Consider the following 115343-nt stretch of genomic DNA (forward strand, 5'->3'; position numbering starts at 1 on the left):
AGGCGATCGCCATCCACTCTGTGTCGTACAGTTCACCACAAACAGAAGTTTCTTCTTGAAATCTTAGATTTTCAGCCTGGTCTTTATTGATAGTTGATTTAATTGAGAGTAAGACACTGACCAGAGCCAAAACCGTCTTTGGTAAAGAGCTTAGCCGTCTCAATCTTACTTTGATTGACTATAATACTGGCGAAAAGCATGGATTAGCTCAGCAGTGGCATTGTTCTGATGAATGGGTTTGATTACACATTGACTATCTTCGGCTATCTTCAATTCCAGTCTAGTCCATATCAAAATCAACCCCCAAGGACATGCGTAGGGGACCCAAACCCAATTCCTTTGGCGTGAGGAAGCGGGTTTCAAAATAGCCCAACATGTGGCGGAGCTCTGGCCTCCCCTTAGACTGACCTGTGACCCCCATGGCAATTAGCACAGCACAGTAACCTTTGGTATCTCGACAACGGCGTTCCCAGTTTTTCTTCGCCTGGCGGTGGGCGGGAGCATCATGCAAAAATTCGCCAAAAAGAAATAATTTATCCGCACCGGTCTTGAGAATGCCCAAATCGTACTTAGTCTCCGTCCAGGGATCTTGCCCCTCATTAAAGCCCAGTCCGGCAATTTCCCCCTCCTGTTGTAAACGGCGGATCAAATCTTTGGCTTTGGGACGGCTGGTTTGGATCATCAACACTGGCATGCCATCCCCCTTTTGCCGAAATTCCCCTGCTTGATAGTAGACCACGGGGGAAGAGCGGAGGCTTTGCACCAATTCCCAAGGCACCATGCCTAGGCTCATATAGGAATTGTCGGGGATTAAATCATCTTCGAGCAGGTCGTCCTCATCTTCGTCATCTTCATTGTCGAAACCCAATCTTAGTAAAAATTCCGCTGTTAAATCCGGCTGGGTGGAGAGCCGCACCACTAATCTTTCTTTGCTTGTTCTGGGTTTGAGGGGGTGTTTCACCTTCACCTCTTCCGTAATCAAGTCAAAGTCCTCCGATTCGAAATAGGAGTAATGGGCTTTGACGAAATGGGCCAATCCTTCCAGGGCACAGTAAATGGCTAAAGCTTCCCCTTCATCGATAAAAGGACGAATGCCTTCTAGGGGATGGATGCTACCAAAAATGGCCATGGTCTCACCATCATCGCTGACTGGGAGAAATGGGTCATTGTCCCTGGCGATTGTCCTCCCCTGAAAGTCCTGTTCATAGTTAATAAACCAACAGTCTTGGACAAGAAAAATTTGTTCTAGGGACTGATTATTGTCTTCACCCATGGCCATTTCCCGAAAGGCTTTGAGGGAGTCGAGGGAGCGGTAGAGAATGATGCCATATTCTTCTCCCAACATGCCCATTACACAGGCATAGAGGGGCGGGACTTCTTCTAGGCTAGGTATTTCGATGGCGAGAATGTCTAAGTCCGTCAACACTTCCCAGGGGGCTAGGTGCCAAATTTCCCGGGCTAATTTTTTTAGCGGGGCGTCGAATTTTGCAGGGATAGGTTCAGGACGACGGTCTTCAATGGTATCGAAGGTACGAAATAGTTCGTCGATCAGGGGCAATTGGGCTTGGTATTCAACGCTGATGTTGAGACCCTGTAGTATGCCCCGTAAAAGGAATTGTAATTCTCGGTTACGGACAACAATTTTTTTGGGGCGGCAGGGGGGAGCCGGTGATCGGGGCATTTCCATTGCCCGGATTAGGGTACGGACAACGGTTTCCATGCCAGCGGTTTCAGGAATTACATCCATGGACCTCACTAAGCCTTCACTGCCATCCACCCAGAGAATACATTCTCCCCCTTCCCCTTCTTCCCTTTCCCCCAATGCTCCCCCATTAAACGGCCGGCGATCGCCTTCCCAGACACTCGGAATCTGTGGTAGTTGTTGCAACCGATGCTGGGTGGACGAAGGCAGGGAAGATGTCATAGATGAACAATGGGCGGACAAAGGTAACAAACGCAATCAGGTGGTGGAGGAACGGGGGGGAGGTTATGGTCAGAGCCAATGACCAAGCAATAGTAGATAGTTATGAGTGGCATCAGATCACCCTGGACAAATGGGACTCCACCAGCCCTGAAACGTCTAATATCCTAACAAGGAATCCCCAGATTGCGGGCTTTTCTAAATGACTTGATACATAATGGGCAAGCTCAACCAGTCGGTGGTGGATAGCAATGCCATGTCTTCGGGGACTGGGGCTACGGTTACGCTGTGGGAGGCCAAGTCCTGCACTAGGGCTAGCACTACGGGGAGTATGTTTTTCAATACCAGCACTCGGGGGGGATAATTTTCTAGGCCGGGGGGATTGGTGGAGTTATTGCCGGTAATTTGTTGTCCCAGAGCCATAGCCGTGCTGGGCAACGGAAAACGGGAAAGGATCAAAAACCAATGGGCGATCGCCTTATCTCCTCCAATCATCCATAGGGGATCTTCAGGGCCGGGCCAGGTTAGTTGTTCTTTACTCTGTAATAGCTTGAGATCTGGACGGAGAATGCCGGCTACATTTAGCCCCCGGTTATTGGCCCCGATTAAAAAACCGTAGAGGGGTTCGTTGCCAAAGTTTTCCAATTGACATTGCAATGCTTGGTTGGTGGCCACGGTGGGAAGGAAGGTGGGGGGAGCATTGGGAATGCCATTGCCTCCATTGCCGGAACTATGGTCCTGGGGAGAGTGGGGAAAACGGGTCGATCGCCATTGATAGACCAAACGAGGTAGGGGATTATCGCCGCTGGTTTGTTGGGTCAATGTGAGGGCTACTCCTAGCTGGGTAGTGTCTCCGTTGGCCAGCAAAGTCAGCCATTTAAGCGCCAGCAAACGATTTAGACAAGCATCGAGGGCACTGACTACGGTTTTTACTGCTCCGCTAGACTCCGATTTGGTCAGGGGTTGTAGGGGGTTGCCCCCTTCGGTAAAGAGGCTGTAACGATGGGTTTCCAGTTTGCCAAACACACAGTCCGCACTGCCTTCCCCTGCATTAATTACTGCTTCCACTGTGGCGATCGCCCCGAAGGCGCTGGTGGCATCCACCCGCTCAATGCGTTCTAGGTCATGGGCCAAAGCCACCGTTAAGGCAAGGTTTTTGGGAATAGCCCGGTACATTTCCCGTAGGGTACTCCCCAGTAGAGTTTGACTGTCCACTTTGGCCAAGACTTCCGGTGTAACTGCTTTTCCTGATTGATCTATGCCGGATTTTGCCGTTAGGGCTCCGGCGATCGCCGTTAGGGTAACCGTTTCTCCTTTAATGTTTTGTACCTGCCAGAGGGAGTTGCTAGGGCGGTCAAGATTATCCCCTGTAATGATGCTATCCCCTTGTTCAATGCCCGGCATGGCCCAATAGCAAGAGTGGAGCAGAGCACGTTTTTGCACCAGGGGAATGGGGGCGAAAATATGACCTTGTAAGGAATTGTTACCGACCAAAGTGGTTACTATGCCTTCCCCTGCCATCCCTGGGGCTGTGGGGGAGAAAAAGTCGGAGGAATTATTCGGCGATCGCCATTGGGGAATTTGCTCTGTACCTAAACGGGGCACTAACAAATTGCGACTATGGTCCCACAGACTTGGCATCACATTGGCCGAACCATTTTCCCACAGACTCTGGGTCAGAGCTAGGGTGAATAGTCCCGCTGACTGCTTGCCCAATTGAATTTCCACGGCCGTTTGTCCAGGGCTAGTGGCGCTGATTAAGGTGACATTGCCTAAGTTAGTTTTGGGGAGAGGATTGCTGATGTTAGCCTCTGGGGGCAGTCGCCCTCCCCGACCAGCACTACGGGCTCGGAGATTGCCTCGAAAGTCTTCCACCACAGTATTGAAGCCACAGTCTAAGAGCAAATAAACCTGTTTGGTTTTCAAGGACTGCAACCAACTGACCAAGGTCGTAAGGGGAAGAATTTGCTCCTCCTTTTCCCCTTCCCCGGTTAAACACAGTCCCAAATAGGAGAGAGCTTGCTCCCAGGTGGGATTAGTAGCTAAACTGGCAGGCGGATTATAGCTACCGTAACCACTAAAAGCCACCACCACTGAGTCACCTTTTTGTACCTGTTGACGTAAATGGTTTTCAAACAGGGTTTCCAAGGCTGGCAAAGTAATTTCCTGGGGGTCTAACCCTGCCACATTTGCCGACTTAACTCCGTAATGTCCCTGGAGCACATCCTCTAGCAATTGTTTGTCCGTGGTGCACCCGGCCAATGCTTGGCGATCGCTGCTGATGCCCCCACCGCCCTGGCCTGCCGCCAACAGCAGAGCCCATTTTTGATTTGTAGTAGATGCTAGAGCATGGCCCATACTACGGCTAGACCTTCCCCAGGCCCAGCAACCAAGCCCTAGGGCCAAGCCACTACGTAAAAATGTCCGTCGGTCAAAGGTCATTGTCAATTCAACTCTCTAAGGCGATCGCCATGGGCCTAGCTTAGCGTTTCGAGAACTTTGGTGCTGGATACATTCCCATAATCAGATTAACAGCAATGCCTACATTGATGGGTGAGGTAAAGCAAACTTTTTTCCTTAATGCTGAACTAATTTATTTAGCTTGTTGAGCTAATTTAGGTTGAATTTGGTAACCAAAACATAGCAGAGAAAACCACAGTTTTGGGGAAAGACTTTCCAGCCAACTGCGGGAGTTGAGCAACCATTGGGGATACCAGAAGCGGAAGATGGCGTTGAGGAAAGATTGACGGGAAAAATCAAAATAAACTAACAACCATTTCACTAAATCAGCGGTACCGGCCATTTGCCAAATCCAAAACAATAATTGAGGATTTTTGCTGGCAGCCTTGAGAGCTAAACGGGAAAAGAGCAACCAAGTGGTACGGTCTTTGATAAAAGTTTCCGCCACCGTCGGAGGAGAGTCCGCCAATAAACCAAAGAAAGTGTTGAGCATGGCATTAACCTGTTGCGGAGGTAATTGTTTCCCCGTTGGCACCATCATCCCTTTGGAAAACATCCAAGTCACAGCAATATTACTTTGGTAGGCTCGAATTTGATTTAATTCCTTAGCTTGGAGCAGATCATATTGCAAAGCTGTGTGGAGTAAATCGGTCAACTTGGCCAAGTTGCGTACTAGAGAGCCAAAACCAGTGAACACCAAGGGAGATTGCAAAGAGGCTGCATCCCCGATCGCCAACAATCGATCCAAAGCAATGGTGCGGTCTTGGGCACTGGTGCTGAAGTGGCCGGGAATGTAACCAAAGGTGGCTTTTTTCCAAGTTAATTTTTCCAGATTACAACGGCGATACTCCGGTAAAATGCTGAAAAAGTCTTCATACATTTCCAACAAAGAACCGGGATTTTTTCGATTAACTTGATGGTAATGGAAGAGATAAATAGTCATTTCATCCCCTGCACCAGGAAACAATTCCCAAATTAATTGGCGGCCCCGGGAAATATCCCCATGGGAATTGAGCACGTCGCCATAATTTTTATCCCAAACCATCGGATCTAGTCCTTCCACCACCGCCCCTACGGTGGGACAAACACTGTTAAATGTTTTGCCGCCATTCAACTGCCAAGCAATGGGAGAAGCGGTGCCCATGGCATCTACTAATAATCTTCCTTGGGCTGTTTTTGTCTGATTATTTTCTAAATTGAGACAGCTAACCACTACTTTTTGAGGGTCAATGGTGGCATTGATAAATTCAGTTTGATCCCAAACAATGCCCCCTGCTTCTCGAAATTTTTCACCACAGATGGCCAAAAATTTATTAGAGTCAAGGGCGACGTTTAATACTGTGGGAGTATGGAGCACATTAGCTTTGAGATGGGGGGGATTATAGGCATCAAAAAATTTATTGAACCCATCTCGATACTCCCGGGCAATCACGCTTTCAAATTCTTCGGTAGTAAATAAATTCAAATCAATTAATCGCTGAAATTCATCCCGGGAAATATTCCATTCCCGATTCATTCGCCCAAACGGTAGGCGTTCAATTAGGAGCACCCGATAACCCAACCGAGCCATCACCGCCGCATGGATTGACCCCAAGGCCCCACCGAGATAAATCAGGTCAAACTCAGGGGTTTCTGGAGCCACCGCCACCGGGCTAGACGTTTGGCTAACTACCTGGGGGGGAGTTTGGGGATTGGCCACATTTTCTCGCCAGCGCTGTTCCCACCAGTACGCCCGTTTGAGGTCATATTCCCCCTGGGGAAATTTTTGGAAAAAGTTGACTGTTTCAGGATATCGATCCTGCAATGCTTGGAAAATATTCTCCCTAGTCAAATCGATCGCCGGTGGGGCCGGATAGATAGGTGAAAACTTTTGTTCTAATGCCCGGCGTAATTGTTTGGCGATCGCCTTTTCCTGGGGAAAGCTGGTGTTACCCCAACGGACACATTTAAGATAAGTAGTCCTCTGTAAAGACCAAACAAAAATTGATAACTCGCTGCTTTGACCGGAGGAGCCTTTTAACCGCAAACCCTGGTGGGTAGGGAATTTTTGACCCACTAAGGGAGACCATGGCCCCTGTAGCCAAGCAATAACCTCAGCAGTGGCCGGGGTGGGGACTTCACAGTAAAGCAGTTCACGCATGGGTTTGGGACGATCTTAAAATCTTTAGCTAGTAGGTTGCCAATGGTCAAAGGAGATATATTTAAAAAGCCAAATTATGCGACTTTTCCTTATGGTATCAATCAAGGGGCAACCAAATGACAACTCTCTGATGGGATAGGAAAAAGTCCCCCCTAACGTAGGCAGAAGATTGACTAAAAACTTCTAGAAGTTCAGCAAAATTTTCCATGGGCTTATTCGATTAATCAAGAAAAAAGCTTCTCTGATTTTCCCAATCATCAAGTCAATGAAAAGAGTTTAATTTACTTACAGTTATTTATTGGGCAAAGTTTTTTAAGCACAACGTAAAAAGTAAAAAATAAATTTATAGTTGATTTAATTGAGAGTAAAACAATGACCAGAACTAAAAGCGTCTTTGGTAAAGACCTTAGTCGTCCTAATCTTACTTTGATTGACTATAACTAAAGGTTTATCAGGTTAAGACCTTTTCCAGTTCATGCTGTTGCCACAGGGATTGATACAACCCTGATTGTTGAAGCAATTCTTCATGGGTACCAGTTTGAACAATCCGTCCGTGATCCATGACAAAAATGCGGTCAGCCTGGGCGGCGGCGGAAAGTTGATGGGAAACAAAGATGACTGTGTTATTTCTGCGGGCCAGGTAATGCAGAATGCGGGTGGCGGTTTGGTTATCCACGCTAGAAAGGGCATCGTCCAGCACCAGTAGAGGCGCATCGAGAATTAAAGCTCTGGCTAGGGCAGCTCTTTGCCTTTGACCACCGGACAGGGTGATGCCCCTTTCCCCCACTAGGGTTTGGTAATGTTGGGGAAAATTAGCAATTTCCTGGTCTAAATGGGCCTGTTGGGCCGCTTGCTCAATCGCCGTGTCGTTTTGACTCGGATCACTATAGGCAATGTTTTCGGCAATGGTGGCACTGAACAAAAAACTATCCTGGGGCACAAAGGCGATCGCCGAACGCAAGTCGCTGAGGGCAATTTGGGTAATGTCGTAATCGTCAATGAAAAGTTGGCCGGGGGCAATGTCCAGCAAACGGGGTAGAGCATTAACCAGGGTAGACTTACCGGAACCAATGGGCCCCACAATGGCCACCATTTCCCCAGGATAAACAGTGAAATCCACTTGCTCCAGCGCTGGCAGATCACTACCGGGATAGGAATAGCTTAGACCATGGGCCGTAATTTTTCCCGTGGCCCTATCAGGACTGAAAGGTAGGGGCTGGGGAATGGTCAAAATTTTCGGAGTAGTTTGAAAAATAGCTTCCACCCGCTGGATACTCACTTCCCCCCGTTGATAGGCAGTGATAGTAAAACCCAGCAGAGCAGTGGGGAAAACTAACCGCTCCACCAAAATAATTAAGGCAATGAAATCGCCAATGGTTATACTGCCGTCTTGAATTAAACCGGTACCAAAGGCCAGCAAAATGAGCAAACTTACGTAGGCTAAACCCTCAATTAAAGGAAAGAGAAAATTTCTAATGCGGGCTAGTTTGAGGTTGGCCCGGAGTAATCCCTGGTTCCGGGCTTGGAAAGCTTCTCGTTCATTATCTTCCTGGGAATAAATTTTGATTAAACTGATGCCGCTCATGTCCTCCTGCACCAGCTCGCTCAAAGCCGATAACTCTTCCTGCACCTCCAGTTGGTAATCCCGTAACTTGCCGCTGAACAAATTGACACTCATCAGCATCAACGGATAAACGGAAACCGCCAGTAGGGTAAGGGGAATATGGAGGGCAAACATGGCCGGGATGGTTAGAGCATAGGCAAAAATAGTGTTGATCAAACTCAACACCGCAAAACCTACTAAACGGCGAATATTCTCCACATCACTGGTGGCCCGGTTGATCAAATCTCCAATGGTATTCTCGGTAAAGTAAAGAGGTTCTAGCTTGAGCAGATGGTCAAAAATTTTCTGTTTGAGCTCATATTCCACCTGGCGACCTACCCCAAAAATAAGAATGCGGGAGGCCATACGGATAAACCACATTAGGGAGGCGAGAACAACAATCAGCACCACAATGCGGGCCACATCCGATGCTTGAAAGGGAGGCATCAAATCGTCAATGCTATCCCGCATCAAAATGGGAATATAAACCCCCAGGGCATTGGCCAAAAATAGAGCAAAAGTTCCAGCTCCGATCGCCCGCCAATGGGGACTCAAGTAACGAAGTAATTGTTTTACGCTGGGGGCGGCCATGGGGGAAATTTAAAGGGAAAACAGCTTAGATCCTAACCCATTTATTCCTTCACTTGTTTGGTTCACAGAGCCTAGGTCAATTGACACACTCCCCGCCCTGAAGGGCTAGGATTCCCCACCACGCCTCAATCTAACAATAAAAATTGGTCACTGAATGGGGTTGACGCTTCTTTGGGTCGTACCCCCTAGGTGGTCTTACCATCCCTCCACAGCCGTTTAAACTCTCCGAATGTCCTCCGGCGACTAACCAAACATAAGCTATTGAATTTTGCTGTTTGCCTTCAAGGTTGGACTTTAGACCATTGCCTCTCTAGGGTTCTCTGCGCCTGCTCACACCGTAGCCGTTTCAACGTCCCTTGAGTCCAGAGGGGGAAGAGTTAATAGCTCGAAGTTGTCTTAACAAAAGTCCCCCTAAAGGGCCAGGCTTGTATCCTATTTTTTTTGTCATCTTTGAGGCTGTTCAGGAACTGGCTATCTCCCCATTGTTCCAGAGTTGTTTGAAATAGGCCGAATCGGTGGCGTACACTGCTAGAAGGCTTTGTTTTATCCAGTTTTTGGGCGCTATGGCTATGGGTGTAAATGTGTTGACGGGGGATATTGGCGGCACCAAAACTATTTTGGCCCTGGTGAGGGTGGAAGATCACAGTGCTGGAGCTTGTAAACCGGTAACTCTGTTTGAGCAGACTTACAGTAGTCAGGCCTTTGCTGATCTGGTGCCCATGGTTCAGCAGTTCCGCCAAGAAGCAGCCCTTGTGCTGGGCAATCCCATCTCCGTTACCAAAGCCTGTTTTGCCATTGCTGGTCCCGTGCTCAACAATGTCTGTCGTCTCACAAATTTAGACTGGCATCTCTCCGGCGATCGCCTGGCCCAGGAATTAGCCATTGCCCAGGTTAGCCTAATTAACGATTTCGCCGCCGTGGGTTACGGTATTTTGGGGCTCGGACCAGAAGATTTGCTCAGCCTCCAATCTGCCCCAATGGATCCAACAGGGGCGATCGCCATTTTAGGGGCCGGTACTGGATTGGGACAATGCTACGTAATTCCCCAGGGCCAGGGAAGATACCAGGTTTTTGCCTCCGAAGGTGCCCACGCAGACTTTCCCCCCAGATCGCCGTTGGAATGGCAGTTATTGCAATACCTAAAAGATCGTTACGGTTTTAGCAGAGTTTCCATCGAACGGGTGGTATCCGGCATGGGTATCGCCATGATTTACGAATTTTTACGACATCATTACCCAGAGCGGGAATCAGCCAAATTTGCTCAACTCTACCAAACCTGGCATCGGGAAAAAGACCAAGGGGAAAAAACAGTTGACTTAGCGGCGGTGGTGTCCCAGGCAGCTTTGGAAGGTACGGACAATTTAGCCACTCAAGCCATGGAAATGTTTCTGGGGGCCTACGGAGCGGAGGCGGGCAACTTAGCCCTGAAATTACTTCCTCGGGGTGGTCTATATGTGGCTGGTGGCATTGCCCCAAAAATTGTGCCCCTACTGGAAAAGGGGAGTTTTATGCAGGGCTTCAGCGATAAAGGCAGAATGCAAACACTAATGGGCACTATTCCCGTGCAAGTGGTGTTGAATGCAAAAGTTGGCCTCATTGGCGCGGCGGTTTGTGGTGCCCAGTCCCATTGATGGTGAGTGATACTGGCAAAAAACCATGTCATCGGCCCAAACGGTTTTCAATGCCTTCACAGCCCCCAGGGATAGTTTTCCTGGTTAGCGTTCCCCCCCAGCTACAGCAATAGCATCTCTGCTCTTCACTCATATTTTTAACGTTGTTAAAGTTGGCATTTTCCACCACTGCACCGGTATATTCACCGGTTTCATAGTTGGGAATATGGTTTCGACTGCGGGGACTAGCCTTATCCCCGGTGCCATAAAACAGGCGGGTTCCTTTGAGGTCAGCCCCATCTAGGTTGGCTTCGTACAAGACGGTTCTGGATAAATTGGCTTTGACCAAATCCACCTGACTAAGATTGGCTCGGATTAAATAAATTTCACTTAGATCCACCCAACGCAAATCCTGCCCCACTAAATCCGCCGCCACTAGCATTACTCCTAAGTTAATAACCCTTAGGCCATGGATGCGGTCTTCTTGGTAGCCCCCCATACCATCAAAAATGGGGCGACCAAGGTAATAGTCCCGTTTTAGGGGGGTAAGCAGTCGGGATTGGGAAAGAAATCGCAAAATTTTGGCTTTCCCACCGGAATCCACACTGGCCAGGATGGCCGCCGTTCTGCCTTCGGCAAAGGCCCTTTCTTGGGGCCAATCTTCCAACATGCCTTGATCACTTAAAGCTAGTTCCGATATACCTTGAAAGTAGGCATCAATGGTTTGTTGTTGGGTGATGCGATTTTGTTGAATAGTTAAGTCTTTAGAAATGACGTATTGTTGCCAGGCAACATACACCGCTAGCACGGCGATCATAATTTGTCCCAGGGCCCCTACCCATTCTGCCCAGGAACCAAATTCATCGTATTTAAATTGGTTGAGCCAATATTTGGCGGAACGATAAATACCTAAATAGTGGGCCAAAGCGGCGATCGCCAGGACAAAACCGAGACCCCCCAAGAGAGAACGCCGTTCTTGGACAGTGAGATAGTGCTGTACCCAGGATCTGATGGTGGGCAGGATAACCTGGAGGGAAAACATCAGCGCCAATATTGCCGAAGTAAATCCCAACCAAAGCCAGTGGAAAATTAATCCCAGTCCCATAGCTCCCACCGTTACGAGTAGCAGCCAGGGCATAGCCGGATCGATGGATTCTTGAAACACCCATTGGGGTAAAGAGCGGCGCGGCGGACTACTTTCCCCTGGTCCTAGGGCTGGAGGCAAATCGGGAAACTCGTTGGGCATAGCCAAAACATTGAGGACAAGGGCAATTGCTAGGATTTTACTGGATACCAGCGGTGGTTATCCAAGGCGAAGATCGCTGTGAGGAGTTCTTTGGGCTCATGCACCAAAAAGTCCGGCTTATACTCCTGTAAAATTGCCGGGGGACTAAATCCCCAAGCAACGGAAATCATGGTTAACTTACTTTTCTTGGCCGCACTGATGTCCCTAGTTTCGTCCCCCACATAAACCACTTCATGGGCTTTGAAATTATGTTCCTTCAGCACCCGGTTAATGATGCGATTTTTGCCAAACAAGGTGGTGCCCGCCTTAACAAAATCGAACATATGCTCTAATCCGTTGTTGCGTAAAAATATTTGCACGTTATCACCCAAGTTGGAGGTGACAATGCCCAGGGTATAACCCTTTCCCTTAAGAATTGTCAGCACTTCTTTCACGTCTCCATAGGGCTTGAGGTCTTTAATTTCCTTGCCCAGTTCTTTTTTAAAACGTTTAAGAATAAAAGGGATTTTAAACGGAGAAACTTGGGAATACTTGATAATTTCCGACGAACTTAGTTGCTTGAGTCGGGCCAACTCTGCTTGGTCCACCGCCGGATAGCCAAACTCATCCGCCAAGCGATTGACGATGGCAAAAAAGGCATCGTGGGTATCGGCAATGGTACCGTCAAAATCAAACAATACAGCTTTAATGGCCATGGTGAAGAGGGCGGGCCAACTATTTGGTCAGTCCTTCATTGTAGATTAGCCCGGGCGTTCCGCCGTAACATAGCAGGCTTTATTCTCCTCAGGGCTGAGGCGGTGAATTGCTTTTGCCAATCCATTTCATTGATCTGGGCCAGGGCTTGTAAATCCGGGTTGAGATTTCCTGGATAGGGATGAAAATCTTCCACATCCGTTACCTGGGCAAAACGCTCATTCCAGGGACACACATCTTGGCAAATGTCACACCCTGCCACCCAACCTTGTAAATTGTTAGCGATCGCCGTTGGCAGAGTTTCGGCGCGGTTTTCAATGGTGTGGTAAGCAATACATTTATTACTGTCCACCACAAAAGGCTTGACAATGGCCTGGGTAGGACAAGCTTCCAGACAACGGGTGCAGGTGCCACAATGGTGACCGTGGGGGCGATCGCCAGCGAGGGGGAGGTTAGTGACAATTTCCCCCAAAAACAACCAACTGCCATAATCTCGACTGATTAAATTGCCGTTTTTCCCTACCCAACCTAGGCCGGCCCGTTCCGCCCAAGCCTTATCCTGAATGGGCCCGGTGTCAACGTAATAACGGCTGAGTAAATCTGGTACCTGTTGTTCCAGCCAGAAATTGAGAGCTTTGAGCTTTTTGGTCAACACCCGATGATAATCCCTTCCCCAGGCATAGCGGGAAATTTTGCCATGGACTGGATCCCCACTGCGACGGTGGGAAGTGTAATAGTTCAGGGCCACCGCAATCACCGATTGAGCCGACGGTAATAGCTCCCTAATATCTTGCCGTTTGGGGTTAGCCATCCAGGCCATGTCGGCGTTGTAACCCAGGGCTAACCAATTTTCCAACCGTTGGACAGCCAGATCACTTTCCGTTCCCGACACCGAAGCAATGCCCACCCGATGGAAACCGATCGCCAAGGCTTGGGCTTTAATGTGTTCCTCTAGGGGAGTTTGGGACATGACCTTAGCCTAAAAAAGTGAACACTGGGTTCACCCCATCTGGGATTGGAGATAGTTTTGCAGACCAATTTTTTCAATTAGACCCAACTGTTTTTCCAGCCAATAGGCGTGGTCTTCCTCCGTATCCGCCAAAATTTTCAACAGTAGATCCCGGCTTTGATAATCCTGTTCTTGTTCACAAACCGCCATGGCTTCTTTGAGATTAGCAATGACCTGATACTCGTAATCCAGATCGTATTGCAACATTTCCGGCACCGTTTTACCCACCCGGATGGGGTCCTGCTGGGAAAGATCCGGGGTTTCTTCCAAAAATAAAATGCGCTCAATCAGCATGCTGGCATGGGCCGTTTCGTCATGCATTTCGTGGTCAATGCGGCTGTAGAGCTTTTGTAGACCCCAATCTTGGTACATGCGGGAATGGATGAAATACTGGTCCCTAGCGGCCAGTTCCCCCCGCAATAGCTTGTGGAGTTGGGCGAGGACGGCGGGTTTACCTTTCATAATCAAATTCCTTGACAATCGATTGGGCTAATCTGATTTTAGCCGTTAATCAGCGTCTGGGTCGTTGAGGCTTGATGGGGAAGCAGAGCAATTCTAGTTTCGCCGGTGCAAAGATCAAAGCCGACTGCGGAGGGTAAATTCATAATCGCCACCGGGTTCCAACTGATAATCACTGCGCTCTAAAAAACGCCCTAGGGGTTCAAAAATGAGCGATCGCCCTAGGGAAGGTTGCACCCGCAATTTACCGCCCCGAAAATTCCAGTGGAATTGCCATTCATAGTCCCCGGCCCGTACTTCCCCTGCCATAAAACCTCCGGGCCAGGAATGGGCAGTCACTCTTAGGTGGGCTTTGGTTTGGGGCATGGGCAGAGAAATTAGGCAATGGATTGAACGATGGGGAGAAAAATGATGTCTGAAAACTGCCTTTAGTTAATGGGGGATTGGGGGTCGAGATTTTCGGTTTTAGTCTCAGGACGACCAAACATATCGTCCAATAAACTGTACAAAACCGGTACTACCACCAAACTGAGCACCGAAGAAGTAAATAAACCCCCAATGATGGCGATCGCCATGGGTTGTCTGAGTTCTGCTCCGGCTCCTAGACCTAGGGCTAGGGGAAGCATGCCCAAAATAGTGGAACTGGTGGTCATCAAAATGGGCCGCAGACGGACATGGCCCGTTTGTAAAAGAGCGTCCCGCCGGGATAAACCCTGATGCCGCAGTTGATTAGCGTAATCAATTAGCAAAATGGCGTTTTTATCCAACAACCCTAGGAGAAAAATTAACCCAATTAGAGAAATCATGCCAAATTCGCTCTGGGTTAACAACAGTCCTAACATGGCCCCGACAATGGATAAGGGCAAGGAGAGTAGCACCACCATGGGTTCTAGCAGGCGGCGGAATAGTCCCAGAAAAATGGCCGCCATACCCAAAATGGAAAGCCCAAAAGCAAGGGCAAATTCCCGAAACACCGAACCGACCCGGGCCGATTCCCCCTGGATGCTCAGTGCTACCCCTTCCGGCAATAATCCTTCGGCGATCGCCGTTACCTGTTGGGTTAAATCCCCCAGGGCTGAGTCGGGCAAAAGGGAGGCATTGAGATAAACCGCCCGTTGTCCCCGTAGACGGACAATGCCAGTACTTTCAGGTTCGGCCCCCGTTAATGTGACCTGGGTTAATCCTGGCAAGGCCGCCACCTTTTCCCGCAGCGTTTCCCCGGTGGCCTGTAAAACGTCCAAGTCTTCCCCCAGCAGAGCCAGCTTCAGGGGCGTATCATCCCCCGTTTGCACAAAGAGGATATTTTCCACCCTGGTGGTCACCCTGGGAATTGCCGGCAGAGTTTCCCGCACTTCCGTTTGCACCGTTTGGGTTGTCCCCTGGCGATCGCCCTTGAGTTTGACGTAAATTTTGCCCTGGAGGGGATTGCCCTGGGTTCCCACCACCGTAAACGTTTCCGCCACCGCTGGATTTTCTAAAATGGGTGGTTCCAATTGTTCAGCCACCCGTCGCCCCCGCCGTAACAACACTGCTTCTGGATTAACAGCTAATTGATCGATCCAGCTGAAAGCTCCTCCGGTTCCTTCTCCATTGCCTCCACTAGCGCTGGGGGGAGCAGATAAAGCCCCGGCAATTTTGGGCGGTGCGGATTGAAAAATAACGTTAAACTCTCCCCGGTCAAGGTTGGGAATAAAACCCTGGGGAATGAGGGGAATAATGGCCAAGCCCCCCATTAAGCTAGCTAGAGCCAGGACAATAATCCACCAGCGGTGCCCCAATGACCAAGCCAAAATCCGTTGGTAACGATCGCCGAAGGCATCTAAACCGCGACTGAACCAAGAAGTTGAGCGTTGGGGTTGAGGTCTTAACCACAGCACTGTCAACACGGGGGATAGGGTGCGAGCCACTAATAGGGAAACTAGCACAGCGGCGGAGACGGTGACCGCAAAGGGAAAGAAAAATTCCCCCAGGGTTCCCCCCAGCAGAGCTATGGGCAAAAACACCACCACAATGGAAAAAGTTGTGGCAGATACGGTCAGACCAATTTCCTGGGTGCCATTTTTGGCCGCCCTCTTCGGTGGCTCCCCTGCTTCAACGTGGCGGGCAATGTTTTCCACATCGACAATGGCATCGTCCACCACAATGCCGATAATTAATGCCAAAGCCAACAGAGTCAGGGTTTCCAGGTTAAAACCCAGCACCGCCATGACAATAAACGTTCCCAGCAAAGAAAGGGGAATGGCGATCGCCGAAATTAAAGTGGCCCAGATGCTACGGAGAAAAGGATAGATAATCAAAACCGCCAGCAGGATCGCCCCCAACAAAGCGTCAATGGTGGCCTGGGTTGCTTCCCGGATGTAACCCGCTGTGGTTTCCGCCTCAATGAACTCTAACTGGGGAAAATTCGGAGTCTGCTGGGCAATTAACTGCTCCACCCGGTTTACCACTTCCAAGGTATTGGCCTGGGCTGTTTTGACCATCTGCACCGCCAACACATCCTGGCCATTGTGGCGGGTTAACGTGGGGGGATTAATGGTTTGTGCCGCCGATGCCTTGATCCCTGGGGGGCGAAAATTGGCATCCCCCAGTAGATCCACCCTTAATACTCCATCAATACCCTGTAGCTGAGGTATGATTTTTTCCCGCAACGGCCCGGCCATTTCCTCCAGAGATAACTGCTCGGATGCAACGGCATAGGTCACCGCCACCGATTCATTGAGGTTATAGGGGGACACCGTCATATCACTGTCGGCCGGCAACATCACTCCCCGCAAAGATTGCTCCACCGCTGTGGTGGCTTCTTCCAGGGACTGGCCCATCAGAAAAATTACCGAAACCACCGTTTGCCCGGGATAGGTGAAAGATTGCACATCCGCATCGGCGATGGTGAGCAGTTTTTCCTCTAGGGGAACGGTCAATTTCTGCTCCGTTTGGGTCAAATCCAACCCGGTGCCACTGCTTTGAACAATGACCACCGGAAAACTCACCTCCGGAAACAGGGCATATTTAAGGGAGCTAAAAGCCAATAGCCCCGCCACGGCGATCGCCAACCAAAAACCAATGGTGAACCGGGGATGGTCAATGGCCCAATGGGAAAGATTCCAGCGGGGAGCACGGGGGGACTGCATCGAGGGAATTCCTAAAATTTTTGGCGGAGGTTAGTGCAAAACAGATCAATTTGCACCTCGGCTAATCTAGCAGAACATGGCCTGGGTCAATCTTTCCCTATGGATTGTCTTGGGGCCGGAACAGTTAAGGCTGAGGAAAATCTGCTACCATCACCGAGAAGATCAACCCATCCCCCTTCCGAACCAGCTTTTCCATAAACCGTTGTGATTTTTGAGCAGGGCATTGAAATTAACGCTAGTGCCACAGTGGTGGAACGGTGTTTCACTGATTTGGAGCTGATGCAACTCTGGCTCAATCCCGTCTTGCGTTGTGAACCCATCGGCCAATGGTCCACGGCGATCGGCGGCCGCAGTCGTTTCACGATCCAGATTCCTCTGCTCAAACCCAGCCTTAAAAGTGTGGTGGTGGAGCGATCGCCAGGGTTAGTGGTGTGGCAGTTTAAAGGATTTTTCCAGGGGCAAGACCGCTGGGAGTGTCGTCCCCTAAAAGAAGGCACCTATTTGCTGAACCGATTCGAATTTACAGTACCTAATCCCATTGTCCAATGGGGTTTTCAGACCTTTGCCGCCCGCTGGACCAGTGCGGATATGCAAGCCCAACTGCGGCGTTTAAAACAAGTGGCAGAAAGGGAATATATCAACAGTGGCCTGCATAATTAGCCCATATTGACAGCGAGTTTGGTAGAAAAATTTGCATAAGCCTATCCCTGCCCAATCTGGTTATACCCTGCCCGTGTTTGCCTGTGCGGCGGCGATCGCCGCTGTGGAGACCCTATTAACAGGTAACTGTCCAGATGTGGTTAGGTTAGATTTATTGGAACCCGCCGTAATAGCAGAAATCCCGGTTGAGCAGGGGGCCTTACTAGATAACCAAAGGGCGTTGGCCATTACCCGCAGTGAACCGGGGGACAACTTGGATCTAACTCGCCATACCCCTGTTTGGGCAGAAGTGGCATTTACCCCGGGACGGGGAGAATTAATCATTAAAGGGGGAGAGGGTATTGGCAAACAGATCAATAAAAATGATGAAGCGGCCATTTACAGTTATGCCCAACGACTCCTAGGCCAGCATTTGCAACCTTACCTAGATGGGGAGCACAATCTAACAGTTACCTTAATTTTGCCCTTTGGTCGTACATTAGCTACCCGCACATCCAACTCAGCTTTTGGCGTAGTGCAAGGTCTTTCCCTCCTGGGAACCAGTGGTGTTGCCCAACCCCTAAGCGCCCCGGAACAATTGGCGGATTTCCAGCAAAAATTGCAAAATTTAGCCCGCCGACAGCGATGTTTAGTTTTTTGTCTAGGGGAAAATGGTTTAGATTTAGCTCGACAATGGGGCGTCCAGCCGGATCAAATGATTAAAACGGCCAATTGGTTGGGGTCCATGCTGGTGTCAGCGGCAGAAGCGGCAGTAGCGGAAATTTTCCTTTTGGGTTACCACGGCAAATTAATCAAACTGGCAGGGGGCATTTTCCACACCCATCATTATCTGGCCGATGCCCGTTTGGAAATTCTCACCGCCCAGGCTGTACAAGCGGGCTTACCCTATCCCCTAGTGGCGGAACTTGGCCAAGGGGCCACCACCGAAGCAGGGTTAAAACGATTACGCCATTGGCAAACGGAGCAAAATTATCCTTGGGTTGATGTCATTTACCAAGCCATTGCTGAAACCATCGATCGCCGTTCTGAAGAATATGTTTATAAACTTAGCCAACGCCGTCTCAAAGTAGGGAGCTTACTGTTTGATGGCGATCGCCAACCCGTGGCGATTAGTGCCCAGGGTCAAACCATAATGCAAAGCTTGGGGCTAAGCATATCGAACAAATATTAGTAACTCACTCTTCGACGAGTGGTGGTTCAATTTCCTCTACCATTTCCTCTTCCTGCACTGTCTCAATTTCATCGATGGCTGCTTCATCAATGGTTTCAACTGGTTGAGCCGGTTCGGATATTTCCCCGGACTCTGACCCTAGTTCCGCTGCTTGGGGTTCCGACAACAACGGCGAAGTGGGCTCTAATGCATTTTCCTCAATACTTTCTGGAGCAATGGGCACATCCGTCGCCGATTCGACAGGGGTAGATGTGGGAGCCTCTTCCAATTCTAATGTGGTTTCAGTTCTCTCAATTTCATCGATGGCTGCTTCATCAATGGCTTCAACGGGTTGATCCGGTTCGGACAATTCCACCTCCTCTTCTAGAGGTAAAGGCTCGGAGGCAGTTTCTATTTCCACCAATTCTTCCGTTTCTTCCGTAGGTGATATGCCAAAGGGCAGTTTCAAACCGACAATTTCGTAAGCCTCTGCCACAGGTAGATCCCCTCGCATTAAACGCGAAAAAGCATCTTGACCATCGGGCTGATAATTAATCACCCGCACCGTGTTGTTGAAACGGTTAGGTACCAGATTACCCCCTTCATCGATGAATTCCAACTTGAGCCAATTTTCCCCAGTTTCAAAACCCTCCAGATAAACGGGCTGCCACTGGTCCACCAGAAAGCTTTGATTGTTAACGGTGACTCGAATACGCCAATCGTTCAAGTCGGGGTCATTTGCGGCGGCAATGTGGAGGGGGGCGTTGGTCAGGTAATAGTCCAAAAGAATTGGTTCAGCACCGTAATCCCCTTTGGGACGACTATAGGTTAATAGGGGTAAATCGGGGTCGGGATTGTTGCTATCGGTTTTGGTCAGAACGTGGAACGTCACCTGGGCGTAGGCCCCATCATTTTTATAACTTTCATGCCAGGGGCGAACAGGAAAGGCCCTGAGGGTATGGGTACCCGGCTCCAAATCCTCTAGAACAATGGGTTGGTCTAGGTTGTAAATGGCCCGGTAGGGTTCGTTATCGAGAATTAAGTGGACGTGGGCCCGGAGAGGAACGCTGTCATCGTTGCTCAGGGGTAGGTCTTCTGCTTGGAGTTGCACCGTCACCGTTGTTTTTTTGATCACCGTGTCCGGAGCGGGGGAAACAATTTTTAGTTGGGGTTGGTACTGATTAAAACTGGGGGCCAACGCCTGCAACGCTTTAGGGGGGGAGACCTCCCGCAGATTACCCACTTGCACTGGCTCACTTGTTTTCACCAAGGGTGGTGGCTCCGATGCCGACAGGGATTGACAGCCCCCCAAACCAATGGCGATCGCCAGCAGAAATATGGCCGCTATGGCAAGGGCTCCAAAACGATACCTCCGCCCGCTGTGGTTATCTTTAATTCGCCAATGGCGATCAAGCACGGCGTTAATCCCCTCTAATTGTTGATGGTTAATATTATTGATCTAGTTACTGATCTAACCAATATTTGCCTGCGGTCTCCCGATTTTCCACCTTGGGCAGTCCCATGCTGTAATTCAACACCCGACAGTCCAGGTTGTAGCTAATTTTTCCCTGTTGCAGTAGGTCACGAATGAAATGTTCCAAATCTGAGCCAATGCGTCGCAAATTGTAATCCGTTAAATCTTCGCCGCCGTAGGATTCCACCAACCCATCAAAACGACGATAAACCTGCTGCAGAGCGTCCTCATTCCAAATAAATTCGTTATCGGGGTCCACATCCATAGTGAGGACATTATCACTAGGAATCAATTCATTGCCTTGGACTTCAGCGGTAAAAATGCGAATGTGACGGGTGGTCGATTTAACAAGCATGGCAGTCAATTAGGCCTCTGGAGGTCAAAAGTAATTGTAGACAAATTTGCCCAGGGGTGGCGACTGGGTAGGAAAGAAACCCAGCCTAACCCCATTCCCACAGTAGATTCCCTGAGTGAGTAGGCTCTGATTTAGTACTATTTATAGTTTTTGACGCACTCTTCCACCAGGGGCAGTACCGCATCCACATCTTTCCATCCCAGGATTTCCGTCACCTTTTTCTCTAGGTTTTTATAGGAACGGAAAAATTCGGCGATTTCGTCTAAACGGTGACCCGCCAGGTCATTGATGGATTTAACGTAGGTGTAACGGGGGTCCTTATCGGGAACACAGAGAATTTTTTCATCCCGATCGCCGCCGTCAATCATTTCCAACATACCAATGGGTCGAGCGGCAATGACGCAACCGGGGAAGGTGGGTTGATCCATAATCACCATGCCATCCAAGGGGTCACCATCATCGGCGAGGGTATTGGGGATAAAACCGTAATCGTAGGGGTAATGTACCGAAGAGTAGAGTACCCGGTCGAGGGCAAAGCAATTCAAATCTTTGTCGAACTCATATTTATTTTTGCTCCCTGCGGGAATTTCGATCAACACATTGATCAAACTGGCTTTGGGCTGGGCAGGAATACGGCTTAGGTCCACAATTTTTCTCCAACAAAGTACAAAAGAGTCACAACAAAATGGGGTCGAAACCCGATCGCATTTTACTCGCTGGGCTCCCCCCGCACTAGGGGAACCTCCGGCATTTCCCTTTGGCTCTTCCCAGGCCATAATGAATCCGTTGCCCATTCCTGATTGATCATTTTCTATGACCCTTTTTTCCCATTCATCGCCATCCACTGCTTTAACGGTGCCGAGCCTGGGGAAATTGGACAATATCGAGCTTTCCCTAGTTTTGCCCACCTACAACGAAGGGGAAAATATCCAAGCCATGGTGGCAACCCTGGTGGAACTGTTGGAACACGGTTGGTCTGGAAAATATGAGTTGATTGTGGTGGACGATGACAGCCCTGATTTGACCTGGAAAATAGCCTTGGAGTTAAGCCAACTCTATCCCCAATTGCAGGTGATCAGAAGGACAGAGAGGCGAGGTTTATCCACAGCGGTGATCACAGGTTGGCAAAGGGCTAGGGGGGAAATTTTGGCGGTTATTGATGCAGATTTGCAGCATCCTCCCCAGGTTTTGTTAGCTCTGTTAGCGGAAATGGAGCGGGGAGCAGATCTTGCTGTTGCTAGTCGTCACCAGCCCGGAGGAGGGGTCAGTCAATGGAGTTTAGTCCGCAGGTTACTATCCCGGGGAGCGCAAATGTTGGGTTTATTAATTCTGCCGGAGGTCATTGGCCGCCTATCGGATCCCATGAGTGGTTTTTTTGTGGTTAGGCGTCAGGCGATCGCCAATTGTCCCTTAAGCCCCGTGGGTTACAAAATTTTGATCGAAGTGGCGGCCCGGGGAAGAATCCATTGGTTGGCAGAAGTGGGCTATGTTTTTCGGGAACGGCGATCGGGGCAAAGTAAAGTTACCTGGCGCCAGTATGTGGAATATCTCCAACACCTGTTGAAATTGAGACTGTCCCTTTCCTCGCGGTTTTTGCAATTTTGCGCCGTGGGATTGACCGGGGTCGGGGTGGATATGTTGATTCTATTTATGCTCACCGAACCATCCATGGGGGACTTGCCCCTGAGCCGCAGCAAAATCATCGCTTCCCAATTAGCAATTCTCAACAATTTTTTTTGGAATGACCGTTGGACTTTCCGGGACCTAACCCAAGGCCAAAAAAGTTCGTCCCAAACAGCCAAACGTTTGCTCAAATTTAATTTAATTTGTTGGGCTGGATTGGGAATTAATCTAATGTTGTTAAATATCTTCTTCAACTTTTTGCATTTCAATACTTACCTGGCCAATGCCCTGGCGATCGCCCTAGTCACAATTTGGAACTTTTGGTTTAACGTCAAACTCAGTTGGCGGGTAACCGATGTCAACCATCAACTCCATTGAACCTACTCTAAGGAGAGTTAAGCGAATAAAGCAAAACCCATTGGGTCTTGGGAAATTAGAAAACCATTTCTTAACCCATGGGCAAAGTTGCTACAAACAATACAAGCAAAAACTAATCAATTAATCTTCCCAGGAACTACTCATCCGGCTCGATGGTGCTAGAAAGTCCATGGCTCCGTAGGGTTTCACAGTAGAACTCAGCGTGTTCCAACTCACAGGTAATCACCAAAGACATACCGTTAACATGGGCTTCCATCATAATATCCACCGCTTGGGGCTGGGTCATACCCGCCACCGTTTGGATCAAAGTCTGCACCACATGCTCCATTGAGTTGAAATCATCGTTGTGCAGTAAAACCCGGTAACGGGGTGCGTGTTTACGGATTGTGCTATTGCTGGGCTTGTTTAAAACTTCGGTCGCCATCATTTACCTCCCTGGACGAAAACGGAGAAACGTCAGATTCCCTAAGATTATAGCCAATTACCCCTTTAGGTCATACACCATTGCCTAGTTTCAAGTGCCCAAAGATGGAGTCTTGCGCCCTCAATTTTTACTTTTGGAGTAACATTACCCCCGGGTCGGCAAGTGGGAGAAAGGATTAGACCATGCACCCCGTCAAGACTCTGGGATAAAGAAAAAAGGAAATGACTATGCTCCTAGCTGGAAATTATCAAAAATAGACCAACTGATACCATCAAGCCGCCGGCCAGATAGTTAATTATTTGCTTATTTTTCTTTTTGATAAGTAACGTTGACCGGTCAGCAAGGAAAGCATAAAACAGCTTCACCCCTCCCACTGTTACAGCCGCAGTTAACAATATAACTACCGTATCCAGATAGGCCACATTATTGACGTCAACGAAAATGGGTAAAAATCCTAGATAAAAAAAGACAGCTTTCTGATCCGCCAGGGTAATTAATAGACCAGTCAAAAAGCTAGACGATAGGGATTTAGCATCGACTTTGATTAAATTACTATCATAAACCTTGGCCCTGAGGGTATTAACTCCCATCAGAATTAGATAAATTCCACCGATATATTTTACGACGATAAAAAATTCCCCCATTGTCTGTTCTAGAAAAGACAATCCCCAGAGGGCAATCAGAATAAAAAGCATATCCCCCAAAACAATGCCTAGGGTGGTAAACAATCCGTGGATAAACCCACCGCTGGCACTTTTGCTAGAAACGGTCAACACGCTCAGGCTGGGAATGGACGAAAGTATCACCATTGCACCAAATAAGCCGATTATGTTAGACCAATCCATGGTTAACTGCATGGCTATTTTGCGTTAGAAAGCATAGGGAAAAATCAGCTACTTCTGAGGATTTCTAGGGTCACATCTCCATCAAAATCGGGAATGGGAGCTTGGCATTTGGTCAGAGCAACTTTAACTTGTTTGGTTTTACCTGTCGCTAAAATGGCATCGGCGATCGCCTCGACCAGTTTCTCAAGCATTTTAAATTTAGACTCACGGATCAGCTTTTGGACGATCGCCACCGCATCGGCGTAGTTGAGGGTATCGTTAAGGTCGTCGCTTTGGCCAGCCTTAGCCAAGTCAATCCAAATGGTTAGATCCACTTCAAACCATTGGCCCAAAAACTGTTCCGCATCGAAGTAGCCGGTGTAACCATAGGCCCGAATGCCCTTAACGTTTAGCGTATCCATAAATTGATTGAGTATTAACTGACTACCGGATGGAGAACCGAAAATTAAGGGCTCCCAGCTAACCATGGTATGATCACCCCGTCAAAAATTGCCATAAACTTTCCTCTGCCATGCCTCCCCAATTTCCTTTAGCCACGGTTGGTGCGCTGGTTACTGCTCCCGACGGTCGAGTTTTAATTGTCAAAACCACCAAATGGCGGGGGACCTGGGGGGTGCCGGGGGGCAAAGTAGAATGGGGAGAAAGGTTGGAAACAGCCCTAAAACGGGAATTTCAGGAGGAAGTGGGCTTAGATTTGCTGGACATAGAATTTGCCCTGGTGCAGGAAGCAGTCAACGATCCCCAGTTTCACTGCCCAGCCCATTTTGTTTTGCTTAATTATTATGCCCGGTGTGAATCTACGGTGGTGGTTCCCAACGAAGAAATTGTCGAATGGCAATGGCTGACTCCCCAGGAAGCCCTTAGTTTTCCCCTCAATAGTTTTACTAAATTGCTGTTAGAAGATTATCAAATAAGATTTAACTTACTCAAAAAGATTATCTAAAAAGTCCAGCATAATTTAATTAACTTAGTGGTAACTTAATGGTGACAATCAACTCCAGCAATTGGACGTTAGAAGAAAGAATTGGCCAATTAATTGTGGTGCGGGCCTCAGGGTTTTTATTTGATCACCAAATTCGTTACCCAGCCTGGGAGGCAGATAACCAAACCTTGCAAAATTGGCTAACAAATCTCAATTTAGGCGGCGTAATTTTGCTGGGGGGCAGTGGAGCAGAATTGGCTTTACGCACTGCTCAACTGCAAAACTGGGCATCCACACCCTTACTTTTAGCAGCGGACATCGAAGAAGGGGTGGGGCAAAGATTTCCTGGGGCAACATGGTTTCCCCCTCCCATGGCTTTGGGGAGTATTGCCGAAAAAAATCTAGATTTGGCTAAAAATTATGCCCGTCAAATGGGACAAACCATTGCCCAGGAAGCTGTCGCAGTGGGATTAAATTGGATTTTGGCCCCAATCGCCGATGTGAATAACAATGCCGATAATCCGGTAATTAATGTGCGGGCCTTTGGGGAAACTCCAGGGATTGTGGGGGCGTTGGTACAGGAATTTATTGCGGGAACTCAAAGTTTCCCCGTACTAACTTCTGCTAAACATTTTCCTGGCCATGGGGACACCAGTACCGATTCCCATTTGCATTTGCCCGTTATTCCCCACACCATTGACCGGCTCGAACAAATCGAGCTACCTCCTTTTCAGGCGGCGATCGCCCAGGGGGTGGATAGTGTCATGACCGCCCACATTCTTGTTCCTGCTTGGGATGGAAAAAATCCTGCCACTTTGTCCCCAACTATTTTGACCGGACAATTAAGGCAAAAACTGGGTTTTAACGGCATTATCGTCACCGATGCGCTGATTATGGGAGGTATTACGGACATTGCTAGCTCTGGGGAAGTGGCTATCCGGGCCTTGGAAGCAGGGGTGGATATTCTGCTGATGCCCCCCGATCCGGTGCCAGTAATTACGGCGATCGCCGAAGCGGTGGAGTTGGGTCGTTTAACGGAAGCCAGAATTGAACAATCTTTACAACGGGTGTTAACTGCCAAACAAAAATTAGCACCTGTCCCCGACCCCAGAAATTTCACCGGTAGTTTACAACCCCAACCAGCCCGTAAATTAGTCGATCAAATTCTTACTACAGCATTGGAAACCGGGGGAGATTTGCCCCTGGCTAACCTAGGCGATCAACCGGGAAAAAACTTAATTGTTGTCGATGATTTACTTGCCGCCGACTTTATAGACCGAGCTTGTCCTGCTTTAACTTTGCCGATCAAAGGAGGATACACGGCCAAAATCCTTACTCCAGACTTGTTGGAGCACTATCCCCTTGGTCAAAATCCATTTTTGCTCCAGGTATTTATTCGGGGCAATCCCTTCCGGGGCACTGCCGGTTTAACATCCACAACCCAAGCTCTGTACCGTCAATGTTTAACCAATCCATTTTTACAAGGGCTAATCATTTACGGCAGTCCGTACGTTTTAGCCTGGTTCCAAACCCAAATAGCTGAACTTTGTCCCTTTTTACCTTGGGTTTTTTCCCATGGCCAAATGCCCCAAGCCCAGGCGATCGCCGTTAGAAAACTTTTTGGCTGGGAAGAATTATCAAACCTAAGGGTTAAAGACGGTATTTTTACCAATTAAGTAATGTTTAAATTGAATTTTTTAATCTTTGTTTTAAATGCATTCTTTGCTTGCTAACTCCAATTAATTTTTAGAAACGTTCCACCTGCAAATTAAAGCTTGGCAGTACATTCTCGCCACTTAAAACCGCCGGTAAAGACATTACTTCTACGGGTTTATTGAGTCGATAAATTTCCACTGCCTGTCTTTGGGGATCAATCAACCAGCCAAGCCGCAATCCACTGGCTAAATACTCTGCCATTTTTGTTTGTAGCGCTTCCAGGCGATCGGTGCGGGAACGCAATTCTAATACAAAATCAGGACAAAGGGGCGGAAATTTTTCCTGGTCTTCAGGACTGAGATTTTGCCATCGTTCTAGGCTAACCCAAGCGGCATCGGGGGAACGATCGCCCCCTTGGGGCAAACGAAAGATAGTCGATGAACTAAAAACTTTTCCCAGCCTAGTTTGTCGGTTCCAAAGTCCTAAATCGATGAGAAAATCAGCTTCCCGGTTACCACTCACACCACCCACCGGAGCCATGATAATTAATTCCCCCTGTTGGCTACGTTCCAATTGGCGATCGGGGTTAGCGATACACAGATTGTAAAATTGCTCATTAGTTAAGTTAACCTGATCTAAATTTAACATTACTGTGTTCATGTTAATTTCTGATGGTGAATCTTGGAGAACATTCCCCCCAGGGTGGGGGGATTAGAACATTTTTCAAACTTTTACAAGCTAACTATTCAAGCCATTCCGTGTGGAAAAATTCTCCCCGGGGCTTATCGGTTCGTTCATAGGTGTGAGCGCCAAAATAATCCCGTTGAGCTTGGGTCAGATTTTGGGGAAGTACGGCCCGTCGATAGCTGTCGAAGTAGTCCAAAGAAGAACTAAAGGCCGGCACCGCAATGCCCATTTCGTTGGCTAGGCTCAACACTTCCCGCCATGGCCCCTGGCGGTCCAAAATACTTTGCTTAAACTCTGGGGCGAGGAGCAAATTAGCCAACTGGGGATTATCCTTGAAAGCCTTCTTAATCTTGTCCAAAAAGCCGGCTCGGATAATGCAACCGCCTTTCCAAATGCGTGCGATTTCCGGCAGATTAACGTCGTAACCAAATTCCTGGGAAGCTTTGGCAATTAGGGCCATGCCCTGGGCATAGGAACACATTTTCGAGCAATAGAGAGCGTCCCGTACTTTGGGAATCCAGGCTTCCACGTCACCACTAAAAGCTTTAGTGGGGCCCGATAGTTGGCTAGAAGCGGCCACCCGTTCTTCTTTGAGGGAGGACATTACCCTGGCGTTAACGGCGGCGTAAATGGTGGGGATAGGAACCCCTAATTCCAAACCGCTCATTACCGTCCAGCGTCCTGTGCCCTTTTGCCCAGCGGCATCGAGGATATAATCGATTAAATGGCCTCCCGTTTCCGGATCTTTATAGGCAAAAATGTCGGTGCTGATTTCAATCAGGAAAGAGTTCAACTCATCGGTCTGATTCCATTGGCCAAAAACTTCATGGAGTTTTTCGTTACTCAGGCCCAAGCCGTTTTTCAAAATGTCGTAGGCTTCGGCGATCAGTTGCATATCACCATACTCAATGCCGTTGTGGACCATTTTGACGTAATGTCCTGCTCCCCCTGGGCCAATGAAAGTCACACAGGCGGGATTATCGGGGTCCTCCACTTGGGCGGCAATTTTGGTCAGAATGGGTTCCAATTCTTGGTAGGCGGCCGGGGTACCACCGGGCATTAAACTGGGGCCTAGCAATGCACCCTCTTCCCCTCCACTGACTCCCATGCCAACAAAACCTAGGCCGGTGGCTTCCAGATCTTTGGTGCGCCGTTCCGTATCTTCATAGAGGGAGTTACCACCATCAATGATCATGTCTCCTTCTTCCAACAGGGGTTTGAGCTCATTGATCACCGCATCCACGGGGCCCCCAGCTTTAACCATCACGAGGATTTTGCGGGGGCGCTCCAACAGTTGGACAAATTCTTCTACGGTGTAGGCGGCTTTGATATCTTTGCCCACAGCCCGTTCGGCCATGAATTTTTCAGTTTTGTTCGGAGAACGGTTAAATACGGCGATGGGAAAGCCTCGACTTTCCACGTTGAGGGCAAGGTTTTCCCCCATTACCGCCAGTCCGATCACCCCAAAGGTTCGCTTATTCATAATAGCTAGGTTAGATTGCACGATTGGGCAAGGTTAATTTCCTTAAGGTTACATCGCATTTTTTATTTGCTACTCCAGAGGGAAAATTTTCCCAAAAAAATTAGGTTTTTTGAATTAGTGAGTAAAAGCCTGCAAAGTAAAAATTCTCGGCCCGTGACAAACAATTGACGATCGCCAACCCATTTTCACAGTGGCCCATGGCGATAATGGGCAACCACTAGGTCAAAAAAGTCTGCCACAGGGGGCATTTGCAAACGATCCACCGTTGTCACCACCGATACCTGCCGCCGGAAATCCTGGCGATCGCCAGACTCGGGGCAAAATAGATAGCGCACGGAAAAATTGGGATCATCCAGCACTGGTTTAACCAAAGATTGGGGCATCAGCGCAATCATTTCACTTTCTTGTACTACTCCATAAAAAGCTTCAGGAATATTTAATTCCAGGCTAACATTGAGGGGAATTTCCCTACGACTGAACTCATCTTCCACCAAGCGGCGCATCCGGTAACCATCTTTAAAAATAACTTGGGGATAGGGGCCTAAATCCTGCCAAGTGATGGTTCTTTTTTCCTTCAGGGGATGATTACCAGCCATTAAAACGCAAATTTGCTCTTCATAGAGGGGCTTTATGGCCAAATCCTTAGTGTTAGTTAAACTGCGATGACTCATGACAATGGCTACATCCACCAAGCCGTCCTGTAAAACCTTCAACGCTCGGTCACTGCCCAGGGCCGTAACCCGTAATTGAATTTGAGGATGTTCTAGGCAAAACTTAGGCAATAAAGTAGGCAAAGAAGAGATGCAAACTGAATGGATTGCCGCCACACATAATTCCGTTTGTTTACCCTGAAAAAGGCTACTAATTTCTTCACTAGCTATGTCCCATTCCTGACAAATTTTCCTTGCCCGCCGCAGAAATAATTCCCCCGCTACCGTTAGCTTAGCCTGGGCTCCCCGGTGAAATAGTTGACATTTAAGCGCGGATTCTAAACCCTGAATTTGCCTACTGATGGTAGATTGGGTCACTTCTGATTGTAATGATGCCTGCTGAAAACTGCCTAGTTCTGCAACTTTTAAAAAAGCCTGTAACTGTTCTAGTCGCATAGGTTGGTTTTCGGGGAAAAAGTGAGATAATAAACTCTTTTTAGCTATAGCATTTTCCATTTCTCCAAACTGTTATTGATGTACTTTTCTTCGGGCAATGATAATGGAAGCAAAAAAAGCGGGAGGACGAATTGTTATCCATCTTCCCGTAAATTTCTGAGGAGTTTTTCAGCGTTCTAAAGTTAAGTGGTCCACAAATTTGAGTAAAGATTTTTTTCCATAACCTTGCCTAAAGGTCAGCGGGGAAATCTTTACCAAAACTAATCCCTTGGACTAATTTTATTTGTCGTCCAAAGCAGCGATGCCGGGCAGAACTTTGCCTTCCAGCAATTCCAGACTAGCGCCACCACCGGTGGAGATGTGGCTCATTTTTTCCGCCACCCCCACTTTTTCCACCGCGGCTACGGAGTCACCACCACCAATGATAGTGACAGTGCCAGTTTCGGTTAATCCAGCCAAACTATGGGCGATCGCCTCAGTTCCCTTAGCAAATTTTTCAAACTCAAAGACTCCCATGGGGCCATTCCAGATCACGGTGCCACAACCTTCGAGGGCCGCTTGGAAGGTTTTAATGGAATCGGGGCCGATATCCAGACCCATCCAACCATCGGGGATGGCATCAACGCTAACGGTTTGGTCGTTGGCATCGGGGGCAAAGTTATCCGCTACAACCACATCGGTAGGTAACAGAAACTCTACGCCTTTTTCCTTGGCTTTAGCCATTAATGTGGTAGCCAATTCTAATTTGTCTTCTTCCACCAGGGATTTACCGGTGCTCAAACCCTGGGCTTTGTAGAAAGTGAAAATCATGCCGCCGCCGATGATCAGCTTGTCACACTTATCCAACAGGGTTTCAATCACACCAATTTTGCTGGATACTTTGGAGCCCCCCACAATGGCCACCAGGGGACGTTTGGGGGATTCGATGGCCCCTTGGAGGAACTGTAATTCTTTTTCGATCAGATAACCCGCCACGTTGGGGCTGAGGAAATGGGTTACCCCTTCGGTGGAAGCGTGGGCCCGGTGGGCAGTGCCAAAGGCATCGTTAACGTAGAGGTCGGCATTGGCTGCTAATGCCTTGGCAAATTCTGCATCGTTGCCTTCTTCTCCGGCATAGAAACGGAGATTTTCCAACAGAGCTACACCGCCATTGGGCAAGCTGGCAATTTTTGCCGCCACTTCAGCCCCAATGCAATCGTCGCATTTGACCACGGGTTGTCCCAACAATTCCCCTAGGCGATCGCCAACGGGGGTCAGGCGCATGCTGTCCACCACTTTGCCTTTGGGACGGCCAAAATGACTACCTAAAATAACTTTAGCCCCTTTGCTGAGGAGATCTTTGATGGTGGGCAAGGCAGCCCGAATCCTGGTGTCGTCGGTGATACTGCCATTATCTAAAGGTACGTTGAAATCCACCCGCACAAAAACCCGTTTCCCCGCCAGATCCGCCTCGGTCAAATTGGCGATCGATTGCTTAGACAAAACCTTTTCCTCCTAAATGTCAAATAAACTTAACAAAATTAAACCAGTCAATGTTCCCGCCGACAATGGAAAGCCCAAAAATGACCCCCGATGATAGCATTCTGACCATCCTGCAACGGGACTATGCCAATTTCCCCCGGCAGCAAACTTTCAGCATCTACGACCCAGATGTTTATTTCCAAGATCCCCTCAGTCAATTTCGGGGCTTGGCCCGTTACGAAAAAATGATCCAGTTCCTGGCCCGCTGGTTTCGGGCGATCGATTTACAATTACACGACATTGCCCAGGTGGAAAAACAAATCACCACCCGTTGGACATTAGGTTGGACTTCGCCCCTGCCTTGGCAACCGAGAATTACCATCAGTGGTCACAGTGAACTTACCCTCAACGAAGGGGGATTAATTGTTGCCCACATTGATTACTGGGACTGCTCTCCCTGGAATGTGCTGAAACAACATTTTCGGACTTGAATAGCCACAAACATTGACATCCTCTCCTAGCCATTCTGGTGGGGCGCTGGGGCTGGGCCCTGGGACTGAGTTTCCGGGAGAGGTTCCGATGGAGTTGATTCAGGGTGCAAAAGTTGCCCACTGATGGTTTTGACGACAATGTATAAAATTGGCACCACAAATAGGCTGAGGAAAGTGGCCACCAACATGCCGCCAAATACTGCTGTACCTAATGCCTGGCGACTACCGGCCCCCGCTCCAGTGGCGATCGCCAAGGGAAAAATACCAAAGAGGGTGGAAAGGGCTGTCATTAAAATGGGTCGGAGACGATCCTTGGCGGCTTCCAGGGCGGCCTTAGCAATGGGATAACCTTCCGCCCGTAGCTGATTGGCAAATTCCACAATCAAAATGGCGTTTTTACTGGAAAGACCAATCAACATCACTAAACCAATTTGGCAGTACACGTCATTGGGAAAACCCCGTAAGGTCTGGGCTGTCAATGCTCCCAAAATGGCCAGGGGCACGCTGAGTAGAATAATCACCGGATCAACGTAATTTTCATACTGGGCGGCTAGCACCAGAAAGACAAACAATAAACCCAGGCCAAAAATCAGGGGTGCCTGGCCCTGGGAACCCATCTCCTCCAGCGAAATGCCCGACCATTGAAAATCAAATCCCGGTGGCATTACCTGTCGGGCGATCGCCGCCATGGCATCCATCGCTTGCCCCGTACTAACCCCAAAGTTGGCAGATCCCGTAATGGCGATCGAGCGAAAAAGATTGTAATGGGTAATAATCGGCGCCCCCACATCCTGGGTCACCGTCACCAAATTCGCCATGGGAATCATTGTGCCTGACTCACTGCGGACATAGAGACGACTGATATCCTCCGGGCTACTGCGGAACTGCTCATCGGCCTGGAGATAAACCCGATAGGTCCGACCCTGGAGGACAAAATCATTGACATAGCTAGAACCCAACGCCGTTTCCATGGTCTGGAAAATTTGGTCCACCGGCACCCCTAAGCTTTTAGCTTTGTTGCGATTGACATTGACAATTAACTGGGGATTATTGGCTTGGAAAGTACTAAATACCCTGGTTAAAGCCGGATTTTGGTTGGCGGCGCCGAGGATTTCTCCCATGGTACCCACCATAGTATCCAGCTCACTATTGACCCGTAAATCTTGTAACTGAAAGTCAAAACCGCCAAATTGCCCTAAACCCCGAATAGGAGGAGGGTTAATGGGAATAATATTAGCCTCAGGAATTTGGGAAAATTTACCAAACATCTGGCCGATAATAGCCTGGACGGATTGGTTCGGGGCAGTCCTTTCCGCCCAGGGCTTGAGGCGGCTAAAAATAATCCCTTGGTTGGGGCTATTGCCACTAAAGCTAAACCCCCCCACCGCAAACGTAGCTGTAATTTCCGGCACCGCTAGCAATTCCTTTTCCACCTGGGCCATTACCCGGCTAGTGTACTGGAGGGAAACCCCCTGGGGAGCTTGGATGATGGTGATGAAATAACCTTGGTCTTCCTCCGGTAAAAACGCGGTGGGGACAGTAATGTAAAGCCAAGCGGTGGCGCCAATCAATAATGCAAATACCCCAATTACCCACATCCGAAAATTGATCAATTTAGCTAACGCATCACCGTAGCTATTTTTGACAATGTCTAGTACCCGGTTAAACCAATTGAAAAAGCCCGCAATAAAAGCCGGTGGTTCTTGGCCTTCCCGCAGTAACAAAGCACAGAGGGACGGGGTGAGGGTCAGGGCCAGAAAAGTGGAAAGGAGAATGGAAAAAGCGATGGTGAGGGCAAATTGTTGATATAAAGCCCCCGTGGTGCCGGGGAAAAAAGCCACCGGAATAAACACCGCCATCAACACTAAAGAAGTGGCAATTACTGCCCCCGTTAATTCCCCCATGGCCTCCTGGGCTGCTTCCTGGGGATCTTCGTGTTTCACTTTGATAAAACGGCTAATTTGCTCCACCACAATGATGGCATCATCCACCACTAGCCCCGTGGCCAGGGTTAAACCAAACAGGGTCAAACTGTTAATGGAAAAGTTAAAGACCTTGACAAAAGCAAAGGTGCCAATTAGTGCCAGGGGAATGGTTAAAGCGGGGATTAAAGCTGATCGCCAATCCTGGAGAAAAACGAGAATTACGAGAATTACTAGAACCACGGCGATGAGCAGGGTTTCCACCACTTCTGAGAGGGACTCCTGCACAAATTCAGTGGTATCAAAGGCAACGTTATATTCAATGCCTTCGGGAAAGTTTTGGGCTAAACGGGCCATTTCGTCCCTGACCAAGCGGGCTACTTCCAAGGCATTACTGTCCAACAGTTGATAAATGCCTAACCCCACCGCTTCCTGACCTCGAAAGCGTAGAAAACTGCTGTAGTTTTGAGCCCCCAATTCCACCCGACCAATATCCTTAAACCTGACCACAGAGCCGTTGGCCCCGGATTTAACAATTAAGTTTTCAAAGTCATTTACGTCCGTTAACTGACTACTAGCCAAAAGGTCTAGCTGATACTCTTGCCCCGGCGGTGCGGGTTCCGCTCCAATTTGCCCAGCCCCCACCTGTAAATTCTGTTCCTGCAGAGCCCGACTTAGATCCGCCATGGTCAATTGTTGGGCAGCCAATTTCATTGGATCTACCCAGAGGCGCATGGCATAGAGCCTTTCCCCAAAAATGCGTACATCCCCCACCCCTTCCAGCCGGCGGATGGGATCCACCAGATAGCGATCAGCGTAGTTACTTAGGAAAATGTTGTCGTACTGGCCATTGGGGCTAGTGATGCCAATACCCAACAGGAGAGCGTTGGATTCTTTGTTAACCCTAATGCCCGTTCTTCTCACTGCTTCGGGCAGTTGGGGTTCCGCTAGGGCCACCCGATTTTGCACATCAACGGCGGCAATGTCTTTATTTTGACTCCGGTCAAAGGTAACGGTAATGCTACTGGTGCCATCATTACTACTGGTGGAGGAAATGTAGCGCATCCCCTGCACCCCGTTGATCTGCCGTTCTAAAATGTCGGTGACGGCCCTTTCCACCACTTCCGCATTGGCACCGCTGTAGTTGGAACTAACCTGAATTGTGGTCGGGGCTACTTCCGGAAATTGGGCGATCGGCAAGCTAAAAATGCTGATTGTCCCCACCAGCAGGATGATGATGGCGCAAACGCTGGAGAAAACAGGGCGTTTAATGAAAAAATCAACAAACATGGCAGGGAAAAGGGCAATTGGTTGGCACAAACCGGCTCAATCTCCAGCCGATTCTGCCACATTGTTACATACCTTTAACAATTGCCTAACCTTCTTTGGGTTGATCTTCAGCCCCACAGGATTTCAGTTTGATATTACGCTAACGTTGCCTTGATAACTTCGTCGGTGGCGGCATCACTGATAGTTACTTCACCGATCGCCGTCGGGAGAATAAAGCGAACTTTACCCGCTTTGACTTTTTTGTCGTGCAGTAAACTTGCCAGTAAGTCATCCACTGCCAAACTCTGGGGAATCTCAGTGGGTAACTTAGTTTTAAGCAATAATTGCCGTTGGCGATCGCCTAGGGATTGGTCACAAAGTCCTAGGTAATGGGCAATTTTGGCCGCCGCTTCCATGCCAATGCCCACCGCTTCTCCGTGATTGATTACCCCGTAGCCCGTTAAACTTTCCACCCCATGGCCAATGGTGTGACCGTAGTTAAGAATGGCCCGTAACCCCGCTTCCTTTTCATCTTGACTAACCACATCCACCTTGGCTTGGCAGGACCGTTGGATAATTTGCGTCAGTAATTCCGCCGGTAGGCGATCGATACCGGATAAATCTTCCGCTTCTTCCAGAGCAGTAAATAAATCTGGATCCCAAATTACCCCGTATTTAATTACTTCCGCCATGCCAGCCCGAAATTCCCGCTCCGGCAAAGTTTTTAACACAAGGGGGTCAATGTACACCAGTCGTGGCTGGTAAAAAGCGCCAATTAAATTTTTGCCCTGGGGATGGTTTACTCCGGTTTTGCCACCAATGGAGGCATCGACCATAGCCAATAAAGAGGTTGGCACTTGCACAAAGTTGATACCCCGGAGCCAAGTGGCCGCCCCAAAGCCTGTCATATCGCCAATGACGCCTCCCCCCAGGGCAACCATGGTGGAATTTCGTTCCAAATTGGCTGCAAAAACGGCATCGTAAAGCCCGTTGATGGAAGCAAGGGTTTTATGGGTTTCCCCGGCGGGAATCAAATGTTGAAAAACCTCATATCCCTCTCGTTTTAGGGCTTGGATGACAACTTCGCCATAGTGGTCATAAATTTCGGGGTTGGACACCACCATGATTTTTTTGCCCAAAGCTAGGGGGGCTAAATGGCCCGCTATTTCCCCTAAACTCCCCGGGGCGATTTGCACTTGATAGGGGGACTGGGGCAGAGGAACGGAGATGGTGGTAGCCATAAGTTGCTGGTTCAATCGGCGGCGCTGGATCGTACAATAGCAAACAATTACAACGTTTTTATCAAAGCGAGGAACAAAATTATGGCCGCTGGTGTTGGTATTTTTATTGGTTATATTGCTGTTTTTACGGGAGTAACTTTGGGTCTCCTATATGGTCTGCGCTTTGTCAAGCTAATTTAATAAATCTTCAAGTCTTCAATTGCCCAATTAATTAAGAACTGGTGTCAGGGCTTTCCCCAAACTTTTTCGTAGGGATGATCGACTTCAAGCTTGTTTCCAACGGAATTGTTTCGGGCGATCGCCACTGTTTGCAACCAGTTCTTGGGCAGTAAAAATTGGGTAAAACCGAAAGAAATTAGAAATTTCTAAATTTATTCTTATCTAATCAAACTAAATTAATCAAAATATTTAAGCATCACCATGTTCCCCACCATCCGTCCCCGTCGTCTGCGCCAAACTGATGTTCTTCGCCGCATGGTTAGGGAAAATACCCTCACCGTCAATGATTTGATTTATCCTCTGTTTGCCGTGCCCGGTAGCAGTGTCGCCAAGGAAGTGGTTTCCATGCCGGGGGTTTACCAACTGTCGGTGGATAAAATTGTTGACGAAGCCAAAGAAGTGCGGGATTTAGGCATTCCGGCCATCATTTTATTTGGTATTCCCGAAGATAAGGACACCGATGCCACCGGAGCTTGGCATGATTGCGGCATTGTCCAAAAGGCCACAGAAGCAGTGAAGAAAGCAGTGCCGGATTTGGTGGTGATTGTCGATACCTGTTTGTGTGAATATACCGACCATGGCCACTGTGGTTATCTACAAACGGGGGATTTAACCGGCCGGGTATTAAACGATCCCACCCTGGAATTATTGAAAAAAACCGCTGTTTCCCAGGCCAATGCCGGGGCAGATATTATTGCACCTTCGGGGATGATGGATGGTTTTGTCCAGGCCATTCGGGAAGCTTTGGATGACCATGATTTCCAAAATATCCCCATTCTTTCCTATGCGGCTAAGTATGCTTCGGCCTATTACGGCCCCTTCCGGGATGCGGCAGATTCCTCTCCCCAATTTGGCGATCGCCGGACGTACCAGATGGACCCGGGTAATAGTCGGGAAGCGTTGAAAGAAGTGGAGTTGGATTTGCTCGAAGGAGCGGACATGGTCATGGTCAAACCAGCTTTGTCCTACATGGATATTATTTGGCGCATTAAGGAAATGACCAATCTGCCGGTGGCGGCCTACAACGTTTCTGGGGAATATTCCATGGTTAAGGCAGCCGCCCTAAACGGTTGGATCGACGAACAAAAAGTTACCCTGGAAACCCTCACCAGTTTTAAACGGGCGGGGGCAGATCTAATTTTGACCTACCACGCCAAGGATGCGGCCCGCTGGCTACAGGGTTAAGCTAACAAAAGCGTGACATGGAGAACTGGCCATGGTGCAAGCTTTGGTTTCCCCTCCCATTGAGGAGACTCCCCAGGTTAGTTGGGAAAAGTTACCCGACGATTTTATTTTGCCCGATGCTCCCGTAGACAATATTAATCAACCCCTGTTAGCGGCGGCTTTATCCGATGCCCTCCACCAGGGGGGAAAGTTATCTAACCAAAGTTTAACCACCACCAACTACGGCATTTGCGCCCGTTTGGACGGCCAGTTTGTGGTCAAAGCTCCCGACTGGTCCTATGTTCCCAACATCACTGTTCCCCAGGCTGAGGTGGAGCGTAGTTATACTCCCCAACTCCAAGGGGATCTACCCGCCATCGTCATGGAATTTATCTCCGAAATGGAAGGGGGGGAATATTCTGCTAAACCTACTTTTCCACCGGGGAAATAGTTTTTCTATGAACAAATTCTCAAAGTCCCCTACTATTGCATTTTCGACCTGAAAACTCCCCACTTAGAAGTTTACAAACTTGACGGTGGAGGCCAATATCAGCCCGAATCTCCCCAAGCGGAAGGAAGATTTTGGATTGCAGGGTTGGATCTTTTCCTCGGCATTTGGGAAGGCGATCTCGCAGAGATCCGCTACGCGGTGCGCCAGGGGCAACATTGTCATTGGTTGCGCTGGTGGACAGAATCGGGAGATTTACTCCTCTGGGGTTCAGAATTGGCCCGAGCTGAAAAGGTCAGGGCTGATCAGGAAAAACAACGGGCCGATCGCCTGGCGGAATTGTTACGGGCCCAGGGCATTGATCCCGAGGGGCCCTAGATTCACCGGAAGGTATGGGCTATGCACCGGCCACCACCAATGTCAGGGAGCCGCGGTCGGGGTCAATGGTTTACCTTAAGATTGGAACAGAAACCCGTCACCGAGGTAGTAAATAATGCGAGCTGTGTTGATGGCAGGGGGGGCAGGCACCCGTTTGAGACCCCTGACTTGCGATCTGCCAAAGCCCATGGTGCCCATTGTTAATCAACCGATCGCCGCCCACATTATCCATTTGCTCCGTCGCCATAACATCACTGAAGTGGTGGCCACTCTGCACTACCTCCCCGATGCCATGCGGGATTATTTTTTGGATGGTAGTGAATTTGGCGTTCAAATGACCTATGCAGTCGAGGATGAACATCCCTTGGGAACAGCGGGTTGTGTCAAAAATATTGAAGAGTTGTTGGACGATACATTTCTGGTCATCAGTGGTGATAGCATTACCGACTTTAACCTCACAGCGGCGATCGCCTTCCACAAGCAAAAACAGGCTAAGGCCACGTTAATTTTGACCAAAGTGCCCAACCCCCTTGAATTTGGCGTGGTCATCACCGACGAGAATCAGCGGGTGCAAAGGTTTTTAGAAAAGCCCTCCACCAGTGAAGTTTTTTCCGACACCGTCAATACGGGCACCTATATTCTGGAGCCAGAAGTGTTGACTTATCTGCCCCCTAAGGAAGAAATGGATTTTTCCAAGGATTTATTTCCCCTCCTGCTGGAAAATGGCGAACCTATGTATGGTTTTGTCGCCGATGGCTACTGGTGCGACGTTGGTAACTTGGATGCCTATCGAGAAGCCCAATACGATGCCCTAGAAAAAAAGGTTTCTCTGGAATTGGGTAATCTCCCGCGCCATTCTGATATTTGGATCGGTGAGCATACCACCATTGACCCCAGTGCTGTGCTCATCCCCCCCCTGGCGATCGGGGACAACTGCAACATTGGCCCAGGAACGCGGTTAGAAGCGGGCACCATCATTGGCGATAATGTCACCATCGGCGCTGGGGCAGAACTGAAACGGGCCATTATTTGGAACGGTGTACTCATTGGCGACGAAGCATACCTGGCCGCCTGCGTGGTGGGACGGGGTTGTCGGGTGGAACGACGGGTGCAAATCCTCGAAGGGGCCGTGATTGGTCCCCTATGCATCATTGGGGAAGAAGCTCAGATTAACTCCAACGTCAAAGTTTGGCCCAGTAAACGGGTAGAACCGGGGGCCATCCTCAATATCAATTTAATTTGGGGCAGCACCGGCCACCGGAATCTATTTGGACAGAGGGGTGTTTCCGGCATTGTCAACATTGACATGACCCCTGAATTTGCTGTGAAATTGGGGGCCGCCTACGGTTCTTCCCTCAAACCCGGAGCGGAAATTGTTGTTTCCCGGGATCAGCGCAACGTCTCCCGCATGGTGACCCGTTCCCTCATTGCTGGTCTGATGTCCGTGGGGGTCAATATCCAAAACCTGGAAGCTACCGCCATTCCCATTGCCCGCACCATGACGCCGAAATTGAAAGTTGCTGGTGGTATCCATGTGCGGATCCACCCCGATCGCCCGGACTACTTACTAATTGAATTTTTAGATAGCCAAGGCATTAACATCTCCAAAAAGACCGAGAAAAAAATTGAGGGGGCCTACTTCAAGGAAGATTTACGGCGGGTAAGCATTCCCCAAATCGGCGATATGTCCTATCCAGCTCAGGTGCTGGAAACCTACTGCCACACCTTTGAGAAACTGCTGGACATGGACACCATCAACAGCGATGGGGCGAAAATTGTCATCGATTACGCCTATGGGGTATCCGGGGCCATTCTGCCCTTGCTGTTAACTAAATTCGGTTGCGATGCAGTGGTACTCAATGCCAGCCTACGACAAACTGCCGTTTCCAACGAAGAAAAGGAGGTTTTGCTCAGTCAGTTGGGGCAAGTAGTATCGGCGTTACAGGCTAATTTGGGTGTGCAGGTTTCCGCCAACGGAGAACAACTTACTTTAGTGGATGAAGGGGGCCTACCCATTCGGGGGGAACTATTGACAGCATTAATGGTACATATGATGTTGACAGCTTCTCCCCGGGGAACCATTGTGGTGCCCGTACAAGCCTCCAGTGCCGTGGAACAATTGGCCCGCCGCCATGGGGGGAAAGTTTTACGCACCAAGGCCAATCCCACCGCTTTGATGGCCGCCGCCCAGTCGAGCCATAATGTCGTTCTAGGGGGAAGTGGGGAAACGGGCTTTATTTTTCCCCGTCTGCATCCTGGTTTTGATGCCATGTTTTGCATTGCCAAAATCATGGAAATGCTGACTGTACAAGGACGCACCCTGGGGGAAGTGCGCGCAGAATTACCAACGGTCTACCTCTACCACAACAGTTGCACTGTCCGTTGCTCTTGGAAAATTAAGGGCGCTCTGATGCGTCATTTAGTGGAAATTCATCGAGACCAGCACATCGAACTAGTGGATGGAGTGAAGGTAACTTTTGCCAACGCTGACAACTGGGTGTTGATTTTGCCCGATGCCGGGGAGCCATTAGTTCATATTTATGCCAATAGTGAAAACCGCCACTGGGTAGATGACAAGTTGCGCCATTACCAAGCCCAAGTGTTGAATTTTATCAGTGATGCCCAGGAAGAGTCCTACCAACACTTTGCTTGATGGGGATTGGAGTCTGCCGGTTGGCCCCGTCGGGATGCTCAGAGAGAATATACTTGTCCGCCCATAAACACCCTAGTGATACCCTTGGACTTTAAAGCCTGGGCGGTTTTTTGCACCATGCCTGCATCGGGGAGTCGAATTACTTTTTGGGTCCGTAGGGAAAAGCGGCGAGCCACCCGATGATTATCGAAAACGGGCAGGGTTTTAGCTTGGACTTCCCCGGGGGGCAGTACCCCATCAAAACTAAACTCTTTGAGGGGACGGACAATCAATTCTCCCCTCCGGTCCACCACAAGGTAGCAATTCTTTGGCATGGTTGCCCCCACTAGGGGCAGAATCGAGACCACTGCCTCGGTGTTTCTTGGCGCTTTTTTGGCGGTAACTGGAGGAGTGGAGAACTCATCTTCTTGGTCGTCATCGAAGTCATCCAGCCCATCTTCGAAGTCGTCGTCTTGGTCATCATCCTCGTCATCATCATCAAGGGCATCAATGGCTTCGTCGTCGAGCAAGTCTAAATCTTCGTCTATGTCCTTAACAATTTCATCCAGGGCAGAGGATTTAATTGAAATAATCTGGGGGCGCTGGGTTATGGGGGAATCTGATTGTACTTGGGCTTCGGTGATGGAATTTTCCCATTCCGTTGCTATGGATTGCTCCGCAGGGGGAGCAACGATCGCCGGAGGGTCTATTTTTTTAACTTTGTTGACTACGCTAACCACTTCCACTGTGGGTTTGCCGTGCCCAGTCTTGCCGGAAGTTTTTTCAGGCTGATTTATCTCTCGAGAGACGGAATCCGCACTGGACCTTTTCCTGGAACGCACCCGCCGCCCTTGGTTAACGGTGGTGGAGCTATCCTGACTGTTGGATTCAGATTCACTGGCAACCTCCGGCACTATTGACAATGGTTTATTGACCGGTTTATTCACCTGGAGTACCACTGGCGCCTTTTCCGAGTCGGGCAGGGGCAAAGTTAGTTGGGCGTCAATTTTAGGGCTTTTGTTTCCTCTTTTTTCCTGCACCAAAGTTTCATACTCCCCACTGGCGATCGCCATTTTGAGAAGACGACTAACGGTGGAAACGCTCACCCCAAAACGTTCCGCCAGGGTAGTGGTGGTGGCGGGAGTTTGACGGTAAAGGTCAACCAACTCTTGCTTATCGGTGTCGGTCAGCTTAGCAGGACTCATGGCAGTAACCATCAGGACAATTTGACATTAGTGGAACAGACGACAGGGGTGAATCTGCTAATATGTGGTTGATTCGGCGGCGGCCGGGCAAAGGAGCGCAACCCTGGATAAGACTCCAAGGACTTAGACTTTTTCCCACTACGGCCGAATAGTCCTATTCCAGCTACCTTGCAATATATCATTATGCCAATTGCTGCGGCGAAACCGGCCCTTCTTGTCCTTGCGGATGGCACTGCCTACCCCGGTTGGTCCTTTGGGGCCGATGGCACCACAGTGGGGGAGGTGGTCTTCAACACTGGCATGACCGGTTATCAGGAGGTAATGACGGATCCCAGCTATTGCGGCCAGATTGTTACTTTTACTTACCCCGAATTGGGCAACACCGGGGTCAACCCAGAAGATGAGGAGTCCATCCACCCCCACGTTAAAGGGGTTGTGGCCCGCAATATCACCCGCCGCCCCAGCAATTGGCGATCGACCCAATCCCTACCAGATTATTTGGTGGAACATAAAATCATCGGCATTTACGGCATCGACACCAGAGCCCTTACCCGTAAGTTGCGTTCCGTCGGTGCCATGAACGGCGGCATCTCCACCGAAATTTTGGAGCCCGAAGCCCTACTGCAGTATATCCAGGCCGCTCCCTCCATGGCCGGTTTGAACTTGGTCAAAGAAGTCACCACCAGCGAAGTTTACGAATGGACGGACCCCACCGATGACCATTGGCAGTTTGGCCCGGTGAATGAACACAAAGAAGAACCGCCCTTAACAGTGGTGGCCCTGGACTTTGGGGTCAAGCGCAACATTCTCCGTCGCCTGGCCAGTTATGGTTGTCGGGTAATTGTGGTGCCTGCTAGCACCTCCCCTGAGGAAATTCTTAAATATAACCCCGACGGGATTTTTCTTTCCAATGGCCCTGGGGATCCCTCCGCTGTTGAGGAGGGTATTATTACCACCAAGGAGTTGTTGGCGGCCCAAAAGCCCATGTTTGGCATTTGCATGGGGCATCAAGTGTTGGGACTGTCCCTGGGGGCGGAAACCTTTAAGCTCAAGTTTGGGCATCGGGGTCTGAATCAACCCTGTGGCTTGGACCAACAGGTGGAAATCACCAGTCAGAACCATGGCTTTGCAGTGACAGAGGGGTCCCTGGTGGAGGAAGTGGAAATTACCCATTTCAATCTCAACGATAAAACTGTGGCGGGGTTACGCCACAAGGAATTGCCCTTTTTCTCGGTGCAGTATCACCCCGAAGCTAGCCCCGGTCCCCATGATGCGGATTATTTGTTTGAGAACTTTGTCAAGTTAATGCGACAAAAAAAGGCTGAGATCCATGGCCAGGTTTCAGGTTAAATCCTTTGTCCCATCACTCTGATCAACTCCAACTGCCGTTGGTAATGTTCGCCGGGGAATGGTTCTGGTGGGTTTTTGTCTGCCATGGTGCAGAAAAATGGTGAATCTGGGTTTTCGGTGCGTAATAATGTGAAGAATAGTTACAAGCAAAATCGGTCAGGTTGGTTTATCTATTACCCGTAAAATCTGGCGATCGCCACCATCAAAGTTATGAAGGCGAATCAACCACGGCCTAGGCTAGCTGGTAGAATTAACCACCGCACCCAAGGTTGAATGGGCCTTTGTCGTCCCCCATTGCTCTCCCATATTTCCCTCCCATATCCGTTGCTAGCTCCTATGACAAACTCTTCTATTGCCACCAATTCTGCCCAGCCGTTCCTCGGTCAACCTTGGTTAGTGGAAGAACGGGATGCCTGTGGTGTGGGCTTTATTGCTAATCTCCGGGGGCAACCGGACCATATGTTAGTGGAGCAAGCGTTAAAGGCCCTGGGCTGTATGGAACACCGGGGTGGTTGTAGTGCCGATAACGACTCCGGCGACGGGGCCGGAGTTATGACCGCCATTCCCCGTCTGTTACTTTCCCGCTGGTTTGAAAATCGCAATTTGCCCATGCCCGATGGCGATCGCCTGGGGGTCGGGATGGTATTTTTACCCCAGGAACCTGGGGCCAGGGAGGTGGCCCGGGCCTACGTGGAAGAAGTGGTACGACTGGAAAAATTATCAGTGTTAGGTTGGCGGGAAGTGCCTGTTAATCCGGATGTATTAGGCATTCAAGCCAGAAATAATCAACCCCACATTGAACAAATTTTAGTTACCTGCCCAGAAGGTTGCGCCGGCGATGAGCTAGACCGGCGGTTGTATATTGCCCGCTCCGTCATTGGTAAAAAATTAGCTGAAGATTTCTACGTTTGTTCCTTTTCCTGTCGCACCATTGTCTATAAAGGCATGGTTCGTAGCATCATTCTAGGGGAATTTTATCTAGATTTAAAAAATCCTGAATATACCAGTAATTTTGCCGTTTATCACCGTCGTTTTAGCACCAATACCATGCCTAAATGGCCCCTCGCTCAACCCATGCGTTTATTGGGTCATAACGGGGAAATTAATACCCTTTTAGGCAATATTAATTGGATGGCAGCCAGGGAAAAGGAATTGGATGTGTCCGGCTGGACAAAAACAGAGTTGGAAGCGTTAACCCCCATTGTTAACCAAGCCAACAGTGACTCCTATAACCTCGATAGTGCCTTGGAATTGTTGGTACGCACCGGCCGCAGCCCCCTGGAGGCAGCGATGATTTTAGTACCGGAAGCCTATAAAAATCAGCCAGGGTTAAAAGATTACCCGGAAATTAGCGATTTCCATGACTACTACAGCGGTTTACAGGAACCCTGGGATGGCCCCGCTTTATTGGTATTTAGTGATGGCAAAATCGTCGGCGCCGGCCTAGATCGTAATGGTTTACGGCCCGCCCGTTATTGCATTACCAAAGATGACTATATTGTCCTGGGTTCCGAAGCGGGAGTGGTGGATTTACCGCAGGCAGATATTGTCGAGAAAGGTCGCCTAGCACCGGGGCAAATGATTGCGGTGGATTTAGCTGAGAAAAAAATTCTCAAAAATTATCAAATTAAACAGCGGGCGGCCCAAAAATATCCCTATGGGGAATGGGTGAAAACCCAGCGTCAAACGGTTGTGTCTAATAGCTTTGCTGAAAAACCTTTATTCGATAACGCCCAAACTGTACTGCAACAACAGGCTGCCTTTGGTTACACCGCCGAAGATGTGGAAATGGTGGTGGTGCCCATGGCTAGCCAGGGTAAGGAACCAACGTTTTGCATGGGAGACGACACGCCGTTAGCTGTACTGTCCAATAAACCCCGGCTACTCTACGACTATTTCAAGCAAAGGTTTGCCCAGGTAACCAACCCTCCCATTGACCCCCTACGGGAAAATTTGGTGATGTCCCTGGCTATGTTTTTGGGCAAACGGGGCAATTTGTTAGAGCCTAAAGCTGAGTCTGCCAGGACCATTAAACTCCGATCGCCATTGGTCAATGAAGTGGAGTTGCAGGCCATTAAAACTGGGCAGTTGCAGACTCACGAAATTTCTACCCTCTATGATTTGGATGGGGTAAATAGTCTGGAAACCGCTTTAGATAATTTAGTTAAAACGGCGATCGCCTCCGTTCAATCCGGTGCTGAAATCCTAGTTTTAACCGATCGCCCCCAGGGCAACACGTTAACCGAACATCAAAGTTTTATTCCCCCTTTGTTGGCGGTGGGAGCAGTACATCACCATTTAATTCGAGCCGGATTACGCTTAAAAGCTTCCCTGGTTGCGGACACTGCCCAATGCTGGAGCACTCACCATTTTGCCTGTCTGGTGGGCTATGGTGCTTCCGCCATTTGTCCCTATTTGGCATTGGAATCAGTGCGGCAATGGTGGTTGGATGAAAAGACCCAAAAGCTGATGGAGAATGGGCGGTTAGACAAGATTGATTTAACCACCGCCCTGAAAAATTATCGTCAATCCGTAGAAGCAGGATTATTCAAAATTCTTTCCAAAATGGGCATTTCCCTGCTGGCTTCCTACCATGGAGCCCAAATTTTTGAGGCGATCGGTTTAGGAGCGGAATTAGTGGAATATGCCTTTGCTGGAACCACCAGCCGAGTAGGCGGTTTGACCATCGCCGATGTGGCCCGGGAAATGATGGTTTTCCATGGCATTGCTTTTCCTGAAATGGCCAAAAAATTGGAAAACTTTGGCTTTGTTAACTACCGTCCCGGTGGCGAATATCATATGAATTCTCCGGAAATGTCCAAAGCTTTGCATAAGGCGGTGGCGGCCTACGAGGTGGGCGGTAATGGTAACAATGCGGAAGCCTACGACCATTACGAGCTGTACCGTAAATATCTCAAGGATCGCCCCGTAACAGCTCTGCGGGATTTGCTGGATCTCAATTCCGACCAAACTGCCATTCCCCTGGAGGAAGTGGAGTCGGTGGAAAGTATTGTCAAACGTTTTTGCACTGGCGGTATGTCCCTCGGTGCACTGTCCCGGGAAGCCCATGAAACTTTGGCGATCGCCATGAATCGTTTGGGGGCTAAATCCAACTCCGGAGAAGGGGGAGAAGATGTAGTACGTTACCTGACTCTAGATGATGTGGACAGTGAAGGAAATTCTCCGACTCTGCCCCACTTGCATGGATTAGAAAATGGTGACACCGCCAACTCTGCCATTAAACAAATCGCCTCTGGTCGTTTCGGTGTTACCCCGGAATATTTAATGAGTGGCAAACAGTTAGAAATCAAAATGGCCCAGGGGGCAAAACCCGGAGAAGGGGGCCAACTGCCCGGTAAGAAAGTTAGTGAATATATCGCCATGTTGCGCCGTTCTAAACCCGGTGTAACTCTCATTTCTCCACCGCCCCACCACGACATTTACTCCATTGAAGACTTAGCCCAATTAATTTATGACCTGCATCAGATCAATCCTGAGGCCCAGGTATCGGTGAAGCTAGTGGCGGAAATCGGCATTGGTACCATCGCCGCTGGGGTAGCTAAAGCCAATGCGGACATTATTCAAATTTCTGGCCATGATGGTGGTACAGGAGCATCTCCTTTAAGTTCCATCAAACACGCTGGTTCTCCCTGGGAATTGGGGGTCACCGAGGTACATCTAGTGCTAATGGAAAACCAACTACGAGATCGTGTTTTGCTCCGGGCCGATGGGGGATTAAAAACCGGCTGGGACGTGGTGATGGCGGCTTTAATGGGGGCAGAAGAATATGGCTTTGGTTCCATCGCCATGATTGCTGAGGGTTGCATTATGGCCCGGGTTTGTCACACCAACAATTGCCCCGTGGGGGTTGCTACCCAGCAGGAACGGCTACGGCAAAGGTTTAAAGGGGTGCCCGGCCAAGTAGTTAATTTCTTCTACTTCATTGCCGAAGAAGTGCGTTCCATTCTGGCTCACCTTGGTTATCGCAGTTTGGACGACATTATTGGCCGCACCGATTTACTGAAAGTGCGTTCCGATGTGCAGTTGACTAAAACCCAAAATCTGACCCTGGATTGTCTACTCAATCTTCCCGATACCAAGCAACATCGACAATGGTTAAATCACCAACCAGTCCATAGCAATGGCCCTGTGCTGGATGATGAAATTTTGGCCGATCCCGACATCCAAGAAGCTATTAGCCACCAAACCTCCGTTACTAAAACCTATCACCTAGTTAATACAGACCGCACTGTGGGCACTCGTCTGGCCGGGGCGATCGCCAAACGCTACGGCAACACTGGCTTTGAAGGCAGTATTACCCTCAACTTCCAAGGCTCAGCAGGGCAGAGTTTTGGGGCTTTCAACCTCAATGGTATGACTCTCCATCTGCAGGGGGAAGCCAACGATTATGTGGCCAAAGGTATGAATGGCGGAGAAATTGTTATTGTGCCCCCAGCTGGTGCCACCTATGCTTCGGAAAATAACGTCATCATCGGCAATACCTGCTTATATGGAGCCACAGGAGGTAGTCTCTACGCCAACGGCCGGGCGGGAGAACGATTTGCAGTGCGTAATTCCCTCGGTCAGGCGGTCATTGAAGGGGCTGGCGATCACTGCTGTGAATATATGACCGGCGGCGTAGTTGTTGTGCTCGGTCCAGTGGGTCGCAATGTCGGCGCAGGCATGACAGGGGGGTTAGCCTATTTCCTCGATGAAGCAGGGGATTTACCGGAAAAAATCAACCCGGAAATTATCAAACTGCAACGGATCACTGCTCCCAAAGGGGAAGAGCAGTTAAAAGTTCTAATCACTACCCACGTAGAACATACTGGCAGTCCCAAAGGTAAGGCGATTTTAGCCAATTGGTCGGATTATCTCGACAAATTCTGGCAGGCAGTTCCTCCTTCCGAAGCAAGTTCACCAGAGGCCAATGGGCAAGCGGGCTTGGCAGAGGAGAAGGCTTTAACCTCAGTTTAGGCTCGAATTTCACTAACTTGGGTAGTATGGGGGGAGCAATATTAAATCTCTCCTCCTGATTCCAATGCCGAAAAAAGTCCGTGAACTCAAGGCACTCCTTAAAAAAGCTGGGTTTAAGTAATTTTCAGGAAAAGGCAGTCATACAAAATGGCTACATCCTCAGTATCCTGGACGGATTACACTTTCTGGCAAGGACAGTAGTGACGCTAGAATTTACCAGGAGAGAGAAGTCTTGGCTGCCATTAAAGCTGTTAATCAAGGAGACTAGCTCAATGACAAATCTACCCTACTCGATGGTGATTGTTTGGTCGGATGAAGATGAGTGTTATCTTGTCCATCTACCGGATTTCCCGGAACAACAATTTCGGACTCATGGAGAAACCTATGAAGAAGCCGCTAAGAATGGGCAGGAGGTTCTGGAGTTGTTGCTAGAGGATGATGGTTTTCCTCGTCAAGCAGTTAAAGACATCCGGATCTCAGTCTCAAAGGTTCATTGTCGCTCATTGTCGTTGGAATATAAGTAAATTCTGGCAAGCGGTTCCTCCTTCCGAAGCAAGTTCACCAGAGGCCAATGATGATGTCGGCTTGGCCGAGGAGAAAACCTTAACCTCAGTTTAGTTGATGCGTTTGCTAGAGTAAGAGGGAGGATGGTGTTTCTTCCCTTATTTTTGTTTAAACTTAAAAAGTTTGGAAAAAATATGACTCTCTATGACAGCGCACATTCGTTATATCACGAACTTCTTTTACAATCCTACGATGAATTAAAAAAAGCCATATCTGGTCATACATTTGGGCGAAATGATTGTTTACGTCTTGCCACAATAGTATGTTCTAATTGTTACCACTTTAGAGAACATTTAAAAGAGGGTTATGGTTATGATTTTTCAATAGATTATTTAAGAGAAAGATGTGAAGATTACATTCTTGCACGAGATATAACAAATTTAACAAAACATTATAAACTAACAAATTATACTCCTCTTATTTCCAATCCAAATGATATATATGAATATTTGCATATAACTCTATATGAAGATGCCAAAGGTCAATATCGTCATCATCAAATTAAAGTTAGTGTAAAACTGACAACAGGAGTAAAAAAAGATGTTCTTTCGATTATAACTAATGTTTTGAATATGTGGACTGAAATTTTAGTTTCACAAGGTATTTTAAACAAAAGCATTTATTTTAACTACATTAATAAAATATTTTTCTCTAGAGATGAAGCAAATAAAAATCTTCCACTTCTTAAGATAAAGCAAGGTGTTAGATCTGCGCCAATAATAGCTTTTAGTCAATATGATTACGAATCCAATACATTAAAAAGCGTTGATATCAAAGACTTTAAAATGAGAATTTATGAGAAGCCAAACAATACAATTATTGACTATTCTCTAGATATTAAAGATAAAACTTTCACAGATTTTGTGGAATTGACAGATCAAGAGCAAGGAGAGCTTATAATGCTTGCAGATGATATTGATATTGAAAATTTTATTGAAAAAATAGCTAAAAAATATAACATTTATGAAAAAATCAGGATAAACGCAATATGTACCGATAAAGTAAAACAAATTAAATTGATTAAAACTTTTTTTAGAATTGATGAATTTGATGACAAAATAGATATTGATTTTGTAATTTCCTTTCCTGACATTGATATGATTTTGGAGAAAAAATATACGTTAAATCTTGAAGAAAAAACTCAATTTGAGTACTCAAAACTCATTGGACTTGAAGGTCAATTTTTAAGCAAGCTTGCTGAAAAATATGATATTTACAATCAAATTTTTAGTGATAACTTAGAGATATTTATAACGGATGACGGTATAGAACTTGGCTTTTCCATCCATTTTGATAAAAACGATAAGTGGTTCAAATTGGTAGAGGCAAATGGTCAAAATAAAATATGATTTCAATGCCAGTGCGTTAACGTTCGTTTTGACGGAGGCGATTCTAGTTAATGTGTTAAATCTTCGCCTGATCCATAATGGTAAGCAATTTTTAGAAATTATCCCTCTTCCATGGAAATTTAGGAAAAATAGAAAATGGTATGGTGTCAGTAAATGCTTATGGTTATAGTCGTTTTTAGTAAGATTGAGGCAGTCAAACTCACCGAAAAGCTTGTCAATAAAGACTTAAGCAGTCCCGAAACTATTTGAAATGACTATACTGTGATGGAATGACGTTGCCTTTAAAATTGAAAGTATTTAAACTAAAAGGAAGATTAAAAGAAGGAGACAAGTATAAAACAAAGCCGGAATTAGCGGTAGAAATAATAGAAGAATTAAAGGAAAGTGGATTTAAAATAAAAAGAGTGGTGTCAAACAGCTTATACGGAGAAAGCCATAGGACTTTTGTGAGTAGCCTAGAAAAATTAAAGATAGAATATGCAGTGGGAATCCGTAGTATAGTTGATTTAATTGAAAGTAAGACACTTACCGGAGCTAAAAGGCTGTTTGGTAAAGGTCTTGGCCGTCTCAATCTTACTTTGATTGACTATACTGATGCAAATCTAATTGCTGTTGTTATTCAACGTGCAACTTGTGTGCTCTGAAATCATCATCAAGCATGAATAAAATGACCTTGCAAACTCTTTGTGATGCTGACTAATAATACTCGCTTAAAATAAATACAAATTATTTAGATATTCAACATTTAGTCGAGAAATTAAAGCATTTGAATGAGTTAAAGTAAGTGTTCTATGGGTGAGTTGAGAACTTGCTGCACAAGTTGAATAAGCCTTAGTTTAAATGCCCGCAAACCTCTGGATTAGAATTTTTGTCGAGGATCAGCGCCGGGTAGCTCACGCCGTAATTCATTAAATTTGACCAAATGCCTCTAAACAAATGAAATCGCCCAATTTTATTTTGCGCTGACCTTTGGCTAGGATTTTGTCTATAGGTCAAGCCCCGATTCCAGTCAATGCAAGAAAAAAGATCAATTCATGGAGGTCTATCTTCATTCCTAGGATCATAGGATTAAAGGTGTCGGAAGTTGCCAACTGTATGAAGCTAGGTAAAGTGTTTCATTAAGTTCTTTGAAGCTAGATGGACTTTGGGACAATCGAAAGAGCTCAAGTTCTCACCAGTAAAGCATTTTAGCTTCTTTCCCAAGCCAAATTTTTACAGATGCAATGGAGAGAATATATGGCCCTACCCTGACTATCGCACTTTTTAAGGTGTCAGTTGATACCGACGATGGTTGCTGGTGATGGATAGGATAAAACCAATTTAAATTCGGTGGACCACGATTTAAATAAATGGAACCGGCTGATTTAATTTCCCACTGTCCTCTAGTTGAGATTTTGCCCCTAGGTCAAGGCTCAATTGCAATTAACGCAAAGACAAGCTTGATTTATGCATATTTATCCCCACAACAAAGGCCAAAGGTGTCAAATGTTACGGATTGTTAAGTGGTACCTAGTTAGTATCCACCTTAGTCATTAGGAATTACTAATTAAGTGTAGGTTGCAGTGAGCTATTCCCTCGCCTTAGGCATTGAGTTATGTACCCATTGTTTCTGACCTGCACTTTTGTTACAATTCTTAACACTGGCTTAACAATCTCTTAAGAGTCTTAGTATAAAGTCTTAAGCAAACATTAAGATTTGAGTTTTTTCTCTGAATCCTATGCTTCTAGCGTGCCCTGTGCCAAAACCCTAAAATCTAGACTAGGCAAAAGCTAGTCACCAGGCTCTCCGGAGTCAACCCCATCGAATCCCGGAAAATATATGTTCATCTTCCCTCGCCTTCCCCGCTCCTTGCCTGAGAATAACTTGTTTCAAGGCCGCTCCCCTCTGCCATTAGAAGTGGAGCAAGGTAATGGTGGTGCCAGCCGTGGACAGCACCTCCGTGAAGCTCTGACTAAGGCGGTGGCCGACCAGGGATTCAGGCTCAATTTTCAGCCCCAATGGGATGCTCGGGGAAAAAATCTGGTGGGAGTAGAAGCATTGATCCGTTGGCGACATCCTGAGTTGGGCAACATCTCCCCCGAGGAATTTATTCCTTTGGCAGAGGAAATGGAACTAATCGTAAACATTGGTGAATGGGTGTTACGTGCTGCATGTATTCAGTATCAAATTTGGCAAATGGAAGGGCTACCGCCCTTTTTACTGGGAGTCAATTTGTCATTGCAACAGTTACAAAGACCCAATTTTGTCTGGACTGTCCGACGAATTCTAGAGGAAACGGGAATGCCCCCCTCCCAATTGCAGTTGGAAGTGACGGAGGGATTGATTTTCAGGGATTTGCAGCACACCATTGATGTTCTTCGGGATTTAGAGCAGCTTGGTGTCCGTTTGGCGATCGACGATTTTGGTACGGGTTATTCCTCGCTTTCCGTGCTGAAAAATTTACCTGTCCATACTCTGAAAATTGACAAGTCTTTTCTCGAGGATTTGGAAATGCATCAAAAGGCGGAGTTCATTCTCGAAAGTATAATCAGGCTGGGCCAGCGTTTACAGTTGAGCGTGGTGGCGGAAGGGGTAGAAACGGAGAGTCAACTGCAGTTACTACAATCCTTACAGTGTGACGTGCTCCAGGGCTTTTTCTTCAGTCGTCCCCTCAACGAGGAAAAAATTACCCACTATCTTCACCACTGCTGCAATTCCGGTAATTCGACCAATTCAACCACGGCGATCGCCGCCTAGGTATTGCCTCCAAATCCGACGAATGATTAACTTTACTCCAATATTCCTATGACTGCCTTTGTCTTTCCCCTTTCCGAGGACCGTGCCATGGTTAATCAATTTTGGTCTTCTGTTCCCCAACAGGCTGAAAACAATAGTGTCAAACGGGCTATCCCCCGGGAATTGTTAGGACAGTTAATGGCAGAGAGATTTACTGGCCAACTGACTATCCGTAACCCCTTTGATGAGTTTGTTGATTGGCAGATTTACCTGGGCAATGGCAAAATTCACTTTGCCAACAGTGCGGTGGGCAATGGTAAACGTTTGAATTATATGCTGGGTAAGTTATTTCAAGATAGACATCTGCAACTACCAAGCCAGTTGGACAGTGACTATAACTACATTTGTGAGCTATGGAGAAAAAAATATTTTTCTTTTCAGCAAACCCGGTCAGTCTTAACTCAATTCACCCAGGAAGCTTTGGTCCAGGCCCTTTCTCTACCCAAAACCGAATATAGATTGGAGCCCAATAACAAGCTTAGACATCTTTTCCTGAACCTTAATTTAGAGCAGGCCGTGGGTCCCATTGAGAAAAAGGTAAATTACTGGTGGGAGTTGCGTTCGGAAATTAATTCTCCTTTTCAACGGCCTTTGGTACAGGATATGCGGAAATTACGGGGAGTTTTGACTAAGGCTAATCCCCAAACCAACGAAGAATTTTGGCAGGTATTTCAACAGAGTTTGGAAAATTTGCACTGTCTTTACGACATTGCCAGCGCCACTAAACTCAGCACCCTACAATTGGCGATCACCATGCGGAATTTAATTAAGGCGGGGGATATTACTATGCTCCCCTACCAGGAAATTGCCATTGATAATCGTCCTTTGGTGGTTAGCGTGGACGAAAACCAAGCCCATCAGCATATTATTGAGTACACACTGGAAAAAAGTGGTTATCGGGTGAATACCATCACCGATCCGTTCAAAGCACTGGCTTCCCTCCAGGGACAAAATCCTGACCTAATTCTGATCGATGCCGATATGGAGAAAATGGATGGTTACCAACTCGCTTCCCTCTGCCGTAAATCTCCCCAGCTTAGCGGAGTCCCTATTATGTTGATGGTAGACGATAACAACCTAGTGCAAAATATTAAAGCAAAAATGTCTGGGGTCAATGATAATTTGCAAAAGCCTTTTCTACCCCAAGATTTATTACTAAAGGTAAAAAATAATTTACGGGCAGTAGCCACAGCATAAGATCCCTAGGCCAGCTCCATCGAATTTAGTATCTGGTATATTGTCCTTTTTCCGAGATATGCTTTTTCTCAGTCAAATGTGGGGGAGCTAGACTGGGAGGCGTGATTATGGATAACAATACTCTGCTGTTGATCCTGGCCAATATCATCATCATTATTGGTCTAGCCCGTCTGATTGGTTTACTGTTTGGCCGTTTTCAACAGCCCCCGGTCATTGGGGAAATTATTGCGGGGATCATGTTGGGGCCTTCCCTATTGGGTTTATTGTCTCCGGCTGTAGAAAAAAGTTTATTTCCGCCAACAACCCAGCCTTTCCTATATCTACTTTCGGAAATTGGCTTAATTTTTTATATGTTTTTGGTTGGTTTGGAGCTTAACCCCCAGCATCTCCGCCAAAAACTCAAGGTTGCCATTTTAACTTCCAACGTTAGTATCCTGTTTCCCTTTATTTTGGGAATAGCTCTATCTTCGGCGATTCTCTACTCCCTCAATCAACCCAATCAAACTAGCTTTATTCCTTTTGCACTCTTTATCGGGTCGGCTATGTCCATTACGGCATTTCCAGTGCTGGCCCGTATTTTAAAGGACACTGGTTTGGATAAAACTCCCCTGGGTACTTTGGGATTGACCTGTGCCTCGGTGGATGACATTAGTGCTTGGTGTCTGTTGGCGATCGCCATTGCGGCGACCCGAACTAACAACATACTGGGGGCCGTGCCCACCCTCTTGGGCATTATTGTTTACACTGTCTTCATGGTGACTTTGGGGCGGAAATTTTTCAAATATATTCTCCGCAATTACGGTCAAAAAAATTATCTCAGCCAAGGCCTGTTAACTTTTATTTATATAGCGGTTATTCTCTCAGCTATGCTGACGGAATGGATTGGTATTGACGTAATTTTTGGGGGATTCATTTTAGGCGCAATCTTACCTAAAAACACTAATCTCAGCAAGGAACTAACCACCAAAACTGAAGACTTTGTTTCTACATTTTTGTTACCAATTTTTTTTGCTTATAGTGGCTTGAGCACTGATCTTGGTTTGCTCAATAATCCCACCCTCTGGGCGGTGTGTGCCCTAGTTGTGACGGCGGCGATCGCAGGTAAATATGGCGGGGTGTATCTAACCACTAGGGCGTTGGGGGTGGAAAAGCAGGAAGCCAAGGCCCTGGGCTGGTTGATGAATACTAGGGGCTTAACGGAATTAATTATTCTTAATGTGGGTCTGAAACTAGGGGTAATTTCCCCAGTGATTTTTACTATTTTTGTGATTATGGCGATCGTCACCACCCTTATTACTTCTCCTTTAGTGACAAGAATTTATCCTGTCCCGGCTCACTAATGGAATGAGGAAAGCCAAAACCGTCCGTGATTTTCGCAGTTCCTAGTCCTGGTGGGAGTAATTAAACTAATCAAAAGCCGATAAATTTTCAGCCCGTTGGATAATATTTAACAGTTTGCCTACCTGTTCTGTACCCCGCACACTGATTTCACTGTGGCAAAGCACTAGTTTTTCCGTTACCCGGGCCAACAGATCCCGCACAATGCGCTCAAATCTTTCTTGGTCCCATTGTTGTTGTTCTTCTTGGGTCCAGGGCTTGGGCTCCCGACGCCTGAGCAATAGCGGTGCTCCAAACAATTGGGATGCTCCTCCCATTTCCCAGAGGCGATCGCCAGCATCAAGCCAGAAATGCCAGCGGTGTTGGCTACGGAGGGAACGGTATTGGTAAATGGTAGCCAGGGTAATGGCCGGTGGTGATGGTAACCAATCGGGAATATCCGGTCGGGGTTGGGCGGTAACGGTACCCTGACTGAGTAATTGTAAAAATAGGGCCAGCTTTGACCGTATCTGGATTAAATCCTCGCCCCAATCCCCAACACTCCCCTGGAGTTTTCCCTGCACCTGCCCAAAATGCTGGAGGGTTTCCATCAACTCCCGCAGAGAAGCCAATTCGCCATAGCTGAGTTGATGTTCTGGGGGTAGTTGTTCACGGATGGCCCGGTCTAGCATAGTTACTGGGGACAGAGGTTCCTGAGCCAGAACTTGTTTTTGCTCCGTTAGCCATTGCCGTAAAGCACCATAGGCTTGGCTGGCTTGGTAACCGAAACGGTCCCACCGGGGATATTGTTCTATGGGCATTAATGCAGGGGCCTCGGGATTAATGGCATAGCAAGTATCCGCCAACAGGCCTGCCCGCACGGGGTCAATTGCCAGCTTGGTTTGACCCCCCGAACGCCGTTCACCCAGCACTACCAACATTTCCGCCACCTGTTCCCGCCGGGCCCATTCCCCCAGGTCATACAGTAGGGCCAACAGGGTCAGTAAACTACGAATTAAAGGGGCACTGCTGAGGGGCCGTTGCTCGTTGAGGACGATGGTGTCGATGCCAGCTTTGTTAAAAATTTCTAAAAAACTGTAGCGGGCAATCTCGTCTAGGCCGGGGGCGATGATGGCAATGTCCTGGGGTTTTACTTCCTTGGCTTCCACGGCCGCAATAATCTGATCTGTTATTTGCCGTAGGAGTTGGGCTCGGGAAAAAGTCTGCAACGCCTGTACCTGGGAAGGTAATGGCCCCGGCGATCGGGGATCTGCCATTAGGGTTAAAACCTGTTGGGATAGCTGGGGGGCAATGCCCGTCGGCCGTTCTAACCGCTCCTCTTGGCCCCACTGGGCTATCACCGCTAAGGCATTGGGGTCGGCATTTAAGCCTAAACGCACCTGGCCATCGGGATTAAAGCTAAATACAGCTTGGGAACAATGGGGCCGCAACTGGTCAAACAAATCTAGGGCGATCGCCGGATAATCATCCACATCATCAGCAAAAATTGTGTCATAGCTTTGCCGTAAATATCGTTGATATTGGCTATTTTTGAGTAAATACTCCCCGTAACAAGAGAAAATTAACCCATAGGTTATAAATCCCCGTCCTAAACACCATTGCCGCCAATGTTGCCAAAAGGCGATCGCCTCTTCTGGGCTAATTTCCCCCGGTGTGATCCGCAATTCCCCCGCCGTCAATCTTGCCAATACCTGGCGATCGGACCAACCAGCGGCCCCCGCCAACTGCCCCAAATCCAACAAATTACGAACTAATCGAGACCGTTGGGTTGGATTCAACGCACTATCCCGGCCAGGATACTTGGCCTGCCATTGCTCCACGGCCAACCATTGTTCCGTTTCTGACCGCAACTGGGTGGGGAAAAGCTTACCGGTAATGCCCTGAGACAATAACAGAGGCCAAAATAAACGCACATCCTCCGTCATCAAACCGAGAGGGGTTTTCACCGTCACCGGGGCTCTACCATCAATTTCCCGTTGTAAACTACGGGTTAACCGCCGTCGAGTTTGGCCATTAGCCGTCAACACCAAAGCTAGATTTGGTTGGTCTAACTCTTTCCCCGTTTCTCTACCCCGCCACCATTGGCCATATAACTGGGTTAATCGGTGGGTTTTGCCACTGAGCGATTGTCCTTCTAGCCAGATTATTTCTCCCAAATTTTTTACCCCTGATAGTTCCCATTTGTTCTGCTAAGATTCCCTGTATTGCTCAATTTCAAAAGCTTACGGGTCAAAACCCAGGACGGTGGAGTTTGGGCAGTTTGAACAAAAACCAAACCTTTATCAGACAACCTTATCAAACAACATCTTAGCTGTTTTTTCACCCAATAATCGGTCAATGGATTTAACAAATTGGTGGCAAGGGGCAACCCAGTGGTTTGGAAGATCTTCACAGAAATCCCTAGAGCGGGCCTTCCAAGCCGCTGTAAAAATTAAGGAAATTGAAGATCAATATTTCCAAGGCGAAAAAATAGGACCAGAAAATTGTGATTATAGTGCCGATACCGTCACTTATTTTGCTAATCAAATCCAACGCCATCTTAGGAAAATAGAACAGGAAATTTACCATCTCAATAGTGACCAGGAATTTGTGAGAATTCTGAGCCTCAATCCAGCGCTCAAGCAGGATGCTAAAACAGAATATATTCTCGATCAATTACAATTTATTGATGATGTATTGCAACGCTATGATGGTGAACTTCCCCAGGCTAATGCCCCCAAACAAATTCCCAACGGCGGTGCTTTAAATCTGTCCTCGATCGCCACTAATAAGCAACGGCAAGTTGGTAAAAAACGCCGGGAAGGATTTCAGTATATTCGACGGGAAGATACCCAACAAAAGGCAGACACTGCTACCCAGAAATCAGGCGTTTTGCCCCGTTCTTTTCTGCGAACCATTGATCGTCTTAAGCAGGAAATGGATCCCCAGTCCAATGATACTGAGCAGAAAGTATTAAAACAGTACCGCAATTCCCGCTATAAAACTGCCCTGTCAATTAAATTTATTCTGACACTAATTATTGTTCCTTTGTTGGCGCATCAATTAACGAAAACATTCTTTCTTCTTCCTTCGGTAGAATCATTTTTTGAACGCAATAATGAAATTGTTTTCATCAACCAGAGTATGGAAGCAGAAGCTTATCAAGAGTTGAGCCATTTTGAAGAATCTCTGCGTTTTCGAGAACTTTTAGGCTTTGGCGAAAAACTTTCCCCCGAAGCAAAGGAAGAAAAACTGGTGGAGAAAGCCAAGGAAATTTCCGAAAGTTACCGTCGGGTTAGCACCAATGCGATCGCCAACATTTTTGCTGATATTTTTTCCCTAGTATCCTTTGCGTTAGTTTTGGTCAACAGTCAACGGGAAATTGAAGTTTTAAAAGAGTTTATTGACGAAATTGTTTATGGACTGAGTGACTCAGCCAAAGCATTTTTGATTATTCTCTTTACGGATATGTTTGTTGGCTTCCACTCCCCCCATGGCTGGGAAGTAATTTTGGCCAGTATTGCCCGTCATTTTGGCCTACCGGAAAATCAAGACTTTAACTTTCTTTTCATTGCCACTTTTCCAGTTATTTTAGACACAGTGTTTAAATACTGGATCTTCCGTTATTTAAATGGTATTTCTCCCTCCGCAGTGGCCACCTATCGCAACATGAACGAGTAGCTAGAACCAATAAAATAAAACCCCCTAAGCATTATGCCCAAGGGGAGAGTTTTATTCTGATTGAGTTGAGGCAACTATTTAGTGATTAGTTAGTTTGTCAATCGGATAACTAATATTCAGTCGAACTAGCTCATTCCTACACCTTGGCTGGCATAGTCAGAACGGAAGTTAGCCAAAACCTTGCCTTGAATGCGGACAGCACTGTTGATGGCTTGCTCGCTATTTAAACCAATTTCTTCTGCTAAACGCAGTAACAAGGATTGTTGACGTTTTTTGATCGCTTGGGTTTTGCTATGGAGCCGGGCTCGGACCCGATCCTGGAAAGAAATTTGGCTGGGGACAGCGGTAGCCTCCATCGTTTTGGCCACAGGGGCAGTGTACAGAGCCGGTTGTAGATCCCGAGCGGGGTTAAAGCAAACTCCCCGATAGGTTAGATTGACGCTGGGTTGAATGACATTTTTCGCAGTGGTGCGGCGGAAACGATAGTCCAAACCACGGTAACTGCCTGCCAGCCCCAAAACTTCCGTTTCTATTTTGGGGGGATTGTAGTCGTACTTGACTCCACGGTAACTTAATTGCATAGTGCGCTCCTAATTATTGTTGAAGGTAGAGGAGGCGCGTTCCTTCAGGAATATATCCCTACTTCCGTCTTCTTCAAAAAGAGAAGATGAACGATTTACTTTCTGTATCCATTTTTACGGTTTTGCCAGATCATGTCAAGGAATGGTGGGTAAAATCCAAGTTTCTTAACATTTCTATAAGCTTTGCTGATTATTCAACGGAGCTTTTCCAGAGTCCCGTTTTCCCTGGTTGTGGGGGAGATGGAACTTGAGCTGGGTGCCAACGATCTGCTAGAAGGGTTACCGCTAGCCGTTCCCTGTGGCTTTAACATTGCTTGCAGTCTTCAAAATAATCTTATTTTCCATGGCCAAAATCATTAGTACCGTCAATATGAAGGGCGGAGTAGGCAAAACTACTTTGACAGTCAACCTCGCCACCTGTTTGGCTAAGTATTTCCAAAAACGAGTTTTGGTGTTGGATTTAGATTCTCAAATTAGTGCCACTTTGAGTTTGATGGCTCCCCATGATTTTGCTGCAATTCGCAAAAAGGGTAAAACCCTGAGCTATCTGTTGGCCAATGCTATCCAACCTAATCCCCACAGCAAGTTGGATATTTTTGACATTATTTGCCCAGAAATTTGTCAAATTGAAGGTCTGGAACTGCTTCCTGGGGACATTGAACTTTACGATGAGTATCTGGTTTCGGAAAAACTCCACCAGGCGGCGATCGCCACGGAGAATCCTAACTTTGAGGCGGTGTGGAATAAGTTTGAAGGCACATTGATCAAAGAAATGCTGGCTCCAGTGTTGGAGGAATATGATTTTGTTATCCTCGACTGCGCCCCTGGCTATAATCTTTTGACCCGCAGTGGCATTGCGGCCAGCGATTTTTATTTGTTGCCGGCCCGGCCTGAACCCCTATCGGTGGTGGGAATGCAGCTACTAGAAAGAAGAATTGAAAAATTAAAAGAAAGCCATAAAGCATCGGACGATCCCCTCAATATTAACTTGATTGGCGTGGTGTTTATTCTCTCCGGCGGTGGGCTGATGAGTCGTTACTATAACCAGGTGATGCGACGGGTGCAAACGGACTTCACACCAGAGCAATTATTCCAGCAATCTATTCCCATGGATGTCAATGTGGCCAAGGCGGTGGATAGTTTTATGCCAGTGGTTACGTCCATGCCCAATACGGCGGGCTCAAGGGCTTTTATCAAATTAACCCAGGAATTCTTACAAAAAGTGGAAGCTTTTGGTTAAGGTAAAAGCAAAGCCCCCATTGATACGACAAAGGGAGCTCGAAAAGATTTATCAATCAAAAATTAAGGGATTCGTTAAAAACTAACAGTCAATTCGCTGGGTTTAGTTCACCCCGCTGCTCCGCCCATATTGGCAAAGTCGACGCCTACTGGGAAAGCTGAACTTTAACCACTTTGTTTTTGGCTTCTTCCACTTTGGGCAAAGTGAGAGTCAAAATACCAGCGTCGTAATTGGCTGTGACCTCTGTGTTTTGGATGGCTCCAGGTACAGGAATAACCCGATGGAAACTGCCATAGCGGAACTCCGTACGGCGCACACCATCTTTTTCCGTACTGTGGGTGTCTTGGCGATCGCCACTGATGGTGACCGCATCCTTGGTGGCCTGGATATCTAAATCATCGGGGCTAATGCCAGGCAATTCGAGCTTGAGTAGATAGGCTTCTTCCGTTTCAGTCAATTCTGCTTTGGGGCTAAACCCATGGCGTTCTGTGGGCACAAACACTTCATCAAAAAGTTGGTTCATTTGCCGTTGGAAGCTATCCATTTCCCGCAGGGGATTGTAAAGAATGAGAGACATAATGTTAACTCCTAGTGTATGGGAGGGATTGATTAACCCTGGATGGTTCCATCTTAAAATCTCGGCCAGGGGAGGAGATTCGGTTTCCAGGAAAGACTTTGGGGGGATTGCCGAAATGCCAGTTTCCAGCTCAACTTTTGCTTAAAAAAAGATAAAAAAGAGATGGTTACCCATATCCTTGGGTAAATATTTGATAAAAATAATGGCGATCGGAGTGGGGATAATTACCCATGGGCAAACCAAGTCTGAAATAAAAACTTATGTTTGCCTTGATCCAGATTCCGAATTGCAAATTATGGCGTGGGTCTTCCCGCCCACTTCAGCTAAGATAGAATCTCCTTCTGCAATCCCCATAAATCAATGGCCAGCACCAATATTTCCGACCGCGAAAAAGCCCTAAACGCCGCCCTAGCCCAGATTGAGCGGAGCTTTGGCAAGGGAGCGATTATGCGCCTGGGGGATGCCACCCAAATGCGAGTGGAAACCATTTCCACCGGAGCCCTGACTTTGGATTTGGCCCTGGGGGGTGGTTTACCCAAGGGTAGGATTGTGGAAATTTATGGCCCGGAAAGCTCTGGGAAAACAACGTTGGCCCTCCATGCGGTGGCGGCCACCCAACAAGCTGGGGGAGTAGCGGCTTTTGTGGATGCGGAACACGCCCTCGACCCAGTCTATTCCAAGGCCCTGGGGGTGGATATTGATAATTTATTAGTGGCTCAACCGGACAATGGTGAGTCAGCCCTAGAAATTGTTGACCAGTTGGTGCGTTCCACTGCGGTGGATATTATTGTGGTCGATTCCGTGGCGGCCCTGGTGCCCCGGGCAGAAATTGAAGGGGAAATGGGAGATACATCCGTTGGTTCCCAAGCTCGCCTGATGAGTAAAGCCATGCGGAAAATTGCCGGTAACATTGGGCGATCGGGCTGTTTAGTGATTTTCCTCAACCAATTACGGCAAAAAATTGGTGTGACCTATGGCAGCCCCGAAGTAACCACCGGAGGAAATGCGCTGAAATTTTACGCCTCTGTCCGTTTGGATATTCGCCGCATTCAAACTCTAAAAAAAGGTACGGAAGGAGAATACGGTATCCGGGCCAAGGTGAAGGTGGCCAAAAATAAAGTGGCTCCCCCTTTCCGCATTGCTGAATTTGACATCATTTTCGGCCAGGGTATTTCCCGCATGGGTTGCACCATTGACCTGGCGGAAAAATGCGAAGTAATTACCCGTAAAGGAGCTTGGTACAGCTATAACGGAGAAAACATTGCCCAGGGCCGGGATAATGCCATGAAATATCTGGAGGAAAATCCAGAAATCGCCGCCACCATCGATCAACAGGTGCGGGAAAAATTGTCGCTAGTCAATGCAGTTTTCCCGGTGGAAACGGAAGATTTACCGGAGGAGCCGGGGGAAGAAGGGGATTTTTAGTAGTCCATTGAACCATTCACAGATGGGAAGCGGAAATAAGAAATCCCACTAAAAAGCCAATAATAGTGGCATAGGCCACGGAACTGCCGCCCAACTCATAGGCTTCTGGCATCATGGTGCTGGCTAACATCGCTATAATTCCCCCACCGGCGATCGCCTGAGCCACTGCGACCAGCAACAGAGTGCCACTCTGGCCAATGGAGTAACCGACCATGGCAATCAAACCGCTGGCCACTACGGCTCCAAACCAAAGAGCTAAAATACGTCCGTTAGCAATGCCAGCCTGTTTCATGCCAAAGGAACTGGAGAGAGCTTCGGGAAAATTGGCAATAAACACAGCAAACAAAAAAGCACCGCCCCAGGGGGTGATATGGGTGTTCATGCCGATAACCATAGCCTCGGGGATGTTATCAAATAGGGTTCCGACTAAGATGGCCATGGGAGCAGAACTTTGGGCTAATTTGGCCAACACTTGGCGATCGTTATCTCCCTCCACCAGGGGTTCCAGCACAGAAAGGGAATCCGCCGGGGGAGAGCGTTGTTCAAAATCCGTGGCTGACTGCAAGCGGCGGGCTAATTTTCGACTCAGCACCAGGGCAAGATGGGGGGATTGACCGAGAATTTGAGCAAAGTTTTCCTTGTCAAGCTGATACAGTTCCATGGCAGTAACGGCCACCACCGTGGCTGACCTAGGTTCCCCCGTTAATAGGGACATTTCGCCAAAAATATCCCCCGATGTGAGCCGATTAACCCAGGTTTCCCCTTTATAAACATCCGCTTCTCCAACCGCGATCAAATAAAAATAATCCCCTTGCTCCCCTTCTCGGCAAAGCACTTCCCTGGGGTAGGCATGGTGAGGAGTGAGCAGACCTGCCAATTGATGCCTTTCATGCTCCGGCAAAGCATTCATCACTTCGCTATGGGCTAGATAATCTACCAGCTCATGGGATTCCAGAATTTTATGTTCCACCACGTAGCGACGGCTAACGGCGGGTTTACGCAAAAAGCCCCCATGCTCATCAATGTATTTACTCAAGCTAATAAACAACACTCCCCCAAGCAAAAAACCCCCTACCAGGACAAAAACGCCGGCACTGCGGTGAACTGCAGTAGCAATTTCCAAGGCGATCGCCGCCATCAAAGTGCCACTGCCAAAGGCCATCACCGCCGCTAAAAATTTTCGTCCCGGTTGCCAAGCCACAGCAATTAAGGCCCCTAGGGCCATGCTAGAAGCGCCCAAAATACCTTGAAGGAAAGCGGTCAAAGCGAGGTTTTCCACCGTTCTGAGCACATTGACAATGGCAATTAATTTAAATCAATAGGACTGATCCTGTTTGATTCTATTAACTCTCCTAGTCCTGCTTAGGGGCAAGGGGAACAAGCCATTGGGTAATGTCAAAAAACTAATACCAACCGCTGGGAATCGAGTCATCCAAAACCGGTTCCGGTGCAAACCCTCCTGGTTCCGGCACATTTGGAGGCGGTGGTGGTGCTTGTGGGGGCACAGAGTTATTGGGAGGCAACACAGGATTATTGACAGGGGCAGAACTGGTGGGCATTTCAACGGGGATGGGAATGCCCTGGAGTGGAGGGGCCGGATTCGGATTTGTACTTGGGGAGGGGGCAGGTGGGTGATTGTTGATGGGGGATGAAGTTGGATTAACTGTCGGCGGGGGAGCAACTTTCGCTAAAGTGCGGGGGGCTGGATTGGGAAATAGTCGTTGGAAAGATTGGATGCGATAGTCCCTTTCTTCCGGTGCAATGTCCCACAGGGTTTGGTAATAGAAAAAGGAAGAACCCATACCCTGGCCCCTGGCCGCATAAACCTTTTGACTAACTAGCGGCATCGGTACTTGTTTGGTGGGTAATCCAGTTAAAATACCAACGGCGGTGGGAATCAGAGTTTTTGCTTCCCGAAATTCGGCCCGCTGGATCGGTTCAGTGAAGCTAGGTAAATTTGTGCGATAAACTTGCACTATTACTTCGTCCACAATGCCTTTTCTGATCCAATCTAACCAATCCTGCAAAAAGGTATTGTATGCCAAGTTATAAGTAGCGGGAGAAACGGAAACAAGAATGTTAGGTTTAGCGGCTTTAATTTTGGCGTTTAACTGCACCATAAAGGCGGTAATTTTGTTGGCTCGCCAGCGAATCCAGGCCGGGTCTTTGGGGTTGCTGGGGGGAGCTTTTTTCATCTCCTGTTGATATAAAGAAACGGTGAAGTTATCGTAACCAAACTCGTTAGGTAGGGCGGTATGATCGTCGAACTGCACCCCATCTAAATCGTATTTATTGACTGCATCCATCACCAATTGCGTAATAAAAGCCTGTACCTGGGGGTGGAAAGGGTTCATCCACATCACCTCTCCGGCGGCAGTCACAGAAATTTTACTGCCATCTTGCTTTTGGGTGAACCACCAGGGATGGCGTTTTACCAGTTCCGACATGGGAGGAGCCTTAAAGCCAAATTCAAACCAGGGCAGAACCAACATATTGCGGCGGTGGGCTTTGGCGATAATATCCGCTAGCACATCCTGTCCTTGGTCGCCCCGGGGGCTAAAGGGTTGTAGTCCTTCTCTTTTGGCAAATTCACTTTCATAGAGAACATAACCGGAGTTCCAGACCACGGGGTAAATGGTGTTGAAGTTTAAATCTGCTAATAAATTAATGGATTCACTGGTGCGGTTCTGGTCTAAAAAATGAACGGTGTCATTATTGGTGATCCAAACTCCACGGATTTCGGGAAAGGCATTTTGGGCTTGGACTTGGTTAAACAGAGAAAAGGGGTGGACGATCGCCAAACTGATCAATAAACCCAGAACAAGATTGTAGAGAAATGGCTTTTTGCAATACTGCCAGATTTGGGCAAAGATTGTGGCGATCGCCATAGTGCAATGATTCGGGGAGTAAGTTAGGAAAAGTGGAGTAACGAACAAAGTTTAAATTTGCCCTATCCTAGCGGTTTTTGCGGGCAAAAATGGGCAATTTTTCGGCTGAACCAAAGGCAGGGGGCATTCTCCTAAGCAAAGTATTGTAACAAGAGTTCTCAGAATAACCCCATTGTTCTCTATCATGAAAGGTAGAAAAGCGACCGGGGATCAATGCAGAGTAGGGAAAAATAAATTTAAACTGCCCGGTTAATCATATTTGGAGCCTAGGTTTAAACCTGACACATCAATCGCACAGAGGTTGCCACGGTGGGCGGTGGTGACTGCACAGTTCGTGCTCTGGAGGGAAAGAATTATGACTGTGGCTAGCGATAGAATGATCGAACATCGTCGGCGGATAATGATTTTGGGGGCCGCTGGGCGGGACTTCCATAATTTCAACCTGGTTTACCGGGATAATCCCGAATATGAGGTGGTGGCCTTTACCGCCAATCAGATTGTGGGCATAGCCGATCGCCGCTATCCCCCAAGTTTAGCGGGGGAACTGTATCCCCACGGTATTCCCATCATTGAAGAAGGGCAATTGGAAAATTTTTGCCGGGAAAATTGCGTTGATCAAATAGTTTTTGCCTACAGCGATGTGTCCCACCAACAGGTAATGCATCTCGCCTCCCGCAGTTTGGCGATCGGGGCGGACTTTGTTTTGCTCGGGCCAGACCGCACCATGATCAAAGCTACTGTGCCCGTAATTGCGGTGTCAGCGGTACGTACCGGTTGTGGCAAATCCCAAGTTAGTCGTTGGTTATCCCAACGGTTACGAAAACTTGGTTTAAGGGTTTGTGCCATTCGCCATCCCATGCCCTATGGAAACTTACAAAAACAGGCAGTGCAGAGGTTTGCCAAGCTGGAAGATTTAGACTGGGCCAACTGCACAGTGGAAGAACGGGAGGAATACGAACCCCATATTCTCGCTGGCCATGTGGTCTATGCCGGGGTCGATTACGGTCTAATTTGCGAAAAGGCAGCTTTGGAAAGCGATGTCATTCTTTGGGATGGGGGCAACAATGATTTTCCCTTTGTGCAACCGGATTTACACATTGTCCTCGTGGATCCCCTCCGGCCGGGGGACGAAAGTCTTTACCATCCAGGGGAAGCGGTGCTTAGGATGGCAGATATTGTCCTAATCCCCAAAACCGATGTGGCCACAGTGGCCCAAATCACCCAGGTTAATAGTTCCATTGCCCAGTTAAACCCCAGGGCGAAAATTATCCAAGGGCGATCGCCGTTACGGTTAGAGCCACCTTTGGATCTGCGGGGTAAACGGGTCCTTGTGGTGGAAGATGGCCCCACTACCACCCACGGGGGCATGGGCTATGGTGCGGCCTACCAGGCGGTGAAGGAAATTGAAGGCATTGAAATAGTGGATCCTCGACCCTACGCCGTGCCAGAAATCGCGGCCGTTTACGCTAAATTTCCCCATCTGACCCAAATTTTACCCGCCATGGGTTACTTCCCAGCCCAATTAAAGGCGTTGGCTGACACCCTCAATGTTGCCAAGGTGGATGCAGTGGTATCGGGCACCCCCAGCGACCTCGGTCGTTTAATCGAACTGAATAAGCCGTTGGTGAGGGTTTTCTACGATTATGCTGAGGCTGAAGAACCAGGTTTAGGTGAGATTGTTGATACGTTTTTAGCCCATTGGGGGCTAGGGGGCAAAACCCATGAATTCTCCTAATAAACACTCCAACCCCAAACCCGTGATCATTGCCCTCGGGGGAAATGCCCTACTGCAAAGGAATCAACCCCCGGAAGTGGAAATTCAAAAGGCTAATATCCACATTGCCGCCCTGGCGATCGCCAAAGTAGCCCAGCATTATCCGGTAGTTGTCACCCATGGCAATGGCCCCCAGATGGGTTTACTGGCCTTGCAAGGGGAATGCAAAAAATTCTGCAAACCCTATCCCCTCGACGTGTTGGGAGCGGAAACGGAAGGCATGATCGGTTATCTGTTGGAGCAGGAATTATGCAATCAACTACCTGGCCGGGATGTAGTCACCCTGTTAACCCAAATTGTGGTCGATCACCAGGATCCAGCTTTTCTCCAACCCACCAAACCCATTGGCCCCGTTTATAGTCTGGAACAAGCTCAATGGTTGGCTCAGGAAAGGGGTTGGGCGATCGCCGCCGATGGGCAAGGTTACCGTCGGGTGGTGGCTTCCCCGGAGCCCCAAAGGATCATTGAGTTGCCCACCATTCAACTGCTAGTAAATAGCGGCGCCTTAGTGGTCTGTGCCGGGGGCGGGGGCATTCCCGTAGTGGTAAACGATGCTGGTGGACTGGAAGGGGTGGAAGCGGTAATTGATAAAGATTTGGCCGCCGCTCTCTTGGCGGAAAATCTTCAAGCCCAAGGTTTGCTACTCCTAACCGATATTGATGGTGTGTATGAAAACTGGGGCACCAATTATGCCCACCGCCTTGAGCAAACCACCCCAAAAAATTTGCGCCGTTACCGATTTGCCCAAGGTTCCATGGCACCAAAAGTCGAAGCGGCCTGTCGTTTTGTGGAAAGAACAGGACAATGGTGCGGCATTGGCAAATTAGCTCAAGCTTTGGCAATTATTAAGGGGGAAACGGGCACTGTGATTAGTAATCAGTACATTTAAATCAACTTCACCCCGGGAACTCAGCACATCTTCCAGGACGACATAGCAATTCCGACCCCGTTTCTTGGCCTGGTAGAGCGCATTATCGGCACATTTTACCCAAGAGGCTAAGGGCAATTCAGACCGGGGAACAGCACAATGAATCCCAATACTGACAGTGACATGATTAGCAATCTCAGAAGTGGGATGGGTAATGGCTTTATCATCCATCAAAGCTTTAATCCTTTCAGCAACGACAATCGCACCTGATAAATTTGTTCTGGGTAAAATTAAGGCAAATTCCTCCCCCCCATAGCGGGCCACTAAATCTGAAGTGCGATGGACAGACTCTTGCAAAAGGGTAGCGACAATTCGTAAACACTGGTCTCCCGCTTGATGTCCGAGGGTGTCGTTGTAGAGTTTGAAATAGTCAATGTCCAACATTACCAAAGTTAAGGACTCAGTTTCGCGAAAAGCAACTTGCCATTCCCGTTCCAAGGCCTGGTCAAAGAACCGACGATTATAAACTCCGGTAAGGCCGTCAATTTGAGTTAATCTTTCCAGTTCAATGTTGACTTCTTGGAGTTTTTCTTGGGCTTGTTTGAGCGGATCAATATTTTGAATTTGGCAGACATAATAGATGGGTTGTTGTTGAGCATCGCGGACCAAACTGACATTCAACAGACCCCAAATCCAATGGCCATCCCGATGTTGATAGCGGCGTTCTTGGGTATAGGCCATAATTTCACGGTTGAGGAGTTGTTGAGTTAAGTCTTCTTGGAATGGCACCCAATTGGGATCCGTCACTTTCGCCACATCATGGTCTTTCAGTTCATCTGGGGCATAGTCCAACAACTCACAAAAGGCGGGGTTGACTTCAAGAAATTTGCCATCTAAGGAAATCAGCGCACTACTTACGGCCGTGGTTTGGAAAGTTTGCCGGAAGCGTTCTTCACTTTCTGACAAGGCCTGTTGCATGCGGAATTTGTCGGTAATATCGCGTCCTTCACAGAGTAGAAAAATAATCCGCTGGTCGGTGTCGTAAATTGGCCGAATCGAGAAGTCCAAAATAACTTGTTGTCCATGATTGCCTAAATTTTCCACGTCATAGCGCATCGGAATTCCTTGGCCGGCCTGGTCTATCGCAGATTTGAGGTCAGCTTTGAGCTGGTCGGATATTTGCCACCAGGGAGTTTCCCAAAAATCTTGCTCGATAATTTCATCAATCGTAGTGTCAGCGAAATCCAGCGCCCGTTGATTCACTTTGACGACTTTTCCGGTGGGAGTTAACAGAGCGGTAAATTGCGATGCTTGATCAAACAATGCCTGCATCATTGCCTCCCGTTCAGCCAAAGCCAGTTGCACTTCTTTAAACGGCGTAATATTGATATTTAAGCCACTCATTCTGACCGGTTGCCCCGCTTCGTTATATTCCACGTGGCCAGTACCTAAAATCCAAATATAATTCCCATCGGCCCGGACTAAGCGAAATTCATCTTGATAGGGTTCTCCGGTGGCAATGGCTAAATTAACTCCGGCCTGAACGCGCTCACGATCATCGGGATGGAGTAGCAAGTCATAAAAGATGTCTTGGTTTTTTTCGTAGCTGTCGGGGGTATAGCCCAAAAGATAATCAGACTGCTCAGACCAATCGGATTTACCGGTGATTAAATCCCTTTCCCACCAGTTGGTAGAGGTGGATTCCAGGGTCATCCGCAACCGTTGTTCGCTTTTTTGGAGAGCTTCTTCAATTTGTTTGCGTTCAGTAATGTCAATCATGATCCCGCTGAGTTGAATCGGCCGGCCTGTTTCATCTCTCTCCAGGGCCGCTAAATCCGCAATCCAAACCATTTCGCCATTGGGGGGAATCATCCGGAATTCAACTTTAAAGGGTTCGTCATGATTCAGGGTGGCTTCCACCGCGGCTTGCACCTTGGCCTGATCTTCCGGGTAAATCATCGCGATGGCATCGGCCCAGGTTTTGGGTAGTTCATCCCCATGGCGGCCAAGCAGGTCGTGGAATGAAGGGGCTGAGTACATCTGGTCGTTGACAATATCCCATTTCCACCAGTTGGCGGTTTTGGCAGAAAGGGCCAGGCGGAGAGTGGCTTCATTTTCTTTGAGGGCGGCCTCAGCAAGTTTCTGCTCTGTAATATCGAGGTTAATGCCGCTCATGCGCAGGGCTTGGCCGTTTTCATCCCGTTGCACCGTACCCCTGGCCATAATCCAGCGGATTGTCCCATCGGGGTGAACAAAGCGAAATTCGGTTTTATAGGGGGTGCCATTTTCGATGGAATCGTATAACTTTGTCCGGGTGGGTTCTACGTCATCGGGATGGAGAAAACTTAAGAAGGAAGCAGCATTTTTGGGGTAGGAATTGGGGGCGCGGCCGACCATAGCATCAAAAGTATCTGACCACTCCACTTCGTTGGTTTTGACATCCCAATCCCACCAACTTGTATCAGTTGCTTCCAGGGCAAAGCGGAATCGTTCTTCACTTTTTCGCAGGGCCTGGGTTTGCTGTTGAAGGCGGCGGAGGGAGCGAGTAATGGCCTGGGTTACGGTTAAAGTCAGAATCCCTAACAGACCCAACACCAAAGCGGCGATCGCCATGGTACTGACTAAACTTTCATCGGCAACATTGATAGAATTTTGTGCGAAAATTGCCATGATTATCACCCAGTGCAGCGATTGATTAAATTGGGGCTCCGAGCAGTCCCTTCTGTTCTGAGCCGTGATCGCCGTTACGGTGAGAAGCCTCTAAATTTCGTCCCAGCCGGATACTCCGGAAGACATTACATAACTGGTCACCGTTGCTTCAAAGAAGTTCGCCTTGGTGTGGGCTTCTTTCTTCGTATCGGAAAAACGCTCCAGGTGAGTGTAGGGACTTTTGCCATAACGGGCATCTGTGTAAAGGGGATCTAAACCGATCGCCCGCAGACGACTGTTAGCAAGGTACTTGGTGTACTGTTCCGTACTAGATTCTGTAATGCCGAGGATGTTATTACCGACAATGTGGTTAGTCCAACGACATTCAAACTCCACCGCTTTATCAAACATTTCGTAAATTTGGTCTGTGGAATGGGTGAAGACCTGCATCGCTTCCGGGATCAACTTTTGGTATAGACGCACGTGGCTCAGCTCATCCCGGTTGATCATTTTAAAAATGTCGGCGGAACCGGGCATTAACATACGGGAAGCAAGATTATAGAAGTAAATAAAACCGTTATAGAAATATAATCCTTCTAACAAATAATCCGCCATTAAAGCGACAAAATAGTTTTCCTGGGTGGGATGATCCACATATTTTTGGTAGAGCATGGCAATATACTCACACCGCTCTTTTAATACTCGGTCAGTACGCCAAAAATCGTACACCACATCCCTTTTTTCCGTTGGGATAATAGTCTCGATCATGTACTGGTAGCTCTGGTTGTGCATACCCTCCTGGGAAATTTGCTCCGCCATGCACAGGCTAATTTCCGGAGCAGTAACACTACTTTTCAAATGGGGAATGTTACAGGTTTGAACAGAATCCAAAAAAGTTAGATAGGACAAAATGCCGTCAAAAGCATAGCGCTCTTCGTTAGTTAAGTTCCAGTAATCTGTAACATCCTGGGTAATATCCAGTCTTTGAGGTCATTCCTGTTCAATTAGGGTCGCTACACCTAACCCGCTTTATTCAAGCTGCCCCATGTCGCCATAGGGATCGGACTATATCATCATCCTTATAATTAAGGAGTCCCCCGCTTCGACAGTCAATGGCTTACTGTCTACTCTACTTGGTCAAACAATTGATGTTTGCCTTTCGATAGTCTCTACACCTTCTGCTGTTTTTCCAGCAGCTTGGCACGGTATTGTCTGTGGTGCAAAATTCTATGACAGTTGGAGCATAAAAGTACACACTTATCCAATTCTTTAAAAACTTTATCTTTCCTCAACATCAACATATCCGAAGGTGTATATTCCTTTTCAGATGGGTTAATGTGATGAAAGTCAAAGGCAGCAATTGTGTCTTCTGTCGCCTCAAAACCACACTCAGAACAAAATCCTCCTTTATAAAGACAAAATTCAAGTTTGCGCTGATTCTTGAATTGAGAGTCCCGATATTTTTGGGAATAGAGTCTGCTATATTCCGATCTTCTCTTTGCATTCCTTTGATTGTAAGCCTTAACCTTTGCTTTACCTTCTTCAGATTCGTAGTACGCTCGCTTGTATTCACAAGTACAAACTTTACATCTGGAAGTAAATCCGGTCTTTAGCCTAGCATCTCTATGAAACTCAAAGAGTGGTTTGGTTTTGTGACACTTTGTACAGGTTTTGCTGTCCATTTGTCATCTTGTTTAATTTCTTTTGATGACAACAAGCATTTTTAGAAATGGAATGCAGAGTTTCACCGTTTTCAAGGGATTTAATCTGGACTACCTATTTAATCCAGAAGTTTTCACGCATTTGCTGATAAAGGCCAACGGCCCAGTTATAGCGCACGTCATTCAACTGCATTAAGTTGGTCGTGTTACCAAACCAAATAGTACGGTTCTCGACGGAATCGTTGCCGGTGGGATTGAAAATGGGGGTCACAGGCATGGGCGCTGTGGGATTAACGGTGCTGACAACCATGGAATTTGGGCAGGGAGATCTGTTGACTGACCCATTCTAACCCCGCCAGCAAATTTTTTCGAGGTCTGGAATTGATAGGGCTTTCAGAAATTAGCAAACGGTTTCCCGGTCGATCCAAAGGCATTAACTAGACTATTTGAACTAAATGTCTCGACAAAGGCCGCACAACTCTATACAATTCTTGTTTAGCTCGGCGCCGCCCCGCAATTTTTTAGAACTTTTTATGGCTCTTTCGCTACCGACAAGGGTGAACTGGTCTCCCATTCAGCGCTACTTGGAACTTTTACAGATATTGGTGGAGCGCAATCTGAAAGGCCGTTACCGGGGTTCCTTTTTAGGGGTTTACTGGTCGCTCCTAAATCCCCTGATTATGACGGGGATTTATGCGGCTATTTTCGGAGCGGCCTTTGCCTCCTTCTATGGCTCTGCCCTGAACTATGTGCTAGCGGCTTTCACCGGACTATTGGTGATTAACTTCTTTTCTGCTTCCACTAGCCAAGCTTTATCGAGCGTGGTGGCCAGTGGAGGCTTAATGAACAAAATCAAGCTCCCCATCAGCGTCTTTCCCCTCTCCATGATTGTGGCCAACGTGTTCCAATTCGTGGTGGGGCCATTACCCCTATTGGCGATCGTTACTATTTATAAGTCCTGGGAGTCGGGCTGGTGGTTTGTTAATGCCATTTCCCTTTTCTTTCCTCTGCTGGCTCTAAGCTTAGTGTGCACTGGGGTAGGCTTTTTTGTCAGTGCCCTTTACGTCTTTTTCCGAGATTTGCCCTACTTCTACGAGCTGGTTACCTTCATGCTCTGGATTGGTTCGCCAATTTTCTATCCTTCTGAAATTGTGCCGGAACAAGTACGCCGCTTTTTGGTCATCAACCCCCTGTTACCGATTATTGATAGTATTCGTCAGATTTCCTTGTCTGGGAATTTACCGGAGTTGGGTTTGATCGTCCATGGACTATTAAATGGTTTAATTTTATTGGCCCTGGGTTGGCTCTGCTTTCGCTCCTGGCAAAAGAATTTCATGGATTTGTTGTAAAGCTAATTTTAGATGTCTGAAGTTATTCGTCTTGATAAAGTTTCTTTGTACCGTCGAACCCAGGAAGAATTTTCCTACGACCTCAAGCGCACCGTACTATCTTTCATTGAAGGTAAGTATCGTAAGCCTTCCCGCAAGCTGATCTTAGACAACATTGATTTCACGGTGGTGACAGGGGAAAAAGTTGGCATTATTGGCTCCAATGGTTCGGGAAAATCCACTTTGCTCAAGGTAATTTGCGGTATTTTGGAGCCTTCCGCAGGCAGTCTGCGGGTGAGGGGAGAAATAGCACCATTAATCGAACTGGGAGCTGGTTTTGACCCGGATTTGTGTGTGCGGGATAATATTATTCTTTATGGGGTAATGCTGGGTTTTTCTCGACAGGAAATGCTGGAACGAGTGGATTCAATTCTAGATTTTGCCGAGTTACAAAGTTTGGGGGATATGCCGGTGAAGTCCCTCTCTTCGGGGATGTCGGCCCGGTTGGGCTTTGCCATCGCCACGGATGTGGAGCCGGATATTTTGATCCTCGATGAAGTGTTGTCGGTGGGAGATGAAAGCTTTAAGCATAAGTCCCAGGCCCGGATGGATAAGCTCTGGGGGCATAATACGACTATTCTGGTGGTTTCCCATAGCCTGGGCTTTATCCAAGACGCTTGTCCTACTACCATTTGGTTAGACCGGGGGGTGGTGCGTTATATGGGCAAAACCTCCGAGGCGATCGGGCAATACTTGGAGGAAGTGAAACGCCACGATGCCCTTACTATCCCCCAATAATTCCAGTAAATTGCACTTTTTTGCTTTACTAGGAACGGACATTTTTTGTCCAACTTTTGCCCAACCGTAGTTAACGAGAACATGGAGGAGTGATTATGAAGATTTTGATTACCGGCGGCGGCGGCTACATTGGTTCCGTCCTAACCCCCACATTGCTAGCGGCGGGATACGAGGTAACCGTGGTGGATAACTTCATGTTCCAACAGAATAGCCTGGCAGAGTGTTGCCAGTACGATGGCTTTAACGTCATCCGTGGGGACTGTCGCAAAGAAGATTTAATTAAGGAACAGCTTAAAACCGCCGATGTGATTATTCCCCTAGCAGCCTTGGTGGGGGCTCCCCTTTGTAGCCGAGATCAGATTGGGACTAAAACCACTAATCAGACAGCGGTGGAAATGATCTGCCAATTGGCTAGTCCCCAACAGCGGATTTTGATGCCGGTTACCAATAGTGGTTATGGCATTGGGGAAAAGGGTAAATTCTGTACTGAAGAAAGCCCTTTGCGTCCTATTTCCCTTTACGGGGTAACTAAGGTGGAAGCGGAAAAGGCGGTGTTAGCCCGGGATAACAGCATGACTTTTCGCCTAGCCACAGTGTTTGGTATGGCTCCCCGGATGCGGGTGGATTTGTTGGTCAATGACTTTGTCTACCGTGCCTTTTACGACCGGGCGGTGGTTATTTTTGAAGGCCATTTCAAGCGTAACTATATTCACATTCGTGATGTGGCCAAAGTCTTCCTCCATGGTTTGGAAAATTTTGAGTCCATGAAGGGCAAGGCCTACAATGTTGGTTTGGAGGATGCTAATTTGTCTAAGCTGGAGCTTTGTGAAGAAATTCGTAAATACTTGCCCAACTTCGTCTATCTGGAAGCTCCCATCGGAGAAGACCCCGATAAAAGGGACTACATTGTTTCCAACCAGAGGATTTTGAGCACTGGTTTCACCCCCGACTGGTCTTTGGGGCGGGGTATTCAGGAGTTAATTAAGGGTTATACCATCCTGAGAAATAGCGTTTATTCCAACGTGTAGATTGGAATTGGAATGTTTGGTCACCCCTGATTTGTTTCAGGGGCTTTTTTCTACTGTTGGTCGCCCTTCAGGTTTGATTACCAAAGCGAATCTCTCAAGGACGGATTAGTACCCGGCCGAGACAGAAAAGCTCGCCATTGTTCAGATCAAGGGATTCAAGGTCTACATCTTCCCCTAGATCAACCGTCAAACACTCCAGGCTCCGGTTGGCGATCGCCGGTAGTCCAAGTAGGGTTATGTCTTCCAGACGTAGGGTTTTGGGGCTGGCTAACTGCAAACGGGCTTGGACTAGAAGCTCATGGCTTTGACCCTGGGCATCCTGGACTTTACCTTTAAGTTGGAAAGACTGATCCTCTAAGGCGATCGCCTGCCAAAGGAAAGTGTAATTTTCTAACTTGCCCTGGGGATCTTCCACCCCCTGTTCTGTTAACAAAGCCACCAACAATTCCCCAAAAGCGCTGGTCAGTAACGTAGATGTCAGGGATGCTTGGAGATGGCGTTGGGAAACTTGTAATTCTCCACTAACCCGAATTGGTTCCAATAATTGGAGGGGTTTACCTTTAATGACCTGGCCGATATTGATGCGGATATTTTCCCCCCGCAGTAATACCCGCCCCAGTTGCAAACCTTGGTAAATTGCTTTCTCACTGCTAAGGGCTACCCTGGGCACATATCCCCGTAAAATTTGCCGGTCTTTGCCATCAATTTCCAGCTCTAAGCTTTCCACTGTTTCCACCTGGGAACGTAGCCAAAGTCTGAGGGCGGGGGCAAGAATTCTGCCAATTAAATTGCTGTCAACGGCTAAGCCCATGGATTTAAAATGTAGTTTTTAGCAAGTAAAATCAACGGAGCAAAAAGTCGAAAAGATAAAGAAAGGGTGAGCAAGTATCTCAAAAATTTACTGATATAGCCGTTTCTAGTAAGACTGAGGCAGTCAAATTCACCGAAAAGCTTGTCAATAAAGACTTGAGCAGTCTCGAAATTATTTGAAATGACTATATTAATGGGAGCTGCCCCCTTGCCAATCTAAGGGAAACTGGGCCTGTAATTCCCGCAACTCGTCCCGGTGAGCAGTGATGGTCAAAGGATATTGCCCGGGATGGGCGGGTTGATTCGGATCTCCTAGTTCCAGGGTAATGGCTTCCACCCTAGCCGCTTTTTGCCAATAAAAAATCCCCGCTATGGGCGCCAACCAGAGTAGGAAAAAAAACAAGAAACCCCGTTGGGGCCAAAACACCGCCAACACCAATGCCAAACAGAGCAATCCCAGCGCCGCCAATAAGCTTAAAAACACTGCTAAAAAAGGACTGGCCTGTACGTTACCCTCAAAGGCGATCGCCTGTTGGACTGGGTCGATACTAGTAACGCGGTAAGCTCGGTTTTGGAAATGGGTTTTGATCTCGTCTAAAATTCCCGTTTCTGGATTATCGATCCAAGCCTGGATTCTTTGGGTTCGATCCTTAACCGAAGAACGGATAAAAAAGACTAAGCCGATGAGGGAAAAAATGGTAAAAAATAGGGTGGAGCCGAGAACAGGTAAATCCATAACATCCATAACAAAATTTTGGTAGACTTTCCTAATAACTAGAAGATATCTAAGTCAATGGCCGCAGATCCACCGGTTTTTAATTGTTTAAGTAAACTGTCCAATTGTCGCCACACCAAAGCCGCAATAAAAATAGTAATGGGCAGGGAAATGGCGTAGGAAATCCAACCATTACCCAGAAAAATTTGTACCCCAGAAGCTAAAAAGACACAAACGCCCAAGCAAATACCCAAAAAAGGTAGTTGTAGATCAAGATCGGCCAATGTACTGGCGGGGGTGTTTAACCAAAGCTTAACTTTCTGTTTTAAGGTGGCTTCAAAGGCCGCCCCACAAGTAATCCCAACAAAAAGCCCTACCGCAATTAAAAAATAGGGAGGCTGGGGCAAATAGTACATACTTAATCGGAATGGATAAAAGACATCCCTGATCATAGCAAGGTGAGACTTAAAATTTACCGGAGCAGGTTTTTGGTTAAACCAGTTACTTCTAGAGTTGATTACCAAGTTCTCACCGGAAAGAAGATTAGCAAAACAGAACCTCCCAATACCACTGGGGGTATGCCCGGGTCTTGATTCCTGATAATCTAGTTGGTGTTTATACTTCACTGCCGCCCTGAGTTCAGGTTATAGCCTCCCCCAATGCTAAAAGTGTTTCGCCAGTCCATCATCGTCGTGCTAACCCTGGCCTGTTTCCTTTGGTCCGCTCCGGCGATCGCCGCTAGTTCTTCTTCCGTGACCGGGGGAGCTTCAGCCTTCGAAAATATGGTCTTGGCAGAAACGGATTTTCGGGATCAGGATTTACTGACTGCCCAGTTCACCAACGTGGATTTAACCAGCAGTATCTTTGAAGCGATGGATTTGCGGGGGTCAGTATTTAACGGCGCTAACCTCACCGACGCTAACCTTAAGGGAGCGGATTTGACCAATGGTTTGGCCTATCTGACTAGTTTCAATGGCGCTAATTTAGAAAATGCCATTTTAGCTGAAGCCATTATGCTCCGCACGTCTTTCAAAAACGCCAAAATCCAAGGAGCTGATTTCAGCCTAGCGGTGTTGGATTCAGAACAGGTGGCTGCCCTTTGTGAAGTGGCGGACGGGGTTAATCCCAAAACTGGCAACAGTACCAGGGAATCTTTGGGTTGTTCCTAGGATGCTGGGCAAAATTTCAGATATGAACTTCATCCATCATAGGTGTAGGCCGCAGTCGATAGCTCAATGGAAACAAAATTAACCACAGTGGGGGTAGTTGGTGGTGGACAGTTGGCCTGGATGATGGCCCAGGAAGCCCCTAAATTGGGATTAAAACTAGCAGTACAAACTCCCCAGGAAAACGATCCCGCCGTAGCTCTGGCCGAAAAAGTGGTCCTGGCGGCGATCGCCGACGGGGAAGGGACAAAGCAATTGGCTGAGCACTGTGGGGTGATCACGTTTGAGAATGAATTTGTCGACCTGCTTAGTCTAGAAAAGTTAGCCCAACAAGGGGTTAGCTTTTACCCCCGTCTTGATTCCCTCGCTCCTTTGTTGGATAAATGGGAACAACGCCATTTTTTGCACAGCCTGAATCTACCCGTACCAGATTTTTGGGCCTTGGAATCTTTGCCTTCCCCATTGCCCGCTTTTCCCTGGGTGTTAAAGGCCCGTCGCCATGGTTATGACGGCCAAGGTACCCAAATTATTAGTTCCCCGGCGGATTTACCTGATTTGGGCAAAGCTCCCCCAGGTAGTTGGATGGTAGAAAATTTTGTGCCCTACGAAAGGGAATTGGCGGTTATCGGTGCCCGCAATGCCAAGGGAGAAGTGGAAATTTATCCAGTGGTGGAAACCCATCAGGTTAATCAAGTCTGTCGTTGGGTCGTTGCCCCAGCCCCCATTGATGCCGCTGTTGCTTATAAGGCTCAGGATTACTGCCGTCACATCCTCGACCATCTGGATTATGTGGGCATTTTGGCCATTGAGTTTTTTCTGTTGCCAGAATCGCCCCAAAACATTGCACCAGAGCAACGGTTATTGATTAATGAATTGGCTCCCCGCACCCACAATTCCGGCCATTTCAGTTTAGATGCCTGTCAGACTTCCCAATTTGCTCTGCAATTAGAGGCGGTTACAGGGAAAGCACTGGGTTCGTCAACCTTGCTGTGCGGCCAGGCGGTGATGGTTAATTTATTGGGCTATGAAATATCAGCGGGGGATTATCAGCAACAATTGGAACGGTTGGCTGCTTTACCCCATAGTCACGTCCACTGGTACGGTAAAGGAGAATGCCGCCCTGGCCGAAAACTGGGCCATGTAACCATGTTAAACCCCAACCTTGATCCATACTCATCCACTGCCTGGGCAGAAAGTACGGTCAAACAATTGGAGGCCATTTGGTATCCGGATTGATTTTGAAGTCCCACTGCCAAGGTTAATGATTCCCTTGCCTTACCGGGCTAAAATTGGGACAAATTTTTTAGCTAACTTCCTTGCTCCAAGGGGTAGTTGGCACCTGGAATAGGCAGTTACAAAGGCTCTAATTGTGATACTGTCAGTGCAATAGGGCTGTCCCTGTCTTGTTCATCGTTTGGCTGGATCTATGTCGGATATCCCGTTCACGTTGGATCAACTTCGCATCCTTAAGGCGATCGCCACGGAAGGTAGTTTTAAGCGGGCGGCAGATACATTGTATGTTTCCCAACCGGCGGTCAGTTTGCAGGTACAAAACCTGGAAAAACAGTTGAGTGTGCCCCTATTCGACCGGGGTGGACGCAAAGCCCAGCTAACGGAGGCGGGACATTTACTGCTCAATTACGGCGAAAAAATTATCACCCTCTGCCAAGAAACCTGCCGGGCGATCGAGGATTTACAGAATTTACAGGGGGGTACCCTGATTGTCGGTGCTTCCCAAACCACTGGGACCTACCTACTGCCCCGGATGATTGGTATGTTCCGCCAGCAATATCCCGACGTAACGGTACAATTACAGGTCCATTCCACCCGGAGAACAGCTTGGGGAGTGGCCAATGGCCAGGTAGATTTGGCCATTATTGGCGGAGAAGTACCGGCGGAGTTGCAGGAAACTTTAACCGTATTGCCCTACGCCGAAGATGAATTAGCCCTGATTTTGCCGGTCTTTCATCCTTTGGCCCAGGCAGAAACTATCCAAAAAGAAGACCTATACAAGCTTAAGTTTATTAGCCTCGATTCCCAGTCCACCATCCGCAAAGTAATTGATAAGGTGTTGAGCCAGGGGGAAATTGACACTAAACGCCTGAAAATTGAAATGGAACTCAACTCCATTGAAGCAATTAAAAATGCTGTGCAATCCGGTTTAGGGGCGGCTTTCGTTTCCACAACGGCCATCGAAAAGGAATTGGAAATGAATGTGCTCCACATCGCTCCGATTAAAAATGTGGAAATTCGCCGGGTTCTTTCCGTCATCATTAACCCCAACCGTTATCGTTCCAAGGCTTCTGCCGCTTTCATTCGGGAAGTCCTTCCTCAATTTTCCACCCATCCCGATGCCCTAGATCCGGAACGGTTATTGACTAATCCCTACAGCACCGCTAACGGCGATCGCCAAACGGACAATAAGGATAGCAAAGGGGGCATTGAAATTGACCCAGTTACCTAAACGTAGATAGGCCAAAGACAGAGGGAAGTTCATTAGCCCTAAGGCAGAGAACTTGATTCTGGTTGTGATTGGGCTTAATTATTTAAATCCAAAAAATTATAGCTGATTTATAGTTGATTTAATTAAAAGTAAGACACTGAACAGAGCTAAAAGCATCTTTGGTAAAGACTTTGGTTGTCTTAATCTTACTTTAATTGACTATAATTGAAAGTAAGACACTGACCGGAGCTAAAAGCCTCTTTGGTAAAGACCTTAGCCGTCTCAACCTTATTTTGATTGACTATAAGCAAATTTCACCGTTGCGGCAGAATGGTGCTTACACCGGCCAGGGAAAATTCCCGCACCGCATTCCAGGCCACATTGACCAACTCCTGGGGTTTAAAGTCATCTTTTACCAAACCCCAAATCCGTTGTACTTCATCGGTATGCAGGCGATCATCCTCCGTTAAAGCCAGCAAAATTTGTCGCCGTAAATATAAACCTTCCTCAGAAAAAAGGAATTGTAAACCTAATTGGGCGGTGGGTAAAAGATCAAATTGGCGATCGGAACGGGCAATGCTGAGCATATTTTCCAGCCGTTGCCATTGGAATTTGCCATCCTTGAACAACACATCGATTAATTGTCGTCGCAGTTGGGGAGATTCTCCGGTTAACAAACGCCTGGCCACGTAGGGATAGGCCACTTCGACAATTTTAAAATTGGGATCTAAGCTTAAAGCCAATCCTTCCTGGGTGACCAAAGAACGGATAATCAACGCAAATTTGGCCGGCACCCGGAAAGGATAATCGTACATTAACTCCGAAAAATCATCGGTGATGGTTTTAAAGTTAAAGTCCTGGACGCTCTGACCAATGGCACCACCAAACACATTTTCTAGGGCAGGAATAATGGGGGTAATGTCTGTGTTAGGAGCGAGAAAACCGAGGGCAATAAAATCTTCCGTTAGGGCCAAGTAATCTTTGTTGATTAACTGGACAATGGAACTGGCAATGGTTTCTTTTGTCCCTGGCTCTAGTTGATCCATCATGCCAAAGTCAATGTAAGCCATGCGGCCGTCTAGGGTAGCAAACAGATTACCGGGATGGGGATCAGCGTGGAAAAAGCCATGTTCTAACAGTTGCCTTAAACCGGAAGTAACCCCAATGCGGATGATATCACTGGGGTCTAGTCCCGCGGCCCGAATTTTATCCGTATCGGTTAACTTAAAGCCTTGAATCCATTCCAGGGTGAGAACTTTTTGATTGCTATATTGCCAATAAATACAAGGAACTTTGACTTCGGGATCACCGTGGAAATTTTCCGCAAACTTCTCGGCATTACGCCCTTCGTTTAAATAGTCAATTTCTTCAAACAATTTAATGCCAAATTCATCGACAATTAGGGTTAAATCATGGCCTAAGTTCAAAGGTAAAAACCGCCCGAATTTCTGTGCCCCCAACCGCATCAAATATAAATCTAAACTCAGCCTTGGTCTTAAATTGGGCCGTTGTACTTTTACTGCCACTTCTTCGCCGCTAAATAGCATAGCTCGATACACTTGGCCCAAACTGGCCGCGGCCACGGGATGGGCAGAAATTTCCCGGTAGGCTTCGTCTACTTTCATGCCCAGTTGCTCTTCCATTAGCCGGAAAGCAAGGTCATTATCAAATGGGGGCAGTTGATCCTGAAGTTTAATTAATTCTTCTAAAAAATCCCGGCGCACTAGGTCGGGCCGGGTGGATAGGGCTTGGCCGACCTTAATAAAGGTGGGGCCCAGTTTGGTCAGCAATTCCCGTAAATCCTCCGCCCGTTGCCGTTTGTAATATTCAACCTGATGGGTCCATTGATCCCAGAGGAGACAGGTGAGGAAAAAGCCAAAAGACCAGAGCACTTCCAGGGCACGCCCCATCACTTTCCAAGGACGACGACGGTAATAGTTGGCGATCGCCTGGGCATCATAGCGACGGATGTTATCTAGTTCCGATTGGGGGGGTAAGGGTTTGGGATTAGGCACAGGATGGGGACGGAGATTTATGGACTTCGAACTAAAATCTTCAATCAGGGGAAACTTAAGAAATGTAAAAACCGCGACATTTTTCTTAATGTTAGCATTGCTTTTCTCAGCAGTAAGCTTAGGGAACCGACCCATGCAAAGACAAAATGATCAATCGCCAAGACCTCAAGCAATTACAATCTTTAACTCCAGTTCCCGCTCTCTCCATTCTGTTGCCCACCCATAGAACTTCCCCGGACAATAAACAAGACCCCATTGTGGTTAAGAATTTGGTGAGTGAAGCCAAAAACCGATTGGGGGAAGAGTATTCCCAGCGGGAATTGGAGCCTCTGCTGAAGAATTTAGATGGCTTGGTGGAGACCATTGATTACAACTATGGCCTTTGCGGTTTAGCTTTGTATGTCAGCCATGATTTTGCCAAATTGTACTATCTTCCCTTTCCCGTTCAGGCTCGAGTTGTGATCGATAAAACCTTTGCCACCAGGGATTTAGTCTATGGTTTGCATCGGCAATTGCAATATTGGGTACTGCTGTTGAGCCGGGGGTCCAGTCGCTTACTGGCCGGTACCGGGGATATTTTGGAAGAAGTGGTAGATGATTACTTCACCCTAGCTATGACGGGGCCTGGGGGAACGGAAGCGTTACCGGCGGACACCGATTCTAGTTATCGAGACGATCGCCAACGTCGTTTTATTCAAGAAGTGGACCGGGTTTTTAGCACCTATAACGGAGCGGAAAACTTACCTTTGGTAGTGGGCGGTGTGGATCGTTTAGTGTCTTTTTTCCAGGAAGTGTCCCAACATTCAGCGGCGATCGCCGGTACGTTACTGGGCAATTTTGACCGGGCTAGCATCAGCGAGCTTACGCCCCAGGTGTGGGAGATTATGCAAACGGTCAGGGAAGCCAAGCAAAATCAAGCTTTAACCGCTTTGGATGAGGCAGTTAGTGCCCGAAAATTTGTTTCCACCGTCGGGGAAACCTGGCGTTTAGCCCAGGAAGGTCGGGGTAAATTGCTGGTAGTCGAAAAAGGCTATCACGAGCCGGCTATTCTCTCCGCTAACGGAGGCATTGAATTGGTGGCGGAACCCGGTGGCACAGAAGTAATCGACGACGCAGTGGACGAAATCATCGAAGCAGTGCTGGCCAATGGTGGAGAAGTAGCTTTAGTCGAAGACGGCACCCTCCCCCAACATCAACGCATTGCTTTGGTTTTACGCTACTGATGCCAGTATGCCATTGATGAAGTTAGGGGTGGATTGACGGTTTCAGACTGGGAAAAAGTGTGATCATAGGGGACAGTGTTTTTCCCCATCGTCCCTATGTCGGCTCCCCCTTCCTTCACAGCCTTGGCCCAGGCCGTCAACCAGCCCGAAATTGGCTTTGATTCCCAAAATCCCCCCCCCCAGGCCGTGTTGGATAGCTGTGTCCACTGCGGCTTTTGCTTAAATACCTGCCCCAGCTACCGGATTATTGGCAAGGAAACCGATTCCCCCCGGGGCCGCATTTATCTAATGAATGGCATTAACCAAGGCCAAGCCAGTTTGGATGCCACCACCATTCAGCATTTTGACAGTTGCTTAGGTTGTTTGGCCTGCGTCAGCGCCTGTCCTTCCGGGGTGCAGTATGACCGGTTGATCTCCGCCACCCGGCCCCAGGTAGAGCGTAACTATAACCGTCCCTTTGGCGATCGCCTATTGCGGGGGATCATTTTTAACTTATTTCCCTATCCCTGGCGGTTGCGCTTATTGTTGCCCCTGCTCTGGGTTTACCAAAATTGTGGTTTACAAAAATTAGTCCAGGCCACGGGCTTATTAAGCAGATTTTTCCCCCGTTTAGCGGCCATGGAAAGTATTTTGCCCCGGGTTACGGCCGCTTCTTTTCGAGACAATTACCCCACGGAAATTCCAGCCCAGGGGGAAAAGCGTTACCGAGTGGGGGTAATTCTTGGTTGCGTACAAAGATTGTTTTTCTCCCCCGTCAATGAAGCCACTGTCCGGGTTTTAACCGCCAACGGTTGTGAAGTGGTGATCCCCAAATCCCAAGGTTGTTGCGCTGCCCTCCCCGCCCACCAAGGACAAACAGACCAAGCCCAGGCGATCGCCAGGCAAATGATCGACAGCTTTGCCGACACAGAGGTGGACTACATTGTCATTAATGCCGCTGGTTGTGGCCATACATTGAAGGAATATCATCATATCTTGGCCGACGATGCCGAATATTTGCCCAAAGCCCAAGCCTTTGTTAGTAAAGTACGAGACATTAATGAGTTTCTCATCGAAGTAGGGTTAACTGAGGATCTCCAACCTGTCACGACAGAAACGATCCCAGTGGTGTACCAAGACGCCTGTCATCTGATCCACGGTCAAAAAATCAGTCTCCAACCCCGACAGTTAATTGCCCAAATTCCCCATTTACAATTGCGGGAACCCTTGGATGCGGCCCTCTGTTGTGGCAGTGCCGGAGTCTATAACATGCTCCAACCGGCCGTAGCGGAGGAATTGGGACAGCAAAAAGTCAATAATCTCCGTCAAACCGGTGCCCGATTGATTATTTCCAGCAACCCTGGCTGTTCCCTACAAATCCAAAAACACCTGAAAAAACAAGGTCATAATCTAGGGGTTATTCACCCCATTCAATTGCTTGATCTCTCAATTCGGGGTGAGAAACTAACCAATCTTTAAGGCTTGGTCTCCCGCATTCGCCGCTAGTTTGCCTTGTTACAAACCGGCACCAAAGGTTGGGTATCCAGGTTGAAATCTAGTCATAATCAGTGATCCCCAATTCATCCTGCCAAAAAATCCAACTTATGATGTCAAATTTGCGCTGACAAAACTGTCCATAACCGCTGCTAATTTTTTCCACCAACTAACAGGTCTTGGAAACCAAAAAGTCATTTTCATCGACATTCTCCTAAAAGTTTCCCCCCCAAGACCCAATTCTGTCCCATTGCCGCTAAAGTGAAGACAATTCACCCACCACACTTTTGTAGTCCTAACTAACCCTTATATGTCTGCCTTACCTAAACCGTCCTTTCCCCCTCGCCGCACCGCCGTAATTTCCCCGGTACCTACGCCCATAGCAAATTCCACCCGGGAGTCCCTGCCCACGTCCTTACAGGTGTTATTGCGGTTTCAACAGGTAACTTCTTGTATTACCTTGGGAGTGATGGCAACGGTTTTGGGAGTCTATGGTTGGACGGTATATACTCCCACCCTCTGGAGTAGGGAATATCAACAACTTAAAGCCCTCCAGCAAACCGAACGCCAACTGATCACCAACACTGAGGCGATCAAACACCAATTAGCCCAGGAAGCTAACCAACCCAGCTCCGGTCTAGTCAAAGCTAGCCCCAGCCAAAACATTTTTCTGCCGGCCCAGCCTACTTCCGTCCCGTCGGCCGAAAATGATGTTGCGGCCGTTGCCTCTGTTGCTAATTTCAATCTTGCCACTGGCCCCGTTGCCTACTAAACAATTCGAGCCATGGACTCCTCCCACCTTAAATTAAATTCTTCAAAAGGCAATTCATCTCCTTTCACCAAGCACATTTCCCGGCAGGAAAGACAAAAACAAAAATCCCAACAACAGGGAGTGCCGGTATTTCGTCTGCTATTGGTCTGGGGAATTCTTCTTTTGGCCATGGGGGGTTTAGCTTACCGTCTTTATCAATTGCAAGTGGTGCAGGCCAATCGGCTTCAACGCATGGCTAAAGCTCAACAGAGCACTAGCATGCAACCCTATGTACCCCGCCGCTCCATTGTGGATAGCCAGGGCAATGTTTTAGCCACCGATCGCCTAACTTATACTTTGTTTGTCCATCCCCGTTACTTTGAAGCCACCAAGGAAATTACCAACCCCACGGACTACATTGCCAGAGAACTAGCAACTATCTTAGGAGATGTAACCCCCGAACAGCTCAAAGAAAAATTTAAAGAAAAGGAATCGGGCATTAAACTAGCCACCGGCCTGAATGAGTCCCAAGCTGTCCGCATTGGTGCCCTGAGAATGGGGGGAGTGGATCTAGAAAAGCAATACAGTCGCTACTATCCCCAGGATGAAATGGCGGCGGACATTGTTGGCTACGTGGATGGGGAACACCAGGGACAAGCGGGACTGGAACTGAGCCAAAGGGAGATTTTGGAGCGGGAAGTGGAAACCTACGCCATTCGCCGCACAGGGAAAGGGGTTGTTCTGCCGGATTCTTTACCGGATAACCTATTGCAGTCCAATGATTGGCAACTGCAGTTAACCATTGATATGCGTTTACAAAGGGCGGCCCGGGAATTGCTCAAAGCCCAGGTCAGTCAGCAAAAGGCTAAGCGGGGTACGGTGTTGGTGATGGACGCCCAGGATGGAGCCATCCTCGCCATGGTCAATGAACCCACCTTTAACCCCAATGAATATTACAAAGCCAGGGTGGAATATTTCAAAAACTGGGCGGTGAGCGATCTGTACGAGCCGGGATCAACCTTTAAGCCGGTGATTGTTGCCCTAGCGATGAATGAAGGGGCGGTCAAACCGAAAGATCGGCTCAATGATAGCGGTTCGATACGGGTGGGCCCCTGGACCATTTCCAATGCTAGTAAAAGCGGAGCCGGTTTAATTACCGTTACCGAGGCCATTCGCTATTCCAGTAACGTGGTCATGGTGGCGATCGCCCGTCGTCTCAAGCCGGAACGGTACTATGAATTGTTGCAGGAAGTGGGTTTAGATAGCAGAACCGGCATTGATTTACCAGGGGAAGCAACCAATTACCTCAAGCCCAGACAAAGTTTTATGGACGATCCCATCGAACAGGCCACCACTTCCTTTGGCCAGGGTCTTTCCCTAACTCCTATCAAATTACTGCAACTCAACGCCATGTTGGCCAACGGCGGCAAGTTAGTTACGCCCCATGTGGTAAAAGGTTTGGTGGATGCCCGCAACCATCTCCACTGGCAACCGGATCATCCCATTAAACAAGTGGTGAAACCGGAAGTAGCCCATTCCGTAGTGCAAATGATGGAATCCGTGGTTAGCGGCGATGGTGGTACCGGTAAAGCAGCTCTGATTCCCGGTTATCGGGTGGGGGGAAAAACTGGTACAGCCCAAAAGGCCGGGCCTAGGGGAGGTTACCTAGCCAACGCCAAAATTACTAGCTTTGTTTCAGTGCTCCCGGTGGATAATCCCCGCTATGTGGTGGTAGCCATTATTGACGAACCGAAAGGAGCCAACGCCTATGGGGGAACAGTGGCCGCCCCAGTGGTAAAAAGTGTAATGGAAGCCCTAATCGCCATTAAAGGCATTCCCCCCTCCCAAGCCAAATAGTGTGAACTAACAGTCAGGATTCTAAGTTGGGGGAATCCAATCAGCGGACAAAGCTGCTAATGAGCCAGAGGATAATAAAAGTAATGGTGGCGGAAATTTGTTCTTGGTTGGAGCCGATCGCCACGTTAGCGCTCAGTAACAACTGCCCCAGTACGGTACCAAGAATAATCCCCACCAACAGGGCCCCTAGGCTGAGTAATAGGGCTTTACCAAATTTTCGTTGTTTACGATTGAGGAAGAAAATATTACCGAAAACCCCCACCACCAACAGCAAAGACTGGATGGAACCACCGGCTCCCTGGGTGAACCAACTGACCAAGATAAGACCGGCAAAAAACGCAGCGGGCCAAAGAATATCGTTTTGGGAAGGCGTATCAAGGGAATTAGCTAACCAACTGGGGGCTGTGGGGGCTGGAATTGAGGGGAAACCATTGCCAGTACTTTCAGCTTGCCGTTCGGGGAAGCGAATTTTTTCCGGTACTTTAATTTTTCCTTCCTGCCGTAGTCGTAGACGCTCCATAATAATCGCATCGTAGGCCGCCTCCACCTCTTCCAACAACTGGGTGTTTCCCTCATATTCCCGAAGCAGGCGAACTTTCACTGCTTGGATATCTTCAAAGGTTGCTTCCTCCGATATGCCCAACATCTGATAGGGAGTTTGTTCACCCATCGCCCTAAACCTCCTCTGGTTGATTTCCTTAAATACTTAATTGGGAGTGCTGACATCCAGTATGCCCAAAGATCTTACCATTGACCAAGAAGCATGGGATACAAGCCCCGTCTTCCAGCACAACTTTTGACAGATTGGGATGGTCACCATGCATATCCTTACCTAGCAAGGCACTGGCACGTTCCGTCACAACAGTGATTGCCAAGCCTTAATAATTTGTTGCTCTAAGTCTGCAATCTGTCCAGAATTGTCCAACACCACATCCGCTTGGGCCACCTTCTCCGCCAAGGGCATCTGACTGGTAATGCGGGCTAAAGCCTGTTCTTCGGTCAAACTATTGCGTTGCATTAATCTTTGCACCTGTTGGGCCGGTTCACAGGTAACCACCCAAATGTCCGTCACCCAATCCGTTAACTGGGCTTCAAATAGCAGGGGAATACTTAGCACCACAATTTGTTTTTTTTGTAGCTCTGTCAGAGCAGACCTAAAGCGTTGTTTAACAAAGGGGTGAATCTGAGACTCCAGCCATTGTTTTTCCTGGGTGTTTGGGAAAATAATTTCCCCCAAAGCTTGTCGCCGTAATTGCCCCTGTTGATCCAATATTTCTGGGCCGTAACGCTCGGCGATCGCCGTCAAAATTGCTGAGCCGGCTTCCACTGCTTGGTGAGCATAGAGGTCAGCATCAAGGATAGGGGCAGAGTATTTTTGGTGTAAATAGTCCGTAACAGTAGTTTTTCCTGTGGCAATGCCCCCCGTCAAACCAATTAACCGTTGTCGAGGGGGCTCATTATCCATGGGAAAATATGGTTGATGCAATGTACTGTTAACCGTTCGCCTAATACCCAGACTGGGTTAACTTTAAACTAAGTTTTGAAACTTACGTTTTAGTTTGGCCCATACCCATTAGGTTGGATCAACCAAACACTGTTTGGGGCTGTTGTTCTGCCAGGAATTTTTCGTGGACAATGCCCCGGAAAGTATCCAAGTCCGATTGCCACGCTTCAATGTACTGTTTAGCCACATTGACCCGTTCCTGGGGATTGGGATTATTCAAGCTGTAATTGAAATTACCCGTAAATAGCAACGCACTCACCGCCTGGCGATCGGGAATTTGCAAAGTAGCCTGGTTAACTTTGAGGTTAAACTGACAACCTTCCAGCAGATAGGTAAACTCCACTGCTGCTTGTACAGGAGCTTTGCCCAAATCCTGCCAGGCACCAGAAGCCAGTAATGTGCCGGTGATAAACTTGCGGGCTCCATCGTTTTGATTCGGTAAAGGAATTAAACATTTAGGCGTCACCACCACGCCGTTATAGTGGGCATTGGGTAATTTTTCCACAAAGGCACTGGCGACTTTCCCCACGGTTACTACCTCCGCCGTTTTATCATTCATCCCTTCCAAAAACATCAAAGAACGGGGCTGGGCCACAATACTGAGCCCATTTTTAAACACCAGTTGGGAACCAGCTTTGCTCACCACGGGTTGTTGGTTCAACTCCCATTCGTTGGGTACAATACCGCTGAACTTTAAAAACTGTTCATTGACCAGGCTCGGGTCTAATTCCTTGACTGCAATGCTGATGGAAATTTCCAGAATTTCATTGGGGAGAGTAACAGATTCTTGGGGGGTGGGAATAACAGTGGACATTGATTTCGCTCAAAAATTACCGAAGTTGCAACGCAGGAAACTGGGATCTTTAAACACAGACCCCAGCCAAAACCATACTGGATATTAGGAAGAAACAGAAGTGGTGGAACGTTTGCGGCTACGACGATAAACCTTAGTGGTACTGACCGGTTGGACACTAGGCTCAGCAGTGGTCACCACTTTTTTCTCTGGTTTAGCTTTCACCTTTGGCTCCGCAGTCTTAGTGAGCACCACCTTTTTGCGGGGTGCTGGGGTAGTAGAGGCAACGCCAACAGTGCTTACACTCTGGGGAACCTGATCCAATTCGATTGGAGTATCGGTTTGTAGCATCAGCAACACCATGGGGCTACTCTGCAATTCCCGTTTGATCAGCCGTTGTAGGCTAGATTCCAATTCTTTTTGCAGAGCATTCCAACTGACCTCCGTGGAGCCATTGGAACCATGGGTGAACTCAGACCACCGCTCTGTTAGGAAATTCTCGATGGTACGTACGATTAGTTCTTCCAGCAATTTGGGCTGGATGGTCATCACCACCCCCCGACAGTGAACTTCGGGATAGGCTAACAATTTGCCCGTTTTACTCAGGGCGGTGGCCACCGTTACCAGGCCGTCCTCTGCCATTTGTTGCCGTTCGGCCATGGTGCTTTCGTGGACAATGCCTGCTTGATCCACCAATTCAATGCCGGAAGGAACTTGTCCTGCCACCCGGATCCGATCGCCGGTTAGTTCAATTACATCGCCGTTATTGACAATGACAATGTTCTCGCTGGGAATTCCCTGGGCTTGGGCCATCTGGGAATGTTTGACCAACATGCGGTGTTCGCCATGGACGGGCACAAAGAATTTGGGCCGAGTAAGAGCCAACAACATTTTGTGTTCTTCCTGGGAAGCATGGCCAGAAACGTGGATGCCCTGGTGCTTACCGTAAATTACATTGGCCCCCTGCATCATCAGGCGATCGATGGTGTTGACCACCGCAATGGTATTGCCAGGGATGGGATTGGCAGAAAAGACGACCGTATCCCCCTGACGAATTTTAATCTGGGGATGCTCACCGTTGGAAATGCGGGTCATGGCCGCCAGGGGTTCTCCCTGGGAGCCGGTGGTTAAAATTAGCTGTTGCTGATCGGGCAAATTCCGAGCCGCTTTAAGGGGCACAAACAGGTTATCCGGGCATTTGATGTAACCCAACTTACGGGCATGGGCGATGACGTTGAGCATCGATCGCCCCACCACCGCCACTTTCCGCTGATGCTTTTGGGCCAAGCTGAGGATGATATTGACCCGGTGTACCGAAGAAGCAAAGGTGGTCACCATCAAACGGCCTTCCGCTTGGGAAAAAACCCGGTCCAGGTTGGGAATAACAGAGGCTTCGGAGGGGGTAATACCAGGCACTTCCGCATTGGTGGAGTCACTGAGTAAACAGAGCACTCCTTTTTCGCCGTACTCCGCCACCTTTTGGAGGTCGAAAAATTCCCCGTCAATGGGGGTATGGTCGATTTTAAAATCTCCGCTGTGCATCACTACCCCCAGGGGGGTGTGGATGGCTAGACAATAACTATCGGCGATGGAGTGGGTGTTACGAATAAACTCCACCACAAAGGATTTGCCCAAACGGACCATTTCCCGGGGAGAGACGGTTTGCAAGTTGGTGCGCTCCAACATGCCCGCTTCCTCCAGCTTGTCCCGCAATAGGGCCATGGCTAGCCGAGGACCGTAAATGATGGGAATGTCAAATTGCTTGAGATGGTAGGCAATGCCGCCAATGTGGTCTTCGTGGCCGTGGGTGACCACCATGCCTTTAATTTTTTCTCGGTTTTCCCTCAGGTAGGTCATGTCCGGTAGTACAACATTGACACCGTGCATATCATCAGTGGGAAAAGCTAGTCCTGCATCAAGAAGAAGAATTTCATCGTCATACTCAAAGACACAGGTATTTTTACCAATTTCGTGTAAGCCACCAAGGGGCAGAATTTTGAGAGCTTGGGGTTGGGTATTTTTAGCCATATGGATAAAGAAAAAAACGTTGTAATTTAGCTAGGAAAATTCAAAAGTTGCAGCACAACTCGAAGAAAAAATCAATACTTGTGGAGAAATAAAGACAGAGCCAAAGAGCCAGAAAATAACCGACAAGATCCAATGTTTGGGCTGCTATACCGTCTTGTTTTTTGGTCAAAGAGAATGGACGGAAAACGAATTTGGGCACAACCCCAGGGCGCGAGCGTATTTTTGGTCTGTAAAGCCAAGGGGGAGGTAAAGCTCCGGTAATGGGACACAAAGACGAAGATTAAAGGCAAAAAACTTAGCTCATCTTAGGCTCTGACACTATCGAATACTGGAAAAAAACGCTAAAGCCGGTAGCTAATCGGTGTAATGAACTAGCTTGCATAGAGGATGGATATCTGTTCAGGTTTGGACGGAATCGAAAAACTTACTTCGCTCTTAAGTTCATGTCATTCTAGCACACACTTCCCTAATAGGTAACTGTTCCAAGAAAAAAAACAGAGAAGTTATCAATGTGAGGTTCAGGGTTAGTAGTAGGTCTTATCTTTGGCAAAAGCCCTTGGCAAAAAATTGATTTTGAAACCATTAATACTGGCAATCCAAGTTCCTCTGGGGGAGAGAATAACTCAAACACTTGGGCTGTCTACTTCCCTCAGATCAAGTAAACAGTTACCCCCGATTTCCCTCTCCTAGGAAAGTAATGCCAGATTCTCTAGTACGGTTTGCAGTTGTTCAATTTGGCTTGGAGATAGCGCGCAGAGGGGAGGCCTTAGAGACCCCACAGACCATCCCTGTAGTCCTAGAGCAGTTTTAACCGGGATGGGATTGGTGGCACAGAAAAGAATTTTAAACAGTGGAATTAACTGCAAATGGATTTCCAGGGCTTGATTTGTCGCTCCCTGGGCAAAATGCCGCACCATGGTCTGCAGGCGATCGCCAACGAGATGACTGGCTACACTAACTACCCCAGCTCCCCCCACCGCCAACATAGGTAAAGTAAGCACATCATCTCCGGCATAGATGGCAAAGTCGTCTGGAGTGTGGACCCGAATTAGGGAAGCCTGTTCCAAACTACCAGTGGCCTCTTTGATGGCCACAATGTTTTCCACTTCTGCCAGCCGATAAACTGTTTCCGGGGCTAAGCTCTGGCCCGTTCTGCCGGGAATGTTGTACAACATCAGGGGTAATTCCGGGGCACAGCTGGCGATCGCCTGGAAATGGGCTAATAGGCCCTCCTGGGGGGGCTTATTGTAATAGGGGACCACCTGGAGGGAACCATCTACCCCTAACTTAGCTGCAATTTGAGTTGCCTCCATGGCCTCCCGGGTGCAATTGGAACCGGTGCCTGCTATGACAGACCCCCGATCGCCGACGGTTTGCTTAATTACCCGGAACAGTTCATGCTCCTCCTCCCAGGACAGGGTGGGAGATTCCCCCGTAGTGCCACAAACCACAAGACCGTCACTGCCATGGGTAATGAGATGGTCAGCTAACTTTTCCGCTACCCCATAATCCACTCCACCTTCGGCATTAAAGGGGGTGATCATAGCAGTTAATATCGGGCCAAAGGGGGAAGCGTTTACAAAATCAGCCATAGACTATCTCGATGGAAAAAGGGCAATGGGTAACTTGACCAAGGACGGGAAGGGTTTGAGAAGATTCTACAGCCAACCCCGTTCCACCAATAGCTCGGCAATTTGCACCGCATTGAGGGCGGCCCCTTTACGAATCTGATCACCGCACAACCACAGGTCTAAACCATTAGGGTGGGAAATATCCTGGCGAATGCGTCCCACCAACACATCATCCTGTCCCGTGGCATCTATGGGCATGGGGAAATAATTTTTCTGCCAATCCTCCACTAGTTTGACCCCAGGGGCCTTGGCGATCGCCGTCTTGGCCAGTTCCACCGGGAACGGAGTAGCAAATTCCAGGTTAACGGCTTCCGAGTGGGCCCGGAGCACGGGTACCCGCACACAGGTAGCTGTAATGCGTATATCTTCCGCGGCAAAAATCTTGCGAGTTTCGTGCACCATCTTCATCTCCTCCTCACAGTAGTGGTTAGCAGTGATGGGGGAATTATGGGGAAAGAGGTTAAAGGCCAGGGGATAGGGGAGAATTTCAGCCTGGGGAGTTTTCCCTGCCAGGATTTCCCGACTTTGGTGCTTGACCTCTTCCATGGCCATGGCCCCGGCCCCACTGGCGGACTGGTAAGTCGCCACTACAATGCGCTGAATGGGCTGAATTTGATGCAGGGGATAGATGGCTACCCCCATGAGGATAGTGGTACAGTTGGGGTTGGCAATGATCCCTTGATGGTTCTGGGCCGCCTCAGGATTAATTTCCGGCACCACCAGGGGAACTTCCGGCACCATGCGAAAGGCACTGGAATTATCTATCATTACCGCTCCGGCTTTGGTGATCGCCTCGGCCCAACGTTTGGAGGTGGAACCGCCGGCGGAAGCCAACACCAAGTCACAATCTTGAAAAGCCGTTTCATCCACCGCCTGAATTGGCAACTTTTCCCCCTGAAATTCCAGGGTTTTACCGGCGGAACGGGGGGATGCTAACAGTTTTAAATTCGCCAGGGGAAAGCCTCGGCTTGCTAATAGCTCCAGTAGTTCGGTGCCGACGGCCCCGGTGGCGCCCAGGATGGCAACTCGTATCGGTGATGGCAAGGGTTACTCCTCCGGTAACAGTGAAAATGAAAGGATTAGAAAATGGTTAGAAAGTCTTTATGGGTGGAACGGAAAGAAAAAAAACTAGATTTCGGTTTTGGCAATTTGCCTTTAGCGGACAATTTTGCGGTGAGATATACCTTAATCAAAAAGTTGTTGACTCCACCTAATTCGATTAAACCAGTTCCGGCGGCCATCCTGGGCAAAAAAGAAGCTGAAACAACAATGGGGCAGGGGTAAAGATTCTGGCCCCAGGGAAAAATGGCACCCGGCTTATATTATGATCAGTTGGGTTGACCGCCACAGGTCTTTGCCGAGTCATAGCGTAGCGGGGCAAAAAGGGGAACATTTCCCTTGGTCTAAGTGAGCCTAGCATAGCACGACGGGAAGGGCACCCAGACCTATCTCTGCAGTCCTTCCCAGTCCCCAGGGGCCAGCTTAGTAGCCACGTGCCCCCACTGTTTCACCATCGAGATTTCCCATCAATGAAAGTTATCCAGGAAAAATTGCCAGATAGTCAAGTTGGACTAGAAATTGAAATTCCCGCCACAGCATCGAAAAAGGTTTACGAGAACGTCGTCAAGAAGTTAACCCGCACCGTTAACATTCCTGGGTTTCGTCGGGGTAAGGTGCCCCGGGCCATTGTTATCCAGCGTTTAGGCCAAAGCTATATCAAAGCCACTGCCATCGAGGAGTTGATCGATGACAGCATCAAAGCCGCAGTCAAACAAGAGGAATTGGCCATCATTGGCAATTTTTCCTTACGCTCGGATATGGAGGATTTACTCCAGGCCTTTGACCCCGAGGCCCCTTTGACCATCAAAGTGGCTGCGGACGTGTTCCCTGAAGCGGAGTATGAACCGGAGAGTTACAAAACAATCACCACCCAAGCCGAAGAAATTGAGTACAGTGCCGACGCTGTAGACCAATGGCTCAAGGGGGAACAGGAAAAAAGGGCTACCCTCGTTCCCGTTGAGGATCGTCCGGCGGCCATGGGGGATGTGGCCATTGTGGACTATGCCGCCTTTGAACTGGCGGAAGGGGGAGAATCCGGAGAGGCGATCGCCGAAGTCAAGGGGTCTGATTTTGAAGTGACCCTAGAAGAAGGTCGTTTTGTCGCTGGCATTGTGGACGGTATTGCCGGCATGGCGATCGATGAAACCAAGCTCATTCCCGTAACTTTTCCAGAGGACTATCCCCTGGAGGCAGTGGCCGGGGAGAATGTACTGTTTGAAATCAAGCTCAAAGAAATTAAATTCCGGGAATTACCGGAGCTAGATGATGACTTCGCTGAAGACGTCAGTGAGTTTGAAACCCTGGCCGAACTCAGGGCTGATCTGGAAAAACAATTCCAAGAACAGGCTGAAGAGCGCACCAACAACAACATCAAGGCCGCCATTAAGGGAAAATTAGGCGAACTGTTCACCGGAGCTTTACCGGAGACCATGATCAAGCAGGAATGCGATCGCCTAGTGGCTCAAACCGCCATGGAGCTAGAACGCATGGGGTTAGATGTCTCTCAATTGTTCCGTCAGGGGGACGATATGCTCCAAACCCTCAAGAATAATGCCCGCCCGGAGGCGATCGCCAACCTCAAAACTCAACTGATGATCGGGGCCATTGCCAAAGAAGAAAAAATTGAGCCCACCGAAGCGGAAATTAAGGAGCGCTGTGATGAACTACGCCGGGAATTCAAGGGAGAAAAAATCGACGAATCCCGGTTGTTGAGTTTTGTGGAAAGTTCCCTGGTAGAGGACAAAGTGCTTAATCTCCTTAAGGAATGGGCCACCGTCGAACTATTGCCGGAGGGTAGTCTCAGTCAAACAGAGGAAACTGATGACAACGACGATGGAGAAGGGGCCCCCATTGACGTGGAGGCGGACTCTGAAGCCTAGGTCGACTCTCTCCCTTACCGGACTCTCCGCAAACCAGAGAGCAAAACCCCTAGAGTTAGCAAATTTATGGGGCAGACTAAGCCCCTGCCCTGTCCCTCCTAAAACGGTAAAGCCCCAAAGCTCAAGCAAATCTAGCTAAGATGAAGCCATATCAAAAACAAAGTTGAGTTAATCTGAAGGCAAGAAAAAATCGTTTTCTTCCCCATAACGAACTGGACGCCAGTTTTGCCGCCGTCCTGCTTTTCGCCTAATTTTCCCTACCTTCCTATCCCCGAACCCATGGTCAACTCCCGTTCTCCTTACCATTCTCCCCTCAGCACCCTGGGGCACCGTGAAGTCCAAAGCGTTGTTCCCATGGTGGTGGAACAGTCTGGCATGGGGGAGAGAGCCTTCGACATCTATTCCCGTCTGCTTAGAGAAAGAATCATCTTTTTGGGTACCCCAGTGGACGACCAGGTGGCGGATTCCATTGTGGCGCAACTGCTATTTCTAGATGCAGAGGATCCAGAAAAAGATATCCAACTCTACATCAACTCTCCGGGAGGCTCCGTGTATGCCGGTTTAGCTATCTACGACACCATGCAACAGATTCGCCCTGATGTGGTGACAATTTGTTTCGGTTTGGCCGCCAGCATGGGCGCTTTTTTACTGTCCGGCGGCTGTAAGGGTAAGCGTATGGCCCTGCCCAGTGCCCGCATTATGATCCACCAACCCCTAGGGGGAGCCCAAGGCCAAGCGGTGGAGATCGAAATTCAAGCTCGGGAGATTTTATACATCAAGGATCGCCTCAACACGATGCTGGTGGAGCACACCGGTCAACCTATGGAAAAACTCCAGGAAGACACGGAAAGGGATTTCTTTATGTCTGCGGAAGAAGCCAAGGAATATGGCCTCATTGACCAAGTAATTTCCCGACCCAACCTTCCCGACCCCACTACCCCCGTTACCTCCCTCGGTTAGTTTTATGCCCAAATATGACTCCCATCTGAAATGTTCCTTTTGTGGTAAATCCCAGGAGCAAGTCCGCAAGTTGATTGCTGGCCCTGGTGTCTATATTTGTGATGAGTGTGTGGAACTCTGCAACGACATTTTGGATGAGGAGCTACTGGATACCCCCGCCGCCGCCCCTGGGGAAAGGGATGGGACAGGTCAAAAACAAAAAAAATCTGGTCAGCCCCGTCGCCGCCTTACTCTGGAGGAGTTACCCAAACCAACGGCCATCAAGCAGTACCTGGATGAGTACGTAATTGGCCAAGATGAAGCTAAAAAAGTCTTATCTGTGGCGGTTTATAACCATTACAAACGGTTAAACTTGCTGGAACGTAATCAAGAAGTAGATCCAGGCGAGGCGGTGGAACTACAGAAATCAAATATTTTACTGGTGGGGCCCACCGGTTCTGGTAAAACCCTGCTAGCCCAGACGTTGGCCAAGATTTTGGAAGTGCCCTTTGCCGTGGCCGATGCCACCACCCTAACGGAAGCGGGTTATGTGGGGGAAGATGTAGAAAATATTTTGCTCAGACTTTTACAAGTGGCGGATTTGGATGTGGAAGAAGCCCAGCGGGGCATTATCTACATCGATGAAATTGATAAAATTGCTCGCAAAAGTGAAAATCCCTCCATCACTAGGGATGTGTCTGGGGAAGGGGTACAACAGGCTTTACTAAAAATGTTGGAGGGAACAGTGGCCAATGTGCCGCCCCAGGGGGGAAGAAAACATCCTTACCAGGATTGTATTCAAATTGATACTAGTAATATTCTTTTTATCTGTGGTGGTGCCTTTGTCGGCTTAGAAAAAGTGATCGAACAAAGGTTTGGCAAAAAGTCCATGGGCTTTGTACGGCCTGGGGAAGGCCCCAGCAAAGAGAAGCGTACCGCCGATGTACTCCGTCAGGCAGAGCCGGATGACTTGGTCAAATTTGGTTTGATTCCTGAGTTTATTGGTCGTATTCCGGTCATGGCCTGCCTTAATCCCCTGGATGAGGATGCTTTAATTGCTATTTTGACCCAACCGCGCAATGCCATTGTCAAGCAATATCAAACTCTTTTGGGCATGGATCACGTAAAGTTGGATTTTCAACCCGATGCGGTGCGGGCGATCGCCACGGAGGCCCACCGTCGTAAAACCGGAGCTAGGGCATTACGGGGCATTGTGGAGGAATTAATGCTGGATGTGATGTATGAGTTGCCTTCCCGGGAAGATTTAACCCATTGCTTAATTACGAGGGAAATGGTGGAAAAACGCTCCACAGCAGAATTATTGCTCCATCCTTCTTCTTTGCCTAAACCCGAATCCGCCTAGGTTCCCCCTTTTGTTTTTTTAAGTAGTCAAAGACTGGTTGGAATTGCTATAACCCAAAACTTCCACATTAAATGAATACAGGCTGAGTTCGTGAGTTTAATGTGAACATAGTTAGTAATTGCAAGTGGGACTAAATCGCTGCTGAGATTTGCGTTTTTTTATAGTTTTATCTGGAGTTAATGCCATGGCAAAAACTGCTATAAAGCCAACAACCCTCTACGAGATTGATTATTTACTTTGGACTGAAGAAATAATCGCCCAACTGAAAGCCAGGGATTTTGAACATCTAGATGTGGAAAATTTAATTGATGAAATTGAAGATTTGGGGCGATCGCAAAAACGAGAATTGAGACAACGCTTAGGTACTTTACTGGAGCATTTGCTAAAGCGAATCTATGTAGAAATGCCCCAAGAATATAATGGCTAGAAGCGGACCATTCGAGAACAACGCCGTCAGATTAGGCTAGAAATTAAAGCCTCCCCCAGCTTGAAGTCAATTTGGGAAGAATCCTTTGCTTTACTTTGGGAATTTGCCTTAGAAACCGTTCGTGATGACTATGCTAATTTTAATTTCCCTGACCCATGGCCATTCGAGTCCGATATCAATACCCTCTTGACAGTTAATTTTTGGGAAATTGGGTCAATCACGTCCTGATTTCAGCTCCCTTTGCTGGAATGGCGATTTTAAAATTTAGTGTCCCTCGCCACAATTTTCTAAATCAAGGTTGATAAACTTCCCATACGAGGCCTATTTTGCCCATCCCGGGCTTCCCGGTTCAACCTATGGGGGATTCCAATCAGCGGCTCAAGCTGGGGGTACTGTTTTTCGTGGTCACCCTGGTGTTAGCTACCCTTGGCTACATCTGCTTTGGTTGGACGACAACGGAAGCGGTGTACATGGTGGTCATTACCGTTTTTGGGGTGGGCTACGGGGAAGTACGGCCCCTGACTACTCCGGCGGAAAGATTTTTTACCATGGGGGTAATTCTGGCGGGCACCACCTCGGCGGTTTATATTGTCGGAGCATTTGTGCAAATGGTGACGGAGGGGGAAATCCATCGGGCATTGGATAATCAGCAACGGCAACGGCAAATTGCCAATTTAACCGACCACACTATTATTTGTGGTTTTGGCCGCATGGGGCAGGTGTTAGCCAAGCAATTAAAGCAGTCCGGTTTGCCCTTTAGCATCATTGATAATCAACCAAGCCAAGTGGCGATCGCCGAAGAATTAGGATATTTAGCCCATTGTGGAGATGCTACCAGGGAAGAGCAATTACAAATGTTGGGGGTAATGAAAGCAAAGACCTTGGCCACGGTTTTGCCGGAGGATGCCACCAATGTTTTTATTACCCTGACTGCGAGGGAACTCAACTCCCGCTTGACCATTTTGGCCCGGGGAGAAATTCCTGAAACGGAGAGAAAACTGCGACTGGCAGGGGCAGACCAGGTGATTTTACCCTTGACGGTGGGGGCAATCCAGATGGCGGATTTAATCACCCAGTCAAATCGCCGGGATTTTCTCAATCGGCCCGATGAACGAGGTTTTTTGAATGATCTGTTGGCCAATGTGGAAGTGCAAATGGATGAACTGATTGTGGCGCCGGAGTCTCCCGCCATGGGTCGTACCATTATGGAAATGGAAGTTCGTAGTAAGGGAGCTTTTATCGTCATTGCCCTGCGCCGGGCCGATGGCAGTACCATTCTCCATCCCCACCCCTCGCAAATTTTGAATGAGAACGACACCATCATTGTCATTGGCCACCGTTCGGAAATTCCCCGCTTTGCCCAGCAGTATCAGTTCAAACGCAAACACCTCAAAGCCCGTTGGCAACAGGCGGCTCTAACCCCATGACCTCCATCGATACACTTTGGGTTCTGCTTTGTGCTGGCTTAGTTTTTTTTATGCAAGCCGGTTTTATGTGCTTGGAGTCGGGCCTGACCCGTTCTAAAAACAGCATTAACGTTGCCATTAAAAATTTTGCCGACTTTGGCATTTCCGTTGCCCTTTTTTGGGCCTTTGGTTTCAGCATTATGTTTGGACTGTCCCAGGGAGGCTGGTGGGGCACAGGCTATAGCTTTGTTGACATGGGGGGAGAACCCACCCTAGCGGTGTTTTTTTTGTTTCAGGCCATGTTCTGCGGCACCGCTACCACGATTATTTCCGGCGCGGCGGCGGAACGGTTGAAATTTTCCGCTTATTTATTGGTGGCGGGGCTAGCTTCTGGGCTTATTTATCCCCTCTTTGGCGATTGGGCTTGGAATGGCCTGGCCACAGTGGCAAGTATAGAAACCCCAGGGGGCTGGTTAGAAAATTTGGGCTTTCGGGATTTTGCCGGTTCAACGGTGGTGCATAGCGTCGGGGCTTGGGTCGGTTTGGCCACCATTCTCGTTGTCGGCCCCCGCCAAGGTCGTTTTCCAAAAACGGGTAAAACCTTAAAAATTCAGGGTTCTAATATGCCCTTTTCCGTTCTGGGCACTTTGATTCTCTGGTTTGGTTGGTTAGGCTTCAATGGTGGCAGTACCTTTGGCTTAACACCAGAGGTGCCGAGCATTATGGTCAACACCGTTTTGGCCGGGGTGGGGGGCATGTTGATGGCGGGGTTAATTAGCCTCCTGGAGGACAAAATGATCCAAGTGGAACCCTTGATGAATGGTTCCCTGGCCGGTTTGGTGGCCATTACTGCCAGCGCCAATGTGGTCATAACACCGATCGCCATGGTGATTGGAGCTACGGGCTCGGCGATCGCCTATCTGGTGGGCAAAAAAATGTTGCACTGGGGAGTGGATGATGCGGTGGATGCAGTGGCCGTCCATGGTGGGGCTGGGGTCTGGGGCACTATCTGTGTGGGATTATTCGGTCAATTGCCGTTGGTGGATACGGGGCTAAGTCGTTGGCAACAATGCGGGGCACAATTGCTGGGCATTGGCGTTTGTGCGCTTTGGGCCTTTGGGTTAGCCTGGGTACTCTTAACGTTGCTCAATCGGGTTTTTCCCCTGCGCATTTCCCCCGAAGATGAGGAAATTGGCCTCAATGTGTCGGAGCACCAAGCCACCACAGAAACCTATGAACTTTTTCAGGTGATGGACCGCCAAGCCAAAACCCATGATTTAAGTTTGCGGGTGCCCGTTAACCCTTTTACTGAAGTGGGCCACATTGCCGGTCGCTATAACCAAGTGATGGATGCCTTTGAAGCCCGGCACCACCGTAGCGTGGAGGATCTAGCTCAAATTTATTACGTCACAGCGGCCATCGCCGCCGCCATTGAAAATAACAGTTTTAAAGCAGACCAGTTGGGTTTGGAGGAAGTGACCAATCGGGCCGATGAACTGGGAGCCTTAGCCAGAACTATTCAACAAATGGCGGAAATGCTCCAGCAGCGGGACCAAGAATTAATTGCTGTTAAACAACAATTGGTGCTCCAACAACAAAAACATCACCATGGCAACGTCGAATCAGTGGATTTGTCGCCCTAGGTATTACTGCCCCAACTAAACTTCACCGTACAAAGCGGCGATCGCCTGTTGGGGATCTGGTTGCTTGACAAGGGATTCTCCCACTAATACGGCCCGGGCCCCAGCCTGCTGTAATCTTTGCAAATCAGCTAATTCATAAATACCGGATTCACTGATTAAGGTGATGTCCGCTTGGGTTAATTGTTGCCGTCGCTGGCCAAAAAGATCCTCTGTGGTTTGCAGATCAACGGTAAAGGTTTGCAGATCCCGGTTATTAACTCCGATTAATTGCACCCCGTCCAAAGCCAAAACCCGGTCCATTTCTTCCAAGGTATGGACTTCCACCAATGCGGCCATGCTCAAACCCTGGATAATTTTGAGAAAATAGCGCAAATCCTTATCGCTGAGAATGGCGGCAATTAACAGCACCGCATCGGCCCCCTGACTCCGGGCTAGATAGATTTGATAGGGATAAATAATAAATTCCTTGCAGAGCAGAGGTAATTGCACCGCCGAGCGCACCAACTGCAAATTTTCAAAACTGCCCTGGAAAAATTTCTCGTCCGTCAACACTGACAAACAATTGGCTCCCCCCGCCTCATAGGCCCTGGCGATCGCCACTGGGTCAAAATCCGCCCGAATAATGCCCTTACTAGGGGAAGCTTTTTTTACTTCAGCAATCAAGGCCGGTTGCCGCTGACTCTGGCGCAATGCCCCCACAAAATCCAATGGGGGCGCCATTTCTTTGACTAGACTTTGGAGTTCGACCAGGGGGACTAATTCCCGCCGTTGGGCCACTTCCTTTTCCTTCTGCCAAACAATTTCCTCCAGAATATGACGGGGAGCCGCTTCTGGGTGCTTAATTTGATACTGAAGAATATCAACGTTGATGGGGGGATTAGGGGGCCGGCGGCGAATTTCCATAAATTGGCGGTCAATGCAGGGGATATTTTTGCGGCTAAAGGGTTAAATTAGCTCAGTCTCACTTTAAATAGTAGGATGGAAGCGTTGGTTTTGCTGCCTAAACTCCGCCGGCAATTAGTTGCATTTAGCCTTGGTTTGTCGATGTGGATTGCCCTGAATCTGGAAATTTTCCCGTGAGTCCACTGTGGAGTGATTACGAAAAAGTACTTTTGCGAATTGTGCTCACCAGCTTGACGGCCCTGATTGTCTTATTCTGCCTTTGTCTGGGCTATCGTTTGGTACGCTTCACCCTGCTCGGATTTTGAGCGAACCCGTCCTGGAGGATTTAAGAAAAGGCTGGGGTAAACTTCCTGGGGAAATCCAACCTAGGCTGAAGGTGATCATCTGGGATAGACTGCTGGTCTGATTTTCGCTTCCACTGCATTTATTTTTATGGTCAATAGCAACCTGTTACCCAACCTTGATTCCTGTTTAACCACTCTGCGGACCGTAGGTTGGGAGGCGATGGCAATCCTACAGTCCTACTACAGCGGCGATAATCAAACTAACCTAAATGCCAACGAGAATAAACAAGATGGCCCTGTAACAGCGGCGGATTTGGCAGCAAATCAATATATTTTGGCCACTTTGCAGACTGCCTTTAGCCCGGAAGAGTTTGGCTATCTGAGCGAAGAAACCCACCAAGGCACTGATCCCTTAGCCCAGGATTGGGTTTGGATTATTGACCCCCTCGATAGCACCAGGGATTTCATTGATAAAACCGGGGAATATGCTCTGCACATTGCTTTGACCTATCGCCAGCGGCCGGTGTTGGCCCTAGTGGGGATGCCGGAAGCCCAAAAGCTTTACTATGCCATCCAAGGTCAGGGCTGTTTTCAGGAAACCAAAGCAGGGGAAATAACCCCGGTGAAAGTCAGTCCCAAGTCTGATTCCAGTCCTTTAACCCTAGTGGTGAGTCGTAGCCATCGAGATCAACGTTTCCAAGATTTGATTGACCGTTTACCCTTTGGCGATCGCCATTATGTGGGCAGTGTGGGTTGTAAGATTGTCACCATTTTGGGGGGGCAAAGCGATGTTTACATTTCCCTATCCGGTAAATCAGCGGCGAAGGATTGGGACTTTGCGGCCCCGGAATTAATCCTCACTGAAGCGGGGGGAAAGTTTACCTATTTTGACCAGACCCCAGTGTTGTACAACCGGGGCGACGTGCGACAATGGGGCGGCATCATGGCTACTAACGATTCTCGCCATGGAGCTTTGTGTGAGCAAGCAGTGGGAATCCTAGCTGAACTAGATCAAAATAGTAAACCCAATGGATCAAACTGAAGCGGCCCAACGGTGGTTAGGCATTGATCCTGGCTTAGCCATCATCGGTTGGGCTATTCTCGATGGGCAGCCGGATTTATCGGCCCACTTGGTGGACTACGGCATCATCGAAACCTCCAAGCACCTCAGTACCCCGGAAAGACTAGTGGAAATTGAGCAAGACATCCACGCCCTATTGGAGGAATTTGCTCCCCAGGCGATCGCCATGGAAATGCCATTTTTTAGCCGACAAATTAAGGCGGCCGGTGGCGTTATGCAAGCTCTGGGGGTAATCAACCTGGTTATCTACCGGGAAAAAGGTATTCAACCCGTTTTTTTACATCAATCCAGTTGGAAATGCCATTTAGGTCATGGTAAAGCTGATAAAGCAGAGGTGGCTGCCATGGTGCAGAATTTTTTTGGTCTAGAAGACCTACCCATCGACGATAGTGTGGATGCCATTGCCATCGCCCTAGCTGGTCTGAACGGAGTCCGCAACGACATTGGCTGAGATGCGGAGGTGGGGATTTCTGGGCAACCATCTGGGGGCGAGAGTTTGCTACAGTAAACACTACAGAAGTCTTGTCAATTATTGTTAAGCAAAACATCGACGCATTATGCCTGGGGATTATTACCAAACGCTTGGAGTGACGCGGGATGCCAATAAAGATGAAATCAAACGAGCCTACCGTCGGTTAGCCCGTAAATATCATCCTGACGTTAATAAAGAACCAGGGGCAGAAGAAAAATTTAAAGAAATTAGCCGGGCCTACGAAGTGCTATCGGAGCCAGAAATCCGCCAGCGCTACGATCAATTTGGCGAAGCAGGAGTTAGTGGTGGTGGTGCCCAGGGCTTTGATGTGGGCAATATGGGCGATTTTGCCGATATTTTTGAAACCATTTTTGGCGGTTTTGGCGGTGGCATGGGCGGCCAGCAACGGGGTCGTCGTCGGGCCAATGGCCCCACCAGGGGAGATGATCTACGGCTAGATCTACAGTTAACTTTCCAGGAAGCCGTTTTTGGCGGCGAAAAAGAAATTCGCATTCCCCACCTGGAGTCCTGTCAAGTCTGTGACGGCACCGGAGCCAAACCAGGCACAGGCGTAAAAACCTGTGGCACCTGTAATGGAGCTGGCCAGGTTCGTCGGGCCACTCGCACCCCCTTTGGTAGTTTTGCCCAAGTTTCCACTTGTCCCACCTGCAATGGCACTGGGGAAGTCATTGAACAGAAATGTGAAGCCTGCAACGGAGTGGGCCGGAAACAGGAAACGAAAAAGCTTAAAATCACCATTCCGGCCGGGGTGGACGATGGCACCCGTCTACGGGTAGGTAAAGAAGGAGATGCTGGTTTACGGGGAGGGCCAGCGGGGGATTTATATGTTTTCTTGATGGTGGAAAAGGATAAACACTTTGTTCGAGAAGGGATGAATATTCGCTCGGACCTAGAACTGAGTTATCTACAAGCTATTCTCGGTTCCCGTCTGGAGGTAGACACGGTGGATGGTAAAGCGGAGTTGACTGTTCCGCCAGGGACCCAACCCAATACCGTTTTAACCCTGGAAAATAAGGGGGTGCCCAAGCTAGGCAACGCTACCATTCGGGGTGACCATCTAATTACCATTAAGGTGCAAATTCCCACCCGCATTAACTCCGAAGAACGGGAGTTATTGGAACGATTGGCTACCATCAAAGGAGAAAGCCACGGCAAAGGTGGATTAGAAGGATTTCTAGGGGGATTATTTCATAAATGAGCCAAGCAACCGAACGGATTTTGCTAGATCTACGGGGAACTCCCTGTCCGATTAATTTTGTTCGCACTAAGCTCAAGCTGTCCCAAATGGGGCCAGGGCAGGTGCTGGAAGTGTGGCTAGATGAAGGGGAGCCGGTGGAGCAGGTGCCCCATAGCCTGGAGTTAGAAGGCTACACAGAACAGTCCCTCCAGTCGTTGCAAGAAGAGTCGGCTTACTGCCTGACCATCACTGTCCCAGCACAAGCTCCCCAACGAGCTTAGGGGTTAACCAATGGCCAAGGTGACGGATGACGGGACAGTCATTGCCATTCAAGCTAATTACTATTGGGTGCGCTTGCAAAATGTGACCTCTGAGCCCCTCCTTTGCACCCGTCGCACTCGTCTAAAAAAGGTAGGACAAAAGGTAATGGTGGGGGATCAAGTCCGAGTCGAGTTACCCCCCTCTTTGCAGTTGTTCATAGATGGAAACGATAACGGTACTAAAAATCGAAAGGTTCCCCTGGCGGCGGAGGGAGATTTAGGGGCGATCGCCAAAGTTTATCCCCGCCGTACAGTGCTAGAACGGCCTCCGGTGGCCAATGCTGAACAAATTTGCCTGGTTTTTTCCCTGGCGGATCCTCCCCTGGAGGAATGGCAGTTGAGTCGATTTTTGGTGCAAGCGGAAGCCACGGGCTTAGAAATTAGTCTTTGTCTCAATAAACAGGATTTGGTGGATGAGACAGAAGTTGACCATTGGGGCCATCGCCTGGGAGCGTGGGGCTACACACCAATTCTACTCAGTGTGCAAAACCGCTGGGGTTTGGAAAAATTACAACGAAAATTAACACGCCGCATCAGCCTCATGGCGGGCCCTTCTGGGGTGGGCAAATCCAGCCTGATCAATTTGTTGGTGCCAGGGGTAGAACAGCAGGTGAAAAAAGTGTCCGGTAAATTACGCAAAGGCCGCCACACCACTCGCCATGTGGAACTATTTGACCTCCCCGATGGAGGGCTATTGGCAGACACCCCAGGTTTCAACCAGCCGGACTTGGCCGTTGAGCCTTCCCAATTAATTAACCTTTTCCCTGAAGGACGACAGCGATTACAGGGGCGGGAATGTTTTTTTAAAGATTGCTTACACCGGGGAGAGCCAGACTGTGCGGTGGGACAGAACTGGGAAAGGTATGAACATTATCTAACTTTTCTGGAGGAAGTTTTGGCTCGGCAAAGCCTCGAACAGCAAAGGGAAACGGATACGGGCCTAAAAACTAAAACAGGCAGTGACGGCCAGGAGTACGATGAACCGAAGCTGGAAACCAAAAAATACCGTCGCCATTCCCGCCGCCAGGAGCACCAAGAACTGCAAAGTTACTGCGAGCAAACGGACCTAAACAGTTTGCAGGGGAACTGGGATTGGGAATAAACCCAGGGGAGCAAATTAAAAAAACACAACAAAAACCCAGTCAATGACTCAACCAGACTAAGCCTAGGTTGGTTCACCAACCATTTCAAAGCAATTAGTCATTTTCCCAGCATTCAGAGGACATCAAATCACCAATCTGATCTCGGAGTAGATAATCATTTCTTTCTAACTCACATTCCACACAGACCCATTCCCGGGCAGGAATATACTGACAGAGGACGTAAATAGGCTGGTGACGACTCACCGTGCCTTGCTCCACTAATAAGCGGGCTTCATCCTTGAGCATATTGATGTTGTAGTCGAAGGAGGAAAGGGGAGTTAAAGTTGCCGCACTCATAAAATCCACCAAAATTGGGAATCAAAACCTAAACACAACTATAGCCTAACCCCAGATACAAACAAAGGGGGGCTTTGCTGTATGATCCATTACAATTCTTTAGTCTTCCGCATAAATACTTATATCTTCTGGGATTCGGCCAACCCTAAAATTTTTATTAAGTTTTTGTATCCTGGTCTGGGGCAGGAGTTCAGCGCCAAAATTTGCCTTGCCCCAATCGCGATATACTCAATGGCGACGATCAGGACAAAAAACCATTATGGTGGCGGTTGCAGTGTTGGCGGCGGGGAAAGGCACCCGCATGAAATCGGATTTACCCAAAGTGCTCCATCAATTGGGGGGTTACAGTTTGGTGGAAAGGGTGTTGCAAAGTTGCCGTCCCCTGGCCCCGGAAAGACAAATATTGATTGTGGGCTACCAGGCCACCGCCGTGGAATCATCCCTGGCCGGGCGATCGGATGTGGAATTTGTGGAACAAAGGGAACAATTGGGCACTGGCCACGCCATTCAGCAGTTACTGCCTTGCCTCAAAGACTATCAGGGTGATTTGTTGGTGCTCAACGGCGATGCGCCCCTACTGCGGTCGGCAACTTTGGAAAATTTAATTGCCACCCACCAACGCCACGGCAATGCGGCCACCCTGCTGACGGCCCATTTGCCGGATCCTAAGGGTTACGGCCGGGTATTTTGCAACGGCGATAATCGGGTTACCCAAATTGTGGAAGACCGGGATTGCAATGCGGCCCAGCGCCAGAACCATCGGGTCAATGGCGGCATTTATTGTTTCCACTGGCCAAGGCTGGCGGAGGCTTTACCCAAATTATCTGCCAATAATGACCAACAGGAATACTACCTAACGGAAGTGGTAGATTACCTGGACCAAGTGATGGCGGTGGATGTGGAAGATTATTTAGAGATTAATGGTATTAACGACCGCAAGCAGTTGGCGGCAGCCAATGATATTCTCCAAAATCGTATTAAGGATGGCTGGATGGCTAAGGGCATTACTCTCATCAATCCTGACAGCATCACCATTGACGATACGGTGATTTTGGAAGCGGATGTCATCATCGAACCCAACACCCATCTGCGGGGTAAAACTGTCATTGGTCGGGGTAGTCGCATTGGCCCCGGTAGTTTAATCGAGGACAGCTTGATCGGCGCGGGCACGTCAGTCCTGTTTTCCGTAGTGAATCAAAGTCAGATCGGCGATAATTGTCGCCTTGGTCCCTATAGTCATATTCGTGGGGAAGCAGATATTCAGGCCGATTGTCGCATTGGCAATTTTGTCGAGGTGAAAAAGTCTGTCATTGGTTGCCAATCCAATGTGGCCCACCTTAGTTACCTCGGGGATGCGGTCCTTGGCGATGGGGTCAATGTGGGGGCAGGCACCATTACTGCCAACTATGATGGGGTGAGCAAGCATCAAACGGTCATCGGCAGTGGCACCAAAACCGGGGCTAATAGTGTATTTGTAGCTCCGGTACAGGTAGGAGCAGGGGTAACAGTGGCGGCGGGTTCGGTGATTAATCGGGATGTGCCAGCGGGATCCTTGGCGATCGCCAGGCCCCGGCAACGTATCATTGATAATTGGCAAGTGCCCCCAGCCCCGCAGTCGGGTCAATCTTAAATTGTTATGCTCACCATTGCTTTACCAAAAGGCTCGTTGTTGCGGGATAGTATCGACCGTTTTCAGCAAATTGGCCTGGATTTTTCTGCTTTCTTGGAACCGAAGAACCGTCAGTTACAAATTGTTGATCCCACCAATCGAGCTAAGGCTTTACTGGTGAGGGCTTGGGACGTGCCGGTGTATGTGGAATACGGCCAGGCCCAATTGGGCATTGTGGGCTACGATATTCTGCGGGAAAAAAAGCCAGCGGTGGCTCAATTGGCAGATTTAAATTTTGGCGACTGCCGTCTTTCCGTTGCCGTGCCCCAGGCCAGTCCCTACCGGCGATCGGTTGATTTGCCGCCCCATGGCCGGGTAGCTTCCAAATTTGTCCACTGTGCCTTGGAGCACTTCCGTCGTCTAGATTTACCGGTGGAGATTATTCCCCTCTACGGTTCGGTGGAACTGGGACCCATCACCGGCATGTCCGAGGCGATTGTGGATCTGGTTTCCACCGGCCGCACTTTGCAGGAAAACGGCTTGGTGGAAATTGAGGTTTTATTCGACAGTAGTGCCCGCCTCATTGCCCATCCCCTCAGTTACCGCATCAACGGCGATCGCCTGTTGGATTGGGTGGAGAAATTGCGGTCAGTGATTTAGGACTGATTAACTCTCTAGGCCCCAATAAGTCTCGACAAAATACAAAATACGAATAATCTTTGGTTTTCGCCTAATCTTCTGGGTCAGGCCAGAGCAAGCGCAGGGCCATGATTGTGAAACCGAGGGCCGCCAGAGCCTTGAGCAATTTGGTAGGCAAAAACTGAGCTAGACTACCCCCAGCTAAAACCCCGAGGAAGCTGGCTAGGATCAATGCTGTCACGGAACCGAAAAATACGGCCCGGGGAGATTTAGCACTACTCCCCAAAGCGATCGCCGCCAATTGACTTTTGTCGCCAATTTCCGCTAAAAAAACGGTGATAAAACTCAGCCCAAACAATTGCCAATCCATGGTGTTAGGGAAAAAAGATTTTCGATGAACGGTTACCCCACAACTTTAAGCGGTCCATGGCAATTGTAGGAGTGGGCTCGCGGCAAATTATTCGATTTATAGTCGTTTTTAGTAAGACTGAGACATTCAAATTCACCGAAAAGCTTGTCAATAAAGACTTAAGCAGTCTCGAAATTATTTGAAATGACGATAAAGAAGGTCACGCTAAGTTCCTAGCGGGGAGTGGTGAGCATTTGCTCCAGCTGACGCAGTAATTCAGGGTTCTTCTGGAAATAGTCAGTAATGCCAGCACCTTGGCGGGCCATTTCATTCATCAACCCTGGCATGGCTTGAATTTCTTGGATCAAAGTGGGGTTATTCCTCAATATCTGCTCCATGGTTTTAATCACCAGGTCCGGATTTTCCCGCAGTAATTGCTCCGCCTGTTGGATCAGCTGGGGATTTTGCTCCAGTTGTCGTTGCACTTCATTGAGGTCGATCGCCTGGGCCTGAAGAGTGGAGGAAATAGGGCGAATAATTTGAGTAGGTTCGGTTGCGACCCCCCCCACAGGACCAAGGGCTAGAGTGAGGGTTAAACCACCGGAGAGCAGGGAGGAAAACATAGAATTTAGGGCGAAGGAGTTTTCCCAATTCTAGCTTTAGTGATTGCTGTGCTCCATGGGTTTTTCCATGGGCTGGTCGGTCATGGGCATTTCCTGAGTGGGCACTGCACCATGGCCCTTGCCCCCTTTGTGGCCACCAAAATAGGACATATTAACTTCACCAAACGCCACCATCCCCATGGTGACAAAACCAGCGGCGATCGCCCCCATACCCACCATGCCAACGGAAATCACTCCCATGGGCACAATACCAATGGCCACCACCCCCATGGGAGCTACTCCCACCGCCACATATCCCGTCGGCGTAATACCAAAGGAAAAGAGACGGGCTTGGTACCATTTGCGGGAAGGATCCCCGTTGCTGCAATCCAAAGACTGATTGTTTTCCGGGGACTTGGTTTCGATGGGGCTTTCCATGGACATGGGGAAACTTAGTAAATTCCTGCTAAAAGAATGCTCCCCATCCTAGGCAAAATATTGGCAAAGGGTCAAAAGACAGACTGTCAAACTTGCTCATTCCTAATGAATCCATTTGCGCGGCTCGCTGGTCCGGCGGATATTGCGCCAAATTTGGGTGGCGGCCAGGGTGCCATCGGCCACCGCTACGGACACTTGGTTTAAACCCTTTTTCAAATCTCCCAGGGCAAAAATACGGGGATGGCTAGTCTGGGCCATATCATTGGTGACTAAATTTTCCCCATCCCATTCCAAACCTTCAATGCCCTTGAGGTAATGGTTGTGATACACAGACCCCATGTTGATCAAACCAGTGGTAGCTTCCACCACCGTGCCGTCCACCAATTCCACCCCACTCATTTTGTGGTCTTCCCCCAAAAATTTGGCGATCGCCGCCTCGTAGAGGGGATAACCGTGGTCGGCCAATTTTGCTTTCATCCCCTCACTGACAGTGCAAAGCCCATGGGTCAACACAGAAATATAGGGGGTAAACCAATTCAAAACAAAGGCGGCATTAATTTGTCCCTCGGTGCCCGCAATCAAGACAGCTTTTTGATCCCACATGTCAAACCCGTCACAAATCATGCAAACGTGGAGGGTGTAACCAGCATAATCATAGACATTTTGCATGTCCTCCAACTGGGGCAAGTTATCGATAATACCTGTGGCGGCGATGACATATTTAGCTCGAAAAACTGGATAAAGACTATCCTTTTTGCCCACTTTCACCTTCACTGCCATGGTTTCCCCTTCATCGGTCACATCTTCCACGTAACCCCGCAACAAATCTGCGCCCCAATGGAGAGCTTGCTGGCTACTGTGGTTGATAATGTCCCGTCCTGGGGTATCGGGATCTAGCCCCACATAGTTGCGTAAATCCTGCATCCAAAAGGAGCGACCCCGGCCTTTCTCCACCACCAGACATTTCAAGCCGTAGCGGGCCAGATAGATAGCCGCCGACAATCCCCCCATGCCCCCGCCTAGCACAATGGCGTCATAAACCGTGTCGAGACGGGCATCTATGTTTTTGCTGGATAATTTCATGGGGCGTCTCCTCGGCTTAATGTTGGCTAATTATTGACAGAGTGAATGAAACGACGGACATGGAGCTAGGTTTTCGCTCGCCCATAGTTTCCATTTTTAGTATAAATCCCTAATTTTGCTCGGGGTCAATGGGTTTTTCCGCCGCTGGGGGGGCCGGCAGGTTGGGCTGAGTCCCGGTACTGGGATTTTCCGGTGGGGGGATCACTGGCACTGTATTCCCGGGCTGGGGAGTGGGGGCAATCTGGGGAGGAGTGGTCGGCTTGGGGGTGGGAGAAGGACTGGGTTTTGGTGTAGGAGCAGGGGTAACGGGAATAGAAATAGTTGGTGATGGTTGGGGGCTAATGGTAGGGGATGGACTAGGCTTGGGCTCGGGTATGGGGGCAGGATTGTCCAAACTAGGTTCTGGCTCCATGGGAGTCAGTGTATCTTCTGTCGGAGTTGGAGTCGGTTCTGGGGTGGGACTGGGAGTTGGCTCCGGGCTGGGGGTTGCTGGAGTGGGAATAGGGCTAGGGGTTTCAAATAAATTGGGTCTGGGTTCCAAAGAGGGCAGGGGAGTGGGAGTTTCCTCTGTGGGTTCTTCCACCGCTGGAGGAGGATTATTGCGCCGTTGACTGGTTACCCAAAACCCCGCCGCCATGCCACCGCCAATAACTAGCAGTACGACAAGGGGCATAACAACCCATTTCATCAGTGGTGAACCCTCCTGGGTTTCGGTATATCCAGTAAATTCCTGACTGTAAACTTTAGTGGCTTGGGTGTCGTTGGCATTGTAGGGGGTGCCCACCACTAGGGTTGGGGCAGTGGGTTGGTGGCTAGGTTTGGCCTTGCCATTGGCAACGGTATTTCCCTGGCGATCGCCTTTGGTCATGGGCACAGTGCTGAAATTTCCCTGGAGGGCCTGGGCCATGGCAGTGGCGGAACTAAATCTTTCCCGGGGATGGTAGCGCACTGCCTGGTCTAAAACCTGGGCCAACGTCGGACTGATCTGCGGTGCCCCCTGTCGCCAAAGAATTTCCCCGGTGCGGCTGTCACTGGTTAGATACTGGGGCGTTTTGCCGGTGAGCAAAAAAATTGCTGTTAGGCCCAAACTGTACAAGTCACTGGAAAAAACAGGTCGCCCCGCCGCCTGCTCTGAAGCCATGTAACCGGGGGTACCCAACGCCACGGAATAGGCACTGCGGCCATCGGGATTGACCAATGTGCCCATGGTTTCTTTAATAATGCCAAAATCAATCAAAATTGGCTTACCATCGGTCTCCCGCAGAATGATATTGTCGGGCTTAATGTCCCGGTGGATAATGCGCCGTTGATGGATAAATTCCAACACAGGCAGAATTCCCAATAACAGTTCCTCCACCGCTGTGCTAGAAAAATTCCCCCTTTGGGCATGGGCTTGGGTGAGGGTCAAACCGGGAATCCATTCCTGTACTAGGTAAAAGTCTTCCCCTTCATTGAAATAGGCGTACAGTTGGGGAATTTGTGGGTGGTTTTCTCCCAATTCTTCTAGGATAGCCGCCTCTCGATGGAATCTTTCCCTTAACCATTGGGGGATTTCAGGATTTTCCAACACCGGCTGGAGGCGTTTGATCACGCATTTGCGGGCTGAGGGCATATGGATGTCCTGGGCCAAGAAAGTTTCCCCAAATCCACCCCTGCCCAGGGTTTCAAGAATTTTGTAGCGGTTGTTGAGTAGTCTCAATGGGGTAACCATGGCAATGC

The 115343-nt window shown here is 48.5% G+C and carries 97 protein-coding genes, 2 pseudogenes and 1 riboswitch; of the genes and pseudogenes, 50 read left to right on the forward strand and 49 right to left on the reverse strand.

The annotated features are described in order from the left end of the window. Nucleotides 1-280 precede the first annotated feature (280 nt). The 4 genes from D082_RS12150 to D082_RS12170 form a co-directional block, all read right to left on the reverse strand. On the reverse strand, nucleotides 281-1924 hold the full coding sequence (locus D082_RS12150; protein ID WP_038530871.1) for a hypothetical protein: 1644 nt from the start codon (nucleotides 1922-1924) through the stop codon (nucleotides 281-283). A 195-nt stretch (nucleotides 1925-2119) separates the two neighbouring features. Continuing rightward, nucleotides 2120-4363, reverse strand: a complete 2244-nt coding sequence (locus tag D082_RS12160) for a caspase family protein (protein WP_028947383.1) — start codon at nucleotides 4361-4363, stop codon at nucleotides 2120-2122. Between the two features lie 151 nt (nucleotides 4364-4514). Next, nucleotides 4515-6521, reverse strand: coding sequence for an NAD(P)/FAD-dependent oxidoreductase (locus D082_RS12165; protein ID WP_028947382.1), 2007 nt, complete (start codon nucleotides 6519-6521; stop codon nucleotides 4515-4517). A gap of 451 nt (nucleotides 6522-6972) precedes the next feature. Further along, entirely contained in the window at nucleotides 6973-8715 is a 1743-nt protein-coding gene (locus D082_RS12170) for an ABC transporter ATP-binding protein (protein ID WP_028947381.1), read from the reverse strand. 563 nt (nucleotides 8716-9278) lie between these two features. On the opposite strand from D082_RS12170, the gene glk reads away from it, so the two are divergent. Beyond that, entirely contained in the window at nucleotides 9279-10346 is a 1068-nt protein-coding gene (gene glk / locus D082_RS12175; RefSeq protein WP_202963081.1) for a glucokinase, read from the forward strand. 28 nt (nucleotides 10347-10374) lie between these two features. Here glk and D082_RS12180 read toward each other — a convergent pair whose 3' ends face one another. The 6 genes from D082_RS12180 to D082_RS12205 form a co-directional block, all read right to left on the reverse strand. Continuing rightward, on the reverse strand, nucleotides 10375-11571 hold the full coding sequence (locus D082_RS12180; protein WP_028947379.1) for a pentapeptide repeat-containing protein: 1197 nt from the start codon (nucleotides 11569-11571) through the stop codon (nucleotides 10375-10377). A 29-nt stretch (nucleotides 11572-11600) separates the two neighbouring features. Then, entirely contained in the window at nucleotides 11601-12266 is a 666-nt protein-coding gene (locus D082_RS12185) for an HAD-IA family hydrolase (protein WP_028947378.1), read from the reverse strand. A gap of 35 nt (nucleotides 12267-12301) precedes the next feature. After that, complete coding sequence (gene queG, locus D082_RS12190) at nucleotides 12302-13234, reverse strand: tRNA epoxyqueuosine(34) reductase QueG (protein ID WP_038530879.1); 933 nt, start codon at nucleotides 13232-13234, stop codon at nucleotides 12302-12304. A 30-nt stretch (nucleotides 13235-13264) separates the two neighbouring features. Next, a complete protein-coding gene (gene bfr / locus D082_RS12195; RefSeq protein WP_028947376.1) occupies nucleotides 13265-13735 on the reverse strand; it encodes a bacterioferritin in 471 nt (156 codons plus the stop codon). 114 nt (nucleotides 13736-13849) lie between these two features. After that, the gene (locus D082_RS12200; protein WP_038530883.1) at nucleotides 13850-14098 is read right to left on the reverse strand and encodes a DUF3146 family protein; all 249 of its coding nucleotides are present in this window, start codon (nucleotides 14096-14098) and stop codon (nucleotides 13850-13852) included. A 62-nt stretch (nucleotides 14099-14160) separates the two neighbouring features. Continuing rightward, entirely contained in the window at nucleotides 14161-16860 is a 2700-nt protein-coding gene (locus tag D082_RS12205) for an efflux RND transporter permease subunit (protein ID WP_051738841.1), read from the reverse strand. Between the two features lie 204 nt (nucleotides 16861-17064). Between D082_RS12205 and D082_RS12210 the strand changes: the two genes are divergently transcribed. Continuing rightward, nucleotides 17065-17520, forward strand: coding sequence for an SRPBCC family protein (locus D082_RS12210; protein WP_028947374.1), 456 nt, complete (start codon nucleotides 17065-17067; stop codon nucleotides 17518-17520). Nucleotides 17521-17551: 31 nt separating this feature from the next. Then, nucleotides 17552-18691: a cobalt-precorrin-5B (C(1))-methyltransferase CbiD gene (cbiD, locus tag D082_RS12215; protein WP_081857655.1), complete on the forward strand. Its 1140-nt coding sequence runs from the start codon at nucleotides 17552-17554 to the stop codon at nucleotides 18689-18691. A 4-nt stretch (nucleotides 18692-18695) separates the two neighbouring features. On the opposite strand, the gene D082_RS12220 is transcribed toward cbiD, so the two are convergent. The 3 genes from D082_RS12220 to D082_RS12230 form a co-directional block, all read right to left on the reverse strand. Next, on the reverse strand, nucleotides 18696-20087 hold the full coding sequence (locus D082_RS12220) for a hypothetical protein (protein ID WP_238546720.1): 1392 nt from the start codon (nucleotides 20085-20087) through the stop codon (nucleotides 18696-18698). A 46-nt stretch (nucleotides 20088-20133) separates the two neighbouring features. Beyond that, complete coding sequence (locus D082_RS12225; protein WP_028947372.1) at nucleotides 20134-20499, reverse strand: NAD(P)H-quinone oxidoreductase subunit M; 366 nt, start codon at nucleotides 20497-20499, stop codon at nucleotides 20134-20136. A 137-nt stretch (nucleotides 20500-20636) separates the two neighbouring features. Further along, the gene (locus tag D082_RS12230) at nucleotides 20637-21146 is read right to left on the reverse strand and encodes an inorganic diphosphatase (protein ID WP_028947371.1); all 510 of its coding nucleotides are present in this window, start codon (nucleotides 21144-21146) and stop codon (nucleotides 20637-20639) included. A 166-nt stretch (nucleotides 21147-21312) separates the two neighbouring features. Here D082_RS12230 and D082_RS12235 point away from each other — a divergent pair, with 166 nt between their 5' ends. Further along, complete coding sequence (locus D082_RS12235) at nucleotides 21313-22500, forward strand: glycosyltransferase (RefSeq protein WP_028947370.1); 1188 nt, start codon at nucleotides 21313-21315, stop codon at nucleotides 22498-22500. A gap of 136 nt (nucleotides 22501-22636) precedes the next feature. On the opposite strand, the gene clpS is transcribed toward D082_RS12235, so the two are convergent. The 3 genes from clpS to folB form a co-directional block, all read right to left on the reverse strand. After that, nucleotides 22637-22924, reverse strand: a complete 288-nt coding sequence (gene clpS, locus D082_RS12240; RefSeq protein WP_028947369.1) for an ATP-dependent Clp protease adapter ClpS — start codon at nucleotides 22922-22924, stop codon at nucleotides 22637-22639. 233 nt (nucleotides 22925-23157) lie between these two features. Next, complete coding sequence (locus tag D082_RS12245) at nucleotides 23158-23781, reverse strand: LysE family translocator (RefSeq protein WP_038530887.1); 624 nt, start codon at nucleotides 23779-23781, stop codon at nucleotides 23158-23160. A 32-nt stretch (nucleotides 23782-23813) separates the two neighbouring features. Then, a complete protein-coding gene (gene folB / locus D082_RS12250; protein ID WP_311134289.1) occupies nucleotides 23814-24236 on the reverse strand; it encodes a dihydroneopterin aldolase in 423 nt (140 codons plus the stop codon). Nucleotides 24237-24280: 44 nt separating this feature from the next. Between folB and D082_RS12255 the strand changes: the two genes are divergently transcribed. Further along, nucleotides 24281-24712: an NUDIX domain-containing protein gene (locus tag D082_RS12255; protein WP_028947366.1), complete on the forward strand. Its 432-nt coding sequence runs from the start codon at nucleotides 24281-24283 to the stop codon at nucleotides 24710-24712. Between the two features lie 38 nt (nucleotides 24713-24750). Beyond that, complete coding sequence (locus D082_RS12260) at nucleotides 24751-26367, forward strand: glycoside hydrolase family 3 N-terminal domain-containing protein (protein ID WP_028947365.1); 1617 nt, start codon at nucleotides 24751-24753, stop codon at nucleotides 26365-26367. A gap of 70 nt (nucleotides 26368-26437) precedes the next feature. Here D082_RS12260 and D082_RS12265 read toward each other — a convergent pair whose 3' ends face one another. The 4 genes from D082_RS12265 to pgk form a co-directional block, all read right to left on the reverse strand. After that, on the reverse strand, nucleotides 26438-27007 hold the full coding sequence (locus D082_RS12265; protein WP_028947364.1) for a Uma2 family endonuclease: 570 nt from the start codon (nucleotides 27005-27007) through the stop codon (nucleotides 26438-26440). A gap of 82 nt (nucleotides 27008-27089) precedes the next feature. After that, a complete protein-coding gene (gene gnd / locus D082_RS12270; protein WP_028947363.1) occupies nucleotides 27090-28517 on the reverse strand; it encodes a decarboxylating NADP(+)-dependent phosphogluconate dehydrogenase in 1428 nt (475 codons plus the stop codon). A 185-nt stretch (nucleotides 28518-28702) separates the two neighbouring features. Then, nucleotides 28703-29623 (reverse strand): LysR family transcriptional regulator, encoded by a 921-nt coding sequence (locus D082_RS12275; RefSeq protein WP_028947362.1) that lies wholly within the window; start codon nucleotides 29621-29623, stop codon nucleotides 28703-28705. Nucleotides 29624-29902: 279 nt separating this feature from the next. Beyond that, nucleotides 29903-31105 (reverse strand): phosphoglycerate kinase, encoded by a 1203-nt coding sequence (gene pgk, locus D082_RS12280; RefSeq protein WP_028947361.1) that lies wholly within the window; start codon nucleotides 31103-31105, stop codon nucleotides 29903-29905. A gap of 50 nt (nucleotides 31106-31155) precedes the next feature. On the opposite strand from pgk, the gene D082_RS12285 reads away from it, so the two are divergent. Then, nucleotides 31156-31575, forward strand: coding sequence for a DUF2358 domain-containing protein (locus D082_RS12285; RefSeq protein WP_051738842.1), 420 nt, complete (start codon nucleotides 31156-31158; stop codon nucleotides 31573-31575). 26 nt (nucleotides 31576-31601) lie between these two features. On the opposite strand, the gene D082_RS12290 is transcribed toward D082_RS12285, so the two are convergent. Then, on the reverse strand, nucleotides 31602-34787 hold the full coding sequence (locus D082_RS12290) for an efflux RND transporter permease subunit (protein WP_028947359.1): 3186 nt from the start codon (nucleotides 34785-34787) through the stop codon (nucleotides 31602-31604). A gap of 134 nt (nucleotides 34788-34921) precedes the next feature. Next, nucleotides 34922-36007: a 3-dehydroquinate synthase gene (gene aroB / locus D082_RS12295; protein WP_028947358.1), complete on the reverse strand. Its 1086-nt coding sequence runs from the start codon at nucleotides 36005-36007 to the stop codon at nucleotides 34922-34924. An 81-nt stretch (nucleotides 36008-36088) separates the two neighbouring features. On the opposite strand from aroB, the gene D082_RS12300 reads away from it, so the two are divergent. The 5 genes from D082_RS12300 to D082_RS12315 all read left to right on the forward strand — a co-directional run bounded on the left by D082_RS12300 (nucleotide 36089) and on the right by D082_RS12315 (nucleotide 40869). Next, entirely contained in the window at nucleotides 36089-36187 is a 99-nt protein-coding gene (locus tag D082_RS12300) for a cytochrome b6 (protein WP_010872692.1), read from the forward strand. Nucleotides 36188-36427: 240 nt separating this feature from the next. Beyond that, a complete protein-coding gene (gene hemB / locus D082_RS12305; RefSeq protein ID WP_028947357.1) occupies nucleotides 36428-37411 on the forward strand; it encodes a porphobilinogen synthase in 984 nt (327 codons plus the stop codon). Nucleotides 37412-37442: 31 nt separating this feature from the next. Next, on the forward strand, nucleotides 37443-37841 hold the full coding sequence (locus tag D082_RS19080; RefSeq protein WP_238546721.1) for a hypothetical protein: 399 nt from the start codon (nucleotides 37443-37445) through the stop codon (nucleotides 37839-37841). A 144-nt stretch (nucleotides 37842-37985) separates the two neighbouring features. Next, on the forward strand, nucleotides 37986-38216 hold the full coding sequence (locus D082_RS19425) for a hypothetical protein (RefSeq protein ID WP_238546722.1): 231 nt from the start codon (nucleotides 37986-37988) through the stop codon (nucleotides 38214-38216). Nucleotides 38217-38331: 115 nt separating this feature from the next. Continuing rightward, a complete protein-coding gene (locus D082_RS12315; protein WP_028947356.1) occupies nucleotides 38332-40869 on the forward strand; it encodes a mannose-1-phosphate guanyltransferase in 2538 nt (845 codons plus the stop codon). A 38-nt stretch (nucleotides 40870-40907) separates the two neighbouring features. Here D082_RS12315 and D082_RS12320 read toward each other — a convergent pair whose 3' ends face one another. Continuing rightward, on the reverse strand, nucleotides 40908-42065 hold the full coding sequence (locus tag D082_RS12320; protein ID WP_028947355.1) for a hypothetical protein: 1158 nt from the start codon (nucleotides 42063-42065) through the stop codon (nucleotides 40908-40910). A 171-nt stretch (nucleotides 42066-42236) separates the two neighbouring features. Between D082_RS12320 and carA the strand changes: the two genes are divergently transcribed. The 8 genes and pseudogenes from carA (at nucleotide 42237) to D082_RS12360 (ending at nucleotide 55606) form a co-directional block, all read left to right on the forward strand. After that, a complete protein-coding gene (carA, locus tag D082_RS12325; RefSeq protein ID WP_028947354.1) occupies nucleotides 42237-43403 on the forward strand; it encodes a glutamine-hydrolyzing carbamoyl-phosphate synthase small subunit in 1167 nt (388 codons plus the stop codon). A 306-nt stretch (nucleotides 43404-43709) separates the two neighbouring features. After that, complete coding sequence (gltB, locus tag D082_RS12330; protein ID WP_081857703.1) at nucleotides 43710-48380, forward strand: glutamate synthase large subunit; 4671 nt, start codon at nucleotides 43710-43712, stop codon at nucleotides 48378-48380. A gap of 272 nt (nucleotides 48381-48652) precedes the next feature. Continuing rightward, nucleotides 48653-48904, forward strand: coding sequence for a type II toxin-antitoxin system HicB family antitoxin (locus D082_RS12335; protein WP_028947352.1), 252 nt, complete (start codon nucleotides 48653-48655; stop codon nucleotides 48902-48904). 144 nt (nucleotides 48905-49048) lie between these two features. Continuing rightward, entirely contained in the window at nucleotides 49049-50293 is a 1245-nt protein-coding gene (locus D082_RS12340) for a hypothetical protein (RefSeq protein ID WP_144428742.1), read from the forward strand. Between the two features lie 266 nt (nucleotides 50294-50559). After that, nucleotides 50560-50790, forward strand: a pseudogene (locus D082_RS19100) (IS701 family transposase); the annotation flags it as partial. Nucleotides 50791-52112: 1322 nt separating this feature from the next. Continuing rightward, nucleotides 52113-53030, forward strand: coding sequence for a bifunctional diguanylate cyclase/phosphodiesterase (locus tag D082_RS12350; protein WP_051738845.1), 918 nt, complete (start codon nucleotides 52113-52115; stop codon nucleotides 53028-53030). 48 nt (nucleotides 53031-53078) lie between these two features. Next, the gene (locus D082_RS12355; protein WP_028947349.1) at nucleotides 53079-54266 is read left to right on the forward strand and encodes a response regulator; all 1188 of its coding nucleotides are present in this window, start codon (nucleotides 53079-53081) and stop codon (nucleotides 54264-54266) included. 107 nt (nucleotides 54267-54373) lie between these two features. Then, nucleotides 54374-55606: a cation:proton antiporter gene (locus D082_RS12360; protein WP_028947348.1), complete on the forward strand. Its 1233-nt coding sequence runs from the start codon at nucleotides 54374-54376 to the stop codon at nucleotides 55604-55606. 66 nt (nucleotides 55607-55672) lie between these two features. Here D082_RS12360 and D082_RS12365 read toward each other — a convergent pair whose 3' ends face one another. Next, nucleotides 55673-57760: a hypothetical protein gene (locus tag D082_RS12365; RefSeq protein ID WP_028947347.1), complete on the reverse strand. Its 2088-nt coding sequence runs from the start codon at nucleotides 57758-57760 to the stop codon at nucleotides 55673-55675. 181 nt (nucleotides 57761-57941) lie between these two features. Between D082_RS12365 and D082_RS12370 the strand changes: the two genes are divergently transcribed. Then, on the forward strand, nucleotides 57942-59264 hold the full coding sequence (locus tag D082_RS12370; protein ID WP_028947346.1) for a proton extrusion protein PcxA: 1323 nt from the start codon (nucleotides 57942-57944) through the stop codon (nucleotides 59262-59264). Nucleotides 59265-59389: 125 nt separating this feature from the next. Here D082_RS12370 and D082_RS12375 read toward each other — a convergent pair whose 3' ends face one another. Beyond that, nucleotides 59390-59845: a DUF4278 domain-containing protein gene (locus D082_RS12375; RefSeq protein WP_028947345.1), complete on the reverse strand. Its 456-nt coding sequence runs from the start codon at nucleotides 59843-59845 to the stop codon at nucleotides 59390-59392. 33 nt (nucleotides 59846-59878) lie between these two features. Beyond that, nucleotides 59879-59940: riboswitch (Glutamine riboswitch) on the reverse strand. A gap of 248 nt (nucleotides 59941-60188) precedes the next feature. Between D082_RS12375 and D082_RS12380 the strand changes: the two genes are divergently transcribed. Further along, on the forward strand, nucleotides 60189-61085 hold the full coding sequence (locus D082_RS12380) for a ParA family protein (protein ID WP_028947344.1): 897 nt from the start codon (nucleotides 60189-60191) through the stop codon (nucleotides 61083-61085). 145 nt (nucleotides 61086-61230) lie between these two features. On the opposite strand, the gene D082_RS12385 is transcribed toward D082_RS12380, so the two are convergent. Continuing rightward, nucleotides 61231-61662 carry an Hsp20/alpha crystallin family protein gene (locus D082_RS12385; RefSeq protein WP_028947343.1) on the reverse strand — a complete coding sequence of 144 codons (432 nt, stop codon included), beginning with the start codon at nucleotides 61660-61662 and terminating at the stop codon, nucleotides 61231-61233. A gap of 360 nt (nucleotides 61663-62022) precedes the next feature. On the opposite strand from D082_RS12385, the gene recA reads away from it, so the two are divergent. Beyond that, nucleotides 62023-63087: a recombinase RecA gene (recA, locus tag D082_RS12390; protein ID WP_028947342.1), complete on the forward strand. Its 1065-nt coding sequence runs from the start codon at nucleotides 62023-62025 to the stop codon at nucleotides 63085-63087. Between the two features lie 16 nt (nucleotides 63088-63103). On the opposite strand, the gene D082_RS12395 is transcribed toward recA, so the two are convergent. Further along, nucleotides 63104-64378 (reverse strand): cyclic nucleotide-binding domain-containing protein, encoded by a 1275-nt coding sequence (locus D082_RS12395; protein WP_238546723.1) that lies wholly within the window; start codon nucleotides 64376-64378, stop codon nucleotides 63104-63106. A gap of 112 nt (nucleotides 64379-64490) precedes the next feature. Further along, a complete protein-coding gene (locus D082_RS12400) occupies nucleotides 64491-65975 on the reverse strand; it encodes a family 10 glycosylhydrolase (protein WP_028947340.1) in 1485 nt (494 codons plus the stop codon). 355 nt (nucleotides 65976-66330) lie between these two features. On the opposite strand from D082_RS12400, the gene D082_RS12405 reads away from it, so the two are divergent. Beyond that, nucleotides 66331-67710, forward strand: coding sequence for a cyclic 2,3-diphosphoglycerate synthase (locus D082_RS12405; protein WP_038530899.1), 1380 nt, complete (start codon nucleotides 66331-66333; stop codon nucleotides 67708-67710). Beyond that, nucleotides 67697-68638: a carbamate kinase gene (arcC, locus tag D082_RS12410; RefSeq protein ID WP_028947338.1), complete on the forward strand. Its 942-nt coding sequence runs from the start codon at nucleotides 67697-67699 to the stop codon at nucleotides 68636-68638. The genes D082_RS12405 and arcC overlap by 14 nt, the downstream gene beginning before the upstream one ends. Here arcC and D082_RS12415 read toward each other — a convergent pair. The 4 genes from D082_RS12415 to D082_RS12430 all read right to left on the reverse strand — a co-directional run bounded on the left by D082_RS12415 (nucleotide 68573) and on the right by D082_RS12430 (nucleotide 73237). Continuing rightward, entirely contained in the window at nucleotides 68573-71287 is a 2715-nt protein-coding gene (locus D082_RS12415; RefSeq protein WP_081857657.1) for a PAS domain-containing protein, read from the reverse strand. The genes arcC and D082_RS12415 overlap by 66 nt on opposite strands. 90 nt (nucleotides 71288-71377) lie before the next feature. Then, nucleotides 71378-72247 carry a ribonucleotide-diphosphate reductase subunit beta gene (locus D082_RS12420; RefSeq protein WP_081857658.1) on the reverse strand — a complete coding sequence of 290 codons (870 nt, stop codon included), beginning with the start codon at nucleotides 72245-72247 and terminating at the stop codon, nucleotides 71378-71380. Between the two features lie 188 nt (nucleotides 72248-72435). Next, nucleotides 72436-72948: a hypothetical protein gene (locus D082_RS17415; RefSeq protein ID WP_051738847.1), complete on the reverse strand. Its 513-nt coding sequence runs from the start codon at nucleotides 72946-72948 to the stop codon at nucleotides 72436-72438. A gap of 94 nt (nucleotides 72949-73042) precedes the next feature. Beyond that, the gene (locus tag D082_RS12430) at nucleotides 73043-73237 is read right to left on the reverse strand and encodes a ribonucleoside-diphosphate reductase (protein ID WP_028947337.1); all 195 of its coding nucleotides are present in this window, start codon (nucleotides 73235-73237) and stop codon (nucleotides 73043-73045) included. Nucleotides 73238-73460: 223 nt separating this feature from the next. On the opposite strand from D082_RS12430, the gene D082_RS12435 reads away from it, so the two are divergent. From D082_RS12435 to D082_RS12445, 3 genes are all read left to right on the forward strand, one after another. Next, on the forward strand, nucleotides 73461-74276 hold the full coding sequence (locus tag D082_RS12435) for an ABC transporter permease (protein WP_028947336.1): 816 nt from the start codon (nucleotides 73461-73463) through the stop codon (nucleotides 74274-74276). 12 nt (nucleotides 74277-74288) lie between these two features. Then, nucleotides 74289-75053 (forward strand): ABC transporter ATP-binding protein, encoded by a 765-nt coding sequence (locus D082_RS12440; protein WP_028947335.1) that lies wholly within the window; start codon nucleotides 74289-74291, stop codon nucleotides 75051-75053. A gap of 95 nt (nucleotides 75054-75148) precedes the next feature. Further along, nucleotides 75149-76081 (forward strand): NAD(P)-dependent oxidoreductase, encoded by a 933-nt coding sequence (locus tag D082_RS12445; protein ID WP_028947334.1) that lies wholly within the window; start codon nucleotides 75149-75151, stop codon nucleotides 76079-76081. Nucleotides 76082-76175: 94 nt separating this feature from the next. On the opposite strand, the gene D082_RS12450 is transcribed toward D082_RS12445, so the two are convergent. From D082_RS12450 to D082_RS12460, 3 genes are all read right to left on the reverse strand, one after another. Continuing rightward, nucleotides 76176-76892 (reverse strand): DUF2993 domain-containing protein, encoded by a 717-nt coding sequence (locus D082_RS12450; RefSeq protein ID WP_038530904.1) that lies wholly within the window; start codon nucleotides 76890-76892, stop codon nucleotides 76176-76178. A gap of 189 nt (nucleotides 76893-77081) precedes the next feature. After that, complete coding sequence (locus D082_RS12455) at nucleotides 77082-77636, reverse strand: cofactor assembly of complex C subunit B (protein WP_028947332.1); 555 nt, start codon at nucleotides 77634-77636, stop codon at nucleotides 77082-77084. A gap of 29 nt (nucleotides 77637-77665) precedes the next feature. After that, a complete protein-coding gene (locus D082_RS12460) occupies nucleotides 77666-78022 on the reverse strand; it encodes a hypothetical protein (RefSeq protein WP_028947331.1) in 357 nt (118 codons plus the stop codon). A gap of 243 nt (nucleotides 78023-78265) precedes the next feature. Here D082_RS12460 and D082_RS12465 point away from each other — a divergent pair, with 243 nt between their 5' ends. From D082_RS12465 to D082_RS12475, 3 genes are all read left to right on the forward strand, one after another. Beyond that, nucleotides 78266-78775 carry a pentapeptide repeat-containing protein gene (locus D082_RS12465; RefSeq protein ID WP_028947330.1) on the forward strand — a complete coding sequence of 170 codons (510 nt, stop codon included), beginning with the start codon at nucleotides 78266-78268 and terminating at the stop codon, nucleotides 78773-78775. Between the two features lie 66 nt (nucleotides 78776-78841). Beyond that, entirely contained in the window at nucleotides 78842-80008 is a 1167-nt protein-coding gene (gene purK / locus D082_RS12470; RefSeq protein WP_028947329.1) for a 5-(carboxyamino)imidazole ribonucleotide synthase, read from the forward strand. Between the two features lie 190 nt (nucleotides 80009-80198). Continuing rightward, entirely contained in the window at nucleotides 80199-81236 is a 1038-nt protein-coding gene (locus D082_RS12475; RefSeq protein WP_028947328.1) for a LysR family transcriptional regulator, read from the forward strand. 293 nt (nucleotides 81237-81529) lie between these two features. On the opposite strand, the gene D082_RS12480 is transcribed toward D082_RS12475, so the two are convergent. Further along, nucleotides 81530-83230, reverse strand: coding sequence for an AarF/ABC1/UbiB kinase family protein (locus tag D082_RS12480; protein ID WP_028947327.1), 1701 nt, complete (start codon nucleotides 83228-83230; stop codon nucleotides 81530-81532). Between the two features lie 146 nt (nucleotides 83231-83376). On the opposite strand from D082_RS12480, the gene D082_RS12485 reads away from it, so the two are divergent. The 4 genes from D082_RS12485 to D082_RS12500 all read left to right on the forward strand — a co-directional run bounded on the left by D082_RS12485 (nucleotide 83377) and on the right by D082_RS12500 (nucleotide 88534). After that, the gene (locus tag D082_RS12485; protein WP_028947326.1) at nucleotides 83377-84453 is read left to right on the forward strand and encodes a hypothetical protein; all 1077 of its coding nucleotides are present in this window, start codon (nucleotides 83377-83379) and stop codon (nucleotides 84451-84453) included. A gap of 75 nt (nucleotides 84454-84528) precedes the next feature. Further along, entirely contained in the window at nucleotides 84529-85911 is a 1383-nt protein-coding gene (locus tag D082_RS12490; RefSeq protein WP_081857660.1) for a (Fe-S)-binding protein, read from the forward strand. 325 nt (nucleotides 85912-86236) lie between these two features. Beyond that, entirely contained in the window at nucleotides 86237-86698 is a 462-nt protein-coding gene (locus D082_RS12495; protein ID WP_028947324.1) for a hypothetical protein, read from the forward strand. Between the two features lie 12 nt (nucleotides 86699-86710). Beyond that, the gene (locus D082_RS12500; protein ID WP_028947323.1) at nucleotides 86711-88534 is read left to right on the forward strand and encodes a penicillin-binding protein 2; all 1824 of its coding nucleotides are present in this window, start codon (nucleotides 86711-86713) and stop codon (nucleotides 88532-88534) included. A 40-nt stretch (nucleotides 88535-88574) separates the two neighbouring features. Here D082_RS12500 and D082_RS12505 read toward each other — a convergent pair whose 3' ends face one another. From D082_RS12505 to D082_RS12530, 6 genes are all read right to left on the reverse strand, one after another. Then, the gene (locus tag D082_RS12505) at nucleotides 88575-89204 is read right to left on the reverse strand and encodes a CPP1-like family protein (RefSeq protein WP_028947322.1); all 630 of its coding nucleotides are present in this window, start codon (nucleotides 89202-89204) and stop codon (nucleotides 88575-88577) included. Between the two features lie 186 nt (nucleotides 89205-89390). After that, nucleotides 89391-89999 (reverse strand): dephospho-CoA kinase, encoded by a 609-nt coding sequence (coaE, locus tag D082_RS12510; protein WP_028947321.1) that lies wholly within the window; start codon nucleotides 89997-89999, stop codon nucleotides 89391-89393. 118 nt (nucleotides 90000-90117) lie between these two features. After that, a complete protein-coding gene (locus D082_RS12515) occupies nucleotides 90118-90852 on the reverse strand; it encodes a hypothetical protein (RefSeq protein WP_028947320.1) in 735 nt (244 codons plus the stop codon). 84 nt (nucleotides 90853-90936) lie between these two features. Then, a complete protein-coding gene (locus D082_RS12520; protein ID WP_028947319.1) occupies nucleotides 90937-92859 on the reverse strand; it encodes a ribonuclease J in 1923 nt (640 codons plus the stop codon). 686 nt (nucleotides 92860-93545) lie between these two features. Beyond that, on the reverse strand, nucleotides 93546-94451 hold the full coding sequence (gene dapA, locus D082_RS12525) for a 4-hydroxy-tetrahydrodipicolinate synthase (protein WP_028947318.1): 906 nt from the start codon (nucleotides 94449-94451) through the stop codon (nucleotides 93546-93548). A gap of 66 nt (nucleotides 94452-94517) precedes the next feature. Beyond that, complete coding sequence (locus D082_RS12530) at nucleotides 94518-95534, reverse strand: aspartate-semialdehyde dehydrogenase (RefSeq protein WP_028947317.1); 1017 nt, start codon at nucleotides 95532-95534, stop codon at nucleotides 94518-94520. A 42-nt stretch (nucleotides 95535-95576) separates the two neighbouring features. Between D082_RS12530 and D082_RS12535 the strand changes: the two genes are divergently transcribed. The 7 genes and pseudogenes from D082_RS12535 to D082_RS12565 all read left to right on the forward strand — a co-directional run bounded on the left by D082_RS12535 (nucleotide 95577) and on the right by D082_RS12565 (nucleotide 103207). Next, nucleotides 95577-95774, forward strand: coding sequence for a hypothetical protein (locus D082_RS12535; RefSeq protein ID WP_028947316.1), 198 nt, complete (start codon nucleotides 95577-95579; stop codon nucleotides 95772-95774). Nucleotides 95775-96019: 245 nt separating this feature from the next. Beyond that, a complete protein-coding gene (tig, locus tag D082_RS12540; RefSeq protein ID WP_028947315.1) occupies nucleotides 96020-97429 on the forward strand; it encodes a trigger factor in 1410 nt (469 codons plus the stop codon). A gap of 279 nt (nucleotides 97430-97708) precedes the next feature. Next, the gene (gene clpP / locus D082_RS12545) at nucleotides 97709-98389 is read left to right on the forward strand and encodes an ATP-dependent Clp endopeptidase proteolytic subunit ClpP (RefSeq protein WP_028947314.1); all 681 of its coding nucleotides are present in this window, start codon (nucleotides 97709-97711) and stop codon (nucleotides 98387-98389) included. Between the two features lie 4 nt (nucleotides 98390-98393). Further along, entirely contained in the window at nucleotides 98394-99731 is a 1338-nt protein-coding gene (gene clpX, locus D082_RS12550) for an ATP-dependent protease ATP-binding subunit ClpX (protein WP_028947313.1), read from the forward strand. Nucleotides 99732-99915: 184 nt separating this feature from the next. Then, nucleotides 99916-100386: pseudogene (locus D082_RS12555) on the forward strand (DUF29 domain-containing protein). Between the two features lie 128 nt (nucleotides 100387-100514). Further along, nucleotides 100515-101585 carry a TrkA family potassium uptake protein gene (locus D082_RS12560; protein WP_028947312.1) on the forward strand — a complete coding sequence of 357 codons (1071 nt, stop codon included), beginning with the start codon at nucleotides 100515-100517 and terminating at the stop codon, nucleotides 101583-101585. Continuing rightward, nucleotides 101582-103207, forward strand: coding sequence for an ammonium transporter (locus D082_RS12565; protein WP_028947311.1), 1626 nt, complete (start codon nucleotides 101582-101584; stop codon nucleotides 103205-103207). Before D082_RS12560 ends, D082_RS12565 begins: the two co-directional genes overlap by 4 nt. A 15-nt stretch (nucleotides 103208-103222) precedes the next feature. Here the strand turns inward: D082_RS12565 and trpC are convergent, their stop codons facing one another. Then, a complete protein-coding gene (gene trpC / locus D082_RS12570) occupies nucleotides 103223-104110 on the reverse strand; it encodes an indole-3-glycerol phosphate synthase TrpC (RefSeq protein ID WP_028947310.1) in 888 nt (295 codons plus the stop codon). Nucleotides 104111-104283: 173 nt separating this feature from the next. Here trpC and D082_RS19325 point away from each other — a divergent pair, with 173 nt between their 5' ends. The 6 genes from D082_RS19325 to rsgA all read left to right on the forward strand — a co-directional run bounded on the left by D082_RS19325 (nucleotide 104284) and on the right by rsgA (nucleotide 108567). Then, nucleotides 104284-104415: a hypothetical protein gene (locus D082_RS19325; protein WP_255356929.1), complete on the forward strand. Its 132-nt coding sequence runs from the start codon at nucleotides 104284-104286 to the stop codon at nucleotides 104413-104415. A 127-nt stretch (nucleotides 104416-104542) separates the two neighbouring features. Next, nucleotides 104543-105436 carry a 3'(2'),5'-bisphosphate nucleotidase CysQ gene (locus D082_RS12575; RefSeq protein WP_028947309.1) on the forward strand — a complete coding sequence of 298 codons (894 nt, stop codon included), beginning with the start codon at nucleotides 104543-104545 and terminating at the stop codon, nucleotides 105434-105436. Continuing rightward, nucleotides 105423-105926 (forward strand): crossover junction endodeoxyribonuclease RuvC, encoded by a 504-nt coding sequence (locus tag D082_RS12580; RefSeq protein WP_028947308.1) that lies wholly within the window; start codon nucleotides 105423-105425, stop codon nucleotides 105924-105926. Before D082_RS12575 ends, D082_RS12580 begins: the two co-directional genes overlap by 14 nt. Before the next feature lie 106 nt (nucleotides 105927-106032). After that, the gene (dnaJ, locus tag D082_RS12585; RefSeq protein ID WP_028947307.1) at nucleotides 106033-107166 is read left to right on the forward strand and encodes a molecular chaperone DnaJ; all 1134 of its coding nucleotides are present in this window, start codon (nucleotides 106033-106035) and stop codon (nucleotides 107164-107166) included. Further along, nucleotides 107163-107426, forward strand: coding sequence for a sulfurtransferase TusA family protein (locus D082_RS12590; RefSeq protein ID WP_028947306.1), 264 nt, complete (start codon nucleotides 107163-107165; stop codon nucleotides 107424-107426). Before dnaJ ends, D082_RS12590 begins: the two co-directional genes overlap by 4 nt. Before the next feature lie 10 nt (nucleotides 107427-107436). Next, a complete protein-coding gene (rsgA, locus tag D082_RS12595) occupies nucleotides 107437-108567 on the forward strand; it encodes a small ribosomal subunit biogenesis GTPase RsgA (protein WP_028947305.1) in 1131 nt (376 codons plus the stop codon). 94 nt (nucleotides 108568-108661) lie between these two features. Here rsgA and D082_RS12600 read toward each other — a convergent pair whose 3' ends face one another. Beyond that, nucleotides 108662-108913 (reverse strand): DUF4327 family protein, encoded by a 252-nt coding sequence (locus tag D082_RS12600; RefSeq protein ID WP_202963083.1) that lies wholly within the window; start codon nucleotides 108911-108913, stop codon nucleotides 108662-108664. 250 nt (nucleotides 108914-109163) lie between these two features. Here D082_RS12600 and glmU point away from each other — a divergent pair, with 250 nt between their 5' ends. Beyond that, complete coding sequence (glmU, locus tag D082_RS12605; RefSeq protein WP_028947303.1) at nucleotides 109164-110534, forward strand: bifunctional UDP-N-acetylglucosamine diphosphorylase/glucosamine-1-phosphate N-acetyltransferase GlmU; 1371 nt, start codon at nucleotides 109164-109166, stop codon at nucleotides 110532-110534. A 6-nt stretch (nucleotides 110535-110540) separates the two neighbouring features. Beyond that, nucleotides 110541-111173 carry an ATP phosphoribosyltransferase gene (gene hisG, locus D082_RS12610; protein WP_028947302.1) on the forward strand — a complete coding sequence of 211 codons (633 nt, stop codon included), beginning with the start codon at nucleotides 110541-110543 and terminating at the stop codon, nucleotides 111171-111173. A 70-nt stretch (nucleotides 111174-111243) separates the two neighbouring features. Here the strand turns inward: hisG and D082_RS12615 are convergent, their stop codons facing one another. From D082_RS12615 to D082_RS12635, 5 genes are all read right to left on the reverse strand, one after another. Further along, nucleotides 111244-111522, reverse strand: a complete 279-nt coding sequence (locus D082_RS12615) for a TMEM165/GDT1 family protein (protein ID WP_028947301.1) — start codon at nucleotides 111520-111522, stop codon at nucleotides 111244-111246. 212 nt (nucleotides 111523-111734) lie between these two features. After that, nucleotides 111735-112124, reverse strand: coding sequence for a hypothetical protein (locus tag D082_RS12620; RefSeq protein WP_028947300.1), 390 nt, complete (start codon nucleotides 112122-112124; stop codon nucleotides 111735-111737). Nucleotides 112125-112160: 36 nt separating this feature from the next. Next, nucleotides 112161-112541: a hypothetical protein gene (locus D082_RS12625; RefSeq protein ID WP_238546724.1), complete on the reverse strand. Its 381-nt coding sequence runs from the start codon at nucleotides 112539-112541 to the stop codon at nucleotides 112161-112163. Between the two features lie 102 nt (nucleotides 112542-112643). Further along, nucleotides 112644-113624 carry an NAD(P)/FAD-dependent oxidoreductase gene (locus tag D082_RS12630; RefSeq protein ID WP_028947298.1) on the reverse strand — a complete coding sequence of 327 codons (981 nt, stop codon included), beginning with the start codon at nucleotides 113622-113624 and terminating at the stop codon, nucleotides 112644-112646. Between the two features lie 109 nt (nucleotides 113625-113733). Continuing rightward, a complete protein-coding gene (locus D082_RS12635; RefSeq protein ID WP_028947297.1) occupies nucleotides 113734-115335 on the reverse strand; it encodes a serine/threonine-protein kinase in 1602 nt (533 codons plus the stop codon). Nucleotides 115336-115343 lie beyond the last annotated feature (8 nt).

Origin of the sequence: Synechocystis sp. PCC 6714 (assembly GCF_000478825.2) — a bacterium.
GTDB lineage: Bacteria > Cyanobacteriota > Cyanobacteriia > Cyanobacteriales > Microcystaceae > Synechocystis.

Coding starts and splice junctions, on each gene's coding strand:
- D082_RS12290 (WP_028947359.1), bottom strand. CDS start 34,787: ATGTTTGTTGATTTTTTCATTAAACGCCCTGTTTTCTCCAGCGTTTGC.
- D082_RS12590 (WP_028947306.1), top strand. CDS start 107,163: ATGAGCCAAGCAACCGAACGGATTTTGCTAGATCTACGGGGAACTCCC.
- D082_RS12440 (WP_028947335.1), top strand. CDS start 74,289: ATGTCTGAAGTTATTCGTCTTGATAAAGTTTCTTTGTACCGTCGAACC.
- dnaJ (WP_028947307.1), top strand. CDS start 106,033: ATGCCTGGGGATTATTACCAAACGCTTGGAGTGACGCGGGATGCCAAT.
- purK (WP_028947329.1), top strand. CDS start 78,842: ATGGAAACAAAATTAACCACAGTGGGGGTAGTTGGTGGTGGACAGTTG.
- D082_RS12275 (WP_028947362.1), bottom strand. CDS start 29,623: ATGCGACTAGAACAGTTACAGGCTTTTTTAAAAGTTGCAGAACTAGGC.
- D082_RS12385 (WP_028947343.1), bottom strand. CDS start 61,662: ATGTCTCTCATTCTTTACAATCCCCTGCGGGAAATGGATAGCTTCCAA.
- D082_RS12520 (WP_028947319.1), bottom strand. CDS start 92,859: ATGGCTAAAAATACCCAACCCCAAGCTCTCAAAATTCTGCCCCTTGGT.
- D082_RS12205 (WP_051738841.1), bottom strand. CDS start 16,860: ATGCAGTCCCCCCGTGCTCCCCGCTGGAATCTTTCCCATTGGGCCATT.
- D082_RS12170 (WP_028947381.1), bottom strand. CDS start 8,715: ATGGCCGCCCCCAGCGTAAAACAATTACTTCGTTACTTGAGTCCCCAT.
- D082_RS12565 (WP_028947311.1), top strand. CDS start 101,582: ATGACCTCCATCGATACACTTTGGGTTCTGCTTTGTGCTGGCTTAGTT.
- arcC (WP_028947338.1), top strand. CDS start 67,697: ATGAATTCTCCTAATAAACACTCCAACCCCAAACCCGTGATCATTGCC.
- D082_RS12285 (WP_051738842.1), top strand. CDS start 31,156: ATGTTCCCGCCGACAATGGAAAGCCCAAAAATGACCCCCGATGATAGC.
- glk (WP_202963081.1), top strand. CDS start 9,279: ATGGCTATGGGTGTAAATGTGTTGACGGGGGATATTGGCGGCACCAAA.
- D082_RS12630 (WP_028947298.1), bottom strand. CDS start 113,624: ATGAAATTATCCAGCAAAAACATAGATGCCCGTCTCGACACGGTTTAT.
- D082_RS12380 (WP_028947344.1), top strand. CDS start 60,189: ATGGCCAAAATCATTAGTACCGTCAATATGAAGGGCGGAGTAGGCAAA.
- folB (WP_311134289.1), bottom strand. CDS start 24,236: ATGGTTAGCTGGGAGCCCTTAATTTTCGGTTCTCCATCCGGTAGTCAG.
- D082_RS12625 (WP_238546724.1), bottom strand. CDS start 112,541: ATGGAAAGCCCCATCGAAACCAAGTCCCCGGAAAACAATCAGTCTTTG.
- clpP (WP_028947314.1), top strand. CDS start 97,709: ATGGTCAACTCCCGTTCTCCTTACCATTCTCCCCTCAGCACCCTGGGG.
- D082_RS12500 (WP_028947323.1), top strand. CDS start 86,711: ATGGACTCCTCCCACCTTAAATTAAATTCTTCAAAAGGCAATTCATCT.
- D082_RS19080 (WP_238546721.1), top strand. CDS start 37,443: ATGGTGCAAGCTTTGGTTTCCCCTCCCATTGAGGAGACTCCCCAGGTT.
- dapA (WP_028947318.1), bottom strand. CDS start 94,451: ATGGCTGATTTTGTAAACGCTTCCCCCTTTGGCCCGATATTAACTGCT.
- D082_RS12360 (WP_028947348.1), top strand. CDS start 54,374: ATGGATAACAATACTCTGCTGTTGATCCTGGCCAATATCATCATCATT.
- D082_RS12235 (WP_028947370.1), top strand. CDS start 21,313: ATGACCCTTTTTTCCCATTCATCGCCATCCACTGCTTTAACGGTGCCG.
- D082_RS12255 (WP_028947366.1), top strand. CDS start 24,281: ATGCCTCCCCAATTTCCTTTAGCCACGGTTGGTGCGCTGGTTACTGCT.
- D082_RS12475 (WP_028947328.1), top strand. CDS start 80,199: ATGTCGGATATCCCGTTCACGTTGGATCAACTTCGCATCCTTAAGGCG.
- D082_RS12320 (WP_028947355.1), bottom strand. CDS start 42,065: ATGGTTACTGCCATGAGTCCTGCTAAGCTGACCGACACCGATAAGCAA.
- carA (WP_028947354.1), top strand. CDS start 42,237: ATGCCAATTGCTGCGGCGAAACCGGCCCTTCTTGTCCTTGCGGATGGC.
- D082_RS12415 (WP_081857657.1), bottom strand. CDS start 71,287: ATGGCAATTTTCGCACAAAATTCTATCAATGTTGCCGATGAAAGTTTA.
- queG (WP_038530879.1), bottom strand. CDS start 13,234: ATGTCCCAAACTCCCCTAGAGGAACACATTAAAGCCCAAGCCTTGGCG.
- D082_RS12535 (WP_028947316.1), top strand. CDS start 95,577: ATGGTTAGAAAGTCTTTATGGGTGGAACGGAAAGAAAAAAAACTAGAT.
- clpS (WP_028947369.1), bottom strand. CDS start 22,924: ATGGCGACCGAAGTTTTAAACAAGCCCAGCAATAGCACAATCCGTAAA.
- D082_RS12245 (WP_038530887.1), bottom strand. CDS start 23,781: ATGCAGTTAACCATGGATTGGTCTAACATAATCGGCTTATTTGGTGCA.
- D082_RS12200 (WP_038530883.1), bottom strand. CDS start 14,098: ATGCCCCAAACCAAAGCCCACCTAAGAGTGACTGCCCATTCCTGGCCC.
- D082_RS12400 (WP_028947340.1), bottom strand. CDS start 65,975: ATGGCGATCGCCACAATCTTTGCCCAAATCTGGCAGTATTGCAAAAAG.
- D082_RS12495 (WP_028947324.1), top strand. CDS start 86,237: ATGTCTGCCTTACCTAAACCGTCCTTTCCCCCTCGCCGCACCGCCGTA.
- aroB (WP_028947358.1), bottom strand. CDS start 36,007: ATGGCTACCACCATCTCCGTTCCTCTGCCCCAGTCCCCCTATCAAGTG.
- D082_RS12515 (WP_028947320.1), bottom strand. CDS start 90,852: ATGTCCACTGTTATTCCCACCCCCCAAGAATCTGTTACTCTCCCCAAT.
- D082_RS12150 (WP_038530871.1), bottom strand. CDS start 1,924: ATGACATCTTCCCTGCCTTCGTCCACCCAGCATCGGTTGCAACAACTA.
- D082_RS12260 (WP_028947365.1), top strand. CDS start 24,751: ATGGTGACAATCAACTCCAGCAATTGGACGTTAGAAGAAAGAATTGGC.
- D082_RS12575 (WP_028947309.1), top strand. CDS start 104,543: ATGGTCAATAGCAACCTGTTACCCAACCTTGATTCCTGTTTAACCACT.
- D082_RS12265 (WP_028947364.1), bottom strand. CDS start 27,007: ATGAACACAGTAATGTTAAATTTAGATCAGGTTAACTTAACTAATGAG.
- D082_RS12180 (WP_028947379.1), bottom strand. CDS start 11,571: ATGCCCAACGAGTTTCCCGATTTGCCTCCAGCCCTAGGACCAGGGGAA.
- D082_RS12560 (WP_028947312.1), top strand. CDS start 100,515: ATGGGGGATTCCAATCAGCGGCTCAAGCTGGGGGTACTGTTTTTCGTG.
- D082_RS12430 (WP_028947337.1), bottom strand. CDS start 73,237: ATGGTTGTCAGCACCGTTAATCCCACAGCGCCCATGCCTGTGACCCCC.
- D082_RS12350 (WP_051738845.1), top strand. CDS start 52,113: ATGTTCATCTTCCCTCGCCTTCCCCGCTCCTTGCCTGAGAATAACTTG.
- D082_RS12460 (WP_028947331.1), bottom strand. CDS start 78,022: ATGTACTATTTGCCCCAGCCTCCCTATTTTTTAATTGCGGTAGGGCTT.
- D082_RS12450 (WP_038530904.1), bottom strand. CDS start 76,892: ATGGGCTTAGCCGTTGACAGCAATTTAATTGGCAGAATTCTTGCCCCC.
- glmU (WP_028947303.1), top strand. CDS start 109,164: ATGGTGGCGGTTGCAGTGTTGGCGGCGGGGAAAGGCACCCGCATGAAA.
- D082_RS12505 (WP_028947322.1), bottom strand. CDS start 89,204: ATGGGTGAACAAACTCCCTATCAGATGTTGGGCATATCGGAGGAAGCA.
- D082_RS12185 (WP_028947378.1), bottom strand. CDS start 12,266: ATGGCCATTAAAGCTGTATTGTTTGATTTTGACGGTACCATTGCCGAT.
- gnd (WP_028947363.1), bottom strand. CDS start 28,517: ATGAATAAGCGAACCTTTGGGGTGATCGGACTGGCGGTAATGGGGGAA.
- D082_RS12445 (WP_028947334.1), top strand. CDS start 75,149: ATGAAGATTTTGATTACCGGCGGCGGCGGCTACATTGGTTCCGTCCTA.
- D082_RS12615 (WP_028947301.1), bottom strand. CDS start 111,522: ATGGATTGGCAATTGTTTGGGCTGAGTTTTATCACCGTTTTTTTAGCG.
- D082_RS12225 (WP_028947372.1), bottom strand. CDS start 20,499: ATGCTTGTTAAATCGACCACCCGTCACATTCGCATTTTTACCGCTGAA.
- coaE (WP_028947321.1), bottom strand. CDS start 89,999: ATGGATAATGAGCCCCCTCGACAACGGTTAATTGGTTTGACGGGGGGC.
- D082_RS12435 (WP_028947336.1), top strand. CDS start 73,461: ATGGCTCTTTCGCTACCGACAAGGGTGAACTGGTCTCCCATTCAGCGC.
- trpC (WP_028947310.1), bottom strand. CDS start 104,110: ATGGAAATTCGCCGCCGGCCCCCTAATCCCCCCATCAACGTTGATATT.
- D082_RS12160 (WP_028947383.1), bottom strand. CDS start 4,363: ATGACCTTTGACCGACGGACATTTTTACGTAGTGGCTTGGCCCTAGGG.
- D082_RS12300 (WP_010872692.1), top strand. CDS start 36,089: ATGGCCGCTGGTGTTGGTATTTTTATTGGTTATATTGCTGTTTTTACG.
- D082_RS12405 (WP_038530899.1), top strand. CDS start 66,331: ATGACTGTGGCTAGCGATAGAATGATCGAACATCGTCGGCGGATAATG.
- D082_RS12455 (WP_028947332.1), bottom strand. CDS start 77,636: ATGGATGTTATGGATTTACCTGTTCTCGGCTCCACCCTATTTTTTACC.
- D082_RS12580 (WP_028947308.1), top strand. CDS start 105,423: ATGGATCAAACTGAAGCGGCCCAACGGTGGTTAGGCATTGATCCTGGC.
- D082_RS12465 (WP_028947330.1), top strand. CDS start 78,266: ATGCTAAAAGTGTTTCGCCAGTCCATCATCGTCGTGCTAACCCTGGCC.
- rsgA (WP_028947305.1), top strand. CDS start 107,437: ATGGCCAAGGTGACGGATGACGGGACAGTCATTGCCATTCAAGCTAAT.
- D082_RS12355 (WP_028947349.1), top strand. CDS start 53,079: ATGACTGCCTTTGTCTTTCCCCTTTCCGAGGACCGTGCCATGGTTAAT.
- tig (WP_028947315.1), top strand. CDS start 96,020: ATGAAAGTTATCCAGGAAAAATTGCCAGATAGTCAAGTTGGACTAGAA.
- hisG (WP_028947302.1), top strand. CDS start 110,541: ATGCTCACCATTGCTTTACCAAAAGGCTCGTTGTTGCGGGATAGTATC.
- recA (WP_028947342.1), top strand. CDS start 62,023: ATGGCCAGCACCAATATTTCCGACCGCGAAAAAGCCCTAAACGCCGCC.
- clpX (WP_028947313.1), top strand. CDS start 98,394: ATGCCCAAATATGACTCCCATCTGAAATGTTCCTTTTGTGGTAAATCC.
- bfr (WP_028947376.1), bottom strand. CDS start 13,735: ATGAAAGGTAAACCCGCCGTCCTCGCCCAACTCCACAAGCTATTGCGG.
- D082_RS12315 (WP_028947356.1), top strand. CDS start 38,332: ATGCGAGCTGTGTTGATGGCAGGGGGGGCAGGCACCCGTTTGAGACCC.
- D082_RS12335 (WP_028947352.1), top strand. CDS start 48,653: ATGACAAATCTACCCTACTCGATGGTGATTGTTTGGTCGGATGAAGAT.
- D082_RS12485 (WP_028947326.1), top strand. CDS start 83,377: ATGATCAATCGCCAAGACCTCAAGCAATTACAATCTTTAACTCCAGTT.
- D082_RS12370 (WP_028947346.1), top strand. CDS start 57,942: ATGGATTTAACAAATTGGTGGCAAGGGGCAACCCAGTGGTTTGGAAGA.
- D082_RS12165 (WP_028947382.1), bottom strand. CDS start 6,521: ATGCGTGAACTGCTTTACTGTGAAGTCCCCACCCCGGCCACTGCTGAG.
- hemB (WP_028947357.1), top strand. CDS start 36,428: ATGTTCCCCACCATCCGTCCCCGTCGTCTGCGCCAAACTGATGTTCTT.
- D082_RS17415 (WP_051738847.1), bottom strand. CDS start 72,948: ATGGACAGCAAAACCTGTACAAAGTGTCACAAAACCAAACCACTCTTT.
- D082_RS12635 (WP_028947297.1), bottom strand. CDS start 115,335: ATGGTTACCCCATTGAGACTACTCAACAACCGCTACAAAATTCTTGAA.
- D082_RS12620 (WP_028947300.1), bottom strand. CDS start 112,124: ATGTTTTCCTCCCTGCTCTCCGGTGGTTTAACCCTCACTCTAGCCCTT.
- D082_RS12375 (WP_028947345.1), bottom strand. CDS start 59,845: ATGCAATTAAGTTACCGTGGAGTCAAGTACGACTACAATCCCCCCAAA.